102 protein-coding genes and 1 pseudogene (1 of these 103 running past the window's edge) are annotated in these 113,009 nt (G+C 70.7%); 62 read left to right on the top strand and 41 right to left on the bottom strand.

All coding sequences use genetic code 11. The features are described from left to right. A protein-coding gene (gene ppgK, locus ACZ4Z4_RS23530; RefSeq protein WP_468330408.1) for a polyphosphate--glucose phosphotransferase crosses the window boundary here: on the top strand, positions 1–511 show its 3' portion. Its footprint begins 230 nt before the window's first position; the window shows 511 of its 741 coding nt (coding positions 231–741); its start codon lies beyond the left edge, outside the window; the stop codon is at positions 509–511. Positions 512–540: 29 nt separating this feature from the next. On the opposite strand, the gene ACZ4Z4_RS23525 is transcribed toward ppgK, so the two are convergent. Next, the gene (locus ACZ4Z4_RS23525) at positions 541–1,206 is read right to left on the bottom strand and encodes a DUF6542 domain-containing protein (protein ID WP_468330405.1); all 666 of its coding nucleotides are present in this window, start codon (positions 1,204–1,206) and stop codon (positions 541–543) included. Between the two features lie 200 nt (positions 1,207–1,406). Between ACZ4Z4_RS23525 and ychF the strand changes: the two genes are divergently transcribed. The 3 genes from ychF (at position 1,407) to ACZ4Z4_RS23510 (ending at position 6,880) form a co-directional block, all read left to right on the top strand. Next, positions 1,407–2,495: a redox-regulated ATPase YchF gene (ychF, locus tag ACZ4Z4_RS23520; protein WP_468330402.1), complete on the top strand. Its 1,089-nt coding sequence runs from the start codon at positions 1,407–1,409 to the stop codon at positions 2,493–2,495. 306 nt (positions 2,496–2,801) lie between these two features. Next, positions 2,802–4,412 (top strand): site-specific DNA-methyltransferase, encoded by a 1,611-nt coding sequence (locus ACZ4Z4_RS23515; protein WP_468330399.1) that lies wholly within the window; start codon positions 2,802–2,804, stop codon positions 4,410–4,412. A gap of 50 nt (positions 4,413–4,462) precedes the next feature. Continuing rightward, positions 4,463–6,880 carry a DEAD/DEAH box helicase gene (locus ACZ4Z4_RS23510; RefSeq protein WP_468330488.1) on the top strand — a complete coding sequence of 806 codons (2,418 nt, stop codon included), beginning with the start codon at positions 4,463–4,465 and terminating at the stop codon, positions 6,878–6,880. Between the two features lie 108 nt (positions 6,881–6,988). Here the strand turns inward: ACZ4Z4_RS23510 and ACZ4Z4_RS23505 are convergent, their stop codons facing one another. Then, positions 6,989–7,387, bottom strand: coding sequence for a restriction system modified-DNA reader domain-containing protein (locus tag ACZ4Z4_RS23505; protein WP_468330485.1), 399 nt, complete (start codon positions 7,385–7,387; stop codon positions 6,989–6,991). A gap of 321 nt (positions 7,388–7,708) precedes the next feature. On the opposite strand from ACZ4Z4_RS23505, the gene ACZ4Z4_RS23500 reads away from it, so the two are divergent. Continuing rightward, positions 7,709–8,170 (top strand): helix-turn-helix domain-containing protein, encoded by a 462-nt coding sequence (locus tag ACZ4Z4_RS23500; protein ID WP_468330396.1) that lies wholly within the window; start codon positions 7,709–7,711, stop codon positions 8,168–8,170. 17 nt (positions 8,171–8,187) lie between these two features. After that, positions 8,188–8,733: a hypothetical protein gene (locus tag ACZ4Z4_RS23495; protein ID WP_468330393.1), complete on the top strand. Its 546-nt coding sequence runs from the start codon at positions 8,188–8,190 to the stop codon at positions 8,731–8,733. Positions 8,734–9,003: 270 nt separating this feature from the next. On the opposite strand, the pseudogene ACZ4Z4_RS23490 reads toward ACZ4Z4_RS23495, so the two are convergent. The 3 genes and pseudogenes from ACZ4Z4_RS23490 to ACZ4Z4_RS23480 form a co-directional block, all read right to left on the bottom strand. Then, positions 9,004–9,453 (bottom strand): annotated as a pseudogene (locus ACZ4Z4_RS23490) (Uma2 family endonuclease); the annotation flags it as partial. Between the two features lie 163 nt (positions 9,454–9,616). Further along, a complete protein-coding gene (locus tag ACZ4Z4_RS23485) occupies positions 9,617–10,723 on the bottom strand; it encodes a beta propeller repeat protein (RefSeq protein WP_468330390.1) in 1,107 nt (368 codons plus the stop codon). A 2-nt stretch (positions 10,724–10,725) separates the two neighbouring features. Further along, complete coding sequence (locus ACZ4Z4_RS23480; RefSeq protein WP_468330387.1) at positions 10,726–11,805, bottom strand: hypothetical protein; 1,080 nt, start codon at positions 11,803–11,805, stop codon at positions 10,726–10,728. 443 nt (positions 11,806–12,248) lie between these two features. On the opposite strand from ACZ4Z4_RS23480, the gene ACZ4Z4_RS23475 reads away from it, so the two are divergent. Next, a complete protein-coding gene (locus tag ACZ4Z4_RS23475) occupies positions 12,249–13,823 on the top strand; it encodes a S8 family peptidase (RefSeq protein WP_468330384.1) in 1,575 nt (524 codons plus the stop codon). 76 nt (positions 13,824–13,899) lie between these two features. Here ACZ4Z4_RS23475 and ACZ4Z4_RS23470 read toward each other — a convergent pair whose 3' ends face one another. Next, the gene (locus tag ACZ4Z4_RS23470; RefSeq protein ID WP_468330381.1) at positions 13,900–15,111 is read right to left on the bottom strand and encodes a serpin family protein; all 1,212 of its coding nucleotides are present in this window, start codon (positions 15,109–15,111) and stop codon (positions 13,900–13,902) included. An 83-nt stretch (positions 15,112–15,194) separates the two neighbouring features. Here ACZ4Z4_RS23470 and ACZ4Z4_RS23465 point away from each other — a divergent pair, with 83 nt between their 5' ends. The 6 genes from ACZ4Z4_RS23465 (at position 15,195) to ACZ4Z4_RS23440 (ending at position 21,646) form a co-directional block, all read left to right on the top strand. Next, positions 15,195–16,421 (top strand): DUF4190 domain-containing protein, encoded by a 1,227-nt coding sequence (locus ACZ4Z4_RS23465; RefSeq protein WP_468330378.1) that lies wholly within the window; start codon positions 15,195–15,197, stop codon positions 16,419–16,421. Between the two features lie 186 nt (positions 16,422–16,607). After that, the gene (locus ACZ4Z4_RS23460) at positions 16,608–17,363 is read left to right on the top strand and encodes a GntR family transcriptional regulator (protein WP_468330375.1); all 756 of its coding nucleotides are present in this window, start codon (positions 16,608–16,610) and stop codon (positions 17,361–17,363) included. Between the two features lie 221 nt (positions 17,364–17,584). Then, complete coding sequence (locus tag ACZ4Z4_RS23455) at positions 17,585–17,770, top strand: SPOR domain-containing protein (RefSeq protein WP_468330372.1); 186 nt, start codon at positions 17,585–17,587, stop codon at positions 17,768–17,770. 81 nt (positions 17,771–17,851) lie between these two features. Continuing rightward, complete coding sequence (locus tag ACZ4Z4_RS23450) at positions 17,852–18,250, top strand: (deoxy)nucleoside triphosphate pyrophosphohydrolase (protein ID WP_468330369.1); 399 nt, start codon at positions 17,852–17,854, stop codon at positions 18,248–18,250. 148 nt (positions 18,251–18,398) lie between these two features. Continuing rightward, positions 18,399–18,815, top strand: a complete 417-nt coding sequence (locus ACZ4Z4_RS23445) for an ATP-binding protein (RefSeq protein ID WP_468330366.1) — start codon at positions 18,399–18,401, stop codon at positions 18,813–18,815. Positions 18,816–18,988: 173 nt separating this feature from the next. Beyond that, a complete protein-coding gene (locus ACZ4Z4_RS23440) occupies positions 18,989–21,646 on the top strand; it encodes a SpoIIE family protein phosphatase (protein WP_468330363.1) in 2,658 nt (885 codons plus the stop codon). Positions 21,647–21,667: 21 nt separating this feature from the next. On the opposite strand, the gene ACZ4Z4_RS23435 is transcribed toward ACZ4Z4_RS23440, so the two are convergent. The 7 genes from ACZ4Z4_RS23435 to ACZ4Z4_RS23405 form a co-directional block, all read right to left on the bottom strand. Beyond that, complete coding sequence (locus tag ACZ4Z4_RS23435; RefSeq protein ID WP_468330360.1) at positions 21,668–22,381, bottom strand: PspA/IM30 family protein; 714 nt, start codon at positions 22,379–22,381, stop codon at positions 21,668–21,670. Positions 22,382–22,451: 70 nt separating this feature from the next. After that, positions 22,452–24,575: a TPM domain-containing protein gene (locus tag ACZ4Z4_RS23430; protein WP_468330482.1), complete on the bottom strand. Its 2,124-nt coding sequence runs from the start codon at positions 24,573–24,575 to the stop codon at positions 22,452–22,454. Between the two features lie 132 nt (positions 24,576–24,707). Next, the gene (locus ACZ4Z4_RS23425; protein WP_468330357.1) at positions 24,708–25,433 is read right to left on the bottom strand and encodes a phosphotransferase; all 726 of its coding nucleotides are present in this window, start codon (positions 25,431–25,433) and stop codon (positions 24,708–24,710) included. Then, positions 25,397–26,167: a succinate dehydrogenase/fumarate reductase iron-sulfur subunit gene (locus tag ACZ4Z4_RS23420; RefSeq protein WP_468330354.1), complete on the bottom strand. Its 771-nt coding sequence runs from the start codon at positions 26,165–26,167 to the stop codon at positions 25,397–25,399. The genes ACZ4Z4_RS23425 and ACZ4Z4_RS23420 overlap by 37 nt, the downstream gene beginning before the upstream one ends. Further along, positions 26,164–28,113, bottom strand: coding sequence for a fumarate reductase/succinate dehydrogenase flavoprotein subunit (locus ACZ4Z4_RS23415; RefSeq protein ID WP_468330351.1), 1,950 nt, complete (start codon positions 28,111–28,113; stop codon positions 26,164–26,166). The genes ACZ4Z4_RS23420 and ACZ4Z4_RS23415 overlap by 4 nt, the downstream gene beginning before the upstream one ends. 16 nt (positions 28,114–28,129) lie before the next feature. Next, positions 28,130–28,966, bottom strand: a complete 837-nt coding sequence (locus ACZ4Z4_RS23410) for a hypothetical protein (RefSeq protein WP_468330349.1) — start codon at positions 28,964–28,966, stop codon at positions 28,130–28,132. Positions 28,967–28,992: 26 nt separating this feature from the next. Continuing rightward, positions 28,993–29,307, bottom strand: a complete 315-nt coding sequence (locus tag ACZ4Z4_RS23405; protein WP_468330346.1) for a hypothetical protein — start codon at positions 29,305–29,307, stop codon at positions 28,993–28,995. 323 nt (positions 29,308–29,630) lie between these two features. On the opposite strand from ACZ4Z4_RS23405, the gene ACZ4Z4_RS23400 reads away from it, so the two are divergent. The 10 genes from ACZ4Z4_RS23400 to ACZ4Z4_RS23355 all read left to right on the top strand — a co-directional run bounded on the left by ACZ4Z4_RS23400 (position 29,631) and on the right by ACZ4Z4_RS23355 (position 42,580). Continuing rightward, positions 29,631–32,045 (top strand): ABC transporter substrate-binding protein, encoded by a 2,415-nt coding sequence (locus ACZ4Z4_RS23400; protein ID WP_468330343.1) that lies wholly within the window; start codon positions 29,631–29,633, stop codon positions 32,043–32,045. A 246-nt stretch (positions 32,046–32,291) separates the two neighbouring features. Next, positions 32,292–34,199, top strand: coding sequence for a translational GTPase TypA (gene typA, locus ACZ4Z4_RS23395; RefSeq protein WP_468330340.1), 1,908 nt, complete (start codon positions 32,292–32,294; stop codon positions 34,197–34,199). Positions 34,200–34,695: 496 nt separating this feature from the next. Next, positions 34,696–36,321, top strand: coding sequence for a peptide ABC transporter substrate-binding protein (locus tag ACZ4Z4_RS23390; protein WP_468330337.1), 1,626 nt, complete (start codon positions 34,696–34,698; stop codon positions 36,319–36,321). Positions 36,322–36,403: 82 nt separating this feature from the next. Next, positions 36,404–37,333, top strand: a complete 930-nt coding sequence (locus tag ACZ4Z4_RS23385; protein WP_398300810.1) for an ABC transporter permease — start codon at positions 36,404–36,406, stop codon at positions 37,331–37,333. Next, positions 37,326–38,288, top strand: coding sequence for an ABC transporter permease (locus ACZ4Z4_RS23380; protein WP_468330334.1), 963 nt, complete (start codon positions 37,326–37,328; stop codon positions 38,286–38,288). Before ACZ4Z4_RS23385 ends, ACZ4Z4_RS23380 begins: the two co-directional genes overlap by 8 nt. 11 nt (positions 38,289–38,299) lie before the next feature. Then, entirely contained in the window at positions 38,300–39,361 is a 1,062-nt protein-coding gene (locus tag ACZ4Z4_RS23375; protein WP_468330331.1) for an ABC transporter ATP-binding protein, read from the top strand. Next, complete coding sequence (locus tag ACZ4Z4_RS23370; protein WP_468330328.1) at positions 39,354–40,502, top strand: ABC transporter ATP-binding protein; 1,149 nt, start codon at positions 39,354–39,356, stop codon at positions 40,500–40,502. Before ACZ4Z4_RS23375 ends, ACZ4Z4_RS23370 begins: the two co-directional genes overlap by 8 nt. 193 nt (positions 40,503–40,695) lie before the next feature. After that, positions 40,696–41,271, top strand: a complete 576-nt coding sequence (locus ACZ4Z4_RS23365) for a SigE family RNA polymerase sigma factor (RefSeq protein WP_468330325.1) — start codon at positions 40,696–40,698, stop codon at positions 41,269–41,271. Continuing rightward, positions 41,264–41,926, top strand: coding sequence for a hypothetical protein (locus ACZ4Z4_RS23360; RefSeq protein WP_468330322.1), 663 nt, complete (start codon positions 41,264–41,266; stop codon positions 41,924–41,926). The genes ACZ4Z4_RS23365 and ACZ4Z4_RS23360 overlap by 8 nt, the downstream gene beginning before the upstream one ends. Before the next feature lie 99 nt (positions 41,927–42,025). Continuing rightward, positions 42,026–42,580 (top strand): GNAT family N-acetyltransferase, encoded by a 555-nt coding sequence (locus ACZ4Z4_RS23355; RefSeq protein WP_468330319.1) that lies wholly within the window; start codon positions 42,026–42,028, stop codon positions 42,578–42,580. Between the two features lie 1,318 nt (positions 42,581–43,898). Here ACZ4Z4_RS23355 and ACZ4Z4_RS23350 read toward each other — a convergent pair. The 6 genes from ACZ4Z4_RS23350 to ACZ4Z4_RS23325 form a co-directional block, all read right to left on the bottom strand. Further along, a complete protein-coding gene (locus ACZ4Z4_RS23350; RefSeq protein WP_468330479.1) occupies positions 43,899–44,435 on the bottom strand; it encodes a GNAT family N-acetyltransferase in 537 nt (178 codons plus the stop codon). A gap of 164 nt (positions 44,436–44,599) precedes the next feature. Further along, the gene (locus ACZ4Z4_RS23345; RefSeq protein WP_468330316.1) at positions 44,600–45,634 is read right to left on the bottom strand and encodes an ABC transporter ATP-binding protein; all 1,035 of its coding nucleotides are present in this window, start codon (positions 45,632–45,634) and stop codon (positions 44,600–44,602) included. A 26-nt stretch (positions 45,635–45,660) separates the two neighbouring features. Beyond that, a complete protein-coding gene (locus ACZ4Z4_RS23340; RefSeq protein WP_468330313.1) occupies positions 45,661–46,701 on the bottom strand; it encodes an ABC transporter ATP-binding protein in 1,041 nt (346 codons plus the stop codon). Between the two features lie 20 nt (positions 46,702–46,721). Continuing rightward, positions 46,722–47,702: an ABC transporter permease gene (locus ACZ4Z4_RS23335; RefSeq protein ID WP_468330310.1), complete on the bottom strand. Its 981-nt coding sequence runs from the start codon at positions 47,700–47,702 to the stop codon at positions 46,722–46,724. 90 nt (positions 47,703–47,792) lie between these two features. Beyond that, complete coding sequence (locus tag ACZ4Z4_RS23330; RefSeq protein WP_468330307.1) at positions 47,793–49,580, bottom strand: ABC transporter substrate-binding protein; 1,788 nt, start codon at positions 49,578–49,580, stop codon at positions 47,793–47,795. A gap of 96 nt (positions 49,581–49,676) precedes the next feature. Beyond that, a complete protein-coding gene (locus ACZ4Z4_RS23325) occupies positions 49,677–50,702 on the bottom strand; it encodes an ABC transporter permease (RefSeq protein ID WP_468330304.1) in 1,026 nt (341 codons plus the stop codon). 370 nt (positions 50,703–51,072) lie between these two features. Between ACZ4Z4_RS23325 and ACZ4Z4_RS23320 the strand changes: the two genes are divergently transcribed. Genes ACZ4Z4_RS23320 through ACZ4Z4_RS23300 form a run of 5 tightly spaced genes read left to right on the top strand, consistent with a single transcriptional unit; the run spans position 51,073 to position 56,744 of the window. Then, positions 51,073–52,707 carry a peptide ABC transporter substrate-binding protein gene (locus tag ACZ4Z4_RS23320; RefSeq protein WP_468330301.1) on the top strand — a complete coding sequence of 545 codons (1,635 nt, stop codon included), beginning with the start codon at positions 51,073–51,075 and terminating at the stop codon, positions 52,705–52,707. Between the two features lie 18 nt (positions 52,708–52,725). Then, on the top strand, positions 52,726–53,649 hold the full coding sequence (locus tag ACZ4Z4_RS23315; RefSeq protein WP_468330298.1) for an ABC transporter permease: 924 nt from the start codon (positions 52,726–52,728) through the stop codon (positions 53,647–53,649). After that, a complete protein-coding gene (locus ACZ4Z4_RS23310; RefSeq protein WP_468330295.1) occupies positions 53,642–54,646 on the top strand; it encodes an ABC transporter permease in 1,005 nt (334 codons plus the stop codon). Before ACZ4Z4_RS23315 ends, ACZ4Z4_RS23310 begins: the two co-directional genes overlap by 8 nt. A gap of 6 nt (positions 54,647–54,652) precedes the next feature. Then, positions 54,653–55,699: an ABC transporter ATP-binding protein gene (locus ACZ4Z4_RS23305; RefSeq protein ID WP_468330292.1), complete on the top strand. Its 1,047-nt coding sequence runs from the start codon at positions 54,653–54,655 to the stop codon at positions 55,697–55,699. Then, entirely contained in the window at positions 55,686–56,744 is a 1,059-nt protein-coding gene (locus ACZ4Z4_RS23300) for an ABC transporter ATP-binding protein (protein WP_468330289.1), read from the top strand. The genes ACZ4Z4_RS23305 and ACZ4Z4_RS23300 overlap by 14 nt, the downstream gene beginning before the upstream one ends. Before the next feature lie 18 nt (positions 56,745–56,762). On the opposite strand, the gene ACZ4Z4_RS23295 is transcribed toward ACZ4Z4_RS23300, so the two are convergent. After that, entirely contained in the window at positions 56,763–58,931 is a 2,169-nt protein-coding gene (locus tag ACZ4Z4_RS23295; protein WP_468330286.1) for a S9 family peptidase, read from the bottom strand. 147 nt (positions 58,932–59,078) lie between these two features. Between ACZ4Z4_RS23295 and ACZ4Z4_RS23290 the strand changes: the two genes are divergently transcribed. The 8 genes from ACZ4Z4_RS23290 (at position 59,079) to ACZ4Z4_RS23255 (ending at position 66,689) form a co-directional block, all read left to right on the top strand. Further along, a complete protein-coding gene (locus ACZ4Z4_RS23290) occupies positions 59,079–59,273 on the top strand; it encodes a hypothetical protein (RefSeq protein ID WP_055569071.1) in 195 nt (64 codons plus the stop codon). A gap of 22 nt (positions 59,274–59,295) precedes the next feature. Then, complete coding sequence (gene mshB / locus ACZ4Z4_RS23285) at positions 59,296–60,228, top strand: N-acetyl-1-D-myo-inositol-2-amino-2-deoxy-alpha-D-glucopyranoside deacetylase (protein ID WP_468330283.1); 933 nt, start codon at positions 59,296–59,298, stop codon at positions 60,226–60,228. Then, a complete protein-coding gene (locus tag ACZ4Z4_RS23280) occupies positions 60,225–60,734 on the top strand; it encodes a DUF6113 family protein (protein ID WP_468330280.1) in 510 nt (169 codons plus the stop codon). The genes mshB and ACZ4Z4_RS23280 overlap by 4 nt, the downstream gene beginning before the upstream one ends. Positions 60,735–60,899: 165 nt before the next feature. Then, positions 60,900–63,020: a hypothetical protein gene (locus tag ACZ4Z4_RS23275; RefSeq protein ID WP_468330277.1), complete on the top strand. Its 2,121-nt coding sequence runs from the start codon at positions 60,900–60,902 to the stop codon at positions 63,018–63,020. 105 nt (positions 63,021–63,125) lie between these two features. Then, positions 63,126–64,061: an ABC transporter ATP-binding protein gene (locus ACZ4Z4_RS23270; RefSeq protein ID WP_468330274.1), complete on the top strand. Its 936-nt coding sequence runs from the start codon at positions 63,126–63,128 to the stop codon at positions 64,059–64,061. Positions 64,062–64,075: 14 nt separating this feature from the next. After that, positions 64,076–64,816 carry an ABC transporter permease gene (locus ACZ4Z4_RS23265; protein WP_468330476.1) on the top strand — a complete coding sequence of 247 codons (741 nt, stop codon included), beginning with the start codon at positions 64,076–64,078 and terminating at the stop codon, positions 64,814–64,816. Between the two features lie 59 nt (positions 64,817–64,875). Next, positions 64,876–66,036 carry a sensor histidine kinase gene (locus ACZ4Z4_RS23260; protein ID WP_468330473.1) on the top strand — a complete coding sequence of 387 codons (1,161 nt, stop codon included), beginning with the start codon at positions 64,876–64,878 and terminating at the stop codon, positions 66,034–66,036. Positions 66,037–66,041: 5 nt separating this feature from the next. After that, positions 66,042–66,689 (top strand): response regulator transcription factor, encoded by a 648-nt coding sequence (locus tag ACZ4Z4_RS23255; RefSeq protein WP_468330271.1) that lies wholly within the window; start codon positions 66,042–66,044, stop codon positions 66,687–66,689. Between the two features lie 28 nt (positions 66,690–66,717). Here ACZ4Z4_RS23255 and ACZ4Z4_RS23250 read toward each other — a convergent pair whose 3' ends face one another. The 3 genes from ACZ4Z4_RS23250 to ACZ4Z4_RS23240 form a co-directional block, all read right to left on the bottom strand. Further along, positions 66,718–67,572: a transglutaminase family protein gene (locus tag ACZ4Z4_RS23250; protein WP_468330268.1), complete on the bottom strand. Its 855-nt coding sequence runs from the start codon at positions 67,570–67,572 to the stop codon at positions 66,718–66,720. 67 nt (positions 67,573–67,639) lie between these two features. Further along, the gene (locus ACZ4Z4_RS23245) at positions 67,640–68,470 is read right to left on the bottom strand and encodes a transglutaminase family protein (protein ID WP_468330265.1); all 831 of its coding nucleotides are present in this window, start codon (positions 68,468–68,470) and stop codon (positions 67,640–67,642) included. A gap of 97 nt (positions 68,471–68,567) precedes the next feature. Next, a complete protein-coding gene (locus ACZ4Z4_RS23240; RefSeq protein ID WP_468330262.1) occupies positions 68,568–69,569 on the bottom strand; it encodes a GNAT family N-acetyltransferase in 1,002 nt (333 codons plus the stop codon). A 143-nt stretch (positions 69,570–69,712) separates the two neighbouring features. On the opposite strand from ACZ4Z4_RS23240, the gene fdxA reads away from it, so the two are divergent. Both fdxA and ACZ4Z4_RS23230 read left to right on the top strand, forming a co-directional pair. After that, positions 69,713–70,033 carry a ferredoxin gene (gene fdxA, locus ACZ4Z4_RS23235; RefSeq protein ID WP_362917932.1) on the top strand — a complete coding sequence of 107 codons (321 nt, stop codon included), beginning with the start codon at positions 69,713–69,715 and terminating at the stop codon, positions 70,031–70,033. Between the two features lie 94 nt (positions 70,034–70,127). After that, complete coding sequence (locus tag ACZ4Z4_RS23230) at positions 70,128–71,222, top strand: bifunctional succinyldiaminopimelate transaminase/glutamate-prephenate aminotransferase (RefSeq protein WP_468330259.1); 1,095 nt, start codon at positions 70,128–70,130, stop codon at positions 71,220–71,222. 83 nt (positions 71,223–71,305) lie between these two features. On the opposite strand, the gene ACZ4Z4_RS23225 is transcribed toward ACZ4Z4_RS23230, so the two are convergent. Both ACZ4Z4_RS23225 and ACZ4Z4_RS23220 read right to left on the bottom strand, forming a co-directional pair. Further along, the gene (locus ACZ4Z4_RS23225; RefSeq protein WP_468330256.1) at positions 71,306–71,773 is read right to left on the bottom strand and encodes an ATP-binding protein; all 468 of its coding nucleotides are present in this window, start codon (positions 71,771–71,773) and stop codon (positions 71,306–71,308) included. Between the two features lie 324 nt (positions 71,774–72,097). Then, on the bottom strand, positions 72,098–73,006 hold the full coding sequence (locus tag ACZ4Z4_RS23220; protein ID WP_468330253.1) for a VldE C-terminal domain-containing protein: 909 nt from the start codon (positions 73,004–73,006) through the stop codon (positions 72,098–72,100). 61 nt (positions 73,007–73,067) lie between these two features. Here ACZ4Z4_RS23220 and dapE point away from each other — a divergent pair, with 61 nt between their 5' ends. Beyond that, on the top strand, positions 73,068–74,147 hold the full coding sequence (gene dapE / locus ACZ4Z4_RS23215; RefSeq protein ID WP_468330250.1) for a succinyl-diaminopimelate desuccinylase: 1,080 nt from the start codon (positions 73,068–73,070) through the stop codon (positions 74,145–74,147). 109 nt (positions 74,148–74,256) lie between these two features. Then, entirely contained in the window at positions 74,257–75,039 is a 783-nt protein-coding gene (locus ACZ4Z4_RS23210; RefSeq protein ID WP_468330247.1) for an LOG family protein, read from the top strand. Between the two features lie 183 nt (positions 75,040–75,222). Here ACZ4Z4_RS23210 and folP read toward each other — a convergent pair whose 3' ends face one another. Then, a complete protein-coding gene (gene folP / locus ACZ4Z4_RS23205; RefSeq protein WP_468330244.1) occupies positions 75,223–76,083 on the bottom strand; it encodes a dihydropteroate synthase in 861 nt (286 codons plus the stop codon). Between the two features lie 125 nt (positions 76,084–76,208). Between folP and ACZ4Z4_RS23200 the strand changes: the two genes are divergently transcribed. Beyond that, on the top strand, positions 76,209–76,589 hold the full coding sequence (locus ACZ4Z4_RS23200; RefSeq protein ID WP_468330241.1) for a DivIVA domain-containing protein: 381 nt from the start codon (positions 76,209–76,211) through the stop codon (positions 76,587–76,589). Then, a complete protein-coding gene (locus tag ACZ4Z4_RS23195; protein ID WP_468330239.1) occupies positions 76,586–77,176 on the top strand; it encodes a DNA-3-methyladenine glycosylase I in 591 nt (196 codons plus the stop codon). The genes ACZ4Z4_RS23200 and ACZ4Z4_RS23195 overlap by 4 nt, the downstream gene beginning before the upstream one ends. A 3-nt stretch (positions 77,177–77,179) precedes the next feature. Here ACZ4Z4_RS23195 and chcB read toward each other — a convergent pair whose 3' ends face one another. Then, the gene (chcB, locus tag ACZ4Z4_RS23190) at positions 77,180–77,980 is read right to left on the bottom strand and encodes a 2-cyclohexenylcarbonyl CoA isomerase (protein ID WP_468330236.1); all 801 of its coding nucleotides are present in this window, start codon (positions 77,978–77,980) and stop codon (positions 77,180–77,182) included. Between the two features lie 316 nt (positions 77,981–78,296). Here chcB and ACZ4Z4_RS23185 point away from each other — a divergent pair, with 316 nt between their 5' ends. After that, positions 78,297–78,464 (top strand): DUF3117 domain-containing protein, encoded by a 168-nt coding sequence (locus tag ACZ4Z4_RS23185; protein ID WP_003966491.1) that lies wholly within the window; start codon positions 78,297–78,299, stop codon positions 78,462–78,464. A gap of 546 nt (positions 78,465–79,010) precedes the next feature. Here ACZ4Z4_RS23185 and ACZ4Z4_RS23180 read toward each other — a convergent pair. Next, positions 79,011–79,709 (bottom strand): O-methyltransferase, encoded by a 699-nt coding sequence (locus tag ACZ4Z4_RS23180; RefSeq protein WP_468330471.1) that lies wholly within the window; start codon positions 79,707–79,709, stop codon positions 79,011–79,013. A 153-nt stretch (positions 79,710–79,862) separates the two neighbouring features. On the opposite strand from ACZ4Z4_RS23180, the gene sigE reads away from it, so the two are divergent. The 5 genes from sigE (at position 79,863) to ACZ4Z4_RS23155 (ending at position 85,415) form a co-directional block, all read left to right on the top strand. Next, positions 79,863–80,636, top strand: a complete 774-nt coding sequence (sigE, locus tag ACZ4Z4_RS23175) for an RNA polymerase sigma factor SigE (protein ID WP_365358898.1) — start codon at positions 79,863–79,865, stop codon at positions 80,634–80,636. Continuing rightward, complete coding sequence (locus ACZ4Z4_RS23170; protein WP_468330233.1) at positions 80,633–81,607, top strand: anti-sigma factor family protein; 975 nt, start codon at positions 80,633–80,635, stop codon at positions 81,605–81,607. Before sigE ends, ACZ4Z4_RS23170 begins: the two co-directional genes overlap by 4 nt. A 298-nt stretch (positions 81,608–81,905) precedes the next feature. Beyond that, a complete protein-coding gene (locus tag ACZ4Z4_RS23165) occupies positions 81,906–84,002 on the top strand; it encodes a trypsin-like peptidase domain-containing protein (protein WP_468330230.1) in 2,097 nt (698 codons plus the stop codon). Positions 84,003–84,152: 150 nt separating this feature from the next. Then, positions 84,153–84,626 carry a sec-independent translocase gene (locus ACZ4Z4_RS23160; RefSeq protein WP_468330227.1) on the top strand — a complete coding sequence of 158 codons (474 nt, stop codon included), beginning with the start codon at positions 84,153–84,155 and terminating at the stop codon, positions 84,624–84,626. Positions 84,627–84,746: 120 nt separating this feature from the next. Continuing rightward, a complete protein-coding gene (locus ACZ4Z4_RS23155) occupies positions 84,747–85,415 on the top strand; it encodes a hypothetical protein (protein ID WP_468330224.1) in 669 nt (222 codons plus the stop codon). Between the two features lie 84 nt (positions 85,416–85,499). On the opposite strand, the gene ACZ4Z4_RS23150 is transcribed toward ACZ4Z4_RS23155, so the two are convergent. Genes ACZ4Z4_RS23150 through ACZ4Z4_RS23140 form a run of 3 tightly spaced genes read right to left on the bottom strand, consistent with a single transcriptional unit; the run spans position 85,500 to position 88,502 of the window. Further along, positions 85,500–86,633, bottom strand: a complete 1,134-nt coding sequence (locus ACZ4Z4_RS23150) for an Mrp/NBP35 family ATP-binding protein (RefSeq protein ID WP_468330221.1) — start codon at positions 86,631–86,633, stop codon at positions 85,500–85,502. A gap of 44 nt (positions 86,634–86,677) precedes the next feature. Continuing rightward, on the bottom strand, positions 86,678–87,235 hold the full coding sequence (locus tag ACZ4Z4_RS23145; protein WP_468330218.1) for a DUF1003 domain-containing protein: 558 nt from the start codon (positions 87,233–87,235) through the stop codon (positions 86,678–86,680). Further along, the gene (locus ACZ4Z4_RS23140) at positions 87,225–88,502 is read right to left on the bottom strand and encodes a magnesium transporter MgtE N-terminal domain-containing protein (protein ID WP_468330215.1); all 1,278 of its coding nucleotides are present in this window, start codon (positions 88,500–88,502) and stop codon (positions 87,225–87,227) included. The genes ACZ4Z4_RS23145 and ACZ4Z4_RS23140 overlap by 11 nt, the downstream gene beginning before the upstream one ends. 193 nt (positions 88,503–88,695) lie before the next feature. On the opposite strand from ACZ4Z4_RS23140, the gene ACZ4Z4_RS23135 reads away from it, so the two are divergent. Further along, entirely contained in the window at positions 88,696–89,475 is a 780-nt protein-coding gene (locus ACZ4Z4_RS23135) for a hypothetical protein (RefSeq protein ID WP_468330212.1), read from the top strand. Between the two features lie 93 nt (positions 89,476–89,568). Here the strand turns inward: ACZ4Z4_RS23135 and ACZ4Z4_RS23130 are convergent, their stop codons facing one another. Beyond that, entirely contained in the window at positions 89,569–90,081 is a 513-nt protein-coding gene (locus ACZ4Z4_RS23130; RefSeq protein ID WP_468330210.1) for a hypothetical protein, read from the bottom strand. Positions 90,082–90,105: 24 nt separating this feature from the next. Continuing rightward, the gene (locus ACZ4Z4_RS23125) at positions 90,106–91,242 is read right to left on the bottom strand and encodes a magnesium and cobalt transport protein CorA (RefSeq protein ID WP_468330207.1); all 1,137 of its coding nucleotides are present in this window, start codon (positions 91,240–91,242) and stop codon (positions 90,106–90,108) included. Between the two features lie 500 nt (positions 91,243–91,742). Between ACZ4Z4_RS23125 and ACZ4Z4_RS23120 the strand changes: the two genes are divergently transcribed. Further along, complete coding sequence (locus ACZ4Z4_RS23120; protein ID WP_468330204.1) at positions 91,743–92,327, top strand: suppressor of fused domain protein; 585 nt, start codon at positions 91,743–91,745, stop codon at positions 92,325–92,327. Between the two features lie 18 nt (positions 92,328–92,345). On the opposite strand, the gene ACZ4Z4_RS23115 is transcribed toward ACZ4Z4_RS23120, so the two are convergent. Next, positions 92,346–93,599: an MFS transporter gene (locus ACZ4Z4_RS23115; RefSeq protein WP_468330201.1), complete on the bottom strand. Its 1,254-nt coding sequence runs from the start codon at positions 93,597–93,599 to the stop codon at positions 92,346–92,348. 172 nt (positions 93,600–93,771) lie between these two features. Between ACZ4Z4_RS23115 and ACZ4Z4_RS23110 the strand changes: the two genes are divergently transcribed. From ACZ4Z4_RS23110 to ACZ4Z4_RS23100, 3 genes are all read left to right on the top strand, one after another. Further along, a complete protein-coding gene (locus ACZ4Z4_RS23110; protein ID WP_055565199.1) occupies positions 93,772–94,413 on the top strand; it encodes a DUF6758 family protein in 642 nt (213 codons plus the stop codon). A gap of 246 nt (positions 94,414–94,659) precedes the next feature. Then, entirely contained in the window at positions 94,660–95,535 is an 876-nt protein-coding gene (locus ACZ4Z4_RS23105; protein WP_468330197.1) for a PHP domain-containing protein, read from the top strand. A 231-nt stretch (positions 95,536–95,766) separates the two neighbouring features. After that, complete coding sequence (locus ACZ4Z4_RS23100) at positions 95,767–96,372, top strand: MarC family protein (protein ID WP_398300908.1); 606 nt, start codon at positions 95,767–95,769, stop codon at positions 96,370–96,372. A gap of 87 nt (positions 96,373–96,459) precedes the next feature. On the opposite strand, the gene ACZ4Z4_RS23095 is transcribed toward ACZ4Z4_RS23100, so the two are convergent. Next, complete coding sequence (locus ACZ4Z4_RS23095) at positions 96,460–96,612, bottom strand: hypothetical protein (RefSeq protein WP_167359504.1); 153 nt, start codon at positions 96,610–96,612, stop codon at positions 96,460–96,462. 196 nt (positions 96,613–96,808) lie between these two features. Between ACZ4Z4_RS23095 and ACZ4Z4_RS23090 the strand changes: the two genes are divergently transcribed. Beyond that, complete coding sequence (locus ACZ4Z4_RS23090) at positions 96,809–97,777, top strand: NYN domain-containing protein (protein WP_468330194.1); 969 nt, start codon at positions 96,809–96,811, stop codon at positions 97,775–97,777. A 36-nt stretch (positions 97,778–97,813) separates the two neighbouring features. Here ACZ4Z4_RS23090 and ACZ4Z4_RS23085 read toward each other — a convergent pair whose 3' ends face one another. After that, the gene (locus tag ACZ4Z4_RS23085) at positions 97,814–98,758 is read right to left on the bottom strand and encodes an alpha/beta fold hydrolase (protein ID WP_468330191.1); all 945 of its coding nucleotides are present in this window, start codon (positions 98,756–98,758) and stop codon (positions 97,814–97,816) included. A gap of 402 nt (positions 98,759–99,160) precedes the next feature. Next, the gene (locus ACZ4Z4_RS23080; RefSeq protein ID WP_468330188.1) at positions 99,161–101,527 is read right to left on the bottom strand and encodes a DEAD/DEAH box helicase; all 2,367 of its coding nucleotides are present in this window, start codon (positions 101,525–101,527) and stop codon (positions 99,161–99,163) included. A 464-nt stretch (positions 101,528–101,991) separates the two neighbouring features. Here ACZ4Z4_RS23080 and ACZ4Z4_RS23075 point away from each other — a divergent pair, with 464 nt between their 5' ends. Beyond that, positions 101,992–102,729, top strand: coding sequence for a ferritin-like fold-containing protein (locus ACZ4Z4_RS23075; protein WP_404754103.1), 738 nt, complete (start codon positions 101,992–101,994; stop codon positions 102,727–102,729). A gap of 99 nt (positions 102,730–102,828) precedes the next feature. Here the strand turns inward: ACZ4Z4_RS23075 and ACZ4Z4_RS23070 are convergent, their stop codons facing one another. The 4 genes from ACZ4Z4_RS23070 to ACZ4Z4_RS23055 all read right to left on the bottom strand — a co-directional run bounded on the left by ACZ4Z4_RS23070 (position 102,829) and on the right by ACZ4Z4_RS23055 (position 104,697). Continuing rightward, positions 102,829–103,098: a hypothetical protein gene (locus ACZ4Z4_RS23070; RefSeq protein WP_468330185.1), complete on the bottom strand. Its 270-nt coding sequence runs from the start codon at positions 103,096–103,098 to the stop codon at positions 102,829–102,831. 198 nt (positions 103,099–103,296) lie between these two features. Further along, on the bottom strand, positions 103,297–103,524 hold the full coding sequence (locus tag ACZ4Z4_RS23065; protein WP_055565193.1) for a DUF3107 domain-containing protein: 228 nt from the start codon (positions 103,522–103,524) through the stop codon (positions 103,297–103,299). Positions 103,525–103,663: 139 nt separating this feature from the next. Then, entirely contained in the window at positions 103,664–104,305 is a 642-nt protein-coding gene (locus tag ACZ4Z4_RS23060; RefSeq protein ID WP_468330182.1) for a TetR/AcrR family transcriptional regulator, read from the bottom strand. A 164-nt stretch (positions 104,306–104,469) separates the two neighbouring features. Further along, positions 104,470–104,697: a hypothetical protein gene (locus ACZ4Z4_RS23055; protein WP_468330179.1), complete on the bottom strand. Its 228-nt coding sequence runs from the start codon at positions 104,695–104,697 to the stop codon at positions 104,470–104,472. Positions 104,698–104,891: 194 nt separating this feature from the next. Here ACZ4Z4_RS23055 and ACZ4Z4_RS23050 point away from each other — a divergent pair, with 194 nt between their 5' ends. The 7 genes from ACZ4Z4_RS23050 to ACZ4Z4_RS23020 all read left to right on the top strand — a co-directional run bounded on the left by ACZ4Z4_RS23050 (position 104,892) and on the right by ACZ4Z4_RS23020 (position 112,791). Then, the gene (locus tag ACZ4Z4_RS23050; RefSeq protein ID WP_468330176.1) at positions 104,892–105,893 is read left to right on the top strand and encodes an alpha/beta fold hydrolase; all 1,002 of its coding nucleotides are present in this window, start codon (positions 104,892–104,894) and stop codon (positions 105,891–105,893) included. A 128-nt stretch (positions 105,894–106,021) separates the two neighbouring features. Next, complete coding sequence (locus tag ACZ4Z4_RS23045) at positions 106,022–107,143, top strand: DUF3152 domain-containing protein (protein WP_468330173.1); 1,122 nt, start codon at positions 106,022–106,024, stop codon at positions 107,141–107,143. Between the two features lie 82 nt (positions 107,144–107,225). Further along, complete coding sequence (locus ACZ4Z4_RS23040) at positions 107,226–107,318, top strand: Ms4533A family Cys-rich leader peptide (RefSeq protein WP_365358848.1); 93 nt, start codon at positions 107,226–107,228, stop codon at positions 107,316–107,318. 148 nt (positions 107,319–107,466) lie between these two features. Next, on the top strand, positions 107,467–109,185 hold the full coding sequence (locus ACZ4Z4_RS23035) for an ABC transporter substrate-binding protein (RefSeq protein ID WP_468330170.1): 1,719 nt from the start codon (positions 107,467–107,469) through the stop codon (positions 109,183–109,185). A gap of 2 nt (positions 109,186–109,187) precedes the next feature. Continuing rightward, positions 109,188–110,114: an ABC transporter permease gene (locus ACZ4Z4_RS23030; RefSeq protein WP_468330167.1), complete on the top strand. Its 927-nt coding sequence runs from the start codon at positions 109,188–109,190 to the stop codon at positions 110,112–110,114. Further along, positions 110,111–111,109, top strand: coding sequence for an ABC transporter permease (locus ACZ4Z4_RS23025; protein WP_468330164.1), 999 nt, complete (start codon positions 110,111–110,113; stop codon positions 111,107–111,109). Before ACZ4Z4_RS23030 ends, ACZ4Z4_RS23025 begins: the two co-directional genes overlap by 4 nt. Continuing rightward, positions 111,106–112,791, top strand: a complete 1,686-nt coding sequence (locus tag ACZ4Z4_RS23020) for a dipeptide ABC transporter ATP-binding protein (protein WP_468330161.1) — start codon at positions 111,106–111,108, stop codon at positions 112,789–112,791. Before ACZ4Z4_RS23025 ends, ACZ4Z4_RS23020 begins: the two co-directional genes overlap by 4 nt. The last annotated feature ends 218 nt before the right edge of the window (positions 112,792–113,009 follow it).

Below are 113,009 nucleotides of genomic sequence, written 5' to 3'. Positions count from 1 at the left end.
CAACGTCGACAAGAGCTGGATCGGCACGGACATCCGCACGCTGGTCTCCGACCGGCTCGGCAAAGTTCCCGTCACCGTCCTGAACGACGCGGACGCGGCGGGCGTCGCCGAGATGCACTTCGGCGCGGGCCGCGGCCGTACGGGCACGGTCATCCTGCTCACGCTCGGCACGGGCATTGGCAGCGCGGTGTTCACGGGCGGCCGCCTCGTCCCGAACACGGAGCTCGGCCATCTGGAGCTGCACGGCCACGACGCGGAGAAGAAGGCCTCGTCCAAGGCCCGTGAGGACGAGGACCTGAGCTGGGAGCACTGGGCGCACCGCGTACAGAAGTACCTCGCGCACGTGGAGATGCTGTTCTCCCCGGAGCTCTTCATCATCGGCGGCGGAGTGAGCCGCAAGGCGCACAAGTTCCTGCCGCTCATCGAGGGCATCTCGGCGGAGATCGTCCCGGCCCAGTTGCAGAACAACGCGGGCATCGTGGGGGCGGCGATGGCGGCGGCCGAGGCGTAGCCCCGAAGCGCGCTTGTACGGGCGCGCTCCTACGGGGTGGGCAGGTGCTTCTGGCGGGCCGCACCTCCCGGGGGACCCGTCGGCCCCGCGGGAGGTGCGGCCCGCCGCTGCGTCATCAGCTTGACCTTCCGTACGGTGACGACGAGCCCGGCGACGAGCGTCCCGCCGTACAGCCAGCCGGCGTGCAGGGCCAGCGTCGTCACGAGCCCCATGAACTGGCCGCCGATCCCGCCCGAGCCCCCGGAGACGGGCAGCACGCCGACCGCGAAGGCGATCGGCACGCTGACCGGGGCGGTGACCAGGTCGGCCGGGCGCACCCAGAGGGCCGTGAGCGCGGCCACGGGCACGAACAGCACGCCGTACGCGACGACCGAGTCGCCCCCGATCAGGCGGAGCAGACAGGCGAGCAGGAACATCACCGCCGTGCAGAAGAGCCCGCTGCCGAGCCCGGTCAGCCGGGGGTTCGGCATGCGGCGCAGCGAGCGGTACAGCGGTGACCGGCGCAGGGTGCGCAGGAACGGCGGGACGGGGCGGCGCGGGCCGGGCGCGGCCCGGTACGCCGCGCCCGGCACGGGCCCGCCCTGCGGGGGCAGCGGTGCGGTCCGGCGCGGCGGCCGGGCCGGTGAGGCGGTCCCGGATACGGACCGCGCGGGCTTGGGTGCGGGCTGAGGGGGACGCGTCCTGTGTTGCTCCACTGGACCAACCTAGGCGGGGTACGCCGCCGAATCCGGCGCGGGACACGCCTTTGGGCCGACCTTGGCCATGCGTTCGAAGCGGAGACGACGGGCAGGCGGGAGCGGCGGCGGCACGCCGTAGACTGGGGGATCGCCCCTGGGCCGCTCCGGCCCACCGGGCCGCCCACCATCCACATCCCTCACGTACGGGAAGTCGCAACGTGTCGCTCACGATCGGAATCGTCGGTCTGCCCAATGTCGGCAAGTCGACCCTGTTCAACGCCCTGACCAAGAACGACGTCCTTGCGGCCAACTACCCGTTCGCCACGATCGAGCCGAACGTCGGCGTGGTGGGCGTCCCGGACCCCCGCCTGACGAAACTGGCGGAAATCTTCAGCTCCCAGAAGATCCTCCCCGCCACGGTCGACTTCGTCGACATCGCGGGCATCGTGCGCGGCGCGAGCGAGGGCGAGGGCCTGGGCAACAAGTTCCTCGCGAACATCCGCGAGTCGGACGCGATCTGCCAGGTCATCCGCGCCTTCAAGGACGAGAACGTCGTGCACGTCGACGGCAAGGTCTCGCCCAAGGACGACATCGAGACGATCAACACCGAGCTGATCCTCGCCGACCTCCAGACGATCGAGAAGGTGCTTCCCCGCCTCCAGAAGGAGTCGCGGATCAAGAAGGACATCGCCCCGAAGGTGAAGGCGGTCGAGGAGGCCAAGGAGATCCTGGAGCGCGGCGACACGCTCTTCTCCCAGGGCATCGTCCAGGGCTCGGAGCGCACGGAGCTCCTCCACGACCTGCACCTCCTCACCACGAAGCCGTTCCTCTACGTCTTCAACGTGGACGAGGACGAGCTGACGGACGACGCCTTCAAGGCGGAGCAGCGCGCGCTGGTCGCCCCTGCCGAGGCGATCTTCCTCAACGCCAAGCTGGAGGCGGACCTCGCCGAGCTCGACGACGAGGAGGCCCTCGAACTCCTCCAGTCGGTCGGCCAGGAAGAGCCCGGCCTCGCCACCCTCGCCCACGTCGGCTTCCGCACCCTCGGCCTCCAGACCTACCTCACGGCAGGCCCCAAGGAGACCCGCGCCTGGACGATCCCCCAGGGCGCCACGGCCCCCGAGGCGGCCGGTGTCATCCACACCGACTTCCAGAAGGGCTTCATCAAGGCGGAGATCATCTCCTTCGACGACCTGGTCGAAACGGGCTCGGTCGCGGAGGCCCGCGCGGCGGGCAAGGCGCGCATGGAGGGCAAGGAGTATGTGATGCAGGACGGGGATGTGGTGGAGTTCCGGTTCAACGTGTAGCGGCTGACATGGCACGACGTGAGTGATCTGGCAAATGTGTAGGTCAGAGGGGGCCTGGCTCTTCGGGGGCAGGCCCCCTTTTCACGCCCGTGCTGACTTGGTGCTGACCTGGAAGCACCGCTCATCACCCCTCTGCATCCCTCCCGTGCTGGTTTGGTGCTGACTCTTCGGGGCGTTGGGCGCAGCGTGGGGATGCGGCGGATTCGTAGCAACCAAGCGACCGGTGAAGACGGTTGGACGGCGAGCGTCCCTCGTTGTCAGTCCTCGCCGGTACGCTTCCCAATGTCACGACAGTTGGAGGAAGACATGGGTACCTCGGGGCGTCTCAGCCTGTCCTGGATCAATAAGGACAGGTCGCTCATCAGCACCCAGGACGGCGGCTACGAGTGGGTCGACCGGGACGACATCCGCGTGACCGAGACGCGCCTCCTTCGTGATGTCGCGACGGTAGGTGAGGTGCACGACGACCTCAAGCGCGCCGAAGACAATCTGCTGATCGCGGGGGATAGCGGGGATGCGCTGCGGGCACTTACGAGACTTCCTGAGTTCGCGGACAAGTACCGCGGCAAGGTGAAGCTCGTATACATCGATCCGCCCTTCAATACGGGGCAGGCTTTCGAGCACTACGACGATGGGCTGGAGCATTCCGTCTGGCTCACGATGATGCGTGACCGCCTGTTGCTCATTCGCGATCTTCTGGCCGACTCCGGAAGCGTTTGGGTGCACCTCGACGACGCAGAGATGGCTTACTGCAAGGTGCTCATGGATGAGGTGTTCGGTCGGCGGAACTTCATCTCAACGATCATTTGGAAGCGCCGGAACGATCCCCGTAACACTGCACAGTACCTCTCGGGCGATCACGACTCGATCTTGGTGTTCGCCAAGAACATCGACGCGCTGACCTTCAACAAGCTCCCTCGCACGGAGTCCATGGACTCCGCGTACACCAACCCCGACAGTGATCCTCGTGGACCGTGGCGGCGCGGTGACCTTGCAGCCCGGAACTACTACTCCAAGGGGACCTATCCGGTTGTGACCCCTAGCGGTCGAAAGATCTCCGGCCCTCCTTCAGGAAGCTATTGGCGCGTCTCCGAGGAAGAGCTGAAGCGCCTGGACGGCGAGGGACGGATCTACTGGGGTCCGGATGGAAAAAGTCGGCCGTATTTGAAGCGGTACCTCACCGAGGTGAAGCAAGGGCGTGTCCCGTCCTCTGTCTGGCATCCGGAAGAGGTGGGCTTCGTCCGAAACGGCAAGGAGGAAGTCCGCGCTCTCGTAGGCGATGTCTTCGCCACCCCGAAGCCCGAGCGTCTTCTGCGACAGGTCATGACGATTGCGAGTGACCCTGGAGACATCGTCCTTGACTGCTTCGGTGGCTCAGGAACCACGGCTGCCACTGCACACAAGTTGGGGCGCAGGTGGGTAACGGTCGAGCGAGAAGCAGAGACGGTCGAGAGCTTCGTTCGCCCCAGGCTTGAGAAGGTTGTCAACGGTGAGGACTCCGGAGGCATCACCGAGTCGTCCGGGTGGGAGAAGGGCGGAGGCTTCCGGCATCTCGAAGTCGCGCCGTCCATGTACGAGCGCATGGGCAACCGAGTGCTTCTCGCCTCGTGGGTGGCCGGCGACGCCTTCGCTGAAGCCGCCTGTGCACAGATCTCCGGCTTCGAGTTGGAGCCGGGCGCCGAACCGCCGTTCGTCGGTCGGAAGGGGCGGCAGCGTCTCGCAGTGGTCGACGGGCTTGTCTCCGAGAGCACAGTCCGGTCGGTCGTTGAGGCGCTGAGCGAGAACGAGAGAGTTCTCATCGTGGCCAAGAGTTACCTGCGCGAGGCGGCAAGCCTTCTGGAGAACCTCAGCCCCGGCTCGCGTATTAAGAAGGCTCCCCAGGACCTGTTGGACATGAAGGGACGTGTACTGCGTTGAGCTGGACACTCACATACGACCAAGCGGCGATCGAGGACCTGGCTACCCGCATGGAATTGCGGGACCCCAACCGTCGCGCCGTGGCCAAGGTCGTCGAGGAGATCCAGTCGGGGGACGGGCGGGAGGTCGTGTGCGACCTGGCGACTGGCGTAGGCAAGACGTACATCTGCCGGGCTCTGATCGACTATCTCGCTGACCAGGGTGTTCGCAACATCCTGATCGTCACTCCGGGCCGGACCATCCAGAGGAAGACGGTCGCCAACTTCGACCCTGGTAGCCCGAAGTTCGTGCCGGGCGCCAACTACGAGCCCGTTGTCATCACTCCGGAGAACTACGCGGGTGGCCGCGTTGGCGACGCGCTGCACGATCCGGACGCGCTGAAGGTCTTCATCTTCAACGTCCAGCTGCTTACGAAGCCGACAGCAAAGACGTCACGCACGGCGCACATGACCGATGAGTTCATCGGGACCGCCCTGTATGAACACCTGCGCACGGCCGATGACTTGGTCGTCATCGCCGACGAGCATCACGTGTACCGGAGTGACGCGAAGAAGTTCCACGAAGCGGTCCGGGACCTCGAACCCCGAGCCCTTGTGGGCCTGACGGCCACTCCTGACGAGATGGACCGCAAGGTTCCCGGCAGGATCGTCTTCGAGTACTCGCTTGCCGAGGCGATCGCCGATCAGCTCGTCAAGGTTCCGGTCATCGTCTACCGCGAGGACGGACACACTGACGTTCGGACTCAGCTTGCTGACGCCTGTCACCTGCGCAAGGTGAAGGAAGAGACCACCCGGGAGTGGGCCGAGAACAACGGGCGCCCCATGGTCAACCCCGTTCTCTTCGTGGTCTGCCAGAGCATCGAAGAGGCGACGGAAGCTGCCGACACCCTGGCGGGCCCAGGCTTCATTGGTGAGCCAGGAGCTGTCTTGCAGATCACGTCAGGCAGCAAGGAGGACGCGCTCGAAGCCCTCGCCGGCATCGAGAACCCAGACTCCCCGGTTCGGGCCGTGGTCTCGGTGAACATGCTCAAGGAAGGGTGGGACGTCAAGAACATCAGCGTCATCGTGGCGCTTCGGACACTCGCCTCTGAGACCCTCACGGAACAGATCCTCGGCCGCGGCCTGCGTCTTCCTTACGGGGAGCGTGTCGGCTTCTCGATGATCGACAGTGTCGACATCATCGCTCATGAGTCGTACCGGCGGTTGCTGGCCTCGAAGGACTCCCTTCTGGAGAACGCTCTCCTGAAAAGGGCTACGCCGGGGGCCAAGGGCGGGCAGGCTGCTGGGGCTGGTCGCGCGGTCCCCAAGTCTTCGCACTCTGAGACCGAGACTCAGGGAATGATCGTTTTCACGGGCGAAGCTCCTGTCAGAGAGGGCGGGTTCGACAGCGAGGTACCCGACACCGTCTTCCTCGGCATGGCCGACATGGAGCATCGACTCGCCGAAGCTGGGGCGGAGAAGAAGCAGATCCCGCAGATCATGAAGCCTGCGGACGGAGCTCCCGTCATCAAGTTCCCGAGCAGGCGTCTACTGGAGAAGCCGGACACATACAGCTTGGCCTTCGTCAGCTCCGAAGCCGTGGCATCGGAGGGAAAGAAGTTTAGCCACGAAATAGAGGTGGAGCTGAAGAAGGTCGCTCTGAAGACGGAGCGGGGACTGGATGGCCAAGTCTCGTCGGTCCAGACCGAAGTTCAGAAGTCGGGAGTCGCGACGCAGCAGAAGCTGCCGATCTCGGAGATCAGGGAGGATCTGGAAGATCGGATTCTCAATCTGCCGCAGCTGAAGCTCACGCACGATGAGGTCGAGCATGCCAACCGCATCGTGGGCGCGTTCCTCGGCGCGGCGATCGAGGCGGGCGACGAGGACGGTACGCCGTGGGAGGAGGCCAGGGCGAAGCTCGCCCTGAGCCAGTTGGAGAGGCTCGTGGTCTCCAGCTTCAGGCAGAAGCTCGCCCAGACCGAGCACGAGTTCGTGACGGTGAGTCTCCCGCCCCCTGCCCAACCGTGGCCCGGACAGACGATGCCGAAGATGCAGATCACCGACAGGGTGATCAAGGGCATGGGGTACACAGGCTGGGACTGCTCGATCCTCCCCGTCGTGTACTTCGACGCACGGTCGACAGAGGTCAAGCTCGCTAACCTCATGGACGTGAGTCCCAAGATCGAGTGGTGGCTGAGGCTCCCGTCGCGCGGAGAGACATTCATCCAGCTCGACAGCGGGTCTCGTTACTTCGCCGACTTCATCGCCATCGACAAGGAGGGCGTGCACTGGGTCGTCGAGGGCAAGTCCGACGCCGAGGCGTCCAGTGAACAGGTGCTGGCCAAGAAGGTAGCGGCCGAGGCATGGGCGCAGGAAGTCACGGACCTCGGACAGTTCGGAGTGTGGAAGTACCTCTTCGCCACCGAGGAGCACCTGAGCCAGGCAAACAGTTGGGACATCCTTCTGACGGTCACAGGTGCCCGGGGATAGGACGACTGAACCGCCACGACGGCCCGCCAATTCTGGCGGGCCGTCGTGATTTTCAGTGAGAGGCGCCGATCGTCTGCCGCGAGGCAGCCGAGCCGGGGTCGGTTCCTGTCAGATCCTGGCCTTCAGTACGTGCAGGGCCGTCCCATCGGCGGTACACCAGGCAGACCAACCATTGACGGAAATGCCCGCGGCAGCCCTACAAGCGCCGGAAGGGCTGTCATGAACGGTGCCGTCCTCCAGGCGCATCTTGCCTTCCTCGGTTACGAACGCGACGTGCTCCTCGCCGAGGTTGCGACGCCGCCACACCAGCCGCTGCCCCGTCGACAACTGGCCGGCATCCACGAGGGGGGCGAGGGTCGACTTCCGATGGCTGGTGTCCGCGGGGGCGGAAGTCTCGCAGTCCAGGCCGTATTTACGGCGGAGTACGCTATTCGCGTTGTCCTCCAACGGTCGTGCCTCCTTCGCGATAAGCGCGTACACCTCGTCGTCAACCTCGATTGTGTGCATGATCACGGTCCCTCCCGTTGAGCCGGGTAGTCAGATCGGGCTCGGCGGAGACGACCGTACCCCCTCCAGGTTCCAGGTGTCCAGGTATCCAGGTGAAGTCATCGGAGGGGCGGGACGGGGTCGAGCGTCGAGACGGGCCGGGATAGCGGATGCAGTAGTGGGTTCGGCGTGGCGGGCGTCCGACCTGATGCAGGGTCCGTTAACTCTTGGCGTCAGCCCTTATGGGTTAGGGCTCGCGGTCCGTACTCTGGCTTCACAATGCTCCGATCAGCGAGGAGATCGACGTGGGTGAGAGCTTGATGCTGGGGGGACCGGCTCCGGGTGGCACGTAAGACGCGGGGGCTGTCCGCCGCGCAGCTTGCCCAGCGGGTCGCGGTCTCGCCCAGTCTGATACAGAAGCTGGAGTCCGGCGCGCGCAAGGCGACGCCGAGCCCGATCTTGGCGTTGGCTCGGGCGCTGCACTTCGGCCCAAAGGTGCTGACCGGGCAGCCGGACTACGGGGACCCGGAGGCTGAGGACGGGGTGCACTCCGTTATCCCGGGGCTGCAGCGCATCCTGCTGTGCTTCGACACCCCTGACGAGTTGGAGACGCGTCCACGCGCTCTGCCGGTCCTGGCTTCAGAGGTGGACCAGATAGCGGCTCTGCGGCGTGACGCCCGGGACGTGCCGATGGGGTCGTTGCTACCTCTGGTGATCACCGGGCTGACCCACGTGGCGCTCGGTGCGCGCAACGACGAGCAGCAGAAGGCGTTTGGCACCTGGCCCGCGCCTACCGCGCGGTAAACAGCCTGGCCCACAAGATGGGGCACCACGACCTCGGCAACACGGCTTTGGAGCGGGTCCGGTGGGCGGCCGACCGAAGCGGTGACTCCCTCATGCAAGTCACGGCCGGCTACCTGGTGGCTGGGTCGATGTTGCTGCAGGGCGCGACCGAGTCGGCGCGTCGCAAGCTCAAGGGGCTGCATGAAGAGTTGCAGCGCTTCCAGCCAGAACGTTCGTACACCGACGACGCCTTGGCGGTCGATGGCGCGTTGATGCTGAAGCTCGCCGTGGTGGAGTCTCGGGACAACAACCCTGATGGAGCTGAGGAGTTCCTCCAGGAGGCCGAGCAGGTCGCGCACATGGCGGGCAACCGCGACAGCCTCGCCTACGAGATGAGCTTCGGGCCGACGAACACCAAGATTCACTCGGTGCACACACTGATCGACACCGGTGGTAGCGAGCAGGTCCTGGCCTGGCTCGCCCAATGGGCCAGTTCGGAGCGGATTGGGTGCCGCCAGCCTCTACGGTGGGTGAGCGATCCAGCCACCACCACATCGATGCAGCCTCCGCGCGCCTGGCGGTAGGCGATCGCGGCGGCGCGTTCGCCGATCTGAAGCGGGCACGGAAGATCGCGCCGAACCACACCCGATTCCACCCATCCGTACGCGAAACGCTCGGTGCGCTGCTGCGCATGGACGCTCATCCGCCCTCCGAGCTGTTGGCGTTCGGCGTTCGGCGCCTGGGCTGGCGTCGCGTAGCACAACGGCCCGCTTCCTAGGGGGAGTTGGCTTTAATTAGGTGCGGGCAGTTTGTGCGCGCACCTGCTTCCAGCGTGGAATGGTCCTCTCACACCCTTCGTCGAGCTCGTAGGCGTGGACGACGGGCGCCCCGTCCTCGTCCTCGATGCACCAGTAGTGCGGGATGCCGGCCTCCGCGTACTTGCGGAGCTTGACCGTGCGATCGCGGTGGGCGGACTCGGGGGACACGACCTCCACGACGAGCTTCACGTCCCCCGGGGCGTACCACGTGCGGTCGGGGTGGTAGGGCAGGTCCGTCAGCAGGAGGTCCGGCTCGGGGCGGTTGCGGGCATCGAGGCGGATCGTCATCTCCCGCTCGACCTCGAAGCCGGCCGGCGCCTGCGCCATGAGTGTGGTCGTCAGTGCGGTGACGAGGCGACCGTGCCAGGACCGCTGGGGCGACAGCACGAAAACGAGGGCTCCGTCGATCAGCTCGGTGTGGCGGGGCGCCTCGGGGAGGCGGTCGAGGTCCTCCGCGAACCAGCCTTCCGCGCGCGGCGGGCGCATTTAGTCGGGCAGTGCGGTCATGGGACAACCCTAGCGATTGTGGCCGTCGCGGGCGGAAACCGTGCTGCTGATCCTTAACCGGCGCATGGACGTTTCCAGGCCGTCGGAGGAACTGGCGGGTGCCGGTTCGTGTCCGGTCAGCGGTCTCACCCCCTCCTCGGCCTCAGTCGAACCGCAGGATGCGGGGAGCGAACGTGCCGCCGGGCCCGTTGGCCCTCCCCACCGACCACACCGTCTCCGTGCCCGGCACCGGTGCCAGGTGCACGCGCTGGGATTCGCCCTCTCCGGGCACCGTCGGTTCCTCGTGGCCGGTGAACGACTGGCCGTTCCAGGCGAGGAAGTCCGGGCCGGAGATGAAGGGGGGCCAGCTGCCCGGGGGGCCGTGTTTCTGGGAGCGGGCCACTGCGACCCAGGCCAGCTTGCCGGAGGGGGCGGGGGTCAGGGAGGTGACCGAGCCGAAGTCGGTGGGGAGGGGCATCCGGTTCCACGTCTGGCCGTCGAAGCGGAGCAGGAGCGGCGGGATCGGTCTGCCTACCGGGCCGCCGACGAAGCCCTCCGTGCCGCCCGCCCACACCTCCGTGTCGGAGACCGCGTACACGCTGCCCACGGCCGACCGCGGGAAGCCGAACACGGTCGTCTGCTTCCACGCCTGCCCGTCCCAGTGCGACACCGCCGCACCCGCGTGGGTGTCGCCCGCGGCCCAGACGTCGTCCGCCGCCTTCACGTGCAGGCCGTACACGGAGCCCGGCGGCACCGGCATCTCCTGCCAGCCCGAACCGTCCCTGCGCAGCAGCACCTGTGCGCCGGGCCGCGAACCGATCAGCCAGGTCTCGCCGCCGCCCGCCACGACCTTGGTCAGCGTGACGTCGCGCGGTGCCCGGCTCTCGCGCCAGGTCTTGCCGTCGTAGCGGAGCAGGCGCGCGGCGCCCGCCGTGTCGCGGCCGACCGCCCAGGCCTCGGTCGGTGAGGGCGCCGCGACGGACAGCAGCTCTCCCTGCCAGCCGCCCGGCACCTTCTGGTGCTGCCACGCGGTGCCGTCCCAGCGCAGCAGCAGCGGGAAGCCCGGCGCCTCGCGGCCGACGGCGTCGGTGCCCACCGCCCACGCCCGGTCGGGGCCCAACGCCACCGCCTCGTTCAGCCCGGCCTGCGGACGCACCTCGGCCGGCACCGGGACGTGCCGCCAGGCACCGGGTTCCGCCGCGGCCGAGGCCATGGCGGTCACGAGGGTCAGGGCGAGGGCGAGGACCGCGACGAGAAGTCTGCGTGCCATGGTCAGCCTCCCAGCCGCTCACTCATCGGATTCGGTTTCGAGCCGTAGATCTCGACGGTCCCGAAGGACAGCAGCGAGGATCCGGCCCTCGTCAGCGCGGTCGGCTTGACGAGGATCGCGTTCGGGCGTTCCGGGCCGTACGAGAAGGTGGTGCGGGAGCCGTTCAGTCGCGCGTACTTCGACTGGAACGCGCGGTCGCTGCGCACCGGCAGCCACAGCGCGCCGTCCGGGCCCCGCACCAGGGCCTCGGTGTAGGTGTCGCCCAGCGGTGGGCTGCTGGTGCGCCAGGTGCGGCCGTTCCAGGACAGGAGGTAGGTGGCCGGCGTGCCGTCGGTGTAGCGGGTGCCGCTGATCGTGGCCCGGTCGGACCGCTCGGGCAGGATGGTGTGCACGTTGCTGTTGGCCGGGAGCGGCACCTTCGCGTCCCGCCACGCCGTGCCGTCCCAGCGCAGGACGGTGGTGCCGGTGCTGGTGTCCGCCCACGCCCAGGCGTCGTCGGTGGTCCGGGCGACGACGCCCGCCACGAAGTGCACGCCGTCCGGGACGGATTGAGTCGTCCAGCGGGCGCCGTCGTAGTGCAGCACCTTCAGGCCGGTGTCGTCCTCGCCGACCACCCACGCGGAGCCGGGCACGGCGGCGAAGTCCTGGTAGTTCCAGAGTTTTTGGGGCAGCGGGACGGTGCTCCAGCCGGCCGCCGTGCGGCGCAGGATCTGCCCGGTGCCCTCGGCGTTGTTCTGGAAGATCCACACCTCTTCGCCGACGAACTGCACCTCGCCGAGCCAGCCGGGACCGCCGGCGCCGGGGAACGTCGTGTCCCGGCTCCACGCCGTGCCGTTCCACCGGTACAGCATCGGCCGAAGTCCGTCGGTGGCGTGCTCGTATCCGCTCGCCCAGGCCTCGGCGGGGCCGCGGGCCGCGAGGTCCTTCACGGTCATCGTCGGGGCCGTCGTCGGCGGCACCGGCAGGGCGGACCAGCTCGGTGCCGCGGCCGGTGTCGCGGTCGGCATCGTGGCCGAGGCCGGGGACACGAGCGTGGCGCAGGCGATCACGAGGCAGACAACAACCGCACGGAGACCGTTCACGGGACCCCCCAGGACCGAAGGGCGCACACGCTATTGGCGTTCACACGCCGTGCACAGAGCGTCGGTAGCAGGAAGTCCAGCTTGGCCGAAACCGGCCCCGCGAGCGGCACGAGGGGCGTGCGGCCCTCGCCGAGGGAGAGCGCCCAAAGAGAGTGCCGAGGGAGAGCGCCGAGGGAGAGCGCCGAGGGACAGCGCGGGGCGGGGAGCGGCAGGCACTCCGCGTACCGTCACACGGGGTTCACCCGTCACGCCAGGGCCCAGGGCCCGTGTTACGTCCGGTCCTGACTCTTGTGGGATTCCTATGGATCCGCCAATCTTTCGTCCCGACGGAGGCAAGAGCAGGCATGTCGTATTGACATGCCCCTGCCGCATGTCCCCGCGAGTGTGGGCACCACGGCACCAATCCCCCACCAGCGCACCACCTATTGAGGAGGACCCCTCAGATGGCAGTGATGCGTCATAACCGCCGAAGACTGGCCGGGATCAGCGCGACAGCGGTCGCGGCCCTCGCCCTCGGCGTCGTCTCCGCCCTTCCGGCGAACGCCCAGCCGGACCGGGCGGAAGGCAAGATCGAGAACGCCGGCGCACCCGGCGCGATCAAGAACAGCTACATCGTGAGCCTCGACAAGGACGGCCCCAAGGCCCGCTCCGCCGCGGGCAAGGCCCTCGCCAAGGAGTACGGCGCCAAGATCGAGCGGACCTACGACAAGGCGCTCAACGGCTACGCGGTCGAGCTCTCCGAGGCCGAGGCGAAGAAGTTCGCGGCCGACCCGGCCGTCGACGCGGTCGTCCAGAACCGGACGTTCACTGCCTCCGCGACCCAGACGAACCCGCCGTCCTGGGGCCTGGACCGCATCGACCAGAAGACCCTGCCGCTGGACCAGAAGTACACCTACCCGGACTCCGCGGGCGAGGGCGTCACCGCGTACGTCATCGACACCGGCGTCCGCATCAGCCACACCGACTTCGGCGGCCGCGCCTCCTACGGCTACGACGCCATCGACAACGACAACACCGCGCAGGACGGCCACGGCCACGGCACGCACGTCGCCGGCACCGTCGCGGGCACCCTGCACGGCGTCGCCAAGAAGGCCAAGATCGTCGGCGTCCGCGTCCTGAACAACCAGGGCTCCGGCACGACCGCGCAGGTCGTCGCGGGCATCGACTGGGTGACCAAGAACGCGGTCAAGCCCGCCGTCGCCAACATGTCGCTCGGCGGCGGCGCCGACAGCGCGCTCGACACGGCGGTACGCAACTCCATCGCGTCCGGCATCACCTACGCCGTGGCGGCGGGCAACGAGTCGACCGACGCGTCGACCAAGTCGCCCGCGCGCGTGGCGGAGGCCATCACCGTCGGCGCCACGACCAGCACCGACGCGAGGGCGAGCTACTCGAACTACGGCAGCATCCTCGACATCTTCGCCCCCGGCTCCTCGATCACGTCGACGTGGAACTCCGGCGACAGCGCGACGAACACCATCTCCGGTACGTCGATGGCCTCCCCGCACGTCGCGGGCGCGGCCGCGATCTACCTGGGCCAGAACCCCACGTCGACCCCGGCGCAGGTCTCCTCGGCCCTCGTCAGCGCCTCCTCGACGGGCGTCGTCACCAGCCCGGGCACGGGCTCGCCCAACCGTCTCCTGAACGTCACCGGGGGTTCGACCAACCCGCCGGGCAAGAAGTTCACGAACGACACGGACTACCCGATCCGGGACAACGCCACCGCCGAGTCCCCGGTGACCGTGACCGAGGTACCGGGCAACGCGCCCGCCGCCCTGAGCGTGCCGGTGACCATCCAGCACACGTACATCGGCGACCTCCAGGTCCAGCTGATCGCCCCCGACGGAACCGCCTACACCCTCAAGGGCTACGGCACCGGCGGCAGTTCGGACAACATCAACACCACGTACACGGTGAACGCCTCCTCGGAGACGGCCAACGGCACGTGGAAGCTGCGCGTCAGCGACAACGCGGCCCAGGACACCGGGAAGATCGACTCCTGGAGCCTGCAGTTCTGAAGCCCGCAGTTCTGACACCGGGAGAACGTGAGTCTGTGAGCACGTACGTGTATACGTGAGTACGTGTGTACGTGAGTCAGTGGTCCTCGTCCTCGTGGTGCGGCTCCGGGTCCGTGACCCAGCCCGCCGCGAGGACGAGGCGCGAGGTGCGGTGGACGGCGAGGAAGCCGAAGGGGCGGTCGAAGGTGGCGTCCACGTCGGTGGTGACGTAACGCTCCTCGGGGATGCCCGCGCCGATCGCGTCGAACACCGTGACGGCCGCCGCCCGGAAACCCCGCGCGCTGAACGTCGCGGTCGCCGTCTGCGCGCCATCCCGCAGCGCGACGGGCTCGGCCGCGATCCCGGGGAAGTGGCCGCGCGTCGCGTCCCTCGCCGAGGTCAGACCGAACAGCTCGTGCCGCTTCATCAGGTCGTGCTGTGCGGTCAGCGTGAACGGCACGGCGGTGACGTGCAGCGTCGGCGGACGGGGAGACATGGAGCGCACCCTGCTCACCTCCAGGCCCGGTCCCACAACCCCGTACGGCAGTTGAGTCCCCGGCACCACCGCGACCCTGCGCGCGAGGACGTCGACGCCCGCGCCGAGGACCTGCCCCAATTCCATGCCGGCCTCGCCCAGCAGCAGATGCACGTCGACCCCGGTGTTGCCGAGCACCTTCAGCTCGGTCACGGCGCCCGCGCGGGTGTGCGCGACACCCACGCGGTCCAGGAGTGACGTCGACCGGCGCAGGGCGGCCAGGAAGCGGTCCCGCCACGGTCCCGCTTCAGGGGTCATTCCGCAGTCCGTGAAGGGCCGTAGCCACTCGGTCCGCAGGGTCAGCGCGCTCGCCAGGACGAACTCGCTGTCCTCGTCCGGGCGGACCGGCATCCGCTCGATCTGACCGCCCGTCCGGTCCGCCGCCCACGCGTCGAGCGCCGCACCGTCCTTCTCCGGGGCGCCGGTCAGCACGCCCAGCGTGTCCACCGGCACCCCGTCGCGCCACTCCGGCCGCAGGGTCAGGGTGCGCCTGGTCCACAGGCCGAGGGCCGTGTCCAGGCCCCGTACGCGGTCCATCGCGGCCAGCAACCCCCGTGCGGCCGCCGCCGCTTCGTCGGCCGGGAGCCCCACCGCGTCCGCGAGCTCCGTGCGGGCCGCGCCGGTGGCGCCGTCCGCCAGGAACGCGAGGAGGGGCCAGACGCCGGGCGCCGAGAAGACGGTGCCGCGGTCGGCGGCCGCCGTCGCCGCCCACCGCGAGGTCAGGTCGTTGACGGCCCGCACCGCTGCCCGAGTTGTCGAGGTTTGCCGTCGCATTACCTATTCTTCCCCGCCCCGATTACGATGCGCCAAGCTCTCCGCACCGCCGCCCGCCCATGAAATCCAGGAGCACGCTACCCGTGGACATACCGCCGCCGCCCGGCCCGTACGCACCCCCTCCGGGCCGGCAGCAGGGGCCTCCGTGGCAGCAGGGCCAGCAGCACGGACCCCCGTGGCCGCCGCCCGGGCACGCCCCGTACCAGCCATGGCCCGGACCGTACTCCCCGTACTCCAGGCCCCCGGTGAACGGCTTCGCGATCGCCTCCCTGGTCTGCGGCCTCCTCTGCTTCCTGCCCGCCGTCGGCCTGGTCCTCGGCCTCGTCGCGCTCGCGCAGATCAAGAGGAAGGGCGAGCGCGGCAAGGGCATGGCGATCGCCGGAAGCATCCTCTCCGCGGTCGGCACGTCGCTGCTCGTCCTCGCCGTGGTCACGGGCGGCGCCCGCGAGTTCGTCGAGGGCTTCAAGGAGGCGGCACGCGAGTCGCGGCAGAGCGCCGGTGCCTTCCCGGTCGACAAGGGCGGCTGCTTCGACGCGCCCGACGGGAAGCTCGACTCGATGCGGTACGCCTTCCAGGTCGACGAGGTGCCGTGCGCCGGGCGCCACGACGGCGAGGTCTTCGCGTCGTTCCGCCTGGACCGCGCGGGCTACCCGGGGGACGACGCGCTCGCCCGCCTCGCCGAGTCCCGGTGCACCGACCTCCAGTGGGCCTACGTCCTGGACAGCTGGTCCGACTTCGACGGCGCCGACATCTACTACTTCGTGCCCGACCGGACCACCTGGCGGCAGGGCGACCGCCACGTCACCTGCCTCTTCGGCGCCGCGGACCCCGAGCATCCGCTGCGTGGCTCCCTGCGCCGCGACGCGACGACGCTCGACGCGCACCAGCTCGCGTACGTGAAGGCGGACCGCCCCTTCGACGAGGCGTACTTGTCGGAGCCCGCGGCGGAGCGGGTCGAGGACGACCTCGAAGGGCACAAGAAGTGGGCCGCCCGCGTCGACAAGGGCCTCGCCGAGCGGGTGCGGCGGCTGCGCGCGCACGACTGGCCGGACAGGACGCGCAGCCACGTCGACGCGCTCGTCACCGAGATCGGCGAGGCCCGCAAGGAGTGGGCGAAGGCGGCCGGGGCCACCGACGCCGACAGCTTCAACGACCACTACGTGGCGGGCCTCCAGCGGCTCGGCGAGAAGAACGCCGCCGCCGCGCGCAAGTCCCTCGGCCTGGCGGCCACTTCGCCCCGCGACGCCACTCCGGAGGACGGCGCGGAGTCCGGGCTCGACGAGGACCACGGCGAGGACGCGGCGGTGTGACGCTGCTCGGGGCGGCCGAACGTTTCCGCGGGGCTCTCGGTGGTACGCCATATCCGGGGAAAGGCCCTGCGTAAAGACCTGCGCCGCAAGAAATCATCACTTCGAGTGATTCCTTGGCCTTGGGTTGCATGCAACAACCCACGGTTGCCAGGCTGTTGCTGTCTGTCAACCTGATGGGAGTGGCCAGTGACTTTCGGTGAGCAGCCGGCGTATCTGCGGGTCGCGGGTGATCTCCGCAAGAAGATCGCCGACGGCTCCCTGCCGCCGCGCACACGCCTCCCCTCGCAAGCCAGGATCCGCGAGGAGTACGGCGTCTCGGACACGGTCGCCCTGGAGGCGCGCAAGGTCCTGATGGCCGAGGGCCTGGTCGAGGGGCGCTCCGGCTCCGGCACCTATGTGCGCGAGCGCCCCGTCCCCCGCAAGATCGCCCGCACCGGCTACCGCGCGGCGAACGGCGGTTCGACCCCCTTCCGTCAGGAGCAGGCCGCCGACGGCGTGCGCGGCACCTGGGAGTCCCGCAGCGAGCAGACCGAGGCCGGCGCCGACATCGCCGAGCGGCTCGCCATCCGCCCGGGCGACCGCGTGATGTGCACCAGGTACGTCTTCCGGGACGCCGGCGAGGCCATGATGCTCTCCACCTCCTGGGAGCCCCTCGCCATCACCGGGCGCACCCCCGTCATGCTCCCCGAGGAGGGCCCGCTCGGCGGCTGCGGCGTGGTGGACCGGATGGCCGCCATCGACGTCATCGTGGACAACGTCGCGGAGGAGGTCGGCGCCCGCCCCGGCCTGGCCGAGGAGCTCACGGCGCTCGGCGGCGTCCCCGGCCACGTGGTCCTCGTCGTCCACCGCACGTACTACGCGTCGGGCCGCCCGGTCGAGACGGCCGACATCGTGGTCCCCGCCGACCGCTACCAGATCGCGTACCGCATGCCCGTGAAGTGACCCGTTCGGCCGTCCGGTCCCTTGCTCATGGGGGCGCATCCAAAGGGTGCGCCCCCTGCTGTTTGCCGGGCGTTGGCCGATAGAGACCCACCCGCGTACCTCTTTGTGCAAAGGCGTATCCGCTGAGTAAAGGTCGGGCGTAGGCTCGGGCATATGCGGAGTGCGGTTTCCTTACTGATCGAGGCGTGGGGCGCGCCGGGGGTGGCGGACGGAGGGGCGCGATGAATGACGGCACGGCACTGCTGCCCTGGTTCGTGATCCGGCACGACGACAACGGCAACCGCTACCGCGTCGGCAGGTACGCGACGAAGGCCGAGGCCCAGCGCATCGCGGACCGCCTCGACGACCGCGGGCACAAGCAGCTCTACTCGGTCGAGAAGCTGAGTGCGAACGGCAGCGGGCGGTAGCCGGTAGCGGTAGCAGTAGCGGGAGTGGCAGGTGAACGGCGGAGGGCGGGCGGCAGTGGGTGCCCCGCTAGGCTCCGCGGCATGAACGAACGGATCGTGGTGGGCGCCGCCCTGTACGACGACGGACGCTTGCTCGCCGCGCGGCGCAGCGCGCCTCCCGAACTCGCGGGCGGCTGGGAGCTGCCCGGCGGCAAGGTCGAGCCCGGTGAGCGGTGCGAGGACGCGCTGGTGCGCGAGCTCCGCGAGGAACTGGGCGTCGAGGCCGAGCCGACCGGCCGTGTGCCGGGGCAGTGGCCGCTCGCCAAGGGGTACGTCCTGCGGGTGTGGACCGCCCGGCTGGTCTCCGGCGAGCCCCGGCCCCTGGAGGACCACGACGAGCTGCGCTGGCTCGCCCCCGAGCAGGTGTGGTCCGTGGACTGGCTGACCGCGGACGTGCCCGCCGTCACGGCGACGCTCGCGCACGCGCGCGCCGCGTCCTGACCCGCCCACGACCCGCCCGGGTGACCCGCCTACGCCGTTCGAGCCGTTCGTGCCACAGTGCGCCCCGGTGTGCGGTGAATGAGACCCGATATCGGGTATATGCCCACTAATGCCATGAAACCGGACGGGTTCAGCTACTGGTCTGGAAGTGATCGGCGTGATCGACACCCAAGGCGACTGCGCCGAGTGGGCCTTCCCCGCTGACCCCGGCGCGGTCCGCACCGCACGCACCGTCGTCCGCGACCAGCTCGCCGACTGGGGGCTCGGGCCCCTCGGCGACATCGCCGCGCTGCTCGTGAGTGAGCTGGTGACGAACTCCCTGCGCCATGCCTCCGGCCCCATCGGCGTACGTCTCGTACGCCCCGCCGATCCCCTGGCCACCCTCCTGGTCGAGGTGTCGGACCCGCTCCCCGACCCGCCTCTCGAGCGCATCGCGGCCCTCGACGACGAGGGCGGGCGCGGCCTCCAGCTGGTCTCCCGTTCGTCCCGGCGCTGGGGCACACGTCCGGGTCGTACGGGCAGAACGGGGAAGACGGTGTGGTTCGAGCTGGCGTTGCCGGGTTAGAAGACTGGCAGTGTGCGACAGACGTCCTGCACAAGGGCGGCACGGGCCAAAAAGCGTCGAGTCCGTGCTGTGATCGTGAACGCCGTGTGGCGCGGCACCGTAGTGCTGGATACTGCGGGCAGCCGTATGCGGTGACCGGTGCCGGACGCGGTGAGCTGGAGGGGACGGTTCGCGTGAGCGAGATACCAGCGAAGGCGACGGAGTGCGACGGTCCGTCGGGCGACGCGATGGCCCGCGAGGGCGCGGAGGACGCGACGGGCGACACGGCCCCGGGCGACCGAGCCGCCGCTGAGACGTGGCAGAGCAACCCACCCGGCTCGATCTACGACTACATCAAGGTCGCCTCGTTCTCGATCGGCGCGGACGGCCTCGTCGACCAGTGGAGCGCGCGCGCCGAGCGGCTGTTCGGCGTGGCCGCGCGGGACGCCGTCGGCAAGGACCCCATCGAGGCCTTCGTGCCGCACGAGCTGCGCGCCGACGGTCACCGCAAGATGGCGGAGATCCTCGACGGACGGGAGTGGACGGGCGTCGTCCCCTTCCGGGTGCCCGACGCGGACGCCGAAGGATCCGGCACGGACGCCGGAGGAGCCGGCACGGAGGGCATCGCCGAGGTCTACGTGATGCCGACCGAGACCGAGGAGGGCGAGCGGGCCGCGGTCTGCATCGTCGTCGACGTCCGGGTGCTGCGCCGGATCGAGACCGACCTCGCCGCCTCGCAGGCCATTTTCGGCCAATCTCCCTTCGGCTTCCTGCTCTTCGGCACGGACCTGAAGGTGCAGCGCGCCAACCGCCGGTTCGCCGACGTCTTCGGCGGCGGCGTCGAGGACCACCGCGGCCGCACCGTCCACGACTACCTGCCGCGCCACGAGGCCGACCGCATGTCCGCCGCCATGAAGCGGGTCCTGGAGACCGGCGACTCGGTGACGGACATGCAGATCGTGGGGCCCGTGCCCGGCAGCACCGACCGCAGGCACTGGTCGATCAACCTCTACCGCGTGCACAGCGGCTCGGGCCGCCCCATCGGCGTCGCCGGCCTCGGCACCGACGTCACCCGGCGGCACGCCGCCGCCCGCGAGGCCGCCCACGCGCGCCGCAATCTGGCGCTCCTGAACGAGGCGGGGGCCCGCATCGGCAACTCCCTCGACCTGGAGACCACCGCCAGGGAACTGCTCGACGTCGCCGTGCCCGGCTTCTGCGACCTCGCCTCCGTCGACCTGTACCAGGGCCTCCTGGACGGCGACGAGACACCGCCGGGGCTCGCCGACGGGAGCGCGGAACTGCGCCGGGTGGCCTTCGCGAGCGCCGTCGCCGACGCCCCGTTCCCGGCCGGTGCCGGGCCCATGGACGTCGGCGCCGTACACCGCTTCGGGTTCACGTCGCCCTGCGCCGACGCCCTGCGCACCGCCCGCCCCCGGCTGGTCACCGGGGACGACGACGAGTCCGCGAGCCGCCTCACCCGCGGCCTGGTCCAGTCGACGCTCGCCGTGCCGATGGTCGCCCACGACACCGTGGTCGGCCTCGCCCAGTTCTCCCGTACGAAGGGCAGTGAACCCTTCGGCGAGCGCGACCGGGCACTCGCCGTCGAACTGGCCGCCCGCGCCGCCGTCTGCATCGACAACGCCCGCCTCTACCGCCGCGAGCACGAGCGCGCGCTGATACTGCAACGCTCCTTGCTGCCGCCCGGCGACCCCGAGGCGTCCGGCCTCGACATCGCCTGCCGCTATCTGCCGGGCAACGCCGCGACGGAGGTCGGCGGCGACTGGTTCGACGTCATCGAGCTGCCCGGCCACCGCACCGCCCTGGTCGTCGGCGACGTCATGGGCCGCGGCCTGCGCGCCGCCGTCGCCATGGGGGAGCTGCGCACCGCCGTGCGCACCCTGGCGCTCCTCGACATGGAACCCGCCGAGGTGCTCTCCGCCCTCGACGAGATCGCGCGCGGCCTCGGCAACCCCGCGGGGCCCCAGCAGTCCGGCCGGGCGGCCCGCAAGGCGGCGGACGCGGAGCTCAGCGAGGTCTACCTCGCCACCTGTGTCTACGCGGTCTACGACGCCGTCACGCGCCGCTGCACCTTCGCCAACGCGGGCCACCTGCCGCCCGTCCTCGTCGAGGCCGGCGAGTCCGCGCTCATGCTCGACGTACCCCCCGGCCTGCCGCTCGGCGTCGGCGGCGAGCCCTTCGAGGACGTCGAGGTCGAACTCCCCGAGGGCGCCCTCCTCGCGCTCTACACGGACGGCCTCGTCGAATCCCGCGACCACGCCCTGGACGAGGGCCTGAACGCGTTCGTACGCGCGCTCAACGACGCCCCGCCCGCCCTGGAGGACGTCTGCGACCACGTCCTGAACACCCTAGACACGCACCACGGAGAGGACGACATCGCGCTCCTGATGGCCCGTGTGCAGGGGCTGCCCGCCGAGCACGTCGGCGACTGGACGCTGCCGCGCGACCTCAAGTCCGTCGGCCGCGCCCGTGAACTGGCCTGCGACCAGCTGCGCGACTGGGACCTGGAGCGGCTCTGCGACACGGCGGAACTGCTGGTCAGCGAGCTCGTCACCAACGCCCTGCGGTACGGCGACGGCGACATCAGACTGCGCCTCCTGCTCGACCGCACGCTGGTCTGCGAGGTGTGGGACGCCAGCTTCGTCCAGCCGCGCAGGCGCCGGGCGCGCGACACCGACGAGGGCGGGCGCGGACTCCAGCTCGTCGGGCTGCTCAGCGCCGCCTGGGGCTCGCGCAGGACGCCGCGCGGCAAGACGGTGTGGTTCGAGCTCGATCTGCCCGACGGGGACGCGGAGCCGATGGACGCGGCGGAGGCGCTGCTCAGCCTGTTCTGACGCGGGGCCTTCGAAAAGGGCTCACGTGGTGGCTTTGAGGGCGGCGAGGCGGGCGGTGACCTCCGCCTCGTCGCCCAGGCTGTCCAGCTCCTCGAACTGCGCGTCCAGCGAGGACGCGGCCAGCTCCTGCTTGCCGAGCGCCCGCGCCTCCTCGCGCCGCACCTTGTCCTCGAAGCGGCTCAACTCGCTCGTCGGGTCCAGGACGTCGATGTTCCGGGCCGCGTCCAGCATCTGGTTCTGCGCCTGCGCGGTCTTGGCGCGGGCCACCAGCTGATCGCGCCGCGACTCCAGCTCGGACAGTTTCGACCGCATCCGGTCGAGTCCGGACTTCAGCTTCTCCACGACCTCGGTCTGCGAGGCGATCGTCGGCTCGGCGTCCTTCGCCTCCCGTTCGGACCGCAGCTGCCGCCCGAGCGCCACCTTGGCGAGCCGGTCGAACGTGTCGGCCTCCGCGGCGTTCCCGGCCGCCCGCAGCTCGTCCGCCTTCCTGCTCGCCGCGAGGGCCTTGCCGCCCCACTCGACGGCCGCGTCCTGGTCGGCCTTGTGGTCCTGCTCCAGCATCCGCAGATTGCCGATCGTGGTCGCGACCGCCTCCTCGGCCTCCTGGATGTTGTTCGAGTAGTCGCGGATCAGCTGGTCGATCATCTTCTGCGGGTCCTCGGCCTGGTCGAGGAGCGCGTTGATGTTCGCCTTGGCGAGCTGGGCGACACGGCCGAGGACGGTCTGCTTCGGCATAACCTTGATCTCCTTGTACGGGACTTTGTACGGGATGTTGTACGGGGGTGTGCCGGGGACGTACGAGGGGTCAGAACCTGCCGCCTCCGCCTCTGCGCCCCCGCGTGCCGCCGCCACCGAAACTGCCGGGGCCGGCGCCTGTGTGGCCGCCGCCGAAACCGCCCCCTCCGTAGGCACCGCCCCGGCGGCCGGTGCCTCCGAAGAGCCCGCCCAGGATGATCCCGCCGAGCACCGCGCCGCCCATTCCGCCGCCCCGGCCGCCGAAGCCGCCTCCGTAGGGGCTGCCTCCGTAGGGATCGCCGTACGGGTTGCCGAGCGGATTGCCGTAGCCCCGCACGTCACGCTCCGCGAGCTGCTGCGCCTGCCGGGCCAGCCCGTCCGCCCGCTGGGCCGCGGCGAGCGCGGCGGTGGCGTCCCCGTCCTCGGCGGCCTCCGCCCGCGCGAGGTGCCGTGACGCCTCCGCGAGCCGGGTCCTCGCCTCGCTGCCGACGGCGCCGCGGTGCGTGGTGACGAAGTCCGTCGCCGCCCCGACGGCGCTGCGCGCGGTGAGCAGCGCCTGGGAGAGCAGGGTCCGGGAGCGGCGGTCGGCGACCTCGCGCTCACGGGCGCCCGCGAGCGCCTCGTCGAGTGCGGCGTCGGCCTCCTCCACGCGGCGCAGGGCGTCGATGGGGTCGACGGGCCCCGCGGCCAGCCGTCCGCGCACGTCCGCGAGGACCGCCTCCGCGCGGGCCACCCGGCCCCGCAGATCCGCCGTGGAGACGCCTTCCCCGGTGCCCGCCAGGAGGCCGCGCGCGTCGGCGAGGTCCGCCTCGGACTCCGCGAGGGCGTCGGGCAGCTTCCCCGCGGCCTGCGCGAGCTCGTCGGCGAGCCGGCCGACGGCGGCCACGAACGTGCCGGCCTGGTCCACGGCGCCCTCGGCGGCCCGCAGGTGGACGGCGGCCCCGCCGTTCTCGCCCGCGTCGACCCGCTGCCGGGCCAGACCGAGGTGGGTGGCCGCGAAGGCCAGACGGTCCTTGGCCTGTCCGACATGGCCGAGCACGGTGGCGGAGGCCGTCGGCGCGTACGTCCTGCGCAGGTTTTCAAGCGTGTCCTGCGCGGCGCCGGTGCGCTCCTCGACCTGCCGGAACGCCGCCTCCGCGTGCTCCAGGGCCCGCGGGGCGTTCTTCTCCAGGGCGCGCAGCTCGTCGAAGCCCGCGGTCTCGGCGTCCAGCCTGCGGCCCGCCTCCGTGCAGCGCGCGACGATCTCCTCCAGCATGCGACGCCTGGTCGGGTCGTCCTCCGGGTGGGCGTCGTCGAGTTCCTGCCGCAGTCGGAACGCCGCCGTCAGCTCGGCCTGCGCGGAGGCGAGCGCCGCGCCGAAGGGCTTGGCCGCCTCCTCGCCGAACTGCGCGGTGGCGAAGCCGAGCTCTTCAGTGCTGGTGCGGATGGCGTCGTCGGTCTCGACGAGCAGCAGGCGGGCCTTCTTGTCGAGCTCGGGGAGCGGGACCTCTCCCTTGCCCCGGGGCACCCCCTGCCCCCAGCTGCTACCGCCACCGGGCGTGGTGCGGGTGGTGGCGCGCTTCCTGCGCCGCTTGTACGCGACCGTCGCCGCGACCCCGGCCGCGCAGGCCGCCGCCACGGGCAGCACGAGATCGCCGGTCGCGGAGTCGTTGCCGCCCGGGTCGGCCGGGCCCGGCGTGACCGAAGGGGTGGGCACGGGCCGGCCCGCGAGCACCGCGCGGTAGCCCTCCGCCGCGCCGACGGCCGCCCCGGCCCAGTCGTTCTCGCGCAGGGCGGGCCGGACCGCGGTGGTCGCCACGTCCCGCAGCTGCGCGTCGGTGAGCCGCGACCCGTCGTCCACGGAGTACGCGAACCGGCGGTCGTGCGTGGCCACGGCGAGCAGCACGTCGTCGAGCCCGAGACCGTTGCGCTCGGCGGTGGCATCGGCCCAGCTCTGCGGGGAGCGCCCGGAGAAGTCACGTACGTAGACGACGAAGAGCTGCACCCCACGCTCGTCGTAAAGCCGCTCCAGGGCCCGCCCGACCGCCCCCTCCCGCCCTTCGAGCGCACTGCTCCGATCGGTGATCTGCCCCGTGCGGGACAGGGCGACCGGCTCCTCGGCGAACGCAGGCACCGGACACGACACCGAGAACCACCCGAGCAGCAAGGCCACCACGGCCCCTGCTGCCCGCACGGCCATCGACGAGGGCGGCATCACATTGGGGAGCGTATGGGGGCATTCGGGCTCCCGCGACCCGGGGACCTCACGGACGCCGACCGGAGGGCCGCCGGCCACCACGGACCGGAGGCCGCCGCCACCCGCCGCCGGGCCACCCGCCCGCTCCTCCTAAGCCAACTCCCGTACCAGCCCCACCGCCGCGCTCAACCGCCCCACCTCGACGGCCCCCAGCGTGGGGTTCCCTGCCCGGCGTCCCCGGGCCTCCGTGAGGAAGCCGTCCCCGACGGGGCCGGAGCAGTCGTCTCCGGTCTCCTTGAGCAGCGCGGCGAGTGCGGTGCGGCAGCCCGCCGAGAGGGGGCCGGCTGTCACGGCCACCTCCGCGAGGAGCAGCGCGGACATCGCGCGGTCCAAGCCGGGCGGGCCCTCCTCCGTGGTGGCCCAGTCGATCACCACGGGCCCGTCCGGTGTGAGCAGGACGTTCTCCGGGTGCAGGTCGAGGTGGAGCACCCGGTGGTCCGGGGGCGCGCCCGGAGAGCGGGCCGGCAGCGCGTGCAGGCGCCGCAGCAGCGTCCCGAGCAGCGCACCCGCCTCCGTGGGGGACACCGTGCCCGCCGTCGCGGCCTCAGCGAGGGTGGGGCCGGTCAGGCGGCGCATCACCAGCTCCGCGCCGCCGCGGGCACCGTCCGTCCGGACCTGTGGCACGGGGTAACCGTGCTCCCACAGATACGCCATGACGTCCGCCTCATCCGAGGCGTCGGTGCCGTCCCGGTACCGGCGCAGCACCCACCCGTCGTCCAGCGCGAAGACATCGGCGGTCCGGCCCGAACCGATCAGCGCCCCCGCACCAGCCCTGTCCGCTACTCCGCCCGCCGCCGAATCCTGTTCCCCAGCCACACCAGCGGATCGTACTTGCGGTCAACGGCCCGTTCCTTCAAGGGGATCAGTGCGTTGTCCGTGATCTTGATGCCCTCGGGGCACACCTCCGTGCAGCACTTGGTGATGTTGCAGTAGCCGAGGCCGTGCTCCTCCTGTGCGGTTCGTTTCCGGTCGAGGCCGGATTCGGCCGCCGCGTCCAGCGGGTGCATGTCCAGTTCGGCGACGCGCATCAGGAAGCGGGGGCCCGCGAAGGCCTCCTTGTTCTCCTCGTGGTCGCGCACCACGTGGCACGTGTCCTGGCACAGGAAGCACTCGATGCACTTGCGGAACTCCTGCGGGCGGTCCACGTCCGTCTGCTGCATGCGGTACTCGCCGGGGCCGAGACCCGGGGGCGGCACGAAGGCCGGGACCTCGCGCGCCTTCGTGTAGTTGAAGCCGACGTCCGTCACCAGGTCGCGCACCACGGGGAAGGCGCGCAGCGGCGTCACCGTGATGACCTCGTCCCGGTCGAAGACCGACATGCGCGTCATGCACAGCAGCCGGGGCCTGCCGTTGATCTCCGCGGAGCACGAACCGCACTTGCCCGCCTTGCAGTTCCAGCGCACCGCGAGGTCGGGTGCCTGGGTGGCCTGTAGCCGGTGGATGATGTCGAGGACGACCTCGCCCTCGTTGACCTCGACCTTGAAGTCCGCCAGGCCGCCGCCGCCGAGATCCCCGCGCCAGACCTTGAATCGCGCGTCGTACGAACTCACTCGTACAGCTCCTCTTCCGTCAGGTACTTGACCAGCTCCTCCTTCTCGAAGAGGGCGAGCAGGTCCGGGCGGATCGGTTCGGTGGACTCGCGCACGAGGTCGATCTGGCCGCGTACGGGATCGGTGGCCGCCAGCCCCTCGCTCGGGTCGGCCAGCCGGCAGAGCAGATTGGCGCGGCGCCATTCGCGGTTCATCGTCGGGTGGTCCTCACGCGTGTGGCCGCCGCGGCTCTCCGTGCGCTCCAGGGCGGCCCGCGCGACGCACTCGCTGACCAGGAGCATGTTCCGCAGGTCGAGGGCGAGGTGCCAGCCCGGGTTGAACTGGCGGTGGCCCTCGACACCGGCCCGCCGCGCCCGCACCCGGAGTTCGGCGAGCTTCTCCAGCGCCTGCTCCATCTCCGCCTCGCGGCGGATGATGCCGACCAGGTCGTTCATGGTCTGCTGGAGTTCCTGGTGGAGGGCGTAGGGGTTCTCCGGGGTCGCCCCGTCCTCCAGGCCCTCGGCGCTGAACGGCCGCAGCGCCTCCGCGGCCGCCGTGTCGATCTGCACCTCGTCCACCGCGGGCCGGGCGGCGAGCCCCGCGGCGTACCGTGCCGCGTGCAGCCCCGCGCGCCGCCCGAAGACGAGCAGGTCGGAGAGTGAGTTGCCGCCGAGCCGGTTGGAGCCGTGCATGCCGCCCGCGACCTCGCCCGCGGCGTAAAGACCCGTCACCCGGCGCGCCGCCGCGGTGTCGGAGTCGACCGCGATGCCGCCCATCACGTAGTGGCAGGTCGGCCCGACCTCCATGGCCTCCGCGGTGATGTCGACGTCCGCGAGCTCCTTGAACTGGTGGTACATGGAGGGGAGTCGACGCTTGATGACCTCCGCGGGCATGCGCGTCGACACGTCGAGGAAGACACCGCCGTGCGGGGAGCCGCGGCCCGCCTTCACCTCGGCGTTGATGGCGCGCGCGACCTCGTCACGGGGGAGCAGTTCGGGCGGGCGGCGGTTGTGGTCCGGGTCCTCGTACCAGCGGTCGCCCTCCTCCTCCGACTGCGCGTACTTCTCCTTGAAGACGTCGGGGACGTAGTCGAACATGAACCGCTTGCCCTCGGAGTTGCGCAGCACCCCGCCGTCGCCGCGCACGGACTCGGTGACGAGGATGCCCTTGACCGATGGCGGCCAGACCATGCCCGTCGGGTGGAACTGCACGAACTCCATGTTCAGGAGCGGCGCCCCGGCGAGCAGCGCGAGCGCGTGCCCGTCACCCGTGTACTCCCACGAGTTCGACGTCACCTTGAAGGACTTGCCGATGCCGCCCGTCGCGAGGACCACGCTCGGCGCTTCGAGGACGAAGAAGCGGCCGGACTCGCGGTCGTAGCAGAAGGCGCCGCTGACCCGGCCTGCCTCGCCGAAGTCCGTGCCCTCTTCCTTGAGCACCCGGGTGACCGTGCACTCCTGGAAGACCTTCAACCGCGCTTCGTAGTCGCCGTGTTCGCGGAAGTCCTCCTGCTGGAGGGAGACGATCTTCTGCTGGAGCGTGCGGATCAGTTCGAGGCCGGTGCGGTCGCCCACGTGTGCGAGGCGCGGGTACTCGTGGCCGCCGAAGTTGCGCTGCGAGATGCGGCCGTCCGGCGTGCGGTCGAACAGGGCGCCCCACGTCTCCAGCTCCCACACGCGGTCCGGTGCCTCGCGCGCGTGCAGCTCTGCCATGCGCCACTGGTTGAGGAACTTGCCGCCGCGCAGGGTGTCGCGGAAGTGCACCTGCCAGTTGTCGCCGGAGTTCACATTGCCCATCGACGCGGCGATGCCGCCCTCGGCCATCACCGTGTGGGCCTTGCCGAAGAGCGACTTGCAGATCACGGCGGTCCGGGCGCCCTGCTCCCGCGCCTCGATCGCGGCCCGCAGCCCCGCGCCCCCGGCCCCCACCACGACGACGTCCCACTGCTGCCGTTCCACTTGAGACATCAGAAGGTCCTGTCCGTTAGAAGAAGCGCGGATCGTCGAAGGCACCGCTCGCGACCAGGTAGACGTAGAGGTCGGCGAGCGCCACGCTCGCCAGCGACGTCCACGCGAGCAGCATGTGACGGGCGGTCAGCTTGCCGGTCCACTGCCACAGGCGGTACCGCACCGGATGCTTGGAGAAGTGTTTGAGCCTGCCGCCGATGACGTGCCGGCAGGAGTGGCAGGAGAGGGTGTAGATCCAGATCAGTACGACGTTGACGAGCAGGACGAGCGTGCCGAGCCCCATGTGGCCCCACTCGTAGTGCTCGTCGCGGAAGGCGAGGACGGTGTCGTACGTGAGGATGCCCGCGACCGGCACGGCGGCGTAGAAGAAGTACCGGTGGATGTTCTGAAGGATCAGCGGGAAGCGCGTCTCGCCCGTGTACTTCTTGTGCGGCTCGGCGACCGCGCAGGCGGGCGGTGACGCCCAGAAGCCGCGGTAGTAGGCCTTGCGGTAGTAGTAGCAGGTCAGCCGGAAGCCCAGCGGGAAGATCAGGATGAGCACCGAGGGGGACAGGCCCCACCAGCTGCCGAAGATCTCCCAGTTGGGTCCTGAGCGCATCGGCTCGCAGTTCTCGGCCAGGCACGGCGAGTAGAACGGCGAGACGTAGGGCGCGGCGTAGTAGTCGGCGTTCGCGAAGGCGCGCCAGGTCGAGTAGACGATGAAGGCGAGCAGCCCCACGACGGATCCCGCGGGCGCCAGCCACCAGCGGTCGGTCCGCAGATGGGCAGCGGTGATCGCGGCGCGCGTACCGTCACGTACGCCGCCGCCGGGGGCCGGTCCGCTCTTCGGTTGGGGTTCCGTGCCGGTGGCCAACGAGGCTCCAATCAGAGCGGGCGGATTCAGGGCGCGTGGCGGTCGCGGCCGCCGAGGCCCTCGTCGTCGAGGTCTCCGGTGTTCGTCCACAGAGAGCTGTCGTACGGCGTGTCGGGGATGGTCACGAAGTCGGGGGCGGGCGGCGCGGTGCGGGGCGGGGGCGGCGAGGCCGCCGCACGCAGCAGGGCCACGCTCTCGCGCAGATGGTCGGTGTCCGTACGCACCCGGCGCACGTCGACCCCCGCAAGCTCGGCGCCGGCCTGCTGTTCCAGTCGGCCGACGGTCCGGACGAGGTCGTCCACGCATCGTTGAACAGCCGTCAATTCGTCGTGCAGAGCCATTACTTGCCCTCACTTCAGGGGTGCGGTGGCAACGCTCATGCGCCTGCGAGTGTCGCGCGTCACATCCCGGCTTGTGAAGGGATCTGCACCGATTGCCGGATCAGGGGCGGTGAATGCGCCGGATCACGCGCCGTCCCGGCCGTTGGGCCGCACGGGTGGGATATGGGCGCCGTCGCGTCGTGTCGCCGCCGGGGCGCGCGTCCCGTCCCCTTCAGTGGGGGCCATAGATGTGATCAGCTCCATATACCGCCAAACGTGATCAAACCCGGCCCGGTCCCGGCAGCGGGCGGCCGGGCGAGCCCCGGACCCCGGAGGTACCAGCCATGTCCCACGACCGCGTCAGGGTCAGATCTGTCGTGTTCCTCGCGACGGGGGTGCTGGCTCTGCCCGCCCTCGCCGGTTGCAGCTCGGACGACGAGGCCGGCCGGCCGACCGCGGGCCAGGACATCGCTCCCGCCGCCAGGGACCTGGTCGCCGACGGAGGGGCCATGAACTGGGCGGTCGACGCCCGGCCCGAGACGTTCAACACCTTCCAGGCCGACGCCGACGAGGCCACCGGACGGATCGCCGGCGCGGTCCTGCCGTCCCTGTTCCGCCTCGACGCACAGGGCAGGGCGCAGCGCAACGCCGACTTCCTCGAATCGGCGGAGGTCGTCCAGCGCGAACCCCAGCAGGTCGTCCTGTACAAGCTGAACCAGCAGGCGGTCTGGAGCGACGGCCGGGAGATCGGCGCCGACGACTTCCTCGCCCAGTGGCGGGCCCTGTCCGGAAAGGACACCGCGTACTGGACGGCCCGGAACGCCGGCTACGACCGCATCGCGAAGATCGAGCGCGGCGCCAACAACCTGGAGGTGCGGGTCACCTTCGCCAAGCCGTACGCAGACTGGCGCTCCCTCTTCTCGCCGCTGTACCCGAAGCAGGTCATGGGCACCCCCGACTCCTTCAACGACGGCGCGCGCCGCAAGCTGAAGGTGACGGCGGGCCCCTTCGCGCTCGGGGCCGTCGACCGCAAGGCCGGCGACGTCACGCTGGAGCGCAACCCGCGCTGGTGGGGCCGCCCGGCCAAGCTCGACAGGATCGTGCTGCGCGAGGTGGCGCGCGCCGAGCGGACCGAGGCGCTCGCCAAGGGCAAGGTCGACCTCGCCACGATCGGCTCGGCGGAGGCGGGGCGGATCACCCGGGCCGCCCGGGACGAGGGGTCCGGGGGCCCGGCGGCCCACGGCCCCGCCGCCGGGCTCACCCCCGGCAAGGCGCTGCGCTCCTGGGCGGTCGCCCACGGCTCCGACGAGGAGGCCGCCGACGCGGAGATCGAGGCCCGCGCCCGGACGGCCAAGGCGGTCAAGGAGTACGCCACCGAGCAGGCGGCCCTGCGCGGCTACGTGGTCCGCAAGTCCCTGGAGCCCGCCTACACCCAGCTCGCGCTCAACGGCTCCGAGGGCCCCCTCGCCGACGACCGGGTGCGCCGCGCGGTCGCCCGCGCCCTGGACCGCAAGGAGCTGGCGAAGACGGTCCTCAAGCCGCTCGGCCTGCCCGCCGTGCCGGTCGGCAGCCATCTCGCCCTGGCGGGACAGCAGGCGTACGCGGACAACAGCGGGGCCCTCGGCAAGCAGGACACCGCCGAGGCGCGGGCGCTGCTCGCGGACGCCGGCTGGACCAAGGGCGCCCTGGAGAAGGGCGAGAAGGCGGCGGGCGGCGAGGCCGACGAGAAGAAGGCCGGGAAGGCGGGCAAGGGCGAGAAGTCGGACAAGGCGGGCCAGGCAGGCAAGGGAGACAAGGGGAAGCCCGGGTCCTCCGACGACGGCACCTACATCGTCGGCGAAGAGGACGGCAAGCCCCGCGAGAACGGCACCTCCGTGCTCGCCCCGGCCCCCGCGGCCGCCTACCAGCGGGCCGTCCTGAACCGCCAGGCCGACGTCGTCGCCCTGCCCCGCGAGGCCGACAAGGAGAAGAAGCGGGAACCGGGCGACCACTCCAGGCAGCACGCCAAGGGCGGCGCCCCCGGCGCGTACGCCCCGAAGGGCACTGCCGCCCCGAAGGGCACTGCCGCCCCGAAGGGAACCGCCGCCCCGAAGGGAACCGCCGCCCCGAAGGGAACCGCCGCCCCGAAGGGAACCGCCGCGTCGAAGGGCACCGCCGCGCCGAAGGGGTCGGCGAAGACCGCGGCCGGCCCGCTGGCCAAGAACGGCAAGCCCCTCACCCTCCGCTTCGTGCTGCCCTCCGGGGAGGGCTCGGAGTCGCTACGCGCGGTGGCCGACCGGATCTCCCGGATGTTGCAGAAGATCGGCGTCCGCACGGAGACGGCGAAGGTCGCCGACGACAGCTACTTCAAGGACCACATCGCCTCCGGCCAGTACGACCTGGCCCTGTACTCGTGGCCCGCCTCGGCCTTCCCGGCCACCGACGCCCGCCCGATCTTCGCCAAGCCGGTGCCGGCCGCGGACGGCTCGCTGAACGTCGAGCAGAACTACACGCGCGTCGGCACGGACCACATCGACCAGCTCTTCGAGCAGGCCGTCGGCGAGCTGGACGAGGAGGAGGCGCGCTCGCTGGTCAGGAAGGCGGACGCCCGCATCTGGGCCGAGGCGGGCTCCATCCCCCTCTACCAGCGCCCCCAGCTGCTCGCCGCCCGCCCGAACCTGGCGAACGCCGGAGCGTTCGGCTTCCAGGCCCCGCACTACGAGGACATCGGCTTCCTGAAGGCGGGCGCGAAGGCCTCCGCGCCGCCGCCCGGGAAGTGAGCGGCTCAGATTACGCTCAACTCTCTTGCCCGCCGACCACCCCGGCGGGCAAGCTCGTTCTACCCATTGACCTGCTGTTTCCCCAGAGTTCCCGAGGCTTTCCGCACCCCTGCGAAGCCCCCGCGGAGGCTGCCTCCGCGAGGGACACGTAGACTGGGGTGAGGCCGTGGCGTGTCCAGCCCGGCAGGGTCCGCGTAACTCAGATGTACGCGTGACCGTCCACTCACTCCAGGAGTACGCCGCACTATGGCCACGCGCCACGACATCCGTAACGTCGCCATCGTCGCTCACGTCGACCACGGCAAGACGACCATCGTCGACGCCATGCTCAAGCAGGCCGGTTCCTTCGCCGCGCACGCCGCCGAGTCCCTCGACGACCGCATGATGGACTCGAACGACCTGGAGCGTGAGAAGGGCATCACGATCCTCGCCAAGAACACGGCGGTGAAGTATCACCCCAAGGACGGCGGGGACCCGATCACGATCAACATCATCGACACCCCCGGCCACGCCGACTTCGGTGGCGAGGTCGAGCGCGGTCTGTCGATGGTGGACGCGGTCGTCCTGCTGGTCGACGCCTCCGAGGGCCCGCTCCCGCAGACCCGCTTCGTGCTGCGCAAGGCGCTCCAGCAGCGCCTCCCGGTCATCCTGTGCATCAACAAGACGGACCGCCCCGACTCCCGGATCGACGAGGTCGTCAACGAGACGTACGACCTCTTCCTCGACCTGGACGCCGACGAGGACCAGATCGAGTTCCCGATCGTCTACGCCTGCGGCCGTGACGGCGTCGCCTCGCTGACCAAGCCGGAGGACGGCACGGTCCCGGCGGACTCCACCAACCTGGAGCCGTTCTTCTCCACCATCCTGGAGCACGTCCCGGCCCCGACGTACGACGAGAGCGCCCCGCTCCAGGCGCACGTCACCAACCTGGACGCCGACAACTTCCTCGGCCGCATCGCGCTGCTCCGCGTCGAGCAGGGCGAGCTGCGCAAGGGCCAGACGGTCGCCTGGATCAAGCGCGACGGCACCATCTCGAACGTCCGCATCACCGAGCTGATGATGACCGAGGCGCTCACCCGCAAGCCGGCCGAGATGGCGGGCCCGGGTGACATCTGCGCGGTCGCCGGTATCCCCGACATCATGATCGGCGAGACCCTGGCCGACCCGGAGAACCCGGTCGCGCTGCCGCTGATCACGGTCGACGAGCCGGCGATCTCCATGACCATCGGTACGAACACCTCGCCGCTGGTCGGCCGCGGCGGCACCGGCAAGGGCGCGGACGCCAAGTCCGCGGTCAAGGACCGCAAGGTCACCGCCCGCCAGGTCAAGGACCGCCTGGAGCGCGAGCTGATCGGTAACGTCTCGCTGCGCGTCCTCGACACCGAGCGCCCCGACGCCTGGGAGGTGCAGGGCCGCGGTGAGCTGGCGCTGGCCATCCTGGTCGAGCAGATGCGCCGCGAGGGCTTCGAGATGACCATCGGTAAGCCGCAGGTCGTCACCCGCCAGATCGACGGCAAGACCCACGAGCCGGTCGAGCGCATGACGATCGACGTGCCCGAGGAGCACATGGGCGCCGTCACGCAGCTCATGGGCGTCCGCAAGGGCCGCATGGACAACATGTCGAACCACGGCTCCGGCTGGGTCCGCCTGGAGTTCGTCGTGCCCTCCCGCGGCCTCATCGGCTTCCGTACGGAGTTCCTGACGCAGACGCGCGGCACGGGCATCGCCCACTCCATCCACGAGGGCCACGAGCCGTGGTTCGGCGAGCTGAAGACCCGTAACAACGGCTCCCTGGTCGCCGACCGCGCCGGCGCCGTCACCGCCTTCGCGATGACGAACCTCCAGGAGCGCGGCGTGCTGTTCACCGAGCCCGGCACCGAGGTGTACGAGGGCATGATCGTCGGCGAGAACTCCCGCGCCGACGACATGGACGTGAACATCACCAAGGAGAAGAAGCTCACCAACATGCGCTCCGCCTCCGCCGACTCCTTCGAGGCGATCGTGCCGCCGCGCAAGCTGTCGCTGGAGCAGTCCCTGGAGTTCTGCCGCGACGACGAGTGCGTCGAGGTGACCCCGGAGGCCGTGCGCATCCGCAAGGTCGTCCTGGACCAGAAGGAGCGCGGCCGCTCCGCGTCGCGCGCCAAGCACGGCTGAGGCCATGCACAAGTGAGCCGCTGACGCAGGCGGTTGGCGGCACACAGCCGCTCAAGAGGCCGATTTTCGCCGCTCCCGGAGGGAGCCGGACGGAAGTCGGCCTCTGGCGTTTCCGCTGACCGGTACGGTGTGGCCACTGCCGCGCGGAGCTCTCCCGGCAACCGGTTTTTCACCGCCAAGTGTCCGGTATGCGGACGTCACTGACCGTTAGATGTGTAACACGTCCGTTTCGCAACCATCTATCTCGGATCGGTTTGTCCGGATTTTGGAAGTTGTACGTGCCAGGTGTGATTGAACCGAGACCAAAAGAGTGTGGTCGACCGGTACCGCATGGCTAATAGTTGACCGCGTATAGCTCGGGTCAATGGGTCACGCGCTGTGGGGAGCGCCGACTCACGAGCACACTGGGGTACTCGATCTTCGCCGTCAGGGGTGTCGGCGCGGTTTCACGTACCCCCTCTTGTAGTGAACAAGTGGACTCATGAGGAGGAACCCCATGCGTGGTGCCAAGAGCGCCAAGTGGGTCGCGATAGCCGGTGTTGTGGCGCTGACGGCCACCGCTTGTGGCGGCGGCGACAGTGACAGCAACGGCAGCGGCAAGGTCGACCCCAAGGGGATCGTCAGCTACGCCAATGGTGAGCCGCAGAACGCCCTGCAGCCTTCCAACACCATGGAGGCGTACGGCAGCGTCGTCATCGACTCGCTCTTCACGGGCCTGGTCCACTACGACAAAAAGGGCGACATCACCTACGAGAACGCCGAGTCGGTCACCCCCGACAAGGCGAACAAGGTGTGGACCGTCAAGCTGAAGCCGGGCTGGAAGTTCCACAACGGCGAGGCCGTCACCGCCAAGTCGTACGTGGACGCCTGGAACTGGGCCGCCGACCCGGCCAACGGCCAGCAGAACAGCGGCTGGTACCGCGACATCGTCGGTTACGAGGACGTGCACCCGGAGAAGGGCAAGGCCAAGAAGAAGGCCATGTCCGGCCTGAAGGTCGTCGATGAGAACACCTTCACCATCACGCTGAACCACGGCATCCCGTACTACGCGTACAAGCTGGTCTACCAGCCCTTCTTCCCGCTGCCCTCGGCCGCGCTGAAGGACCCGAAGAAGTACGGCGAGTCGCCCGTCGGCAACGGTCCCTACAAGTTCAAGAGCTGGGACCACAAGAAGTCGATCCAGGTCACCGCCTGGTCCGGCTACAAGGGTGAGAAGAAGCCGAAGAACGGCGGCATCAACTTCAAGGCGTACACGACGCCGCAGGCCGCCTACAACGACCTGCGCTCGGACAACGTCGACACGATGCCGCTGATCCCGGACAGCGAGCTCGCCAACTTCAAGCAGGACTTCGGCGACCGCGCCATCGAGCAGGACTTCTCGGCGATCAACACGGTCAACCCGGCGTTCTACAGCAAGACGTTCAAGGACATGGACGTCAAGGTCATCCAGGGCCTGTCGATGGCCATCGACCGCGAGACGATCGCCAAGACCACCTTCGCGGGCACCCGTGAGCCGGCCTCCGGCTGGGTCGCCAAGGGCGTCAAGGGCTACAAGGCCGGCGCCTGTGGCGAGTTCTGCAAGTTCAACCCGAAGAAGGCCAAGCAGTTCGTCGAGGACGGCGGCGGCGTTCCCGGCAACAAGCTCTCCATCCAGTACAACGCCGACCAGCCGCACAAGGGCTGGGTCACGGCGGTGTGCAACAGCATCACCAAGTCGACCGGCGTGAAGTGCGTCGGCGACCCGAAGACCGACTTCCAGGCCGACACCGAGGTGCGGGACAAGAAGCAGGTCAAGGCGATGTACCGGTCGGGCTGGGTGCTCGACTACCCGTTCAACGGCAACTTCCTCGCCGACCTCTACGGCACGGGCGTCGACGGCAACAAGGGTGGCTTCTCGGACAAGAAGTTCGACGAGCTGACCAAGAAGGCCGACCAGGCCAAGACCATCGACGAGTCCGCGGAGCTCTACCAGGAGGCCGAGAAGCGCCTGGCGGAGACCTTCCCGGGCATCCCGCTCTGGTACAACAAGACGCTCTCCGCGCACTCCAAGAACGTGAAGAACGTCGAGTTCGACCAGGCCGGCGACCCCGTCCTGGCCGACATCGAGGTCTTCGAGAAGTAGTCGACGGAGGTCCGTTCCCGAAGCGACGCCCGGTCATCCCCGGGCGTCGCTTCGGGCGGCTCCGGATTGGACGGAGGCACCAATGGGGCGCTACGTCGCACGGCGACTGCTCCAGATGATCCCGGTCTTCATCGGGACAACCCTGTTGATCTTCATCATGGTCAACGTGCTCCCCGGCGACCCCGTACGGGCGCTGTGGGGCGACAAGCCGCCGGACCCCGCGCAGGTCGCGCAGATCCGGCACGACCGTGGTCTTGATCTGCCCCTCTGGGAGCAGTACCTGCACTACATGGGCGGTCTGCTGCAAGGGGACTTCGGCAACACCATCGCCGGTAACCGGCCGGTGCTCGACGAGATCACCCAGGCATTCCCGGTCTCGATGCGCCTGGCCTCCATGGCCTGGACGTTCGAGCTCATCGTCGGCATCACGCTCGGTGTCCTCGCGGGCATCCGGCGCGGCCGGTTCGTCGACAACACGGTCACGCTCTTCACCCTGCTGGTGATCTCCGTACCGATCTTCGTGGTCGGCCTGCTCTGCCAGCTGTTCTTCGGCAACGAGCTGGGCTGGATCACGCCCACGGTCCAGGACTCCGAGAACATGGGCCAGCTGCTCGTGCCCGCCCTGGTGCTCGGCATGGTCGGCCTCGCCTACGTGGCCCGCCTGACCCGTACCTCCATCGCGGAGAACCGACAGGCCGACTACATGCGCACCGCGGTCGCCAAGGGCCTGCCGCGCCAGCGCATCGTCACCCGGCACCTGCTGCGCAACTCGCTGATCCCGGTCGTCACCTACCTCGGTACGGACATCGGCACCCTGATGGGTGGCGCGGTCATCACCGAGGGCATCTTCAACGTGACGGGCGTCGGCAACCTGCTCTTCCAGGCGCTGGCCCGCCGTGAGGGCGCGGTCATCGTCGGTGTCGTCACCGTCCTGGTGCTCGTGTACCTCGCAGCCAGCCTGATCGTCGACCTGCTTTACGCGGTCCTGGACCCGAGGATCCGTTATGCCTGACCTGACCAAGACCTCGACCACGGACGAGACCGCGGCGGCGCAGGACGAAGTCGTGGCGGGTTCCGCGGTCTCCGCCCCGGTGTCGTCGGGCAAGCCCCGCAGCCTCTGGGGGGACGCCTGGCGCGAGCTGCGGCGCAATCCGCTCTTCGTGATCTCGGCGGTCCTGATCCTGATCCTGCTGCTGGTGGCGGCCTTCCCCGGCATGTTCACCGGCACCGACCCGGAGACGGGCGACCAGGTCAACCACTTCCTGGGCAAGCCGGAGCTGAGCCACTTCTTCCAGGCCGACTGGTTCGGCTACGACAGGACGGGCCGCAGCATCTACGCCCGGGTGGTCCACGGCGCGCGCAACTCCATCCTCGTCGGCGTCGGCGTGACCATCCTGGTCACCGTCTTCGGCGGCCTGTGCGGCATGCTCGCCGGCTACTTCGGCGGCTTCTGGGACAGCCTGATCTCGCGTCTCATCGACGTGTTCTTCGGCATCCCGTTCCTGCTCGGCGCGATGGTCGTCCTGAACGCCTTCACCGACCGCACCGTGTGGGTCGTGATGGGCGCGCTGGCCTTCCTCGGCTGGACGCAGATCGCCCGCGTGATGCGTGGCGCGGTGATCACCACCAAGCACGCCGACTACGTGGTGGCGGCACGGGCACTCGGCGCCGGGACGAAGCGGATCCTGTTCCGCCACATCCTGCCGAACGCGCTCGCCCCGGTGATCGTCGTCGCGACCATCTCGCTCGGCACGTACATCGTGGCCGAGTCGACCCTGTCGTACCTGGGCCTCGGCCTCGGGGACGGCGCCATCTCGTGGGGCGGCGACATCTCCGACGCGACGCAGGACATCCGGAACAACCCGCACACGCTGTTCTTCCCGGCAGGAATGCTGAGCATCACGGTGTTGGCGTTCATCATGATGGGTGACGCCGTACGCGAAGCCCTCGACCCGAAGCTGCGCTGAGGGAGGCGTACATGACCAGCATCGATCTCAAGGCCGATTCCATCCCCGCCCCCCGCTCGGGCGAGGAGAAGAGTGGCCGGCTCCTGGACGTGAATGACCTCCACGTCGAGTTCCACACCCGCGACGGTGTGGTCAAGGCAGTCAACGGCGTCAACTACAGCGTGGACGCGGGCGAGACGCTCGCCGTCCTCGGTGAGTCGGGCTCCGGCAAGTCCGTGACGGCCCAGGCCATCATGGGCATCCTCGACATGCCGCCCGGCAAGATCCCGCAGGGCGAGATCCTCTTCCGCGGCCAGGACATGCTCAAGATGTCGGGCGAGGAGCGCAGGAAGATCCGCGGCCGCAAGATCGCGATGATCTTCCAGGACGCGCTCTCCTCGCTCAACCCCGTCCTCTCGGTGGGCTACCAGCTCGGCGAGATGTTCCGGGTGCACGAGGGCATGGGCCGCAAGGAGGCCAAGACCAAGGCCATCGAACTGATGGACAAGGTCAAGATCCCGGCGGCCAAGGAGCGGGTGAACGACTACCCGCACCAGTTCTCCGGCGGTATGCGCCAGCGCATCATGATCGCGATGGCGCTCGCCCTGGAGCCGGACCTGATCATCGCGGACGAGCCCACCACGGCGCTCGACGTGACGGTCCAGGCCCAGGTCATGGACCTGCTGGCCGAGCTCCAGCGCGAGTACAACATGGGCCTGATCCTGATCACCCACGACCTCGGCGTCGTCGCCGACGTCGCGGACAAGATCGCGGTGATGTACGCGGGCCGGATCGTCGAGACGGCACCCGTCCACGAGCTGTACAAGCGCCCGGCGCACCCGTACACCCGTGGTCTCCTGGACTCGATCCCGCGGCTCGACCAGAAGGGCCAGGAGCTCTACGCGATCAAGGGCCTGCCGCCCAACCTGCTCAAGATCCCCGGCGGTTGCGCGTTCAACCCGCGCTGCCCCAAGGCGCAGGACATCTGCCGCACGGAGATCCCGGCCCTGGTGCCGGTCACCGAGCAGGACGGCGCGGAGCTGCCGGGCCGCGGCAGCGCGTGCCACTTCTGGAAGGAGACGATCCATGGCTGAGCCGGTCAAGAAGTCCGACGGACCTCAGGACGAAACGCCGAACGTCTCCGAGGTGGAAACGGTCGAGGTGACCACCGCCGAGGAGGCCGTCGCGGCCATCGAGGCGCCGGTCGAGCGCGGCGAGCCGATCCTCCAGGTCCGCAACCTGGTCAAGCACTTCCCTCTCACCCAGGGAATCCTGATCAAGAAGCAGATCGGTGCGGTCAAGGCGGTCGACGGCGTCTCCTTCGACCTGTACCAGGGCGAGACGCTGGGCATCGTGGGCGAGTCCGGCTGTGGCAAGTCCACGGTCGCCAAGCTCCTCATGACCCTCGAACGCGCCACGGCCGGCGAGGTCTTCTACAAGGGCCAGGACATCACCAAGCTGTCCGGGCGCGCGCTGAAGGCGGTCCGCCGCAACATCCAGATGGTGTTCCAGGACCCGTACACGTCCCTGAACCCCCGTATGACGGTGGGCGACATCATCGGGGAGCCCTTCGAGATCCACCCCGAGGTGGCCCCGAAGGGTTCGCGCCGCCAGAAGGTCCAGGAGCTCCTGGACGTCGTCGGCCTCAACCCCGAGTACATCAACCGCTACCCGCACCAGTTCTCGGGCGGTCAGCGCCAGCGCATCGGCATCGCGCGCGGCCTTGCCCTCAACCCCGAGATCATCATCTGCGACGAGCCGGTCTCGGCCCTGGACGTCTCCGTCCAGGCCCAGGTCATCAACCTGATGGAGAAGCTCCAGGACGAGTTCAACCTCTCCTACCTCTTCATCGCGCACGACCTGTCGATCGTCCGGCACATCTCGGACCGCGTGGGCGTGATGTACCTCGGGAAGATGGCGGAGATCGGCTCGGACGAGCAGATCTACGAGCACCCGACGCACCCCTACACGCAGGCACTGCTCTCCGCGGTCCCCGTCCCGGACCCGGAGGCCCGCGAGGGCCGCGAGCGCATCATCCTCACGGGCGACGTCCCGTCCCCGGCCAACCCGCCCTCGGGCTGCCGCTTCCGCACGCGCTGCTGGAAGGCGGAGGACAAGTGCGCGAAGGAGGTCCCCCTGCTCGCGATCCCGGAGCGCTTCAAGGGCCAGGACACTCCGGCGGCCCACGAGTCGGCTTGCCACTTCGCGGAGGAGAAGGCGGTACTGGTCGGCTGACGCCGACGTGCGACGCGTGACGTACCGGCCCCGGCCTGTACGAGCCCGCGCGAGATCGCTGTACGCGAGCGAAGGCGCCCCCTGCCACACCGGCCGGGGGCGCCTTCGCGTGTAACAACCCGTGGTCGCCGGGCGTGTCTCAGTCAGAAGCGGGCGACAGCGCACGCGGAAGCAGGCGGGACGGGGGAAGACGATGGCAACGCGGCCGGAAGGCTCCGCGGAATCGGCGCGCTCCGCGCGATCCGGGGAGTTCGACGCGTTCTACGCCGCCACGGCCAAGCGCCTGGTGGCCACGGTCTACGCCATGACCGGGGACCTGGCGGAGGCGGAGGACGCGGTGCAGGAGGCGTATGTGCGGGCCTGGCAGCGGTGGGACCGACTGACGGGTGGGGGGGATCCGCTGCCGTGGGTGCGGACGGTCGCATCGCGGCTGGCCATCAGCACGTGGCGGCGGACCCGGAACAGGCTGCGGGCACAGCTGCGGCACGGGGCGGCGGCGGACGTGCCAGAACTGTCCGCGGACCGGGTGGCGTTGATCGAGGCGCTGCGTCAACTGCCCGCACAGCAGCGTCAGGCAGTGGTCCTGCACCATCTTCTGGATCTCCCCCTGGAGCAGGTGGCCCAGGAGACGGGTTCCTCCAACGGCGCGGTCCGCACACGCCTCAGCCGGGCCCGGAAAGTCCTCGGCGAGCGCCTGTCCGACCCGGCTGCCCCAGCGCCCGCGCACACATCCGCGCGCACCGGCGAGGAGGCTGCCAGTCATGGCTGAGGTCAAGGTCGATGAACTGCTGGACGAGGTTACCGTCCGGATGCCGAGCGGCGCGGAGCTGCGGTCACGGGGCCGCAGGCGGACGGTCCGCCGGCGTGCCGCGCTGGTGGCCGCCGCTGTGGCGATCACCGGCGGGGCGCTCACCATGGCGGCACTGCCCGATGCACGCGAGGGCGGCCGGGACGTACACCCGGCGGCCACGCCCGAGAAGAACCCTTTCCTGCTGGACGGCATGGTGCGCCTGCTGCCTCCCGAACAGATGCCGGCCCACGGCAAGTGGCAGTGGAAGGGCGGCGAGGAGGAGACCACGGAGAACCACCCGCTGCCGAGGGTGGGAGGAAGCGACAGCTGTCCGCAGTCGTACGAGGCACGCTCGGCACCGGACCAGACCCAGTACGGCAGGGAGTACTACAGCGACAAGGGGGCGGACGCACGGCACCGCGTCACCTCGTACGAGAGCGAGGCCGTCGCGCGGCACGAAGCGGTCCTGCTCGACGAGGCGCTGACCGAGTGCGGTCTCAAGCGGCACGACGAGGGGACGGACGATCACTGGTCCGGCACGACCAGGTCCGCCTCCTGGCTCAGGGTGGAGGTCGAGCGCTGGGGGAAGTGGATCTCCGTGGTGGAGGTGGAGGTCGAGGAGTCGGCGAGGTAATACTGCCGACGCATCGGTGCCCGTAATCTCCGGGCACCCTGCCCACGTTCCCCGCCCGGCCCCCTGCCGCCCCACCGGAAAGAACCAGAGAGCACAGCCATGAACCGGTCCCTGCCCCCGCTCCCACCGTCGCCGGCCCCCGGCGGGCCGTTCTTGCGCACCTGGCGGCCCGAGGATGCTCCCGCCGTCCTGGCGGCCTTCTCCGCCCCGGAGATGGCTCGCCAGGCCGACAGGCCCGTCGACTCCCTCATCGCGGCCGCTGATTGGATTGACCGGCGCACGGCCGAGTGGGAGGCCGGTTCGGCATACGCATTCGCGGTGGTGGACGGCGGTACGGGCACGCCGTTGGGCAACATCGCAGTGGGCGCGGTGGACCACGTCCACTCCACGGGCTGGGTCTCGTACTGGACGACACCGGCCGCCCGCGGCAGGGGCATCGCCTCCCACGCCTGCAGGGCGTTGTCTCGATGGGCCTTCGCCGAACTCGGCCTGTTCCGGCTGGAACTGGGGCACCGCACGAACAACCCTGCCTCGTGCCGTGTGGCCTGCGCGGCCGGTTTCGCGGTGGAGGGGCTGCAACGTCAGAAGCTGGCGTACGACGGCGTCCGGTACGACGTGGAGCTGCACGCTCGCCTGGTGACGGATCCCTGCTGAGTGCTCGGCGGGGGGAGAGAGGGGGGAGGCTTCGGCTTGTCGGTACCGGGTGGTGGGCGGGGCCGCCCGGTTTTTTGCGGAGTGTGGCGGTTCCGGGCCGGGAGTAAAGGGCGCTCCCTGCGGTCGCGTCGGCTCCGCCGATTCCGCTTCGCTCCACCCTTGACTCCCGGCCCTCCACCGCAGGTTGACTTCGACGCGGACGGCCAGGGGTGGGGCCGACGGGGCCGTCCGTGGGGTCATCCCCTTTCACTGCCGGGTGCGGACCGGCCCATCGTGGGCGCGGGCCATGCTTGAGGCGCGGCCGCCCGCGCGGCCCGGCTGGCCGGGTCATCACCCTTCGTTGCCGGGTGCGGACCGGCCCATCGTGCGTGCCCGTCACGGTCGCAGCTCGGTTGGGCCCGGCCTCGCGGCCTCGCTGCTCGGGTCATCGGCTCGCGCGGCCGGGTGCGGACCGGCCCATCGTGGGCGGCCGTCACGGTCCATGGCGCTGGGCAGGCCCAGGGCCCCGCCCCTCTCGGGCACCTACTTCGGCAAAGTTGCGAATGCAGGAGCCGCGCGCCCCCTTCACAGCAAATGCGCCGTCCCGGCCGGGTGGTAGAGGCCCCGTTCGGGAACCTACTTTCGCGAAGTTGTGAATGCGTTCGCCGCACGCCCCCCTCGAACAGCCCATGCGCCCCCCTGACATGCGGACCCGCTGCGCCAGAATCCCGCGATGAACGGCCCTGCATGAGGGCGCGCGCGGCGTGGCAGGGGGGCGCGCGGCCTCTCCCTTCGCAACTTTTCCAAAGTAGGTGCCCGACCGGCCACCCACATGCCCGACGGCACTGCGACCGTGGCCCGCGCACACGATGGACCGGTCCGCACCCGGCAGCGAAAGCGGATGACCCGAGCGGCGAAGCCGAGGGCCGAGGCCCGACCGTGACAGGCGCGCACGGTGGACCGGGCCGCACCCGGCAGCGAAAGCGGATGACCCGAGCGGCGAAGCCGAGGGCCGAGGCCCGACCGTGACAGGCACGCACGATGGGCCGGTCCGCACCCGGCAGTGAAAGGGGATGACCCCACGGACGGCCCCCGTCGGCCCCACCCCTGGCCGTCCGCGTCGAAGTCAACATGCGGTGGAGGGACGGGAGTCAAGGGTGGAGCGAAGCGGAATCGGCGCAGCCGACGCGACCGCAGGGAGCGCCCTTTACTGCTGGCCCGGAGGCGCCACACTCCGCTAAAAACCGGGCGGCCCCGGTGCCCATCAAAGGCGCAGGCCCACCGAAGTCGCCGATCGGTTCAGTGAAGCCGTCGAGGCGCCATGGCGTGGCAGCGCCCGTCACATGGGCAGTGACCGCAGCCGTACCGGCCCCCCAGGCCACCGCGCGTTCTCCCGCAGCGGTGTCACCATCGTCCGCAGGGGCATCGTCACCACGCGGTCCCCGGGCTGCTCCACCCGTACCTCGGTGGTGAGCGCGTGCCAGCCCAGCCTCTCGTACAGCGTGACCAGTGGCGGGCGGCAGAAGAGCAGGGCGTGGGGTGGGCCCATGGTGCGGGCGTGAGAGAGGGCCGTGGTGAGGACCTGGCGGGCCAGGCCCCGGCCGCGTACGTCGGGGGCGACCGCCACGCCGCCGACCCCGACCACTTCCAGGTCGGTTCCGTCGACCGTCAGGGGCAGGCGCCGCAGGCCCGCGTGGGCCACCAGTCTGCCCTCGTGACGTATGCCGAAGTGTTCTTCCTTCGGCAGCCAGGCCAGGCCGGTCTCCGCGACGCCGAAGGGGTCGTCGCCGGCGCCCAGGATCTCGTCCTGCTCGGCCTTCGTGTACTGGGTGAGCCGGACCGCGCTCGGCCGGTCGGAGGTGTGGTGTGTGTTCATCATCTCGGCATGATGGTTCAGGGGAGCCCTGTACGGTACGGCGGGCCCGGAACCGGCCGCGCCCCGCTCGGGTCAAGGGGGAGGGCGGGCCGGTTCCGGGAGTGGGGGCGCTGCCCGGAGGGGTGGGCGGGCCCCCGGTCGGGGATCGGAGGCGCAGTCCGTGGTCAGAGTGATTTACGGGCCGACGGGACTGTCCGTTCAGTCGGAGTCTCCGGGTAGTGGCAGGCCGTCAGGTGGCCCTCTCGGTTGCCGGAGATCTGGACCAGCGGCGGGTCCTCAGACGCGCACTTGTCCGTCGCCTTCCAGCAGCGCGTGCGGAAGCGGCAGCCCGACGGCGGGTTGACCGGAGAGGGGACGTCGCCCGTCAGGAGGATGCGTTCGCGGCGCGGTACGTCGTCCGCCGTCGCCTCCGGCACCGCCGACAGGAGCGCCTTCGTGTAGGGGTGGCGCGGGTTCCCGTACAGGCTCTCGCGGTCGGCGATCTCCACGATCCGGCCCAGGTACATGACCGCGACCCGCTGCGAGAAGTGGCGTACCACCGCCAGGTCGTGGGCGATGAAGAGGAACGCGATGCCCAGGTCCTTCTGGAGCTTCTGGAGGAGGTTCACCACCTGGGCCTGGATGGAGACGTCGAGCGCCGAGACCGGTTCGTCCGCCACGATCAGTTTCGGTTCGAGGGCCAGGGCGCGGGCGACTCCGATGCGCTGGCGCTGGCCGCCCGAGAACTCGTGCGGGAAGCGGTTGTAGTGCTCCGGGTTGAGGCCGACCGTTTCGAGGAGCTCGCGCACGCGGGCCTCGCGGCCGCCCGCCGGGTTGATGTCGTTGACCTCCATCGGACCCGAGATGATCTTGCCGACCGTCTGGCGCGGGTTGAGCGACGCGTACGGGTCCTGGAAGATCATCTGGATCTCCGAGCGGACCGGCGCCAGCTGCTTGCGCGAGGCGTGCGTGATGTCCTGGCCGCGGTAGGAGATCGTGCCGCCCGTCGGCTCCAGGAGGCGGGTGATCAGCCGGCCCGTCGTCGACTTGCCGCAGCCGGACTCGCCGACCAGGCCCAGGCTCTCGCCCTCGGCCACGGTGAAGTCCAGGCCGTCCACCGCCTGCACGGCGCCGATCCGCCGCTTGAACGGGAACCCGCCCAGGATGGGGAAGTGCTTGGTCAGACCGCTGACATCCAGGAGAGGAGTGCTGTCGCTCATAGTGGTCAAGTCCAGTCTCTTGTACGTCAGTCGGTGCGCGTGCCGCGCCCCGCGGCACTCGCGTAGTCCGCGAAGAATTCCGCCCGCTGCTCCGCGGTGAGGTGGCAGGCCGCGCCCCGGCCCCCGGTCAGCTCCAGGAGCGGCTGCTCGCCCGAGCAGCGTCCGCCCCCGACCTGCTCGGTGAACGCGCACCGCGGGTGGAACCGGCACCCGGAGGGCGGGTTGAGGAGGCTCGGCGGTGTGCCGGGGATGGGGGAGAGCGGGACGTCCACCGGGCCGTCCAGGGACGGCATCGAGCCGAGCAGACCCCAGGTGTAGGGGTGCTGGGGCGCGCGCAGGACTTCCTTCTTGCTGCCGCGCTCCACGCACCGTCCGCCGTACATCACCAGGACGTCGTCCGCGATGTCGGCGATCACGCCCAGGTCGTGCGTGATGAAGATGATCGCCGTGCCGAACTCCTGCTGGAGGTCCTTGAGGAGGTCCATGATCTGCGCCTGGACCGTCACGTCCAGCGCCGTGGTCGGCTCGTCGGCGATCAGCAGCGCCGGGTTGCAGACCAGCGACATCGCGATCATCGCGCGCTGGCGCATGCCGCCGGAGAACTGGTGCGGGTAGTCGTCCACGCGCAGATCGGGCTGCGGGATGCCGACCTTCGTCAGCATCTCGACCGCCCGGTCCCTGGCCTCCTTCTTGGAGGCCCCGGTGTGCTTGCGGTACGTCTCGCCGATCTGCCGGCCGATGGTGTGGTACGGCGACAGGGACGCGAGCGCGTCCTGGAAGATCATCGCCATCTTGTTGCCGCGGAGCTTCTCCAGCTCCCGCTCGGTGGCGGTGAGGAGCTCCTGGCCGTCCAGCACGATCTCGCCGTCGATGGCGGTGCTGTCCTTGTGGTGCAGGCCGAGGATGGCGAGGTTGGTGACGGACTTGCCGGAGCCGGACTCACCCACGATGCCGAGGGTCTTGCCCTTCTCCACCTCGAAGTCGAGGCCGTCCACGGCCTTGACCGTGCCGTCCTCGGTGGAGAAGTGGACGCGCAGGTCGCGTACGGACAGGAAGGGGGTGCTCATCAGTTCTCTCTCCCTGAGCCCTAGGCGAGGCGTACGCGCGGGTCGATGAGGGCGTAGACCGCGTCGACGATGATGTTGAAGACGACGATCGCCGTGGCGGCCACCAGGACGACGCCCAGCAGCATGGGCAGGTCGCTGGTGGAGACGGCGCGGACCGAGAGGTCGCCGATGCCGTGCAGGGCGAAGGTCTTCTCGGTGATGATCGCGCCGCCGAGCAGCACGCCCAGGTCGAGGCCGAAGATCGTGACGATCGGCCCCATCGCCCCTCGCCAGGCGAAGCGGAAGAAGACCGAGCGGGCGGAGAGGCCCTTGGCGCGCGCCGTGCGGACGTAGTCCTCGCTGAGGGTCTCGACCATCTGGGAGCGGGTCATGCGGGTGTAGTTCGCCGTGAAGATCAGGGAGAGCACCAGCCAGGGGATGAGCAGTCCGGAGAACCACTCGCCGGGGCTCTCGGTGATCGGCGTGTACTGCGGCCGGTCCATCCACTGCAACTGGTAGACGAAGAGGTAGACGGCGAAGACGCCGACGACGTAGATCTGGAGCGAGGACGCGATCAGCGAGGCGGACGACGCGATCTTGTCGATGACCTTGCCCTGCTTGGCGGCGGCCAGCATGCCGGTGCCCACACCGAAGACGACGAAGACGGCGGAGGCGCCGAGCGAGAGCGACACGGTGGTCGGGAAGCGGTCCAGGATCGTGCCGAGGACCGGCTCACGGTTGCGGAACGAGTAGCCGAGGCACGGCGCCGGACAGTTGCCGAAGCTGGCGTAGTCGCGGCCCACGAACAGGCCCTGGAACCAGTGCCAGTACTGCACCGGCAGCGAATCGGCGATCCCCAGGTTGTGCCGCACCAGGTCGAGGGTCTCCGGCGAGCAGACCTTGCCGCAGGCCAGCCGGGCCGGGTCGCGCGGGGCGGCGTAGAAGAGAACGAAGACGAGAACGCTGATGATCAGCAGGATCACCGCGCCACCGACGATGCGGCGAAGGAGGAAGCGGAGCATGGCAGTTGGTTTTCCTGACGGATGCCGTGGGTGAGGAGGGGGTGGGGCGGCCCCCGGGGAGGAGGGCCGCCCCACCACGGGGGCCGGTCGTCAGGCCTTGACGTACGTCTTGTAGATCAGCGTCGCGGCGAACTGCGGGTCGTGCTGGGCGCCGCCGACCTTGGAGCCGTGCAGGTAGAAGCGGCGCTGGTAGGTCTCCGGGATGATCGGCACGACCTCTTCCATGATCCGCTTGTCCAGCTCGGCCCAGGCCTTGCCGGCTGCCTTCTGGTCGGAGATCTCGGCGTTCTTCTTGATCGCCTCGTTGATCCAGTCGACGTCGGTCTGCGAGATGTTGTTCTGGCCGTCGCCGATGGCCTCGCCGTCGAAGAGCGGCTGGATCAGCGTGTAGGCGGTCGGCCAGTCCGGGGACCAGCCGAACCACATCACGTCGAACTTGTTGTCGATGCGCTGTGCCTGGTCGTAGTAGTCCGTCGAGTTGAGCGGCTTGATGACCGGGTCGAAGCCGGCGGCCTTCAGCGCGTTCTCGATGACGACCTTGGTCTTGTCGTACGTGGGGCGCTGCGGGAAGGCGTAGACGATCTTCTGGCCGAGCTTGCCGGCCTTCTTCAGGATCGCCTTGGCGGCCGCCGGGTCGCCCGCGGGCTTCTTCAGCTTGCCGAAGACGTCGAACTTCTCGCGGCCGATGATGTCGGGGCTGAGGATGGTCGTCGCCAGCTCGCCCGCCGACTCGCCGCCGTAGATCCGGCGGATCTGCTCCAGCGGCCACGCGATGTTGAGGGCCTTGCGCACCTCGATGTCGGTGATGCGCTTGGTGTTGATCGCGTAGTAGTACGTGCCGGAGGACAGGCCGTTGAAGGACCGCTTCTTGACCTCGGGGTTGGAGAGCACCTTCTGCATGCGCTCGGCCGGGATCGGCTCGTAGATGGCGATCATCTGCTGGTCCTTGCCCTGGTCCGCGATGAAGCGGTCGCAGGAGTCGAGGCCCGTCGGCCCGAACTCGAACTCGAAGCTGTCCGGGTAGGCGGTGCGGATCGGGTCGGTCTTCGGGTCCCAGTGCTTGTTGCGCGTCAGCGTCATCGACTTGTCGATGGAGCGGTGCTTGACGATGTACGGGCCGCAGGAGAACGGCGTCTTGTCGTACTTCTCCTTGGTGTCGTGCTTCACCGGGGTGGCGGCGTACGAGTGCATCGCCAGCGTGAAGTTGAAGTCCGGGCGGGCTTCCTTCAGCTTGAAGGTGATGGTCTTCTTCGCCTTGTCGATGACGATCGAGTCCAGGTGGTCACCGTCGTACGGGCCCTTGTAGCCCTCGCGCCACTTGGCGCCCTTGCCGGTCAGCGCCGTCTGGACGTACGAGGCGCCCTCGGTGATGAAGGAGGCCCAGGAGCGCTCGAAGCCGTGGCGGACGTCCTCGACGGTGAGCTCGCTGCCGTCCTGCCACTTCAGACCGTCCTTCAGCGTGAAGGTCCAGGTCTTGTTGCCGTCGGACGCCTTGCCCACGTCGGTGGCGAGGTCGCCGACCAGGGTCATCTTGCCCTTGTCGTCGATGTAGTAGCCGGTGAGCGTGCGGGCGTACAGGTTGGCGATCGAGGAGTTGTATGCGAAGTAGATGCGCTGCGGGTCCATGTGCGACACGTCGTCCTCGGCGACGCCGTAGATCGTGCCGCCCCTCTTCGCGCCCGGGACCTCGGGGGCCGGGCCCTTGGAGTCTTCGGCGGTGCCGATCGTGACGCTGGCACCGGTGTACTCGGTGGCGCCACCGTGGTTCGAGCCCTTGCCGCCGTTGCCGGAGCCGCCGCTGCTGCACGCGGTGAGGACCATCGATCCACCGGCCGCGACCGAGGTCGCGACGACGAAGTTTCTGCGGGAGAGAGACATGTGGCTACCAACCCTGATTGTCGAGGAAAGCCGAATAGAGGGGAGCGGGAGAACGGCCGGGCACTGCCCCGTCGCGGGTGTCCGGCCGGGGGAGTGTCAGCGTTTGGTCTTCGGGTCCAGCGCGTCGCGCACCGAGTCGCCGAGGAGGTTGAAGGCGACGACGAAGATCACCATCGCGATGCCGGGGAAGGCCATGTACGTGATGTCCTGCTCGTACACCTCGGAGGCGCGCTGGATCATCACGCCCCAGTCGGGGGTGGGCTCCTGAAGGCCCACGCCCAGGAAGGCGAGTCCGGCCTCGGCGGTGACGAACATGGGGAGCGCGAGCGTGGCCTGGATCAGGATCGGCGTCCACAGGTTGGGCAGCAGTTCCTTGAAGATGATCCGGGCCGGTGAGGCGCCGGTCACCTTCGCCGCCTCCACGAACTCCCGCTCGCGCAGGGCCAGTACCTCGCCGCGCAGCAGCCGGGCGATGGACGCCCAGCCGAAGGCCGTCATCACCGCGATGAGGCTGGTGACCGTCAGCCAGGTCGGCGTCTTGTCCTCGGGGGCGACGACCACCGAGATCATCACGGGCCAGAAGGCGATGAAGAAGAGCGTCGAGGGGAAGGCGAGCAGGATGTCGATGACCCGGCCGATGAAGTAGTCGGTCTTGCCGCCGAGGTAGCCGGCCGTGATGCCGACGGCGATGCCGATGAGCGTCACGAGGATCGTGGTCGCGGCGGCGATCAGCAGCGAGTTGCGCATGCCGTACAGCAGGAAGGTCAGGACGTCCCGGCCCAGCTGGGGCTCGATGCCGAACCAGAACTCGCTGTCGATGCCGCCGTTCGGCTTGATCGGATAGCTGAACTCGTTGAACAGGCTCGGGTCGTTGACCCCGTACGTCGTGTACGGGTCCTTGCCGTACACCTTCGAGATCAACGGCGCACACAGCGCGACGACGAAGAAGAACAGCACGACACACGCGGCGATGACGCCGGACTTGTCCCGCTTGAACCGGGTCCAGGCGAGCCGGCCCGGTGAACGGCCCTTGCTGCCCCGGTCCTTGGGCGAAGAGGGGGTGCCGGATGCCTTGTCCGTCACTTCAAGCGTGGCGGCACTGGCAGGAGTTGGCGAGGTCATGGCGCTCCAGGCCCGGAGGGGTCGTCAGGAATCCGCAGGACAACCAGCACCCACGGGCTAGGCGCGACTTTCGCAAGGCGTTTCCCACGCGGTCAATGAATCGTCAGCCGCCTTGGGCCGCTCTTGGGTTTCTTGATCAAGAGTTTGCTTGAACATGGGCATGCCATTACGTGGGCGTAATCATGCGTGATGGACAAGAGCGGGCACTCCCGGGCGTCCAGGGCAATGAGTCCGATATGCGGGCGGTCGCGTCTCGGAATGCGTACATCCGGATGGGCTCGCACTCGTACGGGTGGGGTAAATGTGCGGTTCATGATGCTTGGGGCGATATTTGGCGGTACGCGAGCCACTCAGACAACAGGAGGACTCCATGCGTGGAGCCACGCACGCCAAGTGGGCCGCATGCGCGGTGACCGTCGCTCTCGCGGCGACGGCCTGCGGAGGCGGGGGAAGCGGTGGCGGTGGCGGCGGCGACGGCTCCGGCATCGTGAGCTCCTCCTGGGGCGACCCGCAGAACCCGCTCGAACCGGCGAACACCAACGAGGTCCAGGGCGGCAAGATCCTCGACATGATCTTCCGGGGTCTCAAGCGGTACGACCCGAAGACCGGCGAGGCCAAGGACATGGTCGCCGAGTCGATCGAGACCAAGGACGCCCGGAACTTCACGGTCAAGATCAAGGACGGCTGGAAGTTCAGCAACGGCGAGAAGATCACCGCCAAGTCCTTCGTGGACGCCTGGAACTACGGCGCCCATCTGAAGAACAACCAGAAGAACGCCTACTTCTTCGGCTACATCGAGGGGTACGACAAGGTCCACCCCGAGAAGGGCGACCCGAGCGCCGAGACCCTCTCCGGACTGAAGGTCGTCGACGAGAGGACCTTCACCGTCCGGCTCAGCCAGAAGTTCTCCACCTGGCCCGACACCCTCGGTTACCCGGCCTTCGCGCCGCTGCCCAAGGCGTTCCACGACAACCACGACGCCTGGCTCTCCAAGCCCGTCGGCAACGGCCCGTACACCGTGGACTCGTACACCAAGGGCTCCCAGATGTCCCTGCGCAAGTGGGACGGCTACCCCGGCGAGGACAAGGCGCGCAACGGCGGCGTGGACATGAAGGTCTACACCGACAACAACACCGCCTACACCGACCTGATGGCCGGCAACCTCGACCTCGTCGACGACGTCCCCGCCTCGCAGCTCAAGAACGCCAAGAACGACCTCGGCGACCGCTACATCAACACGCCCGCCGGCATCATCCAGACCCTCGCCTTCCCCTTCTACGACAGCGAGTGGAAGAAGGAGGGCAAGGAGAAGGTCCGCCGGGGCCTGTCCATGGCCATCAACCGCGAGCAGATCACCGACACCATCTTCCAGAAGACGCGGACGCCCGCCTCCGACTGGACCTCGCCGGTCCTCGGTGACAAGGGCGGCTTCAAGAAGGGGCTGTGCGGCGACGCCTGCACGTACGACGCCGAGAAGGCCAAGAAGCTGGTCGAGGAGGGCGGCGGCATCCCCGGCGGCACCCTCAAGATCACGTACAACGCGGACACCGGCTCCCACAAGGAGTGGGTCGACGCCGTCTGCAACTCCATCAACAAGGCGCTCGACAAGGACAAGGCCTGCGTCGCCAGCCCCGTCGGCACCTTCGCGGACTTCCGCAGCAAGGCGTCCAAGCAGGAGCTCGACGGGGCCTGGCGCGCGGGCTGGCAGATGGACTACCCGCTGATCCAGAACTTCCTGGAGCCGAACTACTACACGGACGCCCCCTCCAACGACGGCAAGTTCTCCGACGAGGAGTTCGACAAGCTCGTCAACGAGGCCAACGGCGAGACCGACACGGACAAGGCCACCGGCAAGTTCCAGGACGCCGAGAAGATCCTCGCCCGCGACATGCCCGCCATCCCGCTCTGGTACCAGAACGGCAGCGCCGGCTACTCCGACAAGGTCTCCGACGTCTCCCTCAACCAGTTCAGCGTGCCCGTCTACAACGAGATCAAGGTCGACTGAGACGCCGGGAGCCCCGCCATGGGACGTTATGTGATCCGGCGTCTGCTACAGATGATCCCGGTCTTCATCGGCGCCACACTGCTGATCTTCCTGATGGTGAACGTGATGGGCGACCCCGTCGCGGGGCTCTGCGGCGACCGCAAGTGCGACCCCGCGACCGCCCTCCGCCTGAAGCAGGAGTTCGGCCTCGATAAGCCGGTCTGGCAGCAGTACCTGACGTACATGGGCAACGTCTTCACCGGCGACTTCGGCACCGCGTTCAACGGCCAGAAGGTCACCGAGCTGATGTCGGCCGCCTTCCCCGTCACCATCCGCCTCACCGTCGTCGCCATCGTCTTCGAGATCGTCATCGGCATCTCGCTGGGCGTCCTGACGGGCCTGCGGCGCGGGCGCCCCGTCGACACCGCGGTGCTGCTCCTCACGCTCGTCGTGATCTCCATCCCCACCTTCGTCACCGGACTCGTCCTGCAACTCCTGCTGGGCGTCCAGTGGGGCGTCATCAAACCCTCCGTGTCGAGCGAGGCGCCCTTCAACGAGCTGCTGATCCCGGGGCTCGTGCTCGCCTCCGTCTCCCTGGCGTACGTCACCCGCCTGACCCGCACCTCCATCGCGGAGAACCGGCGCGCCGACTATGTGCGCACCGCCGTCGCCAAGGGGCTGCCCCGGCGCCGCGTCATCACCCGCCACCTGCTGCGCAACTCACTGATCCCGGTGGTCACCTTCATCGGCACCGACGTGGGCGCCCTGATGGGCGGCGCCATCGTCACCGAGCGGATCTTCAACATCCACGGCGTCGGCTTCCAGCTCTACCAGGGCATCCTCCGCCAGAGCACCCAGACCGTCGTCGGCTTCGTGACCGTCCTCGTCCTGGTCTTCCTGGTGGCCAACCTCATCGTCGACCTCCTGTACGCCGTACTCGACCCGAGGATCCGCTATGCCTGAACCGCAGGAGCCGGAGCGCGCCATGGCCGCCACCGGCATGGGCGGCGCGATGGACCTCGCCGCGAGCGAGGCGACGTCGCTGGAGAAGACGTCCGCCGGACCGGGCGGCGGCGGCCCCGATGGCGTCGAAGGCGGCGCGGGCCCCGCGGCCCCGGCCCGCAGCCTGTGGTCCGACGCCTGGCGCGACCTGCGGCGCAACCCGGTCTTCATCGTCTCCGGCCTGATCATCCTCTTCCTCGTCGTCATCTCCCTATGGCCCTCGCTCATCGCCTCCCGCAACCCGCTCGACTGCGACCTGGGCAACGCGCAGAAGGGCTCGGCACCCGGCCACCCCTTCGGCTTCAACGAACAGGGCTGCGACGTCTACACGCGGGTCGTGTACGGCACCCGGGTCTCGGTCACCGTCGGCGTCTGCGCCACCCTCGGCGTCGCGGTCATCGGCAGCGTGCTCGGCGGGCTCGCCGGGTTCTTCGGCGGCGCCTGGGACGCCGTCCTCTCCCGCATCACCGACATCTTCTTCGCCATCCCCGTCGTCCTCGGCGGCCTGGTGCTCCTGTCGGTGGTCACCAGCTCCACCGTCTGGCCCGTCGTCGGCTTCATGGTGCTGCTCGGCTGGCCGCAGATCTCCCGCATCGCGCGCGGCTCGGTCATCACCGCCAAACAGAACGACTACGTCCAGGCCGCGCGGGCCCTCGGCGCCTCCAACTCCCGGATGCTGCTGCGCCACATCGCCCCGAACGCCGTCGCGCCGGTCATCGTCGTCGCGACCATCGCGCTCGGCACGTACATCGCCCTGGAGGCGACCCTCTCGTACCTCGGCGTCGGTCTGAAGCCGCCGACCGTCAGCTGGGGCATCGACATCTCGGCCGCCTCCCAGTACATCCGCAACGCCCCGCACATGCTGCTCTGGCCCGCCGGGGCCCTCGCGATCACCGTGCTCGCGTTCATCATGCTCGGCGACGCGGTGCGCGACGCCCTCGACCCGAAGCTGAGGTAGGCGCCCATGGCAACCGCGGCATCCCAGGCACCCGCCCCCGAGGACCCCCGGGCCGCCACGCTGCTCGAAGTCCGTGACCTGCACGTGGAGTTCCGCACCAGGGACGGGGTGGCCAAGGCCGTCAACGGCGTCGACTACAGCGTCGCCGCGGGCGAGACCCTCGCCGTCCTCGGCGAGTCGGGCTCCGGCAAGTCCGTGACCGCCCAGGCCGTCATGGGCATCCTCGACACCCCGCCCGGCAGGATCACCCGGGGCGAGATCCTCTTCCGGGGCCGGGACCTCCTCAAGTTGAAGGAGGAGGAGCGGCGCAAGGTCCGCGGCGCCGGCATGGCGATGATCTTCCAGGACGCGCTCTCCGCACTGAACCCGGTGCTGACCGTCGGCGAACAGCTCGGCGAGATGTACGTCGTGCACAAGGGCATGTCGCGCAAGGACGCGAAGGCCAAGGCCGTCGAGCTGATGGACCGCGTGCGCATCCCGGCCGCCAGGGAGCGCGTCGGGCAGTACCCGCACCAGTTCAGCGGCGGCATGCGCCAGCGCATCATGATCGCCATGGCGATGGCGCTCGAACCCTCGCTGATCATCGCCGACGAGCCCACCACCGCCCTCGACGTGACGGTCCAGGCGCAGGTCATGGACCTGCTCGCGGAGCTCCAGCGCGAGATGCACATGGGGCTGATCCTCATCACCCACGACCTCGGTGTCGTCGCGGACGTCGCCGACTCCATCGCCGTCATGTACGCGGGCCGCATCGTCGAGCGGGCCCCCGTCCACGAGATCTACCGGGCACCCGCCCACCCGTACACCCTCGGCCTCCTCGAATCCATCCCGCGCCTGGACCAGAAGGGCCAGGAGCTCTACGCGATCAAGGGCCTGCCGCCGAACCTCATGAACATCCCGCCCGGCTGCCCCTTCCACCCCCGCTGCCCCCTCGCCCGGGACGTCTGCGTGACCGACGACCCGCCGCTGGCGAAGGTCACGTACGAGGGACTGACCGCCGAGCGCAGGAGCGCCTGCCACTTCTGGAAGGAGACGCTCGATGCGACACGCTGAGGGCGGCACGCGACCCGGAGCGGGCGGCGAGCCGATCCTCCAGGTCCGGGGCCTCGTCAAGCACTACCCGCTGACCCAGGGCATCGTCGTCCGCAAGCAGGTCGGCGCGGTCAAGGCCGTCGACGGCGTCGACTTCGACCTGGCGCGGGGCGAGACGCTCGGCATCGTGGGGGAGTCCGGCTGCGGCAAGTCGACGGTCGCGAAGATGCTGGTCAGCCTGGAGCGGCCGACCGCGGGCCGGATCCGCTACAAGGGCGAGGACATCACCGGCCTCTCCGGCCGCGCGCTGAAGGCGGTCCGCCGCAACATCCAGATGGTGTTCCAGGACCCCTACACCTCGCTCAACCCGCGGATGACCGTCGGCGACATCGTCGGCGAGCCGTACGAGATCCACCCCGAGGCCGCCCCGAAGGGCTCGCGGCGGCAGCGCGTGCAGGAGCTCCTCGACGTCGTCGGGCTCAACCCCGAGTACATCAACCGCTATCCGCACCAGTTCTCCGGCGGCCAGCGCCAGCGCATCGGCATCGCCCGCGGCCTCGCGCTGCGGCCCGAGGTCATCGTCGCCGACGAACCGGTCTCCGCGCTCGACGTCTCCGTCCAGGCGCAGGTGATCAACCTCCTGGACAAGCTCCAGAACGAGTTCGACCTGAGCTACGTCTTCATCGCCCACGACCTGTCGATCGTGCGGCACATCTCCGACCGGGTCGGCGTGATGTACCTCGGGCGGATCATCGAGATCGGCTCGGACGAGGAGATCTACGAACACCCGACGCACCCTTACACCCAGGCGCTGCTCTCCGCCGTGCCGGTCCCCGACCCCGAGGCGCGCGGGCACCGGGAGCGGATCATCCTCTCCGGAGACGTGCCCTCGCCCGCCAACCCGCCCTCGGGCTGCCGGTTCCGCACCCGCTGCTGGAAGGCGCGGGAGCGGTGCGCGCTGGAGGTCCCGGCGCTCGCGGTGCCCGCGGAGTTCCGGTACGAGGAGGGGCCCGCGGCGCACGACTCGGCCTGCCACTTCGCCGAGGAGAAGCAGGTCGTGCCGTAGCCGCGGGACCCCGTCGGGTCAGAGCCCCAAGGACCGCTTCAGGAAGTCGACCTGGAGCAGCAGCATGTTCTCCGCGACCTGCTCCTGCGGGGTCATGTGCGTGACGCCGGAGAGCGGCAGGACCTCGTGCGGGCGGCCCGCGGCGAGCAGCGCCGAGGAGAGCCGCAGCGAGTGCGCCACCACTACGTTGTCGTCGGCGAGGCCGTGCACGATCAGCATCGGGCGGTGCGGCTCCGCCGCTTCGACGAGTCCGTCGTCCCAGATCAGGGAGTTGTGCCGGTACGTCTCCGGGTGCTCGGCCGGGTCGCCGAGGTACCGCTCCTCGTAGTGCGTGTCGTAGAGCCGCAGGTCCGTCACCGGGGCGCCGACCACCGCCGCGTGGAACACGTCGGGGCGGCGCAGCGCGGCCATGCCGGCCAGGTAACCGCCGAAGGACCAGCCGCGGATCGCCACCCGGTTCAGGTCGAAGGGGAACCGGTCGGCGAGCGAGTGGAGCGCGTCGATCTGGTCCTCAAGCGTCAGGGTCTTGTCGTTCTTGATCGACTTTTCCCAGCCGGGGGAGTGGCCGGGGGTGCCGCGGCCGTCCGCGACGAGCACCGCGAAGCCCTGATCGGCGAACCACTGCGAGGTCAGGAAGATGTTGTGCGCGCGCTGGACGCGCTGTCCGTGCGGGCCGCCGTACGGATCGAGGAGAACCGGAAGGGGCCCGTCCGTCTCCTTGTAATCAGTGGGGAGCAGGACGGCGCACGGAATCCTCCGCGTGCCCCCTTCGGTGAGCGTCACGCGCGGCGTGAGCCCCGGGCGCTGGGCGTGTGAGGCGACGGTCGCCACCTGCTTGCCCTCGCGCAGCACCTGGACGTGAGCGCCGGGACGGTCGAGCGTGGCGGAGACCAGGACGGTGAGGCCGCCGCCGCGCACCGCGGAGTGCACACCGGGCTCCTGCGACACCCGCTCCACGCCCAGTTCGTTGACGCGGTACACATGGATCTCACCCGTCTCCGGGTCGGCCGCCGCCGCGCCCGCCGACGCCGAGATCAGAATGTCCTCCTCCGTCACGTCCAGGACCGCCCTGACGTGCAACTGGGGCCCGGTCAGCGGCCGTTCCCCCCACGCCAGGACGCGCGCGCCCCCCTCGTCCGCGATCCGCACCAGCTTGCCGCTGGGCGACCAGCACGGCACGCCAGGGAAAAGTTCAAGCCATTCTGGATCCTCCTCGGCGTGCACCATCCGGGTCGAACCATTGTCCGGATCCACCGCCAGATACAGCTGGCTGCCCTGGTCGCGCGCCTGCACGAGCAGCAGCGGAGCGCCGTCCGCCGACCAGTGCACGCGCGCGAGATAGGGGAAGCGGACGCGGTCCCAGACCACCTCGGTGCGCGACCCGTCCAGGCCCAGGACGAAGAGCCGCACGTCCGCGTTGGGCGTGCCCGCGGCCGGGTACGCGACCTGAGCGGGCTCGCGCTCCGGATGCGCCGGGTCCGCGATCCACCACCGCTGTACGGGAGCGTCGTCCACCCGTGCGACGAGCAGCCGGTCCGACTCCGGCGACCACCAGAAGCCCCGTGAACGGCCCATCTCCTCCGCCGCGATGAACTCCGCGAGCCCGTACGCGACCGTCGCCTCCTGGCCCGGCTCCGGCTCTGCCAGGGCCCTGTCGTCCGTGCCGTCGGCGCCCGTCACCCGCAGGGCGCCCCGCGCCACGTAGGCGATGTGCCGCCCGTCCGGGGAGGGGCGCGGGTCGATCACCGGGCCCGGCGCGGGCAGTTCGCGGGCCGTGCCCGCGCGCAGCTCCGCCGCGAAGAGCCGGCCCGACAGCGCGAACGCCGCCAGCTCCACCGCCGCGTCGGTCGCGTACCCCACGATGCCCGCACCGCCCTCACGGCTGCGCTCGCGCCGTGCGCGCTCCTCGGCGGACAACTGCTCGGCGGCGCCGCCGAGGAGCACGTGCGGATCGGCGGCCACGCGCTCGCCGGCGCCGTCCGACACGTCCAGGACCCAGAGCCCGTTCGCCCGGTCCGTGCCGTCCGACGAGCGCAGGAAGACGAGGCGCGAACCGTCCGGCGCCACCGTGAACGCACGGGGCGCACCGAGGGTGAAGCGTTGCGTGCGGGCGTGCTGACGCGGGAAGGAGAGCCGCTGCGCCGGGCTCTCGTCGGGCCTGGGATTTCCGGGGTTCTCGGTGGTCATCCCCCGAGCCTATGGCTCATGCGCCCCCCTGTGCTGCCGTGCTCCGAGTCATGCGTCCGCACGGATAGTTATGATCCGTAGCGCTTGGTGGGTATGTACCTGCTGGCGTCCGCACTGGGGTACGGCTACGACTTGGAGGTGACCGCCGTGGCACTCTCGATTTCGGCGGTGGTGCTGCTGGCGATCATCGTCTTCTTGTTGGTCAAGAAGTCAGGACTGAAGGCGGGGCACGCGGTCGTGTGCACGCTGCTCGGCTTCTATCTCGCGAGCTCGTCCGTCGCGCCGACCATCAATGAGCTGACGACGAACGTGGCGGGGATGATCGGCGACATCAAGTTCTGACCGGGGCTCGTAGGGTGGTCCCATGACGGAACTGCCCGCCCGGCGCCTGCTGCTCGTGCACGCGCACCCCGACGACGAGTCGATCACCACCGGCGCGACCATGGCCAAGTACGCGGCCGAGGGCGCCCACGTCACCCTGGTGACGTGCACGCTCGGCGAGGAGGGCGAGGTCATCCCGGACGGGCTCGCCCATCTCGCCGCCGACCGCGACGACTCCCTGGGCGCCCACCGCGTCGGGGAACTGGCCGCCGCCATGAAGGAAGTAGGGGTCACCGACCACCGCTTCCTCGGCGGCCCCGGCCGCTACCGCGACTCGGGAATGATGGGCGTCGAGCAGAACGACCGCCCCGGCGCCTTCTGGTCGGCCGACCTCGACGAGGCGGCCGCACACCTGGTCGAGGTGGTCCGCGAGGTGCGCCCGCAGGTCCTCGTGACGTACGACCCCGACGGGGGCTACGGCCACCCCGACCACATCAAGGCGCACCGCGTCGCCATGCGCGCCGCCGAACTCGCGGCCGACCCCGCCTTCCGCGCCGACCTCGGCGCGCCCCACACGATCAGCAAGATCTACTGGAACCGCGCCCCGCGGTCCGTGGTCGAGGAGCGCTTCCGCTGGATGTCGGAAGCGCTGGGCCACTCGCCGTTCGGCACGCCCGCCGCCGTCGCCGACGTGCCCGGCGTCACCGACGACGAGCGGATCACGACCGAGATCGACGGCAGGGCCTTCAAGACCGCCAAGGCGGCGGCGATGGCGGCCCACGCCACCCAGATCACCGTGAGCGGCCCGCTCTTCGTCCTCTCCAACCAACTCGCGCAGCCCATCTTCGATGTGGAGTACTACGAGCTGGTGCGGGGAGAAGCGTCGACGGAGGGACCGTCGGGATCGTCCCGCGAGACGGATCTCTTCGCCGGTCTTGAAAGGGTGACGGATGTGGCGGAGGTGACCGCGCTGTGAGTACGCGATCGCGTGCGGCGTCGTCGGGCGCCGGGTCGTCGGGGGCCGGATCGGGTGCGGCTTCCGGTGGGTCCAAGGCCTCCGGTGGTGGCGGTGCGGCTGCCGCCCCCGCCGGCGGCAGCTTCCTCGCCCAGCCCCTCAGAGCGGGGCGCCTCGCCGCCTACGCCGGGCTCTTCGTGTTCGGCGCCGTCGTCGGCGCCGCCGGAGCACTCGTCCAAGGGGGCTTCTTCCCGGCCGGGTTGCTGCTCGCGCTCGTCGGCGCCGCCGGTGCGTTCTACGGCGGGGCGCGGGCGGTCGGCACCAAGGCGGGGGCCGTCGCGCCCGCCGCCGGCTGGCTCGTCGTGGTGATGCTGCTCACCGCCACCAGACCCGAGGGCGACTTCCTCTTCGGCGCGGATCTCGGCTCGTACGGCTTCCTGCTCGGCGGGATGGCCATCGCTGTGATGTGCGCCACGCTCGGGCAGGGGTCGCAACCGAGCGCCCCCGCCGCCCGACTTGGCAAGTGACGTACCACTTCGGACCGTGTCCCGCAGGGGTTTGACGCCGGTCACGGAATGAGTACCGACGGCGGCCAGTATGGTGGTGCGGCCGCCGAGCCTCCCCCAACCTCCGGCCGGGGGGACCCCGGACGAGGTCGAGCCGGGCGGCGGAGTCAACCAGGAGAACCTGCCTTGAGTCGTGAAACTGACAGTTCGTCCTCCGGGCCCCAGGGGCGCGGTGGAGCCGCATACCCCTCGGGGACGCCGCCGTACGGCTCCCCGGCACAGGGCGCCGACGGCGGCCCGGACGGCGCGCGGCGGCAGGCCGCCGGCGAGCGGCCCGGCGAGCCCGAGACCCAGACCACGCTGACCACCCGCATCCGGATCAACATCCCCGGTTCGCGGCCCATCCCGCCGGTCGTCATGCGCACGCCCGTCGGTGAGGAGGGCTCGGCCGGGGACTCCTCGTCCCCGGACGACGACGGCCGCGGGGACGGCGCCGCGCCGGGTGCTGCCGGCGCGACGGACGCGGGCGGGGCGACCTCCCCCGGAGCTGGTTCCGGTTTCGGTTCCGGTTCCGCGTCGGGCGAGGGGGGCCAGGGAGCGTCCTCCGCGGCCTTGTCGGCGTCCTCGGCCTCGGCCTCGGCCGACGAGAAGACGAGCGACTGGTTCGCGCCCCGCAAGCCCGCGCGGGCCGACGGCGGGAACGCGCCGAGCGGTTCGGGCACTTCCGGGGCGAATGGCTCGGGTACCAACGGTTCTGGGCTGAATGGCTCCGGTACCAACGGTTCCGGGCTGAATGGCTCCGGTGCCAACGGTTCTGGGGCGAATGGTTCCGGTACGGGGCAGTTCGACGTGTCCGGCGCCGTGGCGTCGGGCCCCCTCGGCCCGGGCGGCCCGCAGGGCGACCCGCACCGCGGGGACCTGCCGTACTTCTCCGGCGGTACGGGCGGCGCCGGGGACTCCCGGCCCGCGGGACCGACCGGCGGCCCCGTCACGGGCGACAGCCCGCTGGTGCCTCCGGGCCGGCACGCCGCGCCGGGCGCACCCGGCGGACCCGCCGGCTCCGGTGCGCGGCCGCCCCGTTCCGGCGCCATGAGCGACGACACCGCGATCCTCACGCCGCAGAAGGCCGGCCCGGTCTCCCCGCCGTCCGGCGCTCCCGCGCCCGGTGCTCCGGCGCCCGGCGCCAATGTCTCCGGTGAGACCCTCACCAGCGGCATCCCCGTCGTACCGCCCACGCAGGACAACTCCCCCTTCGCGCCCGGTCCGCAGGGCGAAGGACCGGTTCCGCACACCCCGCCGAAGCTGCCCGACCCGGTGCGCTCGGACGTGCCGCCCGCCGCTCCCGCGCCGAAAAAGAAGAAGGGCCGCAGCAAGCTGGTCCTCCTTGTGGCCGCCGTCGTGGTCGCGGGCTGCGGGGCGTACGGCGCGGGCCTGTTGATGAACCACGCCGATGTCCCGAAGGGCACCACCGTGCTCGGCGTCGACATCGGTGGCAGCACCCGCGACGAGGCCGTGCAGAAGCTCGACGCGGCCCTCGACGCGCGCGTCACCAAGCCGCTGAAGCTCTCGGTGGGCGGCGACACGGTCACGCTCAAGCCGGACCAGGCGGGCCTCACCCTGGACAGTCAGGCCACCGTCCGCGAGGCCGCGGGCAGCGATTACAACCCCGTCTCGGTGATCGGTTCGCTCTTCGGCGGCCAGCGCGTCGTCGAGCCCGTCATGCCTGTCGACGAGGAGAAGCTCACCGCCGCCCTGGAGCGCGCGGCGGGCGGCTCGGGCACGGCCCAGGAGGGCACGGTCAAGTTCGTGCCGGGCAAGGCCGTCCCGGTCTACGGCAAGGTCGGCAAGGGCATCGACCCGCAGGCGTCGACCGCTTCGGTCGCCGAGGCGTACAAGAAGCAGGTCGAGACGGGCAGCGCGGGCCCGGTCCAGGTGCCGGTCAGCACCCGCAAGCCCGCCGTCTCCAAGGCCGAGGTCGACAAATTCATGACCCGGTTCGCCAAGCCGGCCATGTCGGCCAACGTCACGATCAAGGCCGGCACCAAGTCGATCCCCTTCGGCCCGGAGAGGTCGCTGCCGAAGATCCTTCAGACGAAGGTCCTCAAGGACGGCACCCTCCAGGAGTACTACAACCTCGAAGAGCTCAAGAAGCTGTACGGCAACGTGTTCGACGGTGTCCTGATCCAGCGCGGCGACGGCTCCAAGACGCCGGTGCAGCCGACCGACGTGGTCCAGGCGATGGCCAAGGCGCTGGTCGGCAAGACGCCCGCGGAGCGCGTCGGGGTCATCGAGACGAACCCGAGCTGATACCCGCGGTACTCGCGTCACCGACTCCGGCATGACATCTGTCATGCCGGAGTCGGCACATCCGACACTGCCGCTGTGACCTGCGCTTTTGTGACGATGGTCGGCATGACGACGACCACGGCACCACCCGCCACCACCAGCGCGGTCAGCTTCGAGCAGGTGACCAAGAGCTTCGGCGACGTACGCGCCGTCGACGGCCTGACCCTCGACCTCCGTCCGGGCGAGACGGTGGCGCTCCTCGGGCCGAACGGCGCGGGCAAGTCCTCCACCCTCGACCTGCTGCTGGGTCTGCGCACCCCGGACAGCGGCACGGTGCGGGTCTTCGGGACCGAGCCGCGCGAGGCGATCACCGCGGGGCGGGTCGGCGCCATGCTTCAGAGCGGCGGCCTGATGGGCGAGGTCACCGTGCGCGAACTGGTGACGCTCGCCTGCGCACTGCACCCGCGCCCCCACCGCGTCGACGACGTGCTCGCCCACGCGGGCCTCACCCGGATCGCGGACCGCAAGGCCGACAAGCTCTCCGGCGGCCAGGAGCAGCGCGTCCGCTTCGCGCTCGCCACGGCCGGCGCCCACGACCTGATCGTGCTCGACGAGCCGACCACCGGCATGGACGTCACCGCACGCCAGGCGTTCTGGGCCACCATGCGCGAGCAGGCGGACCGGGGCCGCGCGGTCCTCTTCGCCACCCACTACCTGGAGGAGGCCGACGCGATCGCCGACCGCGTCCTGGTCCTGCACCGCGGCCGGCTCCTCGCGGACGGCACCGCGGCCGAGATCAAGGCGAAGGCGGGCGCCCGCAAGGTCGCCTTCGACCTGGAGCGCGTCGACGCGGAGCTCACCGAACACCTGCGCGCGCTGCCCTTTCTGACCACCCTCGACATCGCGGGCCGCACGGTCCGCCTCCAGTCGACGGACGCCGACGCCACCGTGCACGCCCTGTACGGGCTCGGCGTCCACCCCCGCAACCTCGAAGTCGCCGGGCTCGGCCTGGAGCAGGCCTTCGTGGCGATCACCGAGGCCGAGGAGGCCAGGACCGCATGACAAACACGCACGGCATGAACAGCCTCATCAAGCTGGAAATCACCCGATCCCTGCGCAACCGCAAGTTCCTCTTCTTCTCCGTCATCTATCCGTCGATGCTCTTCCTGATCATCGCGGGCACCCAGAACGGCGCCGACCGGGTCCCCGCGACGGGCCTGTCCGTCCCGGCGTTCATGATGGTCTCGATGGCGTCCTTCGGCGCCCTCACCGCCGTACTCATGGGCAACAGCGAGCGCATCGCCAAGGAGCGCGAGAGCGGCTGGGTGCGGCAGCTGCGCCTGACGGCGCTCCCCGGGCGGGGCTACGTCCTGGCGAAGACGGCCAGTGCGGCCGTGGTGAGCCTGCCGTCCATCGTCGTGGTGTTCGTGGTCGCCGCGGTCTTCAAGGACGTCCGCTTCGACGCCTGGCAGTGGCTGGCGCTGACCGGCGCGATCTGGGCGGGCAGCCTCTGCTTCGCCGCCCTCGGCGTGGCCATCGGCTACCTCGCGTCCGGCGACGCCGTGCGCCCGATCACGATGATCGTCTACTTCGGGCTCTCCATGCTCGGCGGCCTGTGGATGCCGGTCACGACGTTCCCGCACTGGCTCCAGGAGGCGGCGTCCTGGCTGCCCACCCACGCGTACGCTGCCCTCGGGCAGGCCATCGAACTGGGCGACGCACCGCACGCGAAGGACATCACGCTCCTGGTCGCCTACTTCCTTCTCTTCGCGGGCGGCGCCGCGTGGCTGTACCGGAAGGACACGGTGAAGGCGTGAACACGAACCGGGGAGCCGAGTGCGCCCGTGAGGCCGCGCGGTGCGACGACACCCACCCGCTGCACACGTTCGGGCAGCCGGTCCTCGGCCGCAGGCAGGTCCTCACGAAGGCCGTCTGGATCGGCATCTGGCTGGTCTTCCTGACGAGCCCCGTCCACGACCTCGTGGTGACCGGGCGGAGCGCCGCGGCCACCGCCCTCGGCTCGCTGGGCCTCGCGGCCTTCGTGGCCTGCTACCTCTCGCTCGTCTTCCGCTACACGACCAAAGTGCTCGACTGGCGCGCGGTGTACGTGTCGTTCGGCCTTCAGTTCACGCTCGCCGTGGTCCTCGCGCTCGCCTTCGGCACCGACTGGCTCGGGCTCTTCGTGTACGTCTCCGTCTCCGCCGGCGCCGTCCTGCCGATGCGGTACGCGGCCTGGACCATCCCCGCGGTCACCGCCGTGATGATCGCGGTGGGTCTGCGCACGGACAGCCTGCGGGACCTGCTCGGCAACCTGGCCGTGCTCAGCGTCCTCGTGGGGTTCGCGATGGCCGGCGTGCGCCAGCTGGTCCGTACGACGATCCAGCTGCGGCAGGCCAGGGCCACCGTCGCCCAGCTGGCCGCCAACGAGGAGCGGCTGCGGCTCGCCCGTGACCTGCACGACCTGCTCGGCCACTCGCTCTCCCTCATCACGCTCAAGAGCGAGCTCGCCGGCCGGATGCTGCCCGACCACCCCGACCGGGCCGCCCGGCAGGTCGCCGACATCGAACAGGTCAGCCGCCAGGCCCTGATGGACGTGCGTGAGGCGGTCTCCGGCTACCGCAGGCGCACGCTGGCCGGTGAGCTGGCCGGCGCCCGCACCGCGCTGGCCGCCGCGGGCATCGAGGCCGACGTGCCGCTGGAGCCGCCCGCCGAGCTGCCGGGGGAGGAGGCGGAGGCGGCGCTGGCGTGGGCGCTGCGGGAGGCCGTCACCAACGTCGTGCGGCACAGCGGGGCCCGCCGGTGCGCGGTGGCGTTCACGGTACGGAGGACGCTCGCCGGACCCCTGGTCGAACTCTCGGTGGAGGACGACGGAGTCGGCGGTTCCGGCACCGCGGCGGGGAACGGCCTGACGGGCATCGGCGAACGCGTGGAGGCCGTCGGCGGCGTCCTGGAGACGGGCCCGGGGGGCCGCCCCGGCTTCCGCTTGACGGCCCGGGTACCGCTGTCGGAGCCGTCCTCCGCACCGCCCGTAATCTGAGGCCCATGGAAGAGACGCCCCGGGCCCCCGACCACCGCCCCGCCGACTCCGTGCGGGTCCTCCTCGCCGAGGACCAGTCGATGGTCCGTGAGGCCCTCGCGGCGCTGCTCGGTCTGGAGCCGGACATCGAGGTCGTCGTCCAGGTGGCCCGCGGCGACGAGGTGCTCACGGCGGCCCGCGCACACGCCGTGGACGTGGCGCTGCTCGACATCGAGATGCCCGGCATGACCGGCATCGAGGCGGCGGCCGAACTCCACGCCGCGCTGCCCGCCCTGAAGATCGTCGTGCTCACCACCTTCGGGCGCCCCGGCTATCTGCGCAGCGCCATGGAGGCGGGCGCCGACGCGTTCCTCGTCAAGGACGCCCCCGCGGCGCAGCTCGCCGCGGCGGTGCGCAAGGTGCTCGCGGGGGAGCGGGTCATCGACCCCACGCTGGCGGCGGCCGCCCTCGCGGAGGGCGCGAACCCGCTGACGGACCGCGAGCGCGAGGTGCTGCGCGCGGCCGCGGGCGGCGCCACCAACGCCGAGCTCGCCAAGGCCCTGCACCTCTCCCAGGGCACGGTCCGCAACTACCTCTCGACGGCCATCCAGAAGCTCGCCGTCCGCAACCGCGCGGAGGCCGTCAGCGTCGCCAGGGACAAGGGCTGGCTCTGACGACCCGTCTTCTCCGCGCCTGAATGCGTCAGTTCAGCATCGCCCGCGCCCCCAATGCCTGCCGCCTGGCCAGTTCCGCCGTCGCCGGATCGAGCCCGGCGACGGCGTCGGCGTACGTGTCCAGCTCCCGCGCACCCGCCAGGAACTCGCCCTTGTGTACGAGGAGTTGGGCGCGTTCGTAGTGCAGCGGGGGCGGCGGTGACGGCAGGAGCAGGCAGAGGTCGACCGCCCAGAGCGAGACGTCGGCACGCTCGGGGCGGGGCGCCGCCCAGGCGCGGATGTTGTTGAGGATGCGCGCCACGATATCCAGCGGGCCCGCGGGGCTCAGCATCGACGGTTCGGGCCGGGACCCCGTGGCCGCCGCCACGAGCAGCTCCACGTCGGTGCCGGTGAGCAGCCGGCCGCCGTCGAAGGGGTCGGCGAGGACCTGGTCGTCGCGGGGTCCGAAGCCGACGACGAAGCGTCCGGGGAGCGCGACCCCGTGGACGGGGGCGCCCGCGCGCCGTGCGACTTCCATCCAGACGACGGAGAGCAGGATCGGCAGGCCTCTGCGGCGGCGCAGGACCCGGTGCAGGAGCGAGGAGTCGAGGCGCTGGTAGTCGCCGGGCCTGCCCCTGAAGCCGCAGCGCGCGCCGAGGAGCTCGGCCAGGGCGGCGGCCCAGGCGCGCGGGTCGTCGGCGCGGCGGGAGCGGCGGCCGAGCGCGGCCTGTTCCGCGAGCCGGTCGAGCAGGCGCCGTGCGGCGTGGATGTCCGCCTCGTCGAGCGAGGGGTCGGCCTCGGTGCCGATCAGCAGGCACAGCAGCGTCAGATCGGGCCGCGCGGACTCGGCCTCGGCCGCGAACAGCCGCCGCCACTCGGTGGTTCCGGGAGGTCGAGGATGCATACGTCGGTGGTGCCCGGTCGCCTCGATCGATACGTCCGTCCGGGGCGGGCCGCGCCGTCCGGGCCGGTCAGTTCAGCATCGCCCGCGCGGCCCGCGCCTGCTGGCGCACCCGGTCCGCCGTGGTCGGCTCCACCGGAGTCACCACATCCGCGTACGCGTCCAGCTCCGCGGCACCCCCCAGGAAGTCGCCCCGCTGGACGAGGAGTTGGGCCCGCTCGTAGCGGAGCCGGGCCGGATGGGCGGGCAGCAGGAGCGACAGCTCCAGGGCCCACAGGGCGACGTCGGACCGCTCGGGCCTCGCGGCGGCCCAGGCGCGGATGTTGTTGAGGATCCGCTGCACGATGTTGAGCGGGTCGGCGGGCGTCAGCATGGACGGCTGGATGCCGGTGCCCGCGACCCCGGCCACCAGCAGCTCCGCGTCGGTGCCGGTGAGCAGCCGGCCGCCGTCGAAGGGGTCGGCGAGGACCTGGTCGTCGCGGGGCCCGAAGCCGACGACGAAGTGCCCCGGCAGCGCCACCCCGTAGACGGGGGCGCCCGCACGTCGTGCGACTTCCATCCAGACGACGGAGAGCAGGATCGGCAGGCCTCTGCGGCGGCGCAGGACCTGGTGCAGGAGCGAGGAGTCAAGGCGCTGGTAATCGCCCGGTGTCCCCTCGAACCCGCACTGTTCACCGAGGAGTTCGGCCATCGCCGTCGCCCACGCGCGCGGCCCGCCGGGCCGGAACGGCAGCAGCCCGGCGAGGCGGTCGAGCTCGATCTCGGCGGCGTCGATCCCCGCCTCGTCGAGTGAGGGATCCGCCTCGGCGCCGATCAGCAGGCACAGCGGCGCGAGACCGGGCCGCTCCGACCGCGCCTCTTCGGCGAACCGCCGCCGCCATTCGCCGGACTCCGCGTGCATACGTGCCTCGTGTCTGCCCTCGCCGGGCGCTGTCTCCGTGCCGTGCTCTGCTCTGCCGTGCCTGCCGTGCCGTACTCCGTCGGGCCCCTGCTCCCGCTCAGGCGGGGCCGTGCCGGTAGTGGTGATAGGCGTGATGAGCGGCGAAACCCATCCCGCCGTACAGCGCCCGCGCGCCGTCGTTGCCCTCCTCGACCTGGAGCCAGGCCGCCGAAGCGCCCTCGGACATGGCCTGGCGGGCCAGTGCGGTCATCACCGCGGTGGCGAGCCCCTGGCGCCGGTGCTCCGGGTCCACCTCGACGGCCATGAAGCCCGCCCAGCGTCCGTCCACCACGCACCGCCCGATGGCGGCCGGGGCGTCACCGCTCCCGGGCACGGAAGCGAACCATACCGAGGGCCCGCCCGCCAGCACCTTGAACACATGCGGTCCGGGTACCCCGAACCGCTGGTACCGCCGCAGCCACGGCTCGTCGAAGGAGCGGGAGAGCACGACGCGGTCCGCGTCCGCATCCAGGTCCCCGACCGGGGCGAGCCCGCCGACGTGCAGCTCCGCGGAGCCCTCGCGCACCCAGCCGCGCTCCTCCAGGCCGGCGCAGAGCAGCTCCTGCGTGCCCTCGGCGCCGGTCGCGGTCTGTATGTACGGGGGCAGGTCACGGGCCGCGTACCAGTCGCGTACGTACGAGAGGGCCTCGTCCAGCGGCCGTCCCGGATCGCCCAGCGGCAGCACGGAGTTGGCCCGCCGCGTGAACCCCGCCGCCGCCCGCAGCTCCCACTCCCCGAGACGCTCGCTCTCCACGGGCGCCCAGGCCCGTGCGGAGACCCGCGCCAGCTCCTCGTACGAGGCGGCGGGCCCCCGGCGGCGCGCGGGCGCGGCCGGCACGACCTTGCCCGCCACCAGCGAGCCTTCCGGAATCCGGACGCTCTCACCGTCGCGTCGTGTGATGAGCACCACACCGTCGTCCCACGATGTGAGAACACCCACCGTGTCGGTGAACTTCTCAGGCGCGGCGGAAGCAGCGCTCAAGCGTCGAATCGAGACTCGTTTGCCCACGTCAGCAGGGGTGATGCGGACCTCGAGTCGTCCGCCGCCGATGATTTCCACAGCTCTGCAAGCCCCTCCTGTTCGGATCATGCCCGGGAACGGAGATACTAGGGGCGGGCATCGACGACGCCGCGCTCCCGCGCGCCAGGCGAGCGGAGCCTGAAGACGGCCCGCCAACGCCCGTATCGAGGAGGAACGACAGCGTGACCTACGTCATCGCGCAGCCTTGTGTCGACGTCAAGGACAAGGCGTGCATCGAGGAGTGCCCGGTCGACTGCATTTACGAGGGCCAGCGGTCCTTGTACATCCACCCGGACGAATGCGTCGACTGTGGAGCCTGCGAACCGGTCTGCCCGGTCGAGGCGATCTTCTACGAGGACGACACTCCTGAGGAGTGGAAGGACTACTACAAGGCGAACGTCGAGTTCTTCGACGAGCTCGGTTCGCCCGGTGGCGCGAGCAAGCTCGGCCTGATCGAGCGCGACCACGCCTTCATCGCCGCCCTGCCGCCGCAGAACCAGTAACGGCAGCCTGAGCGTCGCCCCGGTCCCGTACGGCATCTCCGCCGCACGGGACCGAGGCATTTGCAACGACCAGCACCAGCACGGGAGTCAACACGTGTCCGCAGTCTCCGACCGGCTTCCCACCTTCCCCTGGGACAAGCTTGAGCCGTACAAGGCCACGGCGGCCGCCCACCCCGGCGGCATCGTCGACCTGTCGGTCGGCACCCCGGTGGACCCGGTTCCCGAGCTGATTCAGAAAGCGCTGGTCGCCGCCGCGGACTCGCCCGGCTATCCGACGGTGTGGGGCACGGCCGAGCTGCGCGACGCGCTCACCGGCTGGTGCGGACGGCGCCTCGGCGCCCGGGACCTCACGCACCGCAACGTCCTGCCGGTCGTCGGCTCCAAGGAGCTCGTGGCCTGGCTCCCGACGCAGCTGGGCCTCGGCCCGGGCGACGTGGTGGCCCACCCGCGGCTCGCCTATCCGACGTACGAGGTGGGGGCGCGCCTGGCCCGCGCGGAGTACGTCGCCTACGACGATCCGACAGCGCTCGACCCCACGCACCTCAAGCTCCTCTGGCTCAACTCGCCCTCGAACCCCACCGGTCGCGTCCTGTCCAAGGAAGAGCTGACCCGTACCGTCGCCTGGGCCCGCGAGCACGGCGTGCTGCTCGTCAGCGACGAGTGCTACCTGGAGCTCGGCTGGGAGGCCGACCCGGTCTCGGTCCTGCACCCGGACGTGTGCGGCGGTTCGTACGAGGGCATCGTCGCCGTCCACTCGCTCTCCAAGCGGTCCAACCTGGCGGGCTACCGCGCGGCGTTCATCGCCGGTGACGCGGCCGTCCTCGGCGACCTGCTCCAGATCCGCAAGCACGGCGGCATGATGACGTCCGCGCCGACCCAGGCCGCCGTCGTGGCGGCCCTCGGCGACGACGCGCACGTGCGCGAGCAGCGCGAGCGGTACGCGGCCCGGCGCACCGCCCTGCGCGACGCCCTGGTGAAGCACGGCTTCCGCATCGAGCACAGCGAGGCGAGCCTGTACCTGTGGGCCACCCGCGACGAGTCCTGCTGGGACACCGTGGGCCATCTCGCGGGCCTCGGCATCCTGGTGGCGCCCGGCGACTTCTACGGCCCGGCGGGCGACCGTTTCGTGCGCGTGGCGCTGACGGCGACGGACGAGCGGGTCGCGGCGGCGGTCGAGCGGCTGGCGTGACGCGCTCGTGCTGACGACGGAGGGCCCGGAGCCACTGGCTCCGGGCCCTGCGCGCGTACGGGGCGAAAAGGTCGTGCGGGTGATCAGCCGAGCGGCAGGGCCTTGAGCGGCAGGCGCTCGACCTGCGGGCCCTTGGCCAGCGAGTCGGTGGGCAGGCCGCCGCTCACCGCGTCGGTGGGCAGCCCGCCCTTGGTGGCCGAGCCCGCGGTCTCGCCGACCACCCCGCCCGCGCTGCCCGCGATGTCACCGGCGGCCCGCTGGGCGGCCGGGGTCGCCGTCTTGCCGGCCCGGCCGACGGTCTTGCCCGCGGGCGGGACGGTCTTCTTCACGGCCTTGCTGCCGGTTTCGCCCGCGAGGTTGCTGACGTTCTGAGCCGCGTCGTCGACCGTGTCGCCGAGACCGGCGCCGTCCAGGGCGGTCAGCCCGCCGAGGTCGGGGCTGGCGGGCAGGTCGACGGCGCTCGCGGAGCCGGCCGCACCGACCACGGAAGCTGCACCCGCTGCGCTGAGCAGCGCGGCACGGGCGATCCGGCGGGTCAGGGGGAGGGACATGATGCTCCTTCAAACGGGAGAGAACGTTGGGGTAGTCCGGCCGAATCGGCTCCGGCTCCCACCGGACGGCTTCCGGTGATCGGACGCAGTGACTACCGCTCGAAGCCCGCGAAGGTTGCGGTGCGCCAACGTAAAGAGTTGGCAATGCGTCGCATTATCGGCTGCGGAGAAAAAGGGGCAAACGGCTTACGGGCCGATTCGGTGCAGAATCCTTCATCCTTTGCGCCACTTGGGATTTGGGGATTCTGCGGCGAGGAGGCGGGAAACTCGGACACGGTCTCGCCCCGTAACGCCCGGCGTGCCCCGAACGAGTGAAGCGCCGCACTACTGCCCAGTGACGATCCGAACCTCGCCCGCGGCCAGGCCCGCCCCCGCGGCGCCGGCCGTCCGCGCCTTCCGCCACTCCCCGGAGCCGCCGGCGCGCCACTCCCGGCCGTCGTACACGACCCGGTCGATGTGCAGCGCCGAGGAGTGCGCCACCGCCCAGTGCGCCAGCTCCCAGCCGCGCCGCGACGCCCGCTCGTCGGCCGGCCGGGCAGGCACGGGGACCGTCACCGTGCGCCCCGAGGCGCCGCCGGTGCGCACGTCGCGGCCGAAGTCGCGGGCCAGGGCGGCCCGCACCCGCTCCGGACCCGCGGCGGTGGTGCCCGCGTCCGGGCGGCCCTCGCAGCCGAGGACGGCGGGCGCGCGGCCGGTGAGCGCGGCGGCGAGCAGCGCGGCGTCCGGCTCGTGCTTGGCGTAGGCCTGCGGATAGCCGCTGCGCTGCACGCGCTGCGCGGCGACCGTCAGCGGCAGGCGCGAATAGCCGGGGACGTCGGCGAGGTGCTCGTAGAACCGGGCGGCCGAGTACGCCGGGTCCATGATCTGCCGCTCGTCGCCCCAGCCCTGCGAGGGGCGCTGCTGGAACAGGCCCAGCGAATCCCGGTCCCCGTGCGCGATGTTGCGCAGGCCGGACTCCTGAAGGGCGGTGGCGAGGGCGATGGTCACCGCGCGCTCCGGCATGCCGCGCGAGGTGCCGGCCGCCGCCACCGTCGCGGCGTTCTCCGCCTGTTCGGCCGTGAAGGTGTACGAAGCGCCGTCGTCCTTGCCCGAGACGACCGTGCACCGCGGCTCGCGCTTGCCCCCGTACACGTACTGGAGCGCCACATAGCCCACGACGGCGAGGAGCACGGCGGCCGCGGCCCCGATACGGAGGAGACGGCCGCGCCGGACGGGAGTGTGGGGCTCAGGCACGCGTCCAAGGTACTGGAGTCCACTGACAGGCCGGCGCGCCCGCTGCCTTAGGGTCGTTCGCATGCCTCAGACACCGCTTGACCTCACGCTCGACGCCGCGGAGCTCACCGCGCGACTGGTCGACTTCCCGTCCCCGAGCGGCGAGGAGAAGGCGCTCGCCGACGCCATCGAGACGGCCCTGCGCGCCCTGCCGCACCTCACGGTCGACCGGCACGGCAACAACGTGGTGGCCCGCACGAACCTCGGCCGCGCGGAGCGGGTCATCCTCGCCGGGCACATCGACACGGTGCCGATCGCGGACAACGTCCCGTCCCGCCTCGACGAGGACGGTGTCCTGTGGGGCTGCGGCACCTGCGACATGAAGTCGGGCGTCGCCGTCCAGCTGCGCATCGCGCAGACGGTGCCCGAGCCCAACCGCGACCTCACCTTCGTCTTCTACGACAACGAAGAAGTGGCCGCTCACCTCAACGGCCTCGGGCACGTCGCCGAGGCCCACCCCGACTGGCTGGCGGGAGACTTCGCCGTCCTCCTCGAACCCACCGACGGCCAGGTCGAGGGCGGCTGCCAGGGCACCCTGCGGGTCCTCCTCAAGACCAGGGGCGTGCGGGCGCACTCCGCGCGCGCGTGGATGGGCTCCAACGCCATCCACGCGGCCACCCCCATCCTCCAGAGGCTCGCCGCGTACGAACCCCGCAAGCCGGTGGTCGAGGGCCTTCAGTTCCACGAGGGGCTCAACGCCGTCCGCATCGAGGGCGGCGTCGCCACCAACGTCATCCCCGACGAGTGCACCGTCACCGTCAACTTCCGCTACGCGCCGGACCGCAGCGAGGAGGAGGCCCTCGCCTTCGTCCGCGACTACTTCGCGGACTGCGGCGTCGACGAGTTCGTCGTCGACGACCACACGGGCGCGGCCCGCCCCGGCCTCACCCACCCGGCGGCCGCGGCCTTCATGGCGGCCGTCGGCGGCGAGGCCCGCCCCAAGTTCGGCTGGACGGACGTCTCCCGCTTCAGCGCGCTCGGCGTGCCCGCGGTCAACTACAGCCCCGGCAACCCGCTGCTCGCCCACAAGATCGACGAGCGCGTCGAGGCGTCGCTGATCCCGGTGGCGGAGGAGAAGCTGCGGGCCTGGCTGACGTCGTAGGCGGCTGAGGCACCCGGTGCCGGACATCCCGAGGTCCCTCGGACGTAACCCGCGTAGATCTACGCTGTGAGTCACGTACGCAGTCACGTACGCATGGAGGGAGCAGACGATGAGCCACCCCGACAACAGCGCCGAGCGCGCTGCCCGCGACACCGGTGCCAGGAAGCGTCCCGAGGAGCAGCGGCTCGGCCCGGTGCTGCGCAGGCGGGACAAGGTGCAGGCAGGCACCACCGACCAGCGTCTCCTCGACTCCGACGGTCCCTCCGAATGGGTGCACACGGATCCCTGGAGAGTCCTGCGCATCCAGTCCGAGTTCATCGAGGGCTTCGGCACCCTCGCGGAACTCCCGCCCGCCATCAGCGTGTTCGGCTCGGCGCGCACGGGGGAGGGCTCTCCGGAGTACGCGGCCGGGGTCGAGATCGGCAAGGCGCTCGTGGAGGCCGGCTTCGCGGTGATCACGGGCGGCGGACCCGGCGCGATGCAGGCCGCCAACCAGGGTGCCGTCGAGGCGAAGGGCACCTCGGTCGGCCTCGGCATCGAGCTCCCCTTCGAGCAGGGCCTCAACCCGTACGTCGACATCGGCGTGAACTTCCGCTACTTCTTCGTCCGCAAGACGATGTTCGTGAAGTACGCGCAGGGCTTCGTGGTCCTGCCCGGCGGCCTCGGCACGCTGGACGAGCTCTTCGAAGCGCTCACCCTCGTCCAGACCCGCAAGGTCACGCGCTTCCCCATCGTCCTCTTCGGGTCGCAGTACTGGGGCGGCCTGGTCGACTGGCTGAAGAACACGGTCATCGCCCAGGGCAAGGCCTCCGAGGCGGACCTCCTCCTCTTCCACGTCACGGACGACGTGGAAGAGGCGATCTCCCTGGTGACGAAGGAAGTCGGGAAGTAGCCCTCCCCTTCGGGGAGGACTAGGCAAGCCCTCGGCGGGCGACCGCCGGGGGCCGATGCCCCGCGATCGTCGTCACCATGACCATTCCTTCGTGCCGTGCTCGCACCGGTCGGCGCTGGGGCGCCTTCCGGGCTTCGAACGGCTGTGCCGGACTCCGTCCGGCCGGGGTGGGACGGGCGCCGCTCAGGCCAGTCCTCGCCGGGCGACGGCAGGGGCACGGTGCCCCGCGATCGTCGCCACCATGTCCAGCACCTGCTTGGTCTCCGCCACCTCGTGGACGCGGTACACCTGCGCGCCCAGCCAGGCCGAGACCGCTGTCGTCGCGAGGGTGCCGAGGACGCGTTCCTTGACCGGCTTGTCGAGGGTCTCGCCCACGAAGTCCTTGTTGGACAGGGAGACCAGGACGGGCCAGCCCGTGTCCACCATCTCGCCGAGCCTGCGGGTGGCCTCCAGGCTGTGGCGGGTGTTCTTGCCGAAGTCGTGGCCCGGGTCGATCATCACGGAGTCGCGCGGAACGCCCAGCCCGACCGCGCGTTCGGCCAGGCCGACCGTCACGCGCAGGATGTCCGCCATCACGTCGTCGTACGTGACGCGGTGCGGCCTGGTGCGCGGCTCGGCACCGCCCGCGTGCGTGCAGACCAGACCCACCCGGTACCGCGCGGCGACCTCCGCGAGCTTCGGGTCGACACCGCCCCAGGCGTCGTTGAGCAGATCGGCGCCCGCCTCGCAGACCGCCTCGCCGACGTCGTGCCGCCACGTGTCGACGCTGATCACCACGTCGGGGAACCGCCTGCGGACCTCGGCGACGAAACCGACCGTGCGGCGCGCCTCCTCCTCGGCGGTCACCTCCTCGCCCGGCCCCGCCTTGACCCCGCCGATGTCGATGATGGCGGCGCCCTCGGCCACGGCCTGCTCCACCCGGGCGAGCGCGGGCTCGTCGCGGAACGTGGCGCCCTGGTCGTAGAAGGAGTCCGGGGTCCGGTTGACGATCGCCATGATCACCGGCTCGTGCGCGTCGAACTCGCGCCTGCCAAGCCTGAGCATCCCCTGTGGCCCTCCTGGGTCCTTGTCGCGGTTCGGCCGCCTGCGACCTTAACTGTCACAGGCGCATGGCACGATCGGACCCTGACAGTTTCAGCACGGGCAGTCGAGCGTGAGGGCCTGAAGAGATGGTCTTGTTCTTGTTCCTGGTCATCGCCCTCGTCGTGGTGGTCGGCGCGGTGACCCTCGCCGTGATCGGCGGCGGCGAGAGCGGCGCGCTGCCCGACGCCGAGCCCGAGCGGTTCAGTGATCCGCTGCCCCCGGGCCGCCCCCTGCGCCGCGCCGACGTCGACGCGGTGCGCTTCCCGATGACGCTGCGCGGCTATCACATGGCGGAGGTGGACGAGGTGCTCGGCCGTCTCGGCGCCGAGCTGGCCGAGCGGGACGCCCGCATCGCCGAGCTGGAGGCGGCCCTGGCCGGAGCGCAGGCCACGGCGGTCACGGGCCGCACCCTCTTCGAGGGGTATGAGCCACGCGGGACCGAGGAGCAGAAGGGCGACGACCAGTGAGCACGGAGAGTGGCGCGGTCCCGGGCCCGGACGGCGGCCTCCGCTGCCCCTGGGGCCTGTCCACCGCGGACTATGTGGCGTACCACGACGACGAATGGGGCCGCCCGGTCCACGGCGACGACGCGTTGTACGAGCGGCTCTGTCTGGAAGCCTTCCAGTCCGGCCTCTCGTGGATCACGATCCTGCGCCGCCGCGAGGGCTTCCGCGCCGCCTTCGCCGGCTTCCGGATCGCCGCGGTCGCGGACTTCACCGACGAGGACCGCGAGCGGCTCCTCGCCGACCCCGGGATCATCCGCAACCGCGCCAAGATCGACGCCACCCTCGCCAACGCGCGCGTGCTCGCCGACTGGCCCGAGGGCGAACTGGACTCCCTGATCTGGTCGTACGCACCGGATCCCGCGACCCGCGCGGCCCCCCGCAGCATCGCCGACGTGCCCGCGATCACCGCCGAGTCCACGGCCCTGTCCAAGGCGCTCAAGAAGCGCGGCATACGCTTCGTCGGCCCCACCACGGCGTACGCGCTGATGCAGGCCTGCGGCCTGGTCGACGACCACCTCGCGGACTGCGTGGCCCGCGAGGCGGCGTAGGGATCAGCGCCCCAGGTACTTCGGCTTCTCCTTGGCGATGAAGGCCTGCACGGCGATGGCGTGGTCCTCCGACGCGCCCGCCCTCGCCTGCAACTCGTCCTCCTTGTCCAGCGCCTCGTCCAGGGAGTGGCCGGCCGCGTAGGCGAGGGACTCCTTGAGCGCGGCGTAGGCCAGGGTGGGGCCCTCGGCCAGGGCGCGGGCCACCTGCGCCGCCTCGTGGGCGAGGTCGTCGGCGGGCACGACGCGGTTGGCGATGCCCAGCTCGTGCGCCTCCTGCGCGGAGATGTTGCGCGGGAAGAGCAGCAGGTCGGCGGCGCGGCCGGGGCCGATCACGCGCGGCAGCGTCCAGGAGACCCCGGAGTCGGCGGTCAGGGCGACACCCGCGAACGAGGTGTTGAACTTGGCGGTGTCCGCGACCACCCGGTAGTCGGCGGCGAGCGCGAAGCCGAGGCCCGCGCCCGCGGCGACGCCGTTGACCCCCGCCACGACCGGCTTCGGCATGCTCGTCAGTGCCCGCACGATGGGGTTGTAGTGCTCCTTGACCGTGCTCATGGTCTGCCCGGTCCCCGCCTCGCGGTCCGCCGCGAGGGAGCCGATGTGCTCCTTGAGGTCCTGGCCCACGCAGAAGGCCCGGCCCGTCGCGGTGAGCAGCACCGCGCGCACGGCCTCGTCGGCGGCGGCCGACCGCACGGCCTCCCGGAGAGCGACCTTGGCCTCGGTGTTCATGGCGTTCATCGCCTCGGGACGGTTGATCGTGATCGTCGCGAGTCCGTCGCTCACCTCGTAGAGCACGCTGTCGGCCATGGTGGTCCCCTCCGCTGGTCCGGTACGCAGGTGCGTAGGAGCTCAGCATGACGGAGATCATCGGGCTCCGGCATGCGCCCGGGCATGTGACCTGCGTCAAAGAATTTCGGGCCCACGGGGCGTATGGGACGGCGAAGTATCGCAGCCACATCGCCGAAATGAGGGGTTTTGCGGGCGCGCGTTGCCCAAGCGATGCCGACCGATGTTGGTCATCGGGTCCCGCCATGCGGGATAATGACCTGGAAGCAATGTGTTCGATGCCGGTGACACCTGGGTTGTCGGCTGCGATGAGCTGGTTTCAGGAAGGGGAACGAGCATGGCGGCCATGAAGCCGCGGACGGGCGACGGCCCGCTCGAGGTGACCAAGGAGGGGCGGGGCATCGTCATGCGCGTTCCGCTCGAAGGCGGCGGACGACTTGTCGTCGAACTGACTCCGGACGAGGCCGACGCGCTCGGCGACGCCCTGAAGAAGGTCGTCGGCTGACGCGGAAGCGCTCACACTTTCCCACTGCCCGGCATCGTACGACGATGCCGGGCAGTGCTGTGCCCGGAACCCGGTCCCGCCCCGAGCGCGCCCCGGCTCAACCTTTCGGACGCGGTCCAGGCCACCTTCCATGGGCGTTCCCGCAGTCCCCGGTGAGCTTTTCGGACGCGGTCCGGTGAGCTTTGGACACGGTCCCGGGGAACTTTCTAGGGGCGGGCTCGGGTGAGCTTTCTGGACACGGCCCCCGCCGGGGAACTCGCAAGGGGCGGCCCCGGGTGAGCTTTTTGGGCGCGGTCCCGGGGGACTTCAAGGGGCGGGCTCGGAGGACCGCAAAGGGGCTGGCTCGGTGAACTTTAAGGTGCTGGCTCGGGGGACTTTTAAGGGGCGCGGGGAACTGCGCGACCAGCCACAGCGGACCCGCAGTCAACAAACCCCACCTGGCCGGGGTCTCCCAGGGGCGCGGGGAACTGCGCGACCAGCCCCCACGCCCCGCAGACAAAGACGACCGCCCGAGCCAACGCACGCGGCGCTACCGTTCAGGGAGCGCTACCGTTTGACGGCACAGAGGAGACCGTCTCCCACAGGGAGCAACGACGACACCAGCTCAGGACTCTCCCGCACCGCCCGCAACAGCTCACGCAGATGCAACACCTCGACGGGCTGCGGCCCGGAGTCCACGGTCCTGCCGTCCGCGAAGACGCCCTCGAAGCAGACGAGCCCACCGGGCCGCAGCAGGCGCAACGATTCAGCGAGATAGTCGAGCGACTCCAGGCGGTCGCCGTCGCAGAAGACGAGGTCGTAGCCGCCGTCGGCGAGGCGCGGCAGCACGTCGAGGGCGCGGCCCGGGATGAACCGCGCGCGGTTGCCCGCGAAGCCGGCCGCGCGGAAGGCCTGACGGGCGAACTGCTGGCGGTCCGGCTCGGGATCGACCGTGGTCAGCACGCCGTCGGGCCGCATGCCGTGCAGCAGATGGATGCCCGACACCCCCGTGCCCGTGCCGATTTCGGCCACCGCTTTCGCGTCAGCCGTGGCGGCGAGCAGCCGCAGCGCGGCGCCGGTGCCGGGCGACACCGAGGGCAGGCCTGCCTCCCGGGCCCGGTCCCGGGCCCAGCGCAGTGCCTCGTCCTCGGCGACAAAGGCGTCGGCGAACGCCCAGCCCGTCTGCCGGTTGCCGGTAATGGCCCTCTCCTGTCCCCGTGGTTGCCTGGCCGTGACTGTATCCGTTGGGGGCGGGAACCCGCAGATGAGGCCGGGCGTTTATAGGGGGTGGGAGCACAGCGGGGGTAACGGATGGATCAAGACCTGAAGCGGACGGCTCGCAGGGACAGGACACCTGCAGAGAAGCCCGTACCAAATTCACGTAAAAACGCTTATCCGGAGCTAACGGGCGAGGTGGTTATGGTAGGGGCTCCACTGGACACCACCAGAGCCGACAGGGGAGGTGCGGCTGCGTCTGCGAATCGGGGAGGAGCGCTCCGGCGTTTTCTCGGATTGGCGGGTGAGCCGAAATCCGTGACCGACACCGCTGACCGCATCCGTGCCAACGACTCCGCTCAGACCGCGACCTTTGCCGCTGACGCGGAATCGCAGGCGTGGACTCCGCCCACCTGGGAGGAGATCGTCAGCACGCACAGCGGCCGCGTATACCGCCTGGCGTACCGCCTGACCGGCAATCAGCACGACGCCGAGGACCTCACACAAGAGGTCTTCGTCCGTGTCTTCCGCTCCCTCTCGACGTACACCCCCGGCACGTTCGAGGGCTGGCTGCACCGCATCACCACCAACCTCTTCCTGGACATGGTGCGCCGCAAGCAGCGCATCCGCTTCGACGCACTCGGGGACGACGCCGCGGAGCGGCTGCCGAGCCGCGAGCCGTCGCCCCAGCAGGTGTTCAACGACACGCACTTCGACGCGGACGTCCAGCAGGCGCTGGACACCCTCGCGCCCGAGTTCCGTGCGGCCGTCGTCCTCTGCGACATCGAAGGCCTGTCGTACGAGGAGATCGCCGCGACCCTCGGCGTCAAGCTCGGCACGGTCCGCAGCCGTATCCACCGGGGCCGCTCGCAGCTGCGCAAGGCCCTCCAGCACCGCTCTCCCGAGGCCCGCGCCGAGCGTCGCTCGCTCGCGGTCACCGGGGCCGTGGCGCTGGGAGGAGGGGGCGCGACCGCGTGAGTGGATCACGGTCGAATCCCGCCGATCGGCAACTGGCCGAGGCCGAGCAGCATCTGGGAGACCGGCTCGCCGCCCTTGTGGACGGCGAGTTGGGTCATGACGCGCGCGAGCGCGTCCTCGCGCATCTGGCGACCTGTCCGATGTGCAAGACCGAGGCCGACGCGCAGCGTCGCCTGAAGAGCGTCTTCGCGCAGGCGGCCCCGCCGCCGCCCACCGAGAGTTTCCTCGCCCGCCTCCAAGGTCTTCCAGGAGGCGGTTCCGGGCCGTCCGCGGGGCCCGGCGCCGACGACGGATTCGCCACCGGAGCCACCGATTCCGCCGGACTGCCGCGGAACGGGATCTTCGGTGTGAACCCCGACCCCTTCGTGGAGTACGTCCCGGCGGGCGCCCACGCCGCGGTGCTGCCCAGCGAGCAGCGGGGCTTCCGCATCCATGACGTCATGCGGCACGACGCGGAGAGACCGACCTGGCGCGGTCGCCGCTTCGCGTTCGCGGCGGCCGGCGCGGTGTCGCTTGCGGCCATCGCGCTCGGCGGCGTCACGGTCGGCGTCCCCGCCGACTCGGGCGACCCCCGTGCGGGCGGCTCCGGCAGCAATGTGACCCCACAGCGCTCCCAGGGCTCCGGCACCGCCGCGACCCCTGACTCCGTGCGCCGCCGGGGCAGCAGCAATCCGCTGTCCGTGCAGGGCCAGCGGCCCGGCGTCCTGACGGCACCGGTCGCGCCGACCGAGGTGACGGGGCCGCTGCTGCCCGGGGCACCCACGCATCCGCTGCGCTCCCGCGACTCCGTGCACCAGCTGACGGCGCCGATGCTGGCAGGCGCCGCCGCGATCTCCCCGCTGATACGCCCGGCGCCGCCCGGCCGTCACACGGCGGAGGACCGCCCGGTGCCGGGAGACGCCGATCCAGTGCGGACCAGTGCCGCGCCACCGGGCACCGGACCGCTTCAGGGCACGTCGCAGATGCGCTGACCCGACGGTGCCCTGCGCTTTCGCGGGGGAACCTGGTTGAATCCTCGGTGGGCCGTGCCCGCCGAGGAACCGGCGAGCGCGGGGTTGAGCATGCAAACGGCGTCCGCCGCGGGCCAGTTGTGGGGAGAACATGGACGAGGGGAAGCCCACGAAGGCGAATTGGTGGACCCGCCCCCGCCCCAAAGGACCGGCCCGTCCCGACCAGTCCACGCCGCCAACCGACCCCACCACTCGGTCGGCCCCGCACGACACCGCGCCGACTGAGCCCGGCGCTGCGGCGCAGGGTCCGGACGCTTCGGTGCAGGGCCCGTCGGCCCCGGAGCAGCCCTTCGCGACTCCGGCCGCGCACCCGGCCCCCACCACCCCGGCCGCCTCGCACGGCGACGCCACGCCGACCGAGCCCGGCGCTGCGGCGCAAGGCCCGGACGCCTCGGTGCAGGCCCCGTCGGCCCCGGAGCAGCCCTTCGCGACTTCGGCCGCGCACCCGGCGCCCACCACTCCGTCGGCCCCGCACGACACCGCGCCGACCGAGCCCGGCGCTCCGGCGCAGGGCCCGAACGCTTCGGTGCAGGCCCCGTCGGCCCCGGAGCAGCCCTTCGCGGCTCCGGCCGTGCACCCGGCGCCCACCGCTTCGGCCGCCTCGCACGGCGACGCCGCGTCGACCGAGCCCGGTGCTCCGGCGCAGGGCCGCCCGGACGCCTCCGCCCCGGGGCACAGTGGCGAGACCTCGTCCGTGTCGGGTGCCGGAGCGGGGTCGGGGCAGGCGGCCTCCGTTTCGGAGTCGCGGGGTCCGGAGGGCGGTGAGTCCATACCGGGGGCGGCTGCGGGTGCCGATGGTTTCTACGAGCAGGGTGTGGGTGCGGGAGTGGGCGGTCGGAGCAGGGATGCCGCGGATCGGCCTCGGCCGTTGCACGATCCGGATCCGTACGGCACGCCGCCGTACGGCGAGCCCGGCCCCTGGGCGCCCGCACCCCCGGTGCAGCACCCCGCGGCGACCCCGGCCCACGGCACACCGTTCTCCACGGCCCCGCAGGGCGCCACATCCGCGTACGGGACGCCCGCCCACGCGACTCCTGCCCACGGGACGCCCGCCCACGGCGCCGCGGGCTCCGGGCCGCTCCACGGCACCCCCGGTGCCGCCCAAGCCCCGGCCCCGACCCCACCCCCGTACGACACGCCCTCCCCGCCCCCGGCGCAGGGTGCGCCCCGACGCGCGTACGACCCCTGGAACGTGCCGTTGCAGCAGGTCGGGTCGCTGCCTCCGGAGACGGAGGAGAAGCGGCGGAAGCGGGGGCGGCGGGTGCTGCTCGTCGGGGTTGCGCTGATCGCTCTTGTCTCCGGGCTCATCGGCGGCGCGACCGGCGCGTATCTGGAGCGGAACGGCACGGGTGACGTCGAGCTCCGGCAGCCGGACGCCGACGAGTCCAAGGACCGCCCCAAGGGCAGCGTCGCCGGCATCGCCGCGGCCGCCCTCCCCGGCGTCGTGACGCTGCACGTCAGCGGCGGTTCCGCACAGGGCACCGGCACCGGCTTCGTCCTCGACGGCAAGGGCCACATCCTCACCAACAACCACGTCGTCGAACCCGCGGGCACCGGCGGCGAGGTATCCGTGACGTTCAGCGGCGGCGAGACCGCCAAGGCCGAGGTCGTCGGCCGCGACTCCGGCTACGACCTCGCGGTCGTCAAGGTGTCCGGCGTCCGCGGCCTGCGGCCCCTGACCCTCGGCAACTCGGAGAACGTCCAGGTCGGCGACCCCGTCGTGGCCATCGGCGCCCCCTTCGACCTGGAGAACACCGTCACCTCCGGGATCATCAGTGCCAAGGAGCGGCCCATCACCGCGGGCGGCGAGAAGGGCGACGGCAGCGACATCTCGTACGTCGACGCCCTCCAGACCGACGCGCCGATCAACCCCGGCAACTCGGGCGGTCCGCTGGTCGACTCCAAGGCACGCGTCATCGGCATCAACAGCGCCATACGCTCCGCGGACGACGGCTCCGAGCGGGGCGGCGGGCAGGCGGGCTCCATCGGCCTCGGCTTCGCCATCCCGATCAACCAGGGCAAGCGCGTCGCCGAAGAGCTGATCAACTTCGGCAGGGCGACGCACCCGGTGATAGGTGTCACGCTCGACACCCGGTACAACGGTGACGGCGCCCGCATCGCCGACAAGGGCAAGAACGGCGACCCCGCGGTCAACAAGAACGGACCGGGCGACCGGGCCGGTCTCCGGCCCGGCGACATCATCACCGAGGTCGACGGCCGCGCCGTGCACTCCAGCGACGAGCTGATCGTCAAGGTCCGCGCGCACCGCCCGAAGGACCGCCTGCGGCTGACGGTCGAACGCGCCGGCGACGAGCGCGACGTGACCCTGGTGCTCGGTTCGGCCGGCGGGAGCTGAGTAAAGGAGTGGCCAGGTCTGATCCGGCTTGTCGCGCAGCGGCTACCGGACAGACATCAGTGCCGGGTACCGTGGTCACGGTCCAGACCATGGACGACGACCTGTTGCCGACGACCTGCTGCGGGCTGAGGACATCGCAAGGAGCTCTAGGTGTTCAATGACATTGGCGCACTCGAGATAGTGGCGCTGGTCGTCCTCGCCGTGCTCATCTTCGGTCCGGACAAGCTGCCGAAGGTCATCCAGGACATCTCCCGCACGATCCGCAAGATCCGCGAGTTCTCCGACAGCGCGAAGGCGGACATCCGGGAGGAGCTGGGCCCGGAGTTCAAGGACTTCGAGTTCGAGGACCTGAACCCGAAGAAGTTCATCCGCAAGCAGCTCGACAACGACGAGCTCGGGCTCAAGGAGATCCGCAACGGCTTCGACCTGAAGAAGGAGATGAACGAGGTCGCGGACGCCGTGCACGGCCGCGACAGCGACTCCTCGGACGGCGGCTCGACGGCCCCGGCGACCGCGTCGGCTGCCTCGGGTGGCGGAGCCCGCGTCGACATGCGGAAGACGCCCGCGGAGGCCGAGAAGCCCGACGCCGACGGCCGTCCGCCGTTCGACGCGGACGCCACCTGAGCCCTCTCCTGAACTGCCGCCGCCAAGGGGTGTGGCTATCCTGCCTTGTTGTCCGGCGTGAGGACGCCCGAGGGGGGCGGGCCGCTCCGGACACCCGAGAGCGAGGAGGCGGCCGGGTACATGGAGACGACGAGTCGGGTAGGCGCACAGGTGCAGACCGCGGACGGCACCCCACAAGCGGTGCCCTCCGCCCGGCGCACGGTCGACGGCTACCTGCTGGCGCCCTTCCCCTGGTACGGCCTCGACGAGGCCTACACGGGGCAGCGCTGGCTGATGCAGGTCGGCACGTCGGCGGACGGTGCCGTGGAGCACGGTTCGATCGGACACGGTGACGAGCCGTCGGTCCGCGCCGAGGGCACCCTCGGCAACAGCGACAAGGAGCGCTTCGCGGTCGTGGTGACCGTCGCGGCCAACCCGGTGCGGCGCAGCGCGGACGGCACGGGCGTCCTCGAGGCCACCTCGGTCTCCTCGGCGGCCTGGCTCGCCGGGGTGGGCCTGCTCTCCTTCACCTGGCCCGGCCAGATGGACCACACGCTGCGCGACGACTGGCTGGACCAGCAGACGGAGACGGCCTGGTTCCTCGCCGACGACCTGGAGGGCGACGACTGGTCGTCGCTTTCGCTCCCGGTGGACGGGGTGCCGACCCCCTTCCACTACCGCGAGTCGGAGTACGGCTGGGTGCTCGCGGGCTCCACGAAGGAGGGCGTGCACCTGGGGGCGTACGGGCGCGGGATGAGCGCGTACGGTCTCGGCTTCTCCGTCGTCAAGGACATCGGCGCGTACGCCTAGCGCTCCGTGGGGCGCGTGGTCGTCTGCGGACCCGCTGTGGCCGGTCGCGCAGTTCCCCGCGCCCCTTCAGGGCGCTCCTGCGACTCAGAACTTGTTGCGCGGCGTGATGCCCAGGGACATGCCCGACAGGCCGCGCTGGCGGCCGCCCAGCTTGCCCGCGATGGCGCGCAGCGCCGCACCCGCCGGGGAGTCCGGGTCGGTCAGGACGACCGGCTTGCCCTCGTCGCCGCCCTCGCGCAGGCGGACGTCGATCGGGATGGAGCCGAGGACGGGCACCGACGCGCCCGTCGTCTTCGTGAGGCCCTCGGCGACCTTCTGGCCGCCGCCCGTGCCGAACACGTCGACCATCTCGTCGCAGTGCGGGCAGGGCAGCCCCGACATGTTCTCGACGACGCCGACGATCTTCTGGTGGGTCTGCACGGCGATGGAGCCGGCGCGCTCGGCGACCTCGGCCGCCGCCTGCTGAGGCGTCGTCACGACCAGGATCTCGGCGTTCGGGACGAGCTGCGCCACGGAGATCGCGATGTCGCCGGTGCCCGGCGGCAGGTCGAGGAGCAGCACGTCGAGGTCGCCCCAGAAGACGTCCGCGAGGAACTGCTGGAGCGCGCGGTGCAGCATCGGGCCGCGCCAGACGACCGGCGTGTTGCCCGGGGTGAACATGCCGATGGAGATGACCTTCACGCCGTTCGCGGACGGCGGCATGATCATGTTCTCGACCTGGGTGGGCTTGCCGTCGGCGCCCAGCATGCGCGGCACGGAGTGGCCGTAGATGTCGGCGTCGACGACGCCGACCTTCAGGCCGTCCGCGGCCATCGCGGCCGCGAGGTTCACCGTCACCGAGGACTTGCCGACGCCGCCCTTGCCGGACGCGACCGCGTAGACCCGGGTCAGGGAGCCGGGCTTGGCGAACGGCACCTCGCGCTCGGCGGTGCCGCCACGCAGCGCGGCCGCCAGCTCCTTGCGCTGCTCGTCGCTCATCACGTCCAGCGTCACGTCGACGCGCGTGACGCCTTCGACGGCCGCGACCGCGTCGGTCACGTTCTTCGTGATGGTCTCGCGCATCGGGCAGCCGGAGACCGTCAGGTACACGGTGACCGCTACCGCCCCATCGGCGGCGATATCCACCGATTTGACCATCCCCAACTCGGTGATGGGTCGCTGGATCTCCGGGTCGTTCACCGTCGCCAGTGCTTCACGCACCGCGTCTTCCGTAGCCATAGGACCGATAGTACGGCGCGGTAACCCCGCCCCGGGAAGGTCTGTCAGCGGTCGCCTACATCACTCCGGCGCGAGCCGTCCGCCGGGAATACCGCGCGGTGCTCCTCCAACTCCTTGACCAGGTCCTGGAGCTCGGAGCGGATCCAGTCGCGGGTCGCCACCTCGCCGAGGCCCATGCGCAGCGAGGCGATCTCGCGGGTGAGGTACTCGGTGTCCGCGATGGACCGCTCGTTCTGCTTGCGGTCCTGCTCCAGATTGACGCGGTCGCGGTCGTCCTGGCGGTTCTGCGCGAGGAGGATCAGCGGGGCCGCGTACGACGCCTGGAGCGACAGCATCAGGGTGAGGAAGATGAACGGGTACTGGTCGAAGCGCAGGTGGTCGGGGGCCGCGACGTTCCACACCACCCACAGGATGATGACGACCGTCATCCAGACGATGAACCTGCCGGTGCCCAGGAACCGCGCGATCCGCTCGGAGAGCCGCCCGAAGGCCTCCGGGTCGTAGTCGGGCAGGAGCTTGGGGCGCGGGTTCCTCGGCTGGTCGAGACGGAATCGGGGGCTCCGCGACTCGGCGCGGCTCTCGCGCTCGCGGTCAGCTGCCATGGTCCGCCTCTTCCTCCTCCAAGTGGAACTCCGTCTCGCGCCAGTCTTCCGGCAGCATGTGGTCGAGTACGTCGTCGACGGTGATCGCGCCGAGCAGCGAGCCGCCCTCGTCGACGACGGGCGCCGCCACCATGTCGTACGTCGCGAAGTACCCGGCGACGACGGGCAGCGTGGTGCCCGGCGCCAGCGGCAGCAGATCGTCGTCGAGGATCGAGCCGACCAGGGTGTACGGCGGGTCGCGCAGCAGCCGCTGGAAGTGCACCGTGCCCAGGTACTTGCCCGTCGGCGTCTCGTCCGGCGGGCGGCACACGTACACCTGCGCGGCGAGCGCGGGGGAGAGGTCCTGCTGGCGGACGCGCGCGAGGGCGTCGGCGACCGTCGCGTCGGGCCGCAGCACGATCGGCTCGGTCGTCATCATGCCGCCGGCCGTGCGCTCCTCGTACGCCATCAGACGCCGCACGTCGGCCGCGTCGCCCGGCTGCATCAGGGTGAGCAGCCGTTCCTTGTCGTCCTCGGGCAGCTCGGCGAGGAGGTCGGCGGCGTCGTCGGGGTCCATGGCCTCCAGGACGTCGGCGGCGCGCTCCTCCTTGAGCTTGCCGAGGATCTCGATCTGGTCGTCCTCGGGGAGCTCCTCCAGGACGTCGGCGAGCCGGTCGTCGTCGAGGGCAGCGGCGACCTCGGCCCGACGCTTGGGGGTGAGGTGGTGCAGGACGTTGGCGAGGTCGGCGGGGCGCAGCTGTTCGAAGGTGGCGAGAAGGGTCTCGGCGCCCTGGCCGTGCTCCTCCACGGAGAAGCCGTCGACGGCGGACCAGTCGACGGTGAGGGTCTCGCCCTTGCGGCGGAACGTTCCGCCCTTTCCCTTCCGCGCGAAGACCCGGTCGATCTCCCAGTCGCGGCGCGCGGGGAGCTGCTGGACGGAGACGTCGAGGACGGTGACCTCCTCGCCCGTCTCGATGAGCCGCACCCGCCGGTCCAGCATCTCGCCGAGGACGAGGCGCTCGGTGGGCCGCTGCTCGAAGCGCCGCACGTTCAGGACGCCGGTGGTGATGACCTGGCCCGACTCGATGCCGGTGACGCGGGTCATCGGCAGGAAGATGTGGCGCCGGGTGGCGAGCTCGACGACGAGGCCGAGCAGCCTGGGCGGCCGTCTGCCGACCCTGAGCATCGCCACCAGGTCGCGGACCCGGCCCACCTGGTCGCCGTTGGGGTCGAAGACGGGGACGCCGGAGAGGTGCGAGACGAAGACCCTGGGGGCGCCTGCCGCCATGCGCGCGCCTCCTTCTGGTCGGGGTTTACATGCTGGTTCGTCCGTCAATACGGGCTTCAGGCTAGCCCGTCCCGGTCGGACACGCCCCGGCGGAGGGTCCGGAAGGACTGCGGCCGTTTGACTCGCCCGGCACAGGTACGCTGCCGTACTGCCGTAGCCGTAGAGGTCGTCCGCACGAGAGGCAGCGCCACCTGTGACCGCACTTCCCCTGGCCAGCCGTGCCCGCAGGGCAGCCTTCGTGAGCGCGCTGTGCGCGGGCCTGGTCGCGGCGGCCACGAGCCTGACGGGTTGCAGCAGCGGCGGCGGCGAGGATCCGGACGCGGGCACGAACGGCGTCGGGAAGCTCTCCGCGGCGAAGATCCAGGGCAAGGCGGGCCGGGCGGCCGAGGCGGCGTCGGCGGTGCGGCTCTCCGGCACGGTGGTCAGCAAGAACCACACGTACACCCTCGACATGCGCCTCAAGGGCGAGGGCGGCACCGGCTCGGTCACCTCGAAGGGGCAGACGTTCCAGCTGCTGCGCATCGGCGAGGAGCTGTACCTGAAGGCGGGCTCGGAGTTCTGGACGCACGACAGCGACAAGGGCGACGGCAGTCCCGGGCAGGCCGACGAGACGGCCGCGGCCAAGCTCGACGGCAAGTACGTGAAGGTCCCCGAGGGCGACCCCGCCTACCAGCAGCTGAGCGGCTTCACGGACAAGGACAAGCTCCTCGACGGCATGCTCACGCTGCACGGCAAGCTCGCCAAGGGCGACCGCGGCACGACGGGCCGGCTCCGCAGCATCAAGATCACCGGCGGCGAGGGCGCGGGCGGCACGCTCTCCGTCTCCCTGGAGGGCAAGCCCTACCCCCTGCGCCTGGAGCGCGGCGGCCACGCGGGCACCCTCAAACTCACCGACTGGGACAAGGACTTCCCGCTCCAGGAGCCGGGCAAGGACGAGATGGTCGACTACGGGAAGCAACTCCCGACCTCGTGAGGAGGAAGCAAGCCCCGCAGGGGCGAGCTTCCAGGGGCGCGGGGAACCGCGCGACCAGCCACAGCGCACCCGCAGAGCGAAGCAGCCCGCCCCTCAACGGCGCTTACGCCGGAAAAGCAGCCGAGGCAGCCCACCGGGCAACGCCTCACGCGTAGTGACCCCCGTGGCCAGCGGCGCAGTCGCGAGAGACGTCGACGGCAGCTCCGTCGTCACGTCACGCGGAGTGAGCCGCACGATGCGGCACTGCTCGGCCCACCGCACGGTGACCCGCTCGGCATCCGGCGCGTTCAACCGCTTGCCCTTCAGCTCGGCGGCAGCGGCCTCCCACTCCTCGGAGCCGGGCGCCAGCTCACGCACGTCCGCCGTCCAGGCGACGACGCGTCCGCCCTTGTCCTTGCTGCGCACCGTCACCTCGGCGGTGCCGCCGTCGACGAGGCCGGGCAGCGGCTGCTCGCCGGGCCCGTCGCCGACGAGGTGCACGGCGCCCTCGTGCCAGATGTGCCAGAGCGCCCGGTCGGGCGAGCCCTCGCCCCGGACCCAGATGAGACCGGACTTCTTCGTGGCCTCCTCGACGAGGGCGCGGTCGAGCAACGGGTCAGCAGTCATGGGCGGCAGCCTACCGAGTGGGGGTCACAGCCAGCCGTTGCGCTTGAGGGTCCGGTGGATCGCGAAGCAGACGCCGCCGATGAAGGCGAGCACCATCGGATAGCCGTAGCGCCACTGCAACTCGGGCATGTGCTCGAAGTTCATGCCGTAGACCCCGCAGACGGCCGTCGGCACGGCGATGATCGCCGCCCACGAGGTGATCTTGCGCATGTCCTCGTTCTGCGCGACGGCGGCCTGCGCGAGGTTGGCCTGGAGGATCGAGTTGAGCAGCTCGTCGAAGCCGATGACCTGTTCCTGGACGCGCGTGAGGTGGTCGGCGACGTCCCGGAAGTACTTCTGGATGTCGGGGTCGACGAGCCGCATGGGCCGCTCGCTGAGCAGCAGCATGGGCCGCAGGAGCGGGGAGACGGCCCTCTTGAACTCCAGGACCTCGCGCTTGAGCTGGTAGATCCGCCCGGCGTCGACGCCGCGCGAGGTTCCCTTGCCCTTGCTCGGCGCGGAGAAGACCTCGCTCTCCACGTCGTCGATGTCGTCCTGCATGGCGTCGGCGACCGCGATGTACCCGTCGACGACGTGGTCGGCGATGGTGTGCAGGACGGCCGACGGGCCCTTGGCGAGCAGCTCGGGGTCCTCCTGGAGGCGGCGCCGCAGGGCGCGCAGCGAGCCGTGGCCGCCGTGCCGGACGGTGATGAAGAAGTCCCGGCCGGTGAAGCACATCACCTCGCCGGTCTCGACGACCTCGCTCGTGGCGGTGAGCTCGGTGTGCTCCACGTAGTGGATGGTCTTGAAGACGGTGAACAGCGTGTCGTCGTACCGCTCCAGCTTGGGGCGCTGGTGGGCGTGGACGGCGTCCTCGACGGCGAGCGGGTGCAGCCCGAACTCGGCGGCGATACCGGCGAATTCGGCCTCGGTCGGCTCGTGCAGGCCGATCCAGGCGAAGCCGCCCTGGCGGCGCACCTCCAGCATCGCCTCGTGCGGGCTGAGGGCGTCGGCGCACTCCAGGCGCCGACCGTCGCGGTAGACGGCGCAGTCGACGACGGCCGACGCGGCGTCACGGGTCGCGTCGTAGGTGTCGTACGACGCGGGGGAGGAGGGGTAGGCGGTGCCGTCCTTGCGCAGTGAGGGGCGGACGGCGGCACGAAGGTCGCGGATCATCGACATGGGCAGGCTCCTTCGAAGGAGGCCGCCTGCGACGGTTGGAACTGCCCGGAATGGGGACGTCCTACTGCGTAGATGTTTGGCACGTCCACAAAGCGGGGAGCACCGCACCGTCGCGGTGGCAGCTTCGCTACTGACACAGATCAGGAAACTCAGACAGATCAGGTGGGAACGAAGTGCTCTTCCGTCGCACACGGCACGAACAGTGCTCGCGGTGCGTGTGTGTGCTTGCGCAGCTGTCGAGCTGCGACATTCACCGGGCGGAAGAGCGGGTGGTACTGCACGGTCGACTTCGGTCCATTGCAGCCCCACCTCCTCCGGCCGGTCCCCCGTAAGGGAAGTCCCATGCGCCCTTCACGCCAGTGGCGCAAAGTCAGTGTCTGTCCGCAGGGCTTGAAAGCGACGCTTCTGCGTGCTGCCCTGAGCCAGCGGCCAACACTATCAGCCGACTGAAGTGTCAAGCCCCCGCTTTGCCGTTCCCTGACGAGTTCTATGCTCGCGTCATGGCTGATGTTCTTGCGCTGGTCGAGGCCCGTCTCCGCACTGGCCTGGGGGAACCGGACGCGCGCGCCGCGGTGACCTTCCTCGGGACGGACCGCTTCGAAGTGCTGCGGTTCACGGACGGTGACGTGGTGCGCTATGCCACGCTCGGGATGTCCGCCCAGCCGATGGCCGATCCCACCGCCGCGCTCGCCGATCCGGTCAAGGGCCCGCGCGCCGAGCTCGTGTTGTCGGTACGAGGGGGCCGCGCCGACACGGACAAGGTGCTGCGGCCGCTCGCGGTCCTCGCCGCCTCGCCGCAGGTGGAGGGGTTGATCGTGACGCCCGGTGCGTCGCTGGACGTGGGCGAACCGCTCTGGCCGGGCGCGCCGTTCACCTCGGTGCTCGTCGCGGAGTCCGGCGGCCTCGTCGAGGACCTCGATCTCGACGCGCCCATGGAGCCCGTCCGGTTCCTGCCGCTGCTCCCCATGACGCCGAACGAGGCGGCGTGGAAGCGGGTGCACGGCGCGGCGGCGCTGCGCGAGCGCTGGCTGAACAGCGGTACGGACCTGCGCGATCCGCTGCGCAAGTCCGTGACCCTGGACTGAAGTCCGGCCGCGGTTCGCTCAGTTGGCGAAGACCGTGACGCCGTCCTCGGTGGCGTGCCGCGGTTCCAGCTCCTCGGCCTCGTGCGTGAGGGCGTTCCTGCGCACCCACACCACGGCCGCGCCGAGCACCGCCGTGACGGCCGCGACCACGAACGGGATGTGGATGTCGCTCCACTCCTCGATCTTCGGTGCGAAGAACGGCGCGGCGGCGGCCGCGAACCAGCGGACGAAGTTGTAGCCGGCGCTGGCCACCGGGCGCGGTGCGTCGGAGACCCCCAGGGCGAGCTCGGTGTAGACGGTGTTGTTCACGCCGATGAAGGCGCCGGACAGGATGGTGCAGACGACGGCGACCGCGTGGTTTCCGTACCCGAGCACCAGGACGTCGGCGGCGAGCAGCACCAGGGAGCTGCCGAGCACCTTCAGCGAGCCGAACCGTGCCTGGAGCCGGGGCGCCACGAGGACGGAGAACACCGCGAGGAGCACGCCCCAGGCGAAGAAGACCGCGCCCGACCTGTACGGGGACATGTTCAGGACGAACGGCGTGAAGGCCAGCACGGTGAAGAACGTGTAGTTGTAGAAGAAGGCGGAGGCGGCCGCGGAGGCGAGCCCGCCGTGGCCGAGCGCCTTGACCGGGTCGAGCAGCGACGTCTTCCGCGCGGGCTTCGGCTGTTCCTTGAGGAACGCGGTGATGCAGAGGAAGCCGATCGCCATCAGGACCGCGGTGCCGAAGAACGGGTAGCGCCAGCTGGCGTCGCCGAGCAGGGCGCCGACGAGCGGGCCGCAGGCCATGCCGAGGCCGAGCGCCGACTCGTACAGCAGGATCGCGGCGGCGCTGCCGCCCGCCGCCGCGCCGACGATGACGGCGAGGGCGGTCGACACGAAGAGCGCGTTGCCGAGTCCCCAGCCCGCGCGGAAGCCGACGAGCTCACCGACCGACCCGGAGGTGCCGGAGAGGGCCGCGAAGACCACGACGAGCGCGAGGCCGAGCAGCAGGGTCTTCCTGCCGCCGATGCGGCTGGAGACGAAGCCGGTGACCAGCATCGCGACGGCGGTGATCAGGAAGTACGAGGTGAACAGGAGGGAGACCTGGCTGGCGCTCGCGTCGAGGCCCTTGGCGATGGAGGGCAGGATCGGGTCGACGAGCCCGATGCCCATGAAGGCCACGACGGACGCGCCGGCCGTCGCCCAGACGGCCTTCGGCTGCCGCAGCAGGCTGCCCGCCCCGGCGTCGAACGGGTCCCCTTCGGCGAGACCTCCTGTGCTGCTGTTCATACAGCCGCTCCTTCACTGCTTCCGCTGCCTCCACGGAAGTCGTTGACGTATGCACATATTAAGTTAGCGAGGCTAAATGATGCAAGCTACACCTAGTTTTCCCCGGTGACGGCGCCACCGGACGGGTGATCGTCCTTGACGGGGCGGCGACCGGGGAGGACCGTTGGGCGCTATGAGGGGCGAACCCAGTTGCCCGAAGTGTGGTGGCCGGGTCAGGGCTCCCGGTCTCTTTGCCGACTCCTGGCAGTGCGATGTGCACGGCACCGTGCACCCGCTACAGCCCGTGATCCCGCCCAGCGTCGAGGCTCTCCAGGTCGTGGTGCACCGGGCGCAGGTCCCGGTGTGGATGCCGTGGCCCCTGCCGGTCGGCTGGCTGTTCACGGGCGTGGCCTGCGCGGGGGACGACAGGAGCGGCGGCCGTGCGACGGCGGTGGCCTGCTCCGGGCCCGCGCCGCTCGGCGGCGTCGGGGAGCTGGTGCTCGTCGCCGAGGAGCTCGGCGTCGGCCTCGGTGCGCGGTACGCCGGCATCGACGGCCCCGACCCCGGCCCTCACATGAGCGTCGAGAAGCCACCTCAGACGAAGGTCCTCGCCGCCGGCCGGCCGACGCCGATGTGGCACGTCTCGGGGACGCCGGACGACCGCGCGGTCTTCGCGGGCGAGGCGCGCGGACTGTGGCTGTGGGCCATCGCGTGGCCGGAGCAGTCGGGCCTGCTGATGTACGACGAGCTGGTCCTCACCGACCTGCGGGACGCGGGCGCGGAAGTGGATCTGCTGCCGTGCGGGGCACTGTCGCCGCGGTTGCTGACGCCGTGAGGCACGGCAGGGCGGGGTAAGAGGTGGGGCGTCGGGGGGGGGGAGTTGGGCCTCGGGGGGCGTGGGGTGTCGGGGGAGAACCGGGCCTCGGGGGCGTGGGGTGTCGGGGGAGAGCCGGGCCTCGGGGAGCGTGGGGCGGGCGTGTCGTGAGGGACGCCTCTCCGGGAGCGGGCCGAGAAGCGGCCGGCGCCCGTTATCCTTGAGCGTCCCCCTCGTCCGCCCCGTCAGAGCACTGGAGCCAGCGTCGTGCGCATCGATCTGCACACCCACTCCACCGCGTCCGACGGCACGGACACCCCGGCCGAGCTGGTCCGCAACGCGGCAGCGGCCGGTCTCGACGTCGTCGCGCTGACCGACCACGACACCACCCGGGGGTACGCCGAGGCGAAGCGGGCCCTGCGCGAGCTGCCGACGGGGCTGACCCTCGTGACCGGCGCCGAGCTCTCCTTCAAGCTCGACGGCATGGGCCTGCACATGCTGGCCTACCTCTTCGACCCCGACGAGCCCGAGCTGGCCCGCGAGTGCGAGCTGGTCAGGGACGACCGGGTGCCGCGCGCGAAAGAGATGATCGGCAAGCTCCAGGGGCTCGGCGTGCCGGTGACCTGGGAGCAGGTCGCGCGGATCGCGGGCGACGGTTCGGTCGGCCGGCCGCACATCGCGGAGGCGCTCGTCGAGCTGGGCGTCGTGCCCACCGTCTCCGACGCCTTCACGCCTGAGTGGCTCGCCGACGGCGGCCGCGCGTTCGCCGACAAGCACGAGCTCGACCCGTTCGACGCGATCCGCCTGGTCAAGGCGGCCGGCGGCGTCACCGTCTTCGCGCACCCCGGCGCCAGCAAGCGGGGCAGGATCGTCTCCGAGTCCGTGATCGCCGAACTCGCGGCCGCGGGCCTCGACGGCATCGAGGTCGACCACATGGACCACACGCCCGAGACCCGCACCCGCCTGCGCGCGCTCGCGGGGGAGCTCGGCCTCCTGGTCACCGGCTCCAGCGACTACCACGGCAGCCGCAAGACGTGCGTGCTCGGGGAGTTCACCACCGACCCCGAGATCTACGGCGAGATCACCCGCCGGGCGACGGGGGCGTTCCCCGTGCCGGGCGCGGGCGGAAACCCGGCCGCGTAGCGGTCGCCTTCACCACGCTTCACCGCGCTTCACTCCGCTCCACCACACTCCGCTCCGCGCTCCACCGCACCGCGCCGTACTCCGCTTCACCGGCGCGCGGTGGTGGCCGCCGTGCGCGTGCGCCAGGAGCGGCCCGCAACGGCTCCTCTGCCCACGCTCCGTATCCCCCTGCACCGCTCGACCCTTCTCACCTGCTCACCCCTTCGTACGACTCTCTGCAAGGCCATCACTGTGTTCGACGTCGCCGTTTTCGGATCCCTCTTTCTCACGCTTTTCGTGATTATGGACCCCCCTGGTATCACCCCGATCTTCCTCGGTCTGACCGCGGGCCGCCCCGCCAAGGTGCAGCAGCGGATGGCCTTCCAGGCCGTGTGCGTCGCCTTCGGCGTGATCACGGTCTTCGGCGTCGTGGGTCACCAGATCCTCGACTACCTGCATGTCTCCGTCCCCGCGCTGATGATCGCGGGCGGCCTGCTGCTGCTCCTGATCGCGCTCGACCTGCTCACCGGCAAGACGGACGAGCCGAAGCAGACCAAGGACGTCAATGTCGCGCTGGTGCCGCTCGGCATGCCGCTGCTCGCGGGGCCCGGCGCGATCGTCTCGGTGATCCTGGCGGTCCAGGACGCGGACAGCGTCGGTACGCAGCTCTCCGTCTGGGCGGCGATCGTGGCCATGCACGTGGTGCTGTGGCTGGTGATGCGGTACTCGCTGCTGATCATCCGGGTCATCAAGGACGGCGGTGTGGTGCTCGTGACGCGGCTCGCGGGCATGATGCTCTCCGCGATCGCGGTGCAGCAGATCATCAACGGCGTCACGCAGGTGATCAAGGGCGGCTGAGCGCCGTCGGATCCCGGGGCCTTCGCGGTCCCGGACACACGAAGGGCCCCCGTACGGCGTGCGTACGGGGGCCCTGCGACGTCTGCGTTATGAGGCCGAGGTGTCGGCCGGGCGGATGTAGATGCGCTGGCCGATCGCTGCGGCCTGCTGCACGATCCGATTGACGGAGGCGGCGTCCACGACGGTGCTGTCCACGGCGGTGCCGTCGACGTCGTCGAGTCGCATGATTTCGAAGCGCATGAGGGGCTTCTCCCTTCGTCTGGTCATCCTCCTGCAAGGAGAACTGCTGGGTTCTTGCGGTGTCTTCCTGACGGGTACAACGAGTTGCCTCGTGCAAACATTCCCTACGCTAAAGAAATTTTTCGAGAACCTAATTACTTGCGAGTAGCGGGAGCGGTTGTGTTCGCAGCGTGACGGGCGGGAGACTGGGAACGATATGAACGACGCCGACCAGGACGCCGACCCCGGCGCAGCGGACCTCAATACGGTCGACCTCAGTGCGGCCGATCTCGGTGTGGCCGACATCAGCGCTCAGCTGGAACGCACCAACAGCCTGCTCGAGCGCATGCTCGCCGAGGTGGCGAAGACCCCGTCCACGCACGCGATCTTCGTTGACGCCGGGTATCTGTACGCTGCCGCGGGCCGGCTCGTCACCGGGGTCACCGAGGACCGGCGGGCCTTCGACGTCGACGCGGAGGGCCTCATCGAGGCGCTCATCGACAAGGCCCGCACGATCTTCGCGGACAGCAGGCTGCTCCGCGTCTACTGGTACGACGGGGCGAGGCGCCGCATCCATACGGCCGAACAGCAGTCGATCGCCGAGCTGCCCGACGTCAAGGTCAGGCTCGGCAACCTCAACGCCAACAACCAGCAGAAGGGCGTCGACTCCCTGATCCGGAGCGACCTGGAGTCACTGGCCAGGCACCGCGCCATCAGCGACGCGGCGCTCATCGGCGGCGACGAGGACCTGGTCTCGGCGGTCGAGGCGGCACAGGGGTACGGCGCGCGGGTCCACCTGTGGGGCATCGAGGCGCCCGACGGCCGCAATCAGGCGGAGGCGCTGCTGTGGGAGGTCGACAGCCAGCGCACGTTCGACCTCGACTTCTTCAAGCCGTACGTCACGCGCCGCGTCGTCACGCCGCACGAGGCGGGCGCCGCCGCGCACCGCCCCTCCCGCGACGACGTCCGCTTCGTCGGCGCGCAGATCGCCGCGAAGTGGCTCGGGGCGCGGGGCCGCGAGGCACTGGTGGGCCTGCTGCCGGGCCACCCCTATCTGCCCGGCTCGGTGGACCAGGACCTCCTGGTGGAGGCGGAGCGGCTGCTTCAGTACTCACTGCGGGGCCAGTCGGATCTGCGCAGGGCGTTGCGGGACGGGTTCTGGGAGCACTTGCAGGCGCAGTACTGAGTCCTGCGCCGTCTGCCGTTTCCTGCGACCGGCCTCTCAGTACCGGTTCCAGAAGTCGATGAGGGCTGCCGCCGTCTCCGCGGGGCGGTCGGTGTTGGGGGAGTGCTCGGCGCCGTGGATCACCGTGCGGTGGGCCGCCAGGCGCTCGGCCATGTCGTCCAGGAGTGGCACGGGCCAGGTGTCGTCACGCTCGCCCGAGATCACGTGCTTGGGCAGCGGCAGGGCGGCGAGCTCGGCCACGCGGTCCGGCTCGGTGGACAGCTGCCTGCCGGTGGCGATGAGCTGGGCGGGGATGTGCCGCAGCCAGCGGGCCCGCAGGGCCTCACTGTCGTCGTCGCCAGCTTGGTCGGCAGCCTGGTCGACGGTCCGGTCGGCGGTCCGTTCGTCACCCGTCTGCGCGTCCTGCGGGGGCGGCGGCTCCATGGCCTGCATCGCCTCCCACACCTCGGCCATGGACAGCGCCGCGACGGCGTCCGCCAGCATCTTGGCGCGCTCCTGCTGCACGGGGGCGATCGCGGCGGGGCCCGAGGACATGAGGGTGAGAGTGGCGAAGGCACGGGGGTCGAGCAGTACGGCCGCTCGGGCGATCTGACCGCCGAGGGAGTGGCCGAGGAGGTGCAGGGGCTGCGGACGGGAAGGGGCGCCGGCGTCCCCGGCGCCCGCCAGTACCGCCGCCCCCTGGGCCAGGACATCCTGCGCCAACTCGCCCTGGGCGTACGCCGATTCGTCGTCCGGGCCCGGCGTCTCGTACTGGCCGCGACCGTCCACGGCCACCGCGCGGTAGCCGGCGTCGGCGAGCGGCTCCAGGAGGGCGATGAAGTCCTCCTTGCTCCCGGTGAACCCGGGCAGCAGGAGGACGGTCCCCCTGCGTCGGACACCCGCCGCCGGTACCGCGTCGAGCACGGCGAAGTCACCACGGGCGGTACGGAGGGCGTACGCGGTCGCGCACGGGGGCGGGACGAAGGTCGGGGGCCTGCTCATGAGCCGAGGCTAACGGGTCGGCGGAACGGGGCGACAGCGAGTGCGTCGTCCACCGGGGGCGGTGCGCCGGTGGGCCCGCGTACGTCCGCCCTCGGGGCTGCGGGCGCTGCTGTGGTCGGCGAGCGTGTGCCGTCCATGGAGGCCCGTTCATCGTGGGGGGGCACGTGGAGGGGCGATGCATCAGTGGGCCGCGTAGATCCGGCCCGCAGGGGATTACGGACGCTGCTGTGGTCGGTGCGTGTGCACCGTTCACGGAGGCCCGTCCACCGTGAGGGGCGGTTCACCATTGGCCGCGCCCCCGCCCCCGCCCGGCCCCCGGGGCGGCGGGTGGTGCTGTGCTCTGCGACGCGCGAAGGCCCGCCCCCGAGTGGGGGCGGGCCTTCGGTGTGGGCGGGGCGTGCGTCAGCTCTCGGCTGTCTCCGCCGGTTCCGCCTTCTTGCGCGTGCGGCGGCGCGGGGCGGGGGTCTCCGCCTCGGGCGCGTCCGCCGGGGCGGCCGCGACCTTGCGCGTACGACGGCGGGGCTTGGGCTCCTCCGTCGCCTGGGCCGGGATACCGGCCTCGACGCCCTCGACGGTGTCGGCGGCCTTGGCAGCCGCCGTCTTGCGAGTACGGCGCTTGGGCTTCTCCGCGTCGGCGTCGGCCTCCGGGACTGCCGCCTCGGCGACCTTCTCGGCTGCTGTCTTGCGCGTGCGGCGCTTCGGCTTCTCGGTCTCAGCCTCGGTGGCGGGGGCCTGCTCCGTGGCCTTGGCGGCTGCCGTCTTGCGGGTGCGGCGCTTGGGCTTCTCGGCCTCGGCGTCGGCCTCCGGCACGGCCGCCTCGGCGACCTTCTCGGCCGCCGTCTTACGCGTGCGGCGCTTCGGCTTCTCGGCGTCGGCGTCCGGGGCGGTGGCCTCGGGGGCCTGCTCCGTGGCCTTGGCAGCTGCCGTCTTGCGCGTGCGGCGCTTGGGCTTCTCGGCCTCGGCGTCGGCCTCCGGCACGGCCGCCTCGGCGACCTTCTCGGTTGCCGTCTTGCGCGTGCGGCGCTTCGGCTTCTCCGCCTCGGGGGCGACCGTCTCCGGTACGACAGCCTCGGGCGCCACCGTCTCAGGGACGACCGTCTCGGCCGCGGGCGTCGGCTCCGCGGTCTTGCGGGTGCGGCGGCGCGGCTTCGTGACCGGGGCCTCCACCTCGGCAACGGCGGCCGGGGCCTGAGCCGGGCCCTCAACCTCGGGCGTCGTCGCGCCCTCGGCCGTCGCCAGGGACTCCGACGCCGCACCGGCACGCGTCCGCCGACGGCGGCGCGGGGTGCGCGGCTCGGTCGTCTCGGCGGCCACCGGAGCGGCCTCCGCGACAGGGGCGGCCTCGGCCACCGGAGCGGCGGTGGCCGTCGCTGCCGTGGTCGTGGCCGTGTCGAGCGGGGTGCCACCGCGCGTACGACGGCGACGGCGCGGCGTGCGCGCCGGGCGCTCGGGCTCGGCGGCCGCCGGAGCCGAACGGTCCCGGCCGCGGTCCCGGCCGCGGTCCCGGCCGCGGTCCCGGCCACGGTCACGGTCCTGCGTACGACCACCGCCGGAACGGCCGCCACGGCCGCGTCCACCGGTCTCGCCGAGGTCCTCGATCTCCTCCGCGCCCAGACCCGCACGGGTCCGCTCGCCACGCGGCAGGACACCCTTCGTGCCCGCCGGGATGTTCAGCTCCTCGTACAGGTGCGGGGAGCTGGAGTACGTCTCGACCGGGTCGTTGAAGCCCAGGTCGAGCGCCTTGTTGATCAGCTGCCAGCGCGGGATGTCGTCCCAGTCGACCAGCGTGATCGCGATGCCCTTGGCGCCCGCGCGGCCGGTGCGGCCGATGCGGTGCAGGTACGTCTTCTCGTCCTCGGGGGACTGGTAGTTGATGACGTGCGTGACGCCACCGACGTCGATGCCGCGCGCGGCGACGTCCGTGCAGACGAGCACGTCCACCTTGCCGTTGCGGAACGCGCGCAGCGCCTGCTCGCGCGCGCCCTGCCCGAGGTCGCCGTGGACGGCGCCCGAGGCGAAGCCCCGGCGCTCCAGCTGCTCGGCGATGTCCGCGGCGGTCCGCTTCGTACGGCAGAAGATCATCGCGAGTCCGCGGCCCTCGGCCTGGAGGATGCGCGAGACCATCTCGGGCTTGTCCATGTTGTGCGCGCGGTACACGAACTGCTTCGTGTTGGCGACGGTCTGGCCCTCGTCGTCCGGCGCGGTGGCGCGGATGTGCGTGGGCTGCGACATATAACGACGGGCGAGGCCGATGACGGCGCCCGGCATGGTCGCCGAGAACAGCATCGTCTGGCGCTTCACCGGAAGCATGTTGATGATCTTCTCGACGTCGGGCAGGAAGCCCAGGTCGAGCATCTCGTCGGCCTCGTCGAGGACCAGGCACTTGACCTGCTTGAGGTCGAGCTTGCGCTGACCCGCGAGGTCGAGGAGCCGGCCGGGGGTGCCGACGACGACGTCGACGCCCTTCTTGAGGGCCTCGACCTGCGGCTCGTACGCACGGCCGCCGTATATGGCGAGCACGCGGACGTTACGCGCCTTGCCGGCGGTCAGGAGGTCGTTCGTCACCTGCTGGCAGAGCTCGCGGGTGGGGACGACGATGAGCGCCTGCGGCGCCTCGGTCAGCTGCTCGGGAGCGGCGCGGCCCGCCTCGACGTCGGCGGGGACGATCACCCGCTCGAGGAGCGGGAGGCCGAAGCCGAGCGTCTTGCCGGTGCCGGTCTTGGCCTGGCCGATGACGTCCGTGCCGGAGAGGGCGACGGGGAGCGTCATCTCCTGGATGGGGAAGGGGTTGATGATGCCGACGGCTTCAAGGGCCTCGGCCGTCTCGGGAAGAATCCCGAGCTCTCGGAAAGTCGTAGTCAGGGCTATGCCTCTTCTGTGAGACGCGGCGTGAGGCGAACGCTGGGGGTCGTGACCGTGCCACTACCGCCGGACGCTTGGGGGGCGTGCCGGGGGCGCGGGACCACTGCCGGCGCTCGAGCGCTCTTACCGCTGAGGTTCCCTCCTCGTGCCGCACGCACCCAGTGCGCACCGCCCGGAGGGCTGTCGGGTCGGAGCCGATCGGGCCACCGACCGGGCATCCTCATTCGTACGGCCCGTCGAATATTCGGCGGGCGCATTACCACTGTACCGCTAAATCTCGCATGTGTGTCCGGCGAATTGGTCACATGGTCGTCGTCACAGTCACTGACCAGGGACTTACGCGTTCCGGCAAGCGGGCTATTGTGCGCTTCATGGAGACGCCTGACACCGCCGCAGAATCCGCCGCCGAACCCACCGGGATCGCCGCCCAGGACTGGGCGAAAGCTTCCACCGAGCCCCAGTACCGCGCCGCGGTCGTGGACCTGCTCGGCGCGCTCGCCTACGGGGAGCTCGCGGCGTTCGAGCGGCTCGCGGAGGACGCGAAGCTCGCGCCGACGCTCGGCGACAAGGCGGAGCTGGCGAAGATGGCGTCGGCGGAGTTCCACCATTTCGAGCAGTTGCGGGACCGTCTTTCGGCGATCGGCGCGGAGCCGACCGAGGCGATGGAGCCGTTCGTCGCCGCGCTCGACGGCTTCCACCGGCAGACCGCGCCGTCCGACTGGCTGGAAGGCCTCGTCAAGGCGTACGTCGGCGATTCGATCGCCAGTGACTTCTACCGCGAGGTCGCGGCCCGGCTCGACTCCGATACGCGGGAACTCGTGCTCGGCGTGCTCGACGACACGGGCCACGCGAGCTTCGCCGTGGAGAAGGTGCGCGCGGCGATCGAGGCGGACCCGCGTGTGGGCGGGCGGCTCGCGCTGTGGGCGCGGCGGCTGATGGGCGAGGCGCTCTCGCAGTCGCAGCGGGTGGTCGCGGACCGGGACGCGCTGTCGACCATGCTGGTCGGGGGCGTGGCCGATGGTTTCGACCTGGCCGAGGTCGGGCGGATGTTCTCGCGGATCACCGAGGCGCACACCAAGCGGATGGCTGCGCTGGGCTTGGCGGCGTAGTCGCCCCTCGGGGGGCCTCGGGCCGCTGCGCGGTCGGGTGCGGGTTGGTTCCGGCTGGGCGCGCAGTTCCCCGCGCCCCTGTATGCCCCTTTTGGGGCCTTACGCCGTCGCCGAGCGTCGCAGCCTGTTGCGGGTCGGGCGGAGCAGGAGGGACAGCAGGGCCGCGGAGACGGCCAGTGCGCCCAGGAGTGTCGCTGTGGCGTGGGACGGGCCCAGCGCCATGTGGGTGATGAAGGCGCCGATGAGGGCGCCCGCCGGGCCTGTCGACAGGACCAGGCTGCGCGCCGGCAGCCGGTGGCCGAAGCGGTGCGCGGTGGCCCAGGCCAGCGCCAGGCCGAGCAATGTGGCGCCAAGTGCTTCCAGGATCACGGTGGTGCCCTCCCTCGCGGCCAGGTGCAAATCGGTCGTAGCCGGTGTACCCCAGGCCGCCGGAATGCAACCCTCCATGATCGGGTGACGCCGCGATCCCCACGTACAGCGCACATCGCGTGCATGCGGCGCACGAGAACGGCCCGGTGGCGGGTCACCCCGCCACCGGGCCGTTCTCGGAGAAATACCTGAAGCGTCCTACAGGGCGCTGAATCCCACCTTGCGCGCGGTCGGCTCGCCCAGCTCCACGTACGCGAGGCGGTCGGCCGGAACCAGGACCTTGCGGCCGTGGTCGTCCACGAGGCTCAGCAGCGGCGACTTGCCGGTCAGCGCCTCGGACACCGCGTGCTCGACTTCCTCGGCACTCTGGCCGCTCTCCAGCACGATCTCGCGGGGCGCGTACTGCACGCCGATCTTGACCTCCACGGCTTTGTCCCTCCGACGGTCAGTCTGTGCGCGGCCGTCCGCGCCGTACCCAGCACACATTAGCCCGGTGAGGGGACGGGAACGGCCGCGGCCGTGCACGCCGGTAGCGAACACGGGACGGGAACAAGAACGCGAGGGCTCAGTGGCCTTCCGTGCCGTGCAGCGGGAAGCCCGCGATGCCCCGCCAGGCGAGCGAGGTGATCAGCTGGACCGCCTTCTCGCGGGGGACCGTGCTGTCGCTGGCCAGCCAGTACCGCGCGACGACCTGGGAGTACCCGCCGAGGCCCACGGCGAGGAGCATCGCCTCGTCCCTGGGCAGGCCGGTGTCCTCCGCGATGACCTCGCAGATCGCCTCCGCGCACTGGAGCGTGACGCGGTCCACGCGCTCGCGCACCGCCGCCTCGTTCGTCAGGTCCGACTCGAACACCAGGCGGAACGCGCCGCCCTCGTCCTCGACGTACGCGAAGTAGGCGTCCATCGTCGCGGCGACGCGGAGCTTGTTGTCCGTGGTGGACGCGAGCGCCGTGCGCACGGACTGGAGCAGGGACTCGCAGTGCTGGTCGAGCAGGGCGAGATAGAGGTCGAGCTTGCCCGGGAAGTGCTGGTAGAGCACGGGCTTGCTGACGCCGGCGCGCTCGGCGATGTCGTCCATCGCCGCCGCGTGGTACCCCTGCGCGACGAATACTTCCTGGGCCGCCCCCAGGAGCTGGTTGCGTCGGGCACGGCGCGGCAGCCGTGTGCCCCGCGGGCGCGCCGCCTCTGTCTGCTCGATGGCTGTCACGCCGCCTCCCAAATGGTCCGATGTGCGGTGAGCGCCGCGCCGCCATCGTACTTTTCGGTAACAGTGATGTGCGCGCTGCGAGCGCAGAATTTCACGGAGTGGACGACCGCAGAAGGGCAGCCCAACGGTGCGTAGCGGGGCAAACCGCTGGTTGCCCGGCTCTCTCAGCGGTAGTCGTCCTCGTCGAGGGTCACGACGCGGGCCTGTTCCGCCAGGTCCGCCTCGCTGGCGACGGTGGGGTCGGCCTCTTTGAGGGAGTCGTCCCGGCTGGGGGCGAGATCGGTCTGCTGCTCCGCCGCGTCCGCCTCCGGGGCCTCGACGTCGGGCTCGGCCGCGCCGTCGTCCGCCTCGAAGGTCTCGAAGGTCTCGGGGTCAGTGGGGTCGACACTCATCTATGGCTCTCTTCCCTCGCGGTACGTGGTGGCCCTTATGGGGCGAGTGCCCTGTACCCCCGCTTTCCATGACTCTCTCTGTGTGAGCTTGTTTCGAGCCTAGAAGAGACCCGTACGGGGCGCTACGCGATCCGTGTGCGGTCTGTGACGGCGAACACGTGAACTACCGCGTGATCGTCTCGTAACATTGCCGCATGTCTTCGACCGAGCTGCCGAACCTGCTGGCCTCCACCGCCGCGCCCAAGCCGGGCGCCGTGGCGGTCGCGGAGGGGGAGCGGCTCGACTCGGTGGCCCTGCCCGGCCTCTCGCTGACCGTGCGTTCCCGGCCCTCGACCGGCCCCGGACTGCCCCCCGCGCTGTACGTGCACGGGCTCGGCGGCTCCTCGCAGAACTGGTCGGCCCTGATGCCGCAGCTGGCGGACGTCGTCGACTGCGAGGCGATCGACCTGCCCGGGTTCGGGGACTCCCCGCCGCCCGACGACGGCGACTACTCCATCACCGGGCACGCCCGCGCGGTCATCCGCTATCTCGACGCGCGCGACCGCGGCCCCGTCCACCTCTTCGGGAACTCGCTGGGCGGCGCCATCACCACGCGCGTCGCCGCGGTCCGCCCCGACCTGGTCCGCACGCTGACACTGGTCTCGCCCGCCCTGCCGGAGCTGCGCGTGCAGCGCACGGCGGTGCCGACGGGGCTGCTCGCGGTGCCGGGCGTCGCCGCGCTCTTCACCCGCCTCACCAGGGAGTGGACGGCCGAGCAGCGGGTGCGCGGCGTCATGGGCCTCTGTTACGGCGACCCCGGGAGGGTCACGCCGGAAGGTTTCACCGCGGCGGTCCGCGAGATGGAGCGCAGGCTTCAACTCCCTTACTTCTGGGACGCGATGACCCGCTCGGCGCGCGGCATCGTGAACGCGTACACGCTGGGGGGCCAGCACGGGCTGTGGCGGCAGGCCGAGCGGGTGCTCGCGCCGACCCTGCTCGTCTACGGCGGGCGCGATCTGCTCGTCTCGTTCCGCATGGCCCGCAGGGCGGCCGCCGCCTTCCGTGACTCGCGGCTGCTCACGCTGCCCGACGCGGGCCATGTGGCGATGATGGAGTACCCCGAGAGCGTGGCGACGGCCTTCCGTGAACTGCTCGTCGACACCGGTGAGTTGAGCGGTCTCGGCCGCGGTGGATCGCGTACGGGTTCGGGGAGCTGAGGCGGCGCGTGGGACGTCACAGCCGCCGCGCTCCGGCAGACACGACTGACAACACCAGCACCTCGGGCACACCGGTTTCGCACGGTGTGGGACCCCAGGCCGCGCCCGGTACGGGGCGGCGCAGGCGCGTGTCGGCGGATGGCACGCCTCCGCACGAAACGCCCGCCGGCGAGGTGCCGCGGGTCGGTGGCGGGCACGGTCTGCCCGGGCCCCGGCAGGACTACGTGGCCGCGTTCCCCGACGACGCCCCGTTGCCCGACGATGCCGCGTTCCCCGACGGCGACGGCGACCTCTCCGCCGCGGGCGGGTCGGAGCAGGTCGCGCGGCCGCCGCGCCCCCGCGATCCGTACGCCTCCGTCACCGACTGGGCGGCCGTCCCCGAACCCGCCGACGGCGGCGACGGTGACGGCGAGGGCAGGAAGCGCGGCCGCAACCGCGCGCTCGCCGGCGTCGCGGCCGCCGCCGTGACCACCGTCCTCGCGGTCGTCGTGGCGGGCCAGGTCGCCGGCGGCGCGAAGGGCCCCGACACGCGGACCAAGGCCGCCCCGGGCGGCGCCCGCGACACGGACGACCCCGCCTCCCGCTCGGACCGCCGTCCGACGCCCGCCGAGGCGAAGGACGAGCCGGCGACGTACGAACAGAAAATGCGCGAGAAGAACCCGATGGACGCGAAACTCAAGGCGTCCGGCGACTTCACGGCGATCTCCGGTTTCGAGAAGGCACCCGGCAAGGGACAGCTGTTCCGCTATCGCGTCGACGTGGAGAAGGGCCTCCACCTGGACGGCGAGCTCTTCGCGCAGGCCGTGCAGAAAACCCTGAACGACAAACGCAGTTGGGCCCACGGCGGGGCCCGCACTTTCGAGCGCATCTCCTCGGGGAAGCCCGATTTCGTCATCACGCTCGCCAGCCCGGGAACGACCGCGGCCTGGTGCGCGAAATCCGGCCTCGACACGACCCAGGACAACGTGTCGTGCGATTCCGCGGCGACCGAACGCGTGATGATCAACGCCTATCGGTGGGCGCAGGGCGCGAAGACGTACGGCGACGCCGTCCAGAAGGAGTACGGCAGCGCGATCTTCCCGTACCGGCAGATGCTGATCAATCACGAGGTCGGGCACCGGCTCGGCTTCAACCACACGGACTGCACGAAGGACGGCGGCCTCGCGCCGGTCATGCAGCAGCAGACGAAGTTCCTCGACCACGACGGCATCAAGTGCAAGGCCAACCCCTGGGCTTTTCCGAAGGGTTGAGACCGTTCGGCCAGGCCATTCGGAGTCCGCGGCTCCGGTGGCCGCTTTGACATCCGCCGGAAGTTCGTTCATATTTCTCCGCATGTCGAAGAGTCACGCCCCGTCGAGCGCCGCCATTGAGCTGGCGCTGTTCGGCGTGACCGCGCTCTGCGTGGCCGACATCCACTGTTGCTGACGCCCGCCCCGGCGAGTGCGTCGCTTTTTCCCGGCTTTCTGCTGACATCTTCCTGAGCAGCCGTATGCCGTCGTGTCCCGCGCCTTTCCCGGGGTGAGCCCTGTCGCTCCCATTTTTTCGCCTTCGCACCCCGAGAGGTCCTTTTCCGATGCGTCGATCGTCCGTCATATCCCGCCGCGTGGCAGCGGCATCCGTCAGTCTGGTCCTGGCCTCGGGCGTCGTCGCCTGCGCGGGTCCGAAGGACAACGACGCCGGGAGCGGCGGCGACGGCAAGCCCGCGAAGGGCGGCACGCTCACCGTCCTCAACCGCGACCCGCAGACCGACTTCGACCCCGCGCGGCTCTACACCTCCGGCGGCGGCAACGTGCCGAGCCTCGTCTTCCGCACGCTGACCACCCGCAACCGCGAGGACGGCGCCAAGGGCACGGAGGTCGTCCCGGACCTCGCCACGGGCCTGGGCAAGCCGAGCAAGAAGGCCACCGTATGGACGTACACCCTGAAGAAGGGGCTCAAGTACGAGGACGGCACGCCGATCACGACCGCCGACATCAAGTACGGCATCGAGCGGTCGTTCGCCGCCGAACTCTCCGGCGGCGCACCCTTCTTGCGGGACTGGCTGATCGGGGGCGCCGACTACGAAGGCCCGTACAAGGACAAGGACGGCCTGGACTCGGTCGAGACGCCGGACAAGCAGACGATCGTCTTCCACCTCAACAAGCCCGTGGGCGACTTCGACTACGTGGCCACCCAGACGTCGTTCGCGCCCGTGCCCAAGAGCAAGGACAAGGGCACCAAGTACGAGGAGCACCCGCTCTCGTCCGGCCCCTACAAGGTCGTCGAGAACCAGAACGACGGGGAGCGGCTCCGCCTGGAGCGCAACCCGCACTGGTCCGCGAAGAACGACGCGGAGCGCAAGGCCTACCCCGACGTCATCGACGTACGGTCCGGGCTCGACTCGTCCGTCATCAACCAGCGGCTCTCCGCGAGCCAGGGCGCGGACGCCGCCGCCGTCACCACCGACACCAACCTCGGCCCGGCCGAGCTCGCCAAGGTCACCGGCGACAAGGAACTCGCCTCGCACGTCGGCACCGGCCACTTCGGCTACACCAACTACCTCGCCTTCAACCCGAAGGTGAAGCCGTTCGACGACCCGAAGGTGCGGCAGGCGATCTCCTACGCCGTCGACCGCTCCTCGGTCGTCAACGCGGCGGGCGGCTCCTCGCTCGCCGAGCCCGCCACCACGTACCTGCCGAACCAGAAGTCCTTCGGATACACGAAGTACGACCACTTCCCGGCAGGTCCGTCCGGCAACCCGAAGAAGGCCAAAGAGCTCCTGAAGGAAGCCGGTCACCAGGACGGGCTCACCATCACGCTCACGCATTCCAACGCCAAGGACTTCGAGACCAGCCCCGAGATCGCCACCGCGATCCAGGACGCGCTCAAGAAGGCCGGGATCACCGTCAAGCTCCAGGGCCTCGAAGAGAACGACTACAGCGACAAGACGCACAGCGCCAAGGACGAGCCCGGCCTCTTCCTCGCCCACTGGGGCGCCGACTGGCCCTCCGGCGGCCCCTTCCTCGCCCCGATCTTCGACGGCCGGCAGATCGTGAAGGACGGCGCCAACTTTAACTCCGGCTTCCTGAACGACAAGTCCGTCAACGACGAGATCGACGAGATCAACAAGCTGACCGACCTCAAGGCCGCCGCGAAGCGGTGGGGCGCCCTCGACAAGAAGATCGGCGAGAAGGCGCTGACCGTGCCGCTCTTCCACCCGGTCTACAAGCGCCTGTACGGCAAGGACGTCAAGAACGTCGTCATCAGCGACTGGACCGGTGTGCTCGACGTCTCCCAGGTCGCGGTGAAGTAGCCGTGCGGATCTTCTGGCAGCGGCTGCGCGAGCAGCGCGCCGCCCTCGTCGCCGCGGGCGTCGTCGCCCTGCTCGTCCTCGTGGCGCTCGCCGCGCCGCTGCTCACCGCCCTGGAGGGGCAGGACCCCACCACGTACCACCCGGAGCTCATCGACTCGGCGCGCGGCGGCGTGCCGGTCGGCCCCCTCGGCGGGATCAGCGGCGACCACTGGCTCGGCGTCGAGCCGCAGACCGGACGCGACCTCTTCGCGCGCCTCGTGTACGGAGCCCGGGTCTCACTCGGCGTCGCGCTCGCCGCGACCGTCGTCCAGGTGTGCATCGGCGTCGCGGTCGGGATCGCCGCCGGGTTCGGCAGCCGCTGGGTCGACCAGCTGCTCAGCAGGGCCACCGACGTCATCGTGGCGCTGCCGCTCATGGTCCTCGCGCTCGCACTGATGGCGGTCGTCCCCAGCGGATTCCCGCGGCCCGTGCTCGTCGCCCTCGTCATCGGCCTCGTCGCCTGGGGCAGCATGGCCAAGCTCGTGCGCGCGCAGACCGTCACGCTCAAGGAGCTCGACCACGTGGCCGCCGCGCGGCTCAGCGGCTGGAGCTCCCCGCGGATCGCCCGCAGAGAGCTCCTGCCCGCGCTCGCCGCGCCCGTCATCACCTACGCCGCGCTGCTCGTCCCCGCCAACATCACGGTCGAGGCCGCGCTCTCCTTCCTCGGCGTCGGCGTGCAGCCGCCGACACCGTCGTGGGGACAGATGCTCACCGCCGCGGACATCTGGTACCAGGCGGCACCGCAGTACCTGCTGTACCCGGCGGGCGCGCTGTTCGTGACCGTGCTCGCCCTCACCGTCCTCGGCGACGGCGTGCGCACCGCGCTCGACCCGCGGGCCGGCTCGCGGCTGCGGATCGGCACGGGCCGCAAGCAGGAGGCCAGGGCATGACCGGCTTCTCCGGGTTCCTGCTGCGGCGCTTCATCGGCGCGGCCGTCACCCTCCTCGCCATCTCCGTCATCGTCTACATGGTGTTCTACGCCGCTCCGGGCGACGTCGCCCAGATCACCTGCGGCCCCCGCTGCTCACCCGCCCAAGTCCAGCAGGTCGCCGAGCAGTTGCGGCTCGACGACCCGCTGTACGCGCGCTACTGGGACTTCCTCCAGGGCATCGTCGTCGGCCACGACTACTCGACCGGCACCGGCACCGAACACTGCGCCGCGCCCTGCCTCGGCATCTCCTACCAGAGCGACCAGCAGGTCACCGCGCTGATCCTGGCGAAACTCCCGGTCACCGGGTCGCTCGCGCTGGGCGCCATGGTGCTGTGGCTCCTCCTCGGCGTCGGCACCGGCGTGCTCTCCGCCTGGCGGCGCGGCCGGCTCGGCGAACGCGTCCTGACCGCCGTCACGCTCGCGGGCACCGCCACACCGGTCTTCGTCATCGGCCTGCTGCTGATGATCGTGGTCTGCGGCCAGCTGCGGTGGCTGCCCTTCCCGCAGTACGTCGCCTTCGCGGACGACCCGACGCAGTGGGCGTGGAACCTGCTCCTGCCATGGCTGTCGCTCGCGCTGATCGAAGCGGCCAAATACGCGCGCCTGACCCGCTCCTCGATGCTGGAGACGCTCGCCGACGACCACGTGCGGACGTTTCGCGCGTACGGCGTGGGGGAGCGCTCGATCATCGGGAAGCACGCGCTGCGCGGCGCCGTCGCACCCGTCATCGCCCTGACCGCCAACGACTTCGGGTCGATGTTCGGGGGTGCCGTGCTCAGCGAGACGCTGTTCGGCCTGCCCGGCATCGGACGCGAGCTCGTGCACGCGGTCAAGGTCGTCGACCTGCCGGTGGTCGTCGGGATGGTCGTGGTCACCGGCTTCTTCGTGGTGCTCGCCAATGCCGTCGCGGACGTCCTGTACGCGGTGGCCGACCGACGGGTGGTGCTGTCGTGAGTCTCGTCCGGGTCACTGATCTGACCGTGCGGTTCGGGTCGGGGGTGTCCGCCGTCCGTGCCGTGGACGGCGTCTCCTTCACCCTTGAGGCGGGCGGCGCGCTCGCCCTCGTCGGCGAGTCCGGTTCCGGCAAGTCCACCGTGGCGTCCGCGCTGCTCGGACTCCACCGGGGCACGGGCGCGCACGTCGGCGGATCGGTGCTGGTCGACGGCGTCGACGTACAGGAGGCTCCCGACGCCGGACTGCGGCGGCTGCGCGGCGGCAAGGCGGCGATGGTCTTCCAGGACCCGCTCTCCTCCCTCGACCCGTACTACGCGGTGGGCGACCAGATCGCCGAGGTGTACCGCGTGCACACGGGCGCGTCCCGGCGTGCGGCACGCGCGCGTGCCGTGGAGGTGCTCGACCGGGTGGGCATCCCCGACGCGGCACGCCGTGCCCGTTCGCGCCCGCACGAGTTCAGCGGCGGCATGCGCCAACGCACGCTCATCGCCATGGCGCTGGCGTGCGAGCCCGCCCTGCTGGTCGCCGACGAGCCGACCACCGCGCTCGACGTCACCGTCCAGGCCCAGATCCTCGACCTGCTGCACACGCTGCGCGCCGAGACCGGCATGGGACTGCTCCTGGTCACCCACGACGTGGGCGTCGCCGCGGAGAGCGCCGACGAGATCCTGGTCATGCGGGACGGCCGGGTGGTGGAACGCGGACCGGTCCGTGCGGTGCTCGGGGCGCCCCGGGAGACGTACACGCAGGAGCTCCTCAAGGCCGTCCCGCGGGTGGACTCGCCGCTGCCGCCCCCGAACGACGGGGACGCGGGCGAGATCGTCCTCGAAGCGGTCGGCCTGCGGCGGGAGTTCGGGCGCGGCAGGCGCGCGGTCACCGCCGTCGACGACGTCTCCCTCACCGTCCGCCGCGGGGAGACCCTCGGCGTGGTCGGCGAGAGCGGCAGCGGCAAGACCACGCTCGGCCGGATGCTGGTGGGACTCCTGGAACCGACCGCCGGGCAGCTCCGCCACGGGGGTGCGGAGAAGCCCGGGGGCCGGGGGGTTTCCGGCGGCCTGCTGGGTCCGGGCGGACGGCTGGGTCCGGGCGGGCGGCTGGGTCCGGGCGGGCGGGTGGTTCCCGGTGTGCAGATGGTGTTCCAGGACCCCGTCTCCTCGCTCAATCCACGGCGGTCCGTCGGCGAGTCCGTCGCCGATCCGCTGCGCGCGCGGGGCGAGAGCGACTCCTTCGTACGGAGGAGAGTGCGCGAACTCCTGGAGCGCGTCGGCCTCGATCCGGCGCACTACGACCGCTACCCGCACGAGTTCAGCGGCGGACAGCGTCAGCGCATCGGCATCGCGCGGGCGCTCGCCGCCGAGCCGCGGCTCATCGTGTGCGACGAGCCGGTGTCGGCGCTCGACGTGACGACCCAGGCGCAGGTGACCGCGTTGCTCGCCGAGTTGCAGCGGGAGCTGGGGCTCGCGCTTGTCTTCGTCGCGCACGACCTGGCCGTGGTGCGGCAGGTCAGCGACCGGGTCGCGGTGATGCGGCAAGGAAGGATCGTCGAGTACGGGCCCGTGGCGGAGGTCTACGGCTCTCCGCGGCACCCGTACACGCGACGGCTGCTCGCCGCCGTCCCCGCGCTCGACCCGGAGGCGGCGGCGCGGCGCCGCGAGGCCCGCAGGGAGCTGGCCGCGGCCTGACCCTCGGCCTGACCCTCCGTGACGAAAAAGGGGCTTTCGGGCACCTATAGCGCGACGGAACGCTACCGGCGCGAGAAAGTTACTGCCGTTCACCCCTTCTGGTGGGGGGGGGGGAAAACCCCCCCCCCCCCCCCCCCCCCCCCCCACCCCCCCCACCCCCCCCCCCCCCCCCCCCCCCCCCCCCCCCCCCCCCCACGAGAGCCGGGGGTTGCCCCCTC

Source organism: Streptomyces sp. NPDC030245 (assembly GCF_055572995.1).
The sequence above is the reverse complement of the archived record's forward strand: the minus strand, read 5'-3'. Positions and strand labels throughout refer to the sequence as shown.

Excerpts from the sequence above, each read along its gene's own strand:
- ACZ4Z4_RS23515 (WP_468330399.1), top strand. The coding sequence starts at position 2,802 with ATGGGTACCTCGGGGCGTCTCAGCCTGTCCTGGATCAATAAGGACAGG.
- ACZ4Z4_RS23510 (WP_468330488.1), top strand. The coding sequence starts at position 4,463 with ATGGAATTGCGGGACCCCAACCGTCGCGCCGTGGCCAAGGTCGTCGAG.
- ACZ4Z4_RS23505 (WP_468330485.1), bottom strand. The coding sequence starts at position 7,387 with ATGCACACAATCGAGGTTGACGACGAGGTGTACGCGCTTATCGCGAAG.
- ACZ4Z4_RS23495 (WP_468330393.1), top strand. The coding sequence starts at position 8,188 with ATGGGGCACCACGACCTCGGCAACACGGCTTTGGAGCGGGTCCGGTGG.
- ACZ4Z4_RS23485 (WP_468330390.1), bottom strand. The coding sequence starts at position 10,723 with ATGGCACGCAGACTTCTCGTCGCGGTCCTCGCCCTCGCCCTGACCCTC.
- ACZ4Z4_RS23475 (WP_468330384.1), top strand. The coding sequence starts at position 12,249 with ATGGCAGTGATGCGTCATAACCGCCGAAGACTGGCCGGGATCAGCGCG.
- ACZ4Z4_RS23470 (WP_468330381.1), bottom strand. The coding sequence starts at position 15,111 with ATGCGACGGCAAACCTCGACAACTCGGGCAGCGGTGCGGGCCGTCAAC.
- ACZ4Z4_RS23455 (WP_468330372.1), top strand. The coding sequence starts at position 17,585 with ATGAATGACGGCACGGCACTGCTGCCCTGGTTCGTGATCCGGCACGAC.
- ACZ4Z4_RS23450 (WP_468330369.1), top strand. The coding sequence starts at position 17,852 with ATGAACGAACGGATCGTGGTGGGCGCCGCCCTGTACGACGACGGACGC.
- ACZ4Z4_RS23435 (WP_468330360.1), bottom strand. The coding sequence starts at position 22,381 with ATGCCGAAGCAGACCGTCCTCGGCCGTGTCGCCCAGCTCGCCAAGGCG.
- ACZ4Z4_RS23430 (WP_468330482.1), bottom strand. The coding sequence starts at position 24,575 with ATGCCGCCCTCGTCGATGGCCGTGCGGGCAGCAGGGGCCGTGGTGGCC.
- ACZ4Z4_RS23415 (WP_468330351.1), bottom strand. The coding sequence starts at position 28,113 with ATGTCTCAAGTGGAACGGCAGCAGTGGGACGTCGTCGTGGTGGGGGCC.
- ACZ4Z4_RS23405 (WP_468330346.1), bottom strand. The coding sequence starts at position 29,307 with ATGGCTCTGCACGACGAATTGACGGCTGTTCAACGATGCGTGGACGAC.
- ACZ4Z4_RS23400 (WP_468330343.1), top strand. The coding sequence starts at position 29,631 with ATGTCCCACGACCGCGTCAGGGTCAGATCTGTCGTGTTCCTCGCGACG.
- typA (WP_468330340.1), top strand. The coding sequence starts at position 32,292 with ATGGCCACGCGCCACGACATCCGTAACGTCGCCATCGTCGCTCACGTC.
- ACZ4Z4_RS23390 (WP_468330337.1), top strand. The coding sequence starts at position 34,696 with ATGCGTGGTGCCAAGAGCGCCAAGTGGGTCGCGATAGCCGGTGTTGTG.
- ACZ4Z4_RS23385 (WP_398300810.1), top strand. The coding sequence starts at position 36,404 with ATGGGGCGCTACGTCGCACGGCGACTGCTCCAGATGATCCCGGTCTTC.
- ACZ4Z4_RS23380 (WP_468330334.1), top strand. The coding sequence starts at position 37,326 with ATGCCTGACCTGACCAAGACCTCGACCACGGACGAGACCGCGGCGGCG.
- ACZ4Z4_RS23375 (WP_468330331.1), top strand. The coding sequence starts at position 38,300 with ATGACCAGCATCGATCTCAAGGCCGATTCCATCCCCGCCCCCCGCTCG.
- ACZ4Z4_RS23370 (WP_468330328.1), top strand. The coding sequence starts at position 39,354 with ATGGCTGAGCCGGTCAAGAAGTCCGACGGACCTCAGGACGAAACGCCG.
- ACZ4Z4_RS23365 (WP_468330325.1), top strand. The coding sequence starts at position 40,696 with ATGGCAACGCGGCCGGAAGGCTCCGCGGAATCGGCGCGCTCCGCGCGA.
- ACZ4Z4_RS23360 (WP_468330322.1), top strand. The coding sequence starts at position 41,264 with ATGGCTGAGGTCAAGGTCGATGAACTGCTGGACGAGGTTACCGTCCGG.
- ACZ4Z4_RS23355 (WP_468330319.1), top strand. The coding sequence starts at position 42,026 with ATGAACCGGTCCCTGCCCCCGCTCCCACCGTCGCCGGCCCCCGGCGGG.
- ACZ4Z4_RS23350 (WP_468330479.1), bottom strand. The coding sequence starts at position 44,435 with ATGAACACACACCACACCTCCGACCGGCCGAGCGCGGTCCGGCTCACC.
- ACZ4Z4_RS23345 (WP_468330316.1), bottom strand. The coding sequence starts at position 45,634 with ATGAGCGACAGCACTCCTCTCCTGGATGTCAGCGGTCTGACCAAGCAC.
- ACZ4Z4_RS23340 (WP_468330313.1), bottom strand. The coding sequence starts at position 46,701 with ATGAGCACCCCCTTCCTGTCCGTACGCGACCTGCGCGTCCACTTCTCC.
- ACZ4Z4_RS23335 (WP_468330310.1), bottom strand. The coding sequence starts at position 47,702 with ATGCTCCGCTTCCTCCTTCGCCGCATCGTCGGTGGCGCGGTGATCCTG.
- ACZ4Z4_RS23330 (WP_468330307.1), bottom strand. The coding sequence starts at position 49,580 with ATGTCTCTCTCCCGCAGAAACTTCGTCGTCGCGACCTCGGTCGCGGCC.
- ACZ4Z4_RS23325 (WP_468330304.1), bottom strand. The coding sequence starts at position 50,702 with ATGACCTCGCCAACTCCTGCCAGTGCCGCCACGCTTGAAGTGACGGAC.
- ACZ4Z4_RS23320 (WP_468330301.1), top strand. The coding sequence starts at position 51,073 with ATGCGTGGAGCCACGCACGCCAAGTGGGCCGCATGCGCGGTGACCGTC.
- ACZ4Z4_RS23315 (WP_468330298.1), top strand. The coding sequence starts at position 52,726 with ATGGGACGTTATGTGATCCGGCGTCTGCTACAGATGATCCCGGTCTTC.
- ACZ4Z4_RS23310 (WP_468330295.1), top strand. The coding sequence starts at position 53,642 with ATGCCTGAACCGCAGGAGCCGGAGCGCGCCATGGCCGCCACCGGCATG.
- ACZ4Z4_RS23305 (WP_468330292.1), top strand. The coding sequence starts at position 54,653 with ATGGCAACCGCGGCATCCCAGGCACCCGCCCCCGAGGACCCCCGGGCC.
- ACZ4Z4_RS23300 (WP_468330289.1), top strand. The coding sequence starts at position 55,686 with ATGCGACACGCTGAGGGCGGCACGCGACCCGGAGCGGGCGGCGAGCCG.
- ACZ4Z4_RS23295 (WP_468330286.1), bottom strand. The coding sequence starts at position 58,931 with ATGACCACCGAGAACCCCGGAAATCCCAGGCCCGACGAGAGCCCGGCG.
- mshB (WP_468330283.1), top strand. The coding sequence starts at position 59,296 with ATGACGGAACTGCCCGCCCGGCGCCTGCTGCTCGTGCACGCGCACCCC.
- ACZ4Z4_RS23270 (WP_468330274.1), top strand. The coding sequence starts at position 63,126 with ATGACGACGACCACGGCACCACCCGCCACCACCAGCGCGGTCAGCTTC.
- ACZ4Z4_RS23265 (WP_468330476.1), top strand. The coding sequence starts at position 64,076 with ATGAACAGCCTCATCAAGCTGGAAATCACCCGATCCCTGCGCAACCGC.
- ACZ4Z4_RS23255 (WP_468330271.1), top strand. The coding sequence starts at position 66,042 with ATGGAAGAGACGCCCCGGGCCCCCGACCACCGCCCCGCCGACTCCGTG.
- ACZ4Z4_RS23250 (WP_468330268.1), bottom strand. The coding sequence starts at position 67,572 with ATGCATCCTCGACCTCCCGGAACCACCGAGTGGCGGCGGCTGTTCGCG.
- ACZ4Z4_RS23245 (WP_468330265.1), bottom strand. The coding sequence starts at position 68,470 with ATGCACGCGGAGTCCGGCGAATGGCGGCGGCGGTTCGCCGAAGAGGCG.
- ACZ4Z4_RS23225 (WP_468330256.1), bottom strand. The coding sequence starts at position 71,773 with ATGTCCCTCCCCCTGACCCGCCGGATCGCCCGTGCCGCGCTGCTCAGC.
- dapE (WP_468330250.1), top strand. The coding sequence starts at position 73,068 with ATGCCTCAGACACCGCTTGACCTCACGCTCGACGCCGCGGAGCTCACC.
- ACZ4Z4_RS23210 (WP_468330247.1), top strand. The coding sequence starts at position 74,257 with ATGAGCCACCCCGACAACAGCGCCGAGCGCGCTGCCCGCGACACCGGT.
- folP (WP_468330244.1), bottom strand. The coding sequence starts at position 76,083 with ATGCTCAGGCTTGGCAGGCGCGAGTTCGACGCGCACGAGCCGGTGATC.
- ACZ4Z4_RS23200 (WP_468330241.1), top strand. The coding sequence starts at position 76,209 with ATGGTCTTGTTCTTGTTCCTGGTCATCGCCCTCGTCGTGGTGGTCGGC.
- chcB (WP_468330236.1), bottom strand. The coding sequence starts at position 77,980 with ATGGCCGACAGCGTGCTCTACGAGGTGAGCGACGGACTCGCGACGATC.
- ACZ4Z4_RS23185 (WP_003966491.1), top strand. The coding sequence starts at position 78,297 with ATGGCGGCCATGAAGCCGCGGACGGGCGACGGCCCGCTCGAGGTGACC.
- sigE (WP_365358898.1), top strand. The coding sequence starts at position 79,863 with ATGGTAGGGGCTCCACTGGACACCACCAGAGCCGACAGGGGAGGTGCG.
- ACZ4Z4_RS23155 (WP_468330224.1), top strand. The coding sequence starts at position 84,747 with ATGGAGACGACGAGTCGGGTAGGCGCACAGGTGCAGACCGCGGACGGC.
- ACZ4Z4_RS23150 (WP_468330221.1), bottom strand. The coding sequence starts at position 86,633 with ATGGCTACGGAAGACGCGGTGCGTGAAGCACTGGCGACGGTGAACGAC.
- ACZ4Z4_RS23145 (WP_468330218.1), bottom strand. The coding sequence starts at position 87,235 with ATGGCAGCTGACCGCGAGCGCGAGAGCCGCGCCGAGTCGCGGAGCCCC.
- ACZ4Z4_RS23140 (WP_468330215.1), bottom strand. The coding sequence starts at position 88,502 with ATGGCGGCAGGCGCCCCCAGGGTCTTCGTCTCGCACCTCTCCGGCGTC.
- ACZ4Z4_RS23130 (WP_468330210.1), bottom strand. The coding sequence starts at position 90,081 with ATGACTGCTGACCCGTTGCTCGACCGCGCCCTCGTCGAGGAGGCCACG.
- ACZ4Z4_RS23125 (WP_468330207.1), bottom strand. The coding sequence starts at position 91,242 with ATGTCGATGATCCGCGACCTTCGTGCCGCCGTCCGCCCCTCACTGCGC.
- ACZ4Z4_RS23120 (WP_468330204.1), top strand. The coding sequence starts at position 91,743 with ATGGCTGATGTTCTTGCGCTGGTCGAGGCCCGTCTCCGCACTGGCCTG.
- ACZ4Z4_RS23115 (WP_468330201.1), bottom strand. The coding sequence starts at position 93,599 with ATGAACAGCAGCACAGGAGGTCTCGCCGAAGGGGACCCGTTCGACGCC.
- ACZ4Z4_RS23110 (WP_055565199.1), top strand. The coding sequence starts at position 93,772 with ATGAGGGGCGAACCCAGTTGCCCGAAGTGTGGTGGCCGGGTCAGGGCT.
- ACZ4Z4_RS23095 (WP_167359504.1), bottom strand. The coding sequence starts at position 96,612 with ATGCGCTTCGAAATCATGCGACTCGACGACGTCGACGGCACCGCCGTG.
- ACZ4Z4_RS23090 (WP_468330194.1), top strand. The coding sequence starts at position 96,809 with ATGAACGACGCCGACCAGGACGCCGACCCCGGCGCAGCGGACCTCAAT.
- ACZ4Z4_RS23085 (WP_468330191.1), bottom strand. The coding sequence starts at position 98,758 with ATGAGCAGGCCCCCGACCTTCGTCCCGCCCCCGTGCGCGACCGCGTAC.
- ACZ4Z4_RS23080 (WP_468330188.1), bottom strand. The coding sequence starts at position 101,527 with ATGACGCTCCCCGTCGCCCTCTCCGGCACGGACGTCATCGGCCAGGCC.
- ACZ4Z4_RS23075 (WP_404754103.1), top strand. The coding sequence starts at position 101,992 with ATGGAGACGCCTGACACCGCCGCAGAATCCGCCGCCGAACCCACCGGG.
- ACZ4Z4_RS23055 (WP_468330179.1), bottom strand. The coding sequence starts at position 104,697 with ATGAGTGTCGACCCCACTGACCCCGAGACCTTCGAGACCTTCGAGGCG.
- ACZ4Z4_RS23050 (WP_468330176.1), top strand. The coding sequence starts at position 104,892 with ATGTCTTCGACCGAGCTGCCGAACCTGCTGGCCTCCACCGCCGCGCCC.
- ACZ4Z4_RS23040 (WP_365358848.1), top strand. The coding sequence starts at position 107,226 with ATGTCGAAGAGTCACGCCCCGTCGAGCGCCGCCATTGAGCTGGCGCTG.
- ACZ4Z4_RS23035 (WP_468330170.1), top strand. The coding sequence starts at position 107,467 with ATGCGTCGATCGTCCGTCATATCCCGCCGCGTGGCAGCGGCATCCGTC.
- ACZ4Z4_RS23025 (WP_468330164.1), top strand. The coding sequence starts at position 110,111 with ATGACCGGCTTCTCCGGGTTCCTGCTGCGGCGCTTCATCGGCGCGGCC.